This window comes from Nocardia flavorosea NBRC 108225, from assembly GCF_001613385.1.
Classification (GTDB): domain Bacteria; phylum Actinomycetota; class Actinomycetes; order Mycobacteriales; family Mycobacteriaceae; genus Nocardia; species Nocardia flavorosea.
Genome location: NZ_BDCG01000024.1, coordinates 1 through 114,454, shown reverse-complemented (window position 1 = coordinate 114,454; position 114,454 = coordinate 1). Strand labels below are relative to the sequence as shown.

Sequence of the window (114,454 nt, the reverse complement as noted above, 5' to 3'; positions counted from 1 at the left end):
GTTTCTCGCCCGGATCAACAGAAGCCATCGCCGGAATCTCCTTGGTCATGGCCACCTTGGGGAACTGGCCGGTAGGGAAATCGTATGGGCTGCCCACCCCGCCCGCCGTCGTCGACACCGCACGCTGTTCGGCGGTGGACGGGTTACCGGGCCGCGCGGATTCGGACGGCGCGGAGCCGTTTCTCGGCTTGGCACTCACCCTTCAACAGTAGGCCGATCCAGCGCCGCGGGCGTTCTGAATCCACGGCGTGTCCGCGCCACTGCGGACGTTGTCCGTGTCCGTCTGCGTACCGCCTACGGACACGTATACCTCCCGGCGGCGCGCGGTCTCGGCGCTCGAGGGGCGCCGCCGGGGACGACCGCCGCCGAAGACTGCGAGCACAGCGGCGGTGACGAACTCGCCGAATTCCTGCGCACCCACCGCATCACCCACGCCGGGTGGCCGGGTGGTCACGAACCGGGTCGGGCCGCCGGCGACGCGGCCGGCTCCGCGGGCAGTGGCGGCCATCGCCCTGACCGCCCGCCGCTGTCCACTCCGGGCGGGGGCGTGGGGGCGCGACCGGAGGGATTTCCACTACGTTGGGGGGTTATGAGGTCGGTTGGCGCGCGGCGCGTGACGGTGGGGCTGGTATGCGGGGCGTTGTTGCTCAGCGGGTGCGCGCGTTTCGACGATTCCGCGTCCAGCCCGTTCACCGAGGAACCGACCCTGGACGCGGCGGAGCTCGAACCTCCGAAGCAGCGGGGCCCCGAATCCTCGACCACCCGGCCGAGCGGTCCGTGTATCGACCCCGATCCGGCCGTGGTGGTCAGCTGCCTGGACACCACCGGCGGGCTGGTCGAACTCGGCGGGTACGCGCTGGTGACCGAACGCCGCACCGGACGCATCCTGAAGGTGGCACCGGAGCAGCCGCCGGTCGAGGTCGCCCGGGTCGACGTGGATCCCGCGGGCGACGGCGGATTGAGCGATATCGCGATCTCCCCCACCTACCACGAAGACGGGCTGCTCTACGCCTACGTCACCACCGCGAGCGATAACCGGGTGGTCCGCATCGCCGAGGGCGGCGGCCCGCCGAAACCGGTTCTGACGGGAATCCCGAAGGGCACCACCGGGAATCGGGGCGCTATCGAATGGTCGGCACCGGATCGGATGCTGGTGCTCACCGGTAATGCCGGCGATCCGGCGGCCGCGGCCGATCCGGCGAGTACGGCGGGCAAACTGCTGCGGGTGAAGAACCCCACCTCGAACGGGAACGCACCCACCGAGGTCGCGCTCTCGGGGATCGGCTCGGCCGGGGATATCTGCCTCGGCGGCGACCAGGTCTGGGTCACCGACCGCACCCCCGCCCTGGACCGCCTGCAGCGCATCGGCCCCGACGGTATCGCCACCACTGCGTGGACGTGGCCGGACCGTCCCGGAGTCGCCGGCTGCGCGGTCACCCCCGACGGCATCGCGATCGCCCTGACCGACGCGAAAGCCCTCGCCATGGCGACCCCGGACCCCACCACCTACGCGGTGACCGCACCTCCGAGCGTTTTCTTTGCCAACAAGTACGGCCGGTTGCTGGGCGCCGGCCCCGCCATGGACGGCACGATCTGGGTCTCCACCGCGAACAAATCCGAAGGTGGTCAGCCCACCCCCAACGACGACCGCGTCGTCCGTATCCCGCCGCCCACTGCCGGTGGTGGTGGCGGCCCGGACTGACCACCCCCGGCTCCTCGAAGGGTTTCGGCCCCTCCCGCTACTGTTCCGCCCTCGACACGCGCTGCTCTGCCCGCTTGCGGGCGGTAGCGAGGACGGTTGAAACCAGCCCGTGACGCCGCCAGGCGGTACGGAGTGAATGATCCGCACGCACGAGCGGTGCTTCGGTTGCCGACAGCTCGAAGGGCCGGCCCGTGGGGCGCACTTCGTATCCCGCCGCCGCCGGCGCAGGTGGCAGACGTCGGTCAGCCGGCCAGTCGGCAAGCAGGTTCGCCGGTCCGGTTTTCGGATTTGAGTTTCACCGGCACGATCCCGCCTGGTGTGTGTGCCATCAGGGTCAGCGTGGTGTCGAGTAGGCCGGGGAAAATCTGGTCGACTTCGGTGGTCCGTAGGTGCACGAAGCAGCGTGTGCCTTCCTTGCGTGTACGGGTCAGCCCCGCCGAACGCAGCACTTTCAGGTGGTAGCTCAGGGTCGACGGCGCCACGGGGACGTCGAGTTGACCCCATGCGACTTCGTCGCCGTTGCTGAGCAGCCGAATCAGCCCCAGGCGCACCGGATCCGCCAGGGCGTGCATGACTTCGGCGAGTTCGACCTCCGCGAGATCACGGTAATCCGGGGGCGTTGTGCGTACCACACCAGTGATGCTACCTTCACCGTCATTCGATGATCGACGAATAACGAACATAGGTGGTTATGAGCACATCACCCGCACGATCGCTACCGGCGTGGCTGCTACTACTCTTCGTCGCCATGCTCGCGCTCGGGACCGACGAGTTCGTGATCTCGGGCATCCTGCCCGCGGTCGCGGATGACCTCGATGTCACCGCTGGACAGGCGGGCTATCTGGTCACCGCATTCGCGCTTGCCTTCTGTCTGGGTTCACCGGTCCTGGCAGTCGTCACCGACCGAGTCGACAAGAAGCGCATCCTGATCTGTTCGTTGGTGATCTTCGCGCTGGCCAACGCTTTCATGGTCTTCATCGATATCTTCTGGCTCGCGCTGGTGCTGCGCGTCGCCGCGGGGCTCGCCGCCGCGGCAGCCTCGCCTACCGCTATGGCTATCGCCGGTGGTGCGGCGCCGGACGGCCAACAGGGCCGTTACCTCGCTGTGGCGACCTCCGGGCTGACCGTGGCCTTGTTCACCGGGGTTCCCGCCGGAGCGTTGATCGGTGACCTGTACTCCTGGCGCGCCACCTTCGGCCTCATCGCGGTTGTCGCCGCATTCGCCGCAGCGGCCGTCGGCATTTTCGCTCCGTCGGTCGCCGGTGGGGGCCATATCGGACTGGCCGCGCGGCTGACCCGGTGACCAACCCCCACATCATGGCGCTGGTCGGTGCGATGTTCCTCTGCGGCACCGGAGGCCTGATGTTCTACAACTACCTCGGAGCAGTGTTCGAGACCGAACTCGACGGCACCTCGGGCCAGGTCACCGCCGCACTGCTCCTCGTCGGAGTCGTCGGAGTCGCCGCCGTGTTCTTCGGCGGCGCACTCACCGACAAGACGGATCCACGCACCGCCCGGGCGGTTATCGTCGGCGGACACGCCATCGCGCTGCTGGCACTCGCGGTCCTGCTCACCGCCACCACCGGCGTCACCCCCGCACTGTTCGTCGCGATCGGGATCTGGTCGATCTTCGCCTGGGCGCTCAGCCCCGCCATTCAAGCCGGGATCATGGCAATAGATCCCCAGCGAGCCATGCTCGCCCTCGCCCTCGGAATCAGCGGGCTCTACGGTGGCAGCGCCCTCGGCGCGGCTATCGGCGGCTACCTCCTCGACAACCACTCCGCGTCCACGATCCCCTTTGCCGGCGCGGCAGTCGTGGCGCTCGCATGGCTACTCACCCTGCCGACCCACCAACAGACAGGCACCACCACCGGCCCCGATATGGCCCTGCACCGCTGAATACGCCGGCTGCGGAGCCCCACGCCGACGGCCAGAACCTCGATGACAATCGACGGTCGAGTGCCGGCACGCCGATTGGCCGGTTCAGGACGGTGCCCCGGGGTTTATCGATGAATCCGGCCTCACCTCGCGGCTGCGGGCGGCAGTGCGGGCGCGGTTCTATCCGGTCACGCCCCGCAGGCCGCGAGGACGAGTTCGCGGACGCGGGCGGCATCGGCCTGGCCGCGGGTGGCCTTCATGACATCGCCGACGATCTTGCCGGCGGCCTGGATCTTGCCGGAGCGGATCTTGTCGGCGATATCCGGGTTGGCGGCCAGCGCCTTGTCCACTTCGGCCTGCAGGGCGCTGTCGTCGCTGACCATGCCGAGGCCTTTGCTCTCGACGATCGCGCCTGGGTCGCCCTCGCCGTCGAGCACCAGATCGACGACCTGCTTGGCGACCTTGTTGTTCACCGTTTTCGCCTCGACCAGGGCGATCACCTCGGCGACCTGGGCCGGGGTGATCGGCAGGTCTTCGAGGGAGTCGCCGCGCTCGTTGGCCTTCTCGGTGAGGTAGGCGACCCACCAGGAGCGGGCCTCTTTGGCGGGAGCGCCGGCATCGACGGTGGCGATGATGAGGTCCAGGGCACCGGCGTTCACCAGGTCACGCATGACCTCGTCGGAGACACCCCAGTCCGACTGGATACGCGCGCGCCGCAGCCACGGATATTCGGGGATGGTGCCGCGCAACTCGTCCACCCAGGCCGTGTCGGGGGCGACCGGTTCCAGGTCGGGCTCGGGGAAGTACCGGTAATCCTCGGCGGTTTCCTTGCGCCGGCCCGGGGAGGTGGAGCCGTCCGCTTCGTGGAAGTGGCGGGTCTCCTGGATGATCTCGCCGCCGGTCGCGAGAATCGCGGCCTGACGGCGCATCTCGAACCGCACCGCGACCTCGACGCTCTTGAGCGAGTTGACGTTCTTGGTCTCGGTGCGGGTGCCGAATACGACCGCGCCGACCGGCATGAGGGAGACATTGGCGTCGCAGCGCAGCGAACCGTGTTCCATCCGGACATCGGAAACGTTCAGCGACTTCAGAAGATCGCGCAGCGCGGTCACATACGCGCGCGCCACCTCCGGTGCCCGGTCACCGGCGCCGGTGATGGGTTTGGTGACGATCTCGATCAGCGGGACACCGGCGCGGTTGTAGTCGAGCAGCGAATGACTGGCACCGTGGATCCGGCCGGTGGCGCCGCCGACGTGCACCGATTTACCGGTGTCCTCCTCCATATGAGCACGTTCGATCGCGACCCGGAAGGTGGTGCCGTCGTCCAGCGGGACATCGAGGTAGCCCTCAGTGGCGATGGGCTCGTCGTACTGGCTGATCTGGTAGTTCTTCGGCTGGTCCGGGTAGAAGTAGTTCTTGCGCGCGAACCGGCCCCACGGAGTGATGGAACAGTTCAGGGCCAGGCCGATACGCACGGCCGACTCCACCGCCTGCTGATTGACCACCGGCAGCGAACCGGGCAGGCCGAGGCATACCGGGCAGACCTGGGTATTGGGGTCGGCGCCGAACGTGGTGGGGCAACCGCAGAACATCTTGGTCGCGGTGGACAGCTCGACATGGACCTCCATGCCCAGCACCGGCTCGTACCGGGTCACGACGTCGGCGTAATCCATGAGTTCGACGGTGGGTGCGCTCATGGAGCACAGTCTATGCGCGCAGGTATGAAGGCCCGGCGGTCACCTCAACCGGCCGGTATCCGCTCGCCGAGCCAGCCGGTGACGGTATCGAGAACCGCCGGGTCGATGGTGGTCTCGATGGATTCGTATTCGCTGGGCAGGCCGGTGTAGGCGGGCTGCATGAGATGGTTCAGCCCGTCGAAGACCGGGACGTCCGCGTCGGGATTGCCCGCCAGCAAGGTCCGCATGGTCTCCACATTCGGGTCCGCGGTCACCTGGGCGTCCTTCGACCCGTAGAACGCCAGCACCGGCATCCGCAGCGCCGACAGGGCCGGTGCCGGATCGTAGGACACCAGCGCAGCCATATACGGCGTGTTCGCAGCGGTGAGCGATTCACTGGCAGCACGCAACTCGGCCGGCAGCGCACGGTTGTAGGTTTCGGAGAGCCGGGCTGCCTTGGTGAGCTGACCGGCGCGCAACGCAGCGGTCCAATCGGTCAGGAAAGCGCGATGGGCGTCGACCTGCTCCGGGGTCGCACCGGCGGCGCCGAATGCCCGGGTGCCCTGGTCGAGGACGATATCGGTACCCGTGATCGCCGGCGCGGCCATGAGCATCACGAACGCGATCCCGTTCGAAGGCCGTGCGGCGACCAGCGGGGCGAGGTATCCGCCCTCACTGTGTCCGAGCAGGCCGATACCGTCCGGATCGATCTCGGGGCGGCCGCGCAGATAGCCGAGGCCGGCTTCGATATCGGCGGACAGATCGTCGTAATCGGCCTGGTTCAGGTTGCCGCCGGTCCCGCCGACACCGCGGTCGTCGGTGCGCAACACCGCATAACCCGCGCGGGTGAGCGTATCGGCAAGCAGCAGGAACGGGCGGTGACCGGCGAGTTCCTCGTTACGGTCCTGCGGGCCGCTACCGGTGATCAGGACGACGGCGGGCACCGGCGCGGCGGTATCGGGCCGGGTCAGTGTGCCCGCCACGGTGATACCGCCGCTCTGGTACGAAACCTCCTCGGAGAGGTAAGGATACGGGGGATGCGGCTCCTGCGGACGCGCCGGTGGTGGCACCGGCGCACGGTTCAACGTGAGTCCGAAAGTCTGCCCGGCCTGGCGGAAATCGCCGACGATCGCGCCGGCGGATTCGTCGAGCCGACCGGCGAATCGGGGGTCGCCGGGGACATCCGGAACCCCGAACCGCACCTCGCCAGGGTCGGCCACGACATCGTTCAGGGGGTGCTGCGTCATCTGCTGGGCGGGGATATCGATGACTCCGCTGTGGCGGCCGGTGAATTCCACTCCTACCACCACCGGAGCACCGGGCACCTCGATGGCGCCGTGCCACTGCCCGGCCACGCGCTCATCGGCCGGACCGTCCCCACAGCCGACCAGCATCGAGACGAGCAACCACACAACCACTACCGGCAACGCTCCCCTGCCATGGCGCATGGGCTCGACTGTATCGCCGCGGTGCTTGTTCGACGGCGCTTCGGCAGCGCGGGTCGGGGCCGGCAGTCCCGATGGCCCGGCGGCCGGGGTCGGCGTCGGCGTCGGCGTCGGCGTCGGCGTCGGACGTGCGTCTAGCCGAAGAAGGCCTGCGCTTCCTCGTAGCGGTCGGCGGGGACGCGCTTGAGTTGTTTGGTCGCTTCGTGCAATGGGACCAGCCCGATCTCGGTGCCGCGCAGGGCTACCATCTGCCCGAAGTGCCCGGCGTGCACCGCTTCGGCGGCGTGCAGGCCGAAGCGGGTGGCCAGAACCCGGTCGTACGGGGAGGGGCTGCCGCCGCGCTGCACGTGGCCGAGCACCGTGGTGCGGACCTCTTTGCCGATCCGCCGCTCGATCTCCATCCCGAGCTGCTGGGCAACTCCGGTGAACCGTTCGTGCCCGAATTCGTCCACCCCGCCCTCGCGCAGGGTGAACCCGGAATCGGGGGCCGGATGCGAACCCTCGGCCACGACACAGATGAAATGTTTGTCCCCGCGCTGGAAGCGGCGTTTGATCAGCGCGCAGACCTCGGTGACATCGAACGGCTGCTCGGGTACCAGGGTCAGGTGGGCGCCCGCCGCCATGCCGGAATGCATCGCGATCCAGCCGGCGTGCCGGCCCATCACCTCGATGAGCATCACGCGCTGATGGGATTCCGCGGTGGTGTGCAGGCGGTCGATGGCCTCCGTGGCGATGGACAGCGCGGTGTCGTGGCCGAAGGTGACATCGGTGCAATCGATATCGTTGTCGATCGTTTTCGGGACGCCGACCACCGGAACACCTTCCTCGGACAGCCAACTGGCGGCCGTGAGGGTGCCTTCCCCGCCGATCGGGATGAGCGCTTCGATGCCGTTGTCGTCGAGGGTCTGCCGGATCCGGCTCAGGCCGGCCAGCAGTACGTCCGGGTTGGTGCGGGCGGTACCGAGCATGGTGCCGCCCTTGGCGAGCAGGCGGTCGGTGCGGTCATCGTTCTGGATGCGGATCTTGCGGTCTTCGAGCAGCCCCCGCCAGCCGTCCTCGAAGCCCACCACGGCGTCGCCGTAGCGGCCATTCGCCGTGCGGACGACGGCACGGATCACCGCGTTCAGTCCCGGACAGTCCCCACCGCCGGTCAGGATTCCGATGCGCATGGCGCCCATCTTGCCCGCTTCCGGCCCGCCGCGCCGCCTCGGGCCCGTGAATGTCGGGTAACGCCCGCGCCGGCCGCTGTCAGGCCGGACAGGAACCGCCGGTGAATTCGCCCAGATGCTGCGAGATGAGACCCGCCATCTCGTCGAGCAGGTTCATCCCGTCGGAGAACGTACCCGAATCCGGTTGCGCGGCAAGCGCGACCGCGATCGTGCCACCGGTGACCGGGACCAGGCCGAACTGGCGCACCAGATAGGCGCCGTCGGGGTCGGGGCCCCAGCCGCCCTTGAAATCGGCCTCGGCGAAGACCGAGCCCAGCCCCCACTGCTGGTTCGCGCTCACCGAACCCATCAGTTCGATCACCGTATCGGCGCCGGGCAGGCACGGCAGCCTGGACGCGAACCGCACCTGATCGGCCAGCGACCACTCGGACTGGCCGAACGCCGAATACCCCGACCGGACGGCTTTCTCCTGGACCACGGTCGTATCGTCGCCGCCCTCGCGCAGGACGGCCTGCACCGCGTCCGCGGCGGCGCGCGGAGCGCCGAGATTCGACCACAGGCTGTCGGCAGCGGAGTTGTCGGAGGCGGTGATGGCGGCCGAGGTGGCATACGTCTGCCCGCCCGGGTTCTTGCGCTCGGCGGCGACAACCAGCGGAACCTTCATCGTGGACCAGGCCGGGCCGGTGGTCCATTTCCCCATCCCGACGAGACGCTCTCCACCCACGGGCATGATCGCCAGCCCCAGTTCACCCTTCTGCGAACGCTCCAACTCGACGAAGTCGGCGGCCAGCGTGCCGGGGACAGTGATCAGTACCTCGGCGCCGGGCATATCGGCCGCGGCCGCCTGGGTGACCGAAGTCGACGGCGCCGGAGGTTCGGTGGTCTCGGATCCGCAGGCGGCGACAACCGCCGCGGTGAGCAGGCAACCGAGCAGGGCGAGCGGGCGCCGGGCCGGAAAGAGTTCCCGTTTCTTCTCGGTCGACACAACTCTGCCCATGACTATTGCGATCTCCCACGTCTCGTACCCGGTCGAAGCACCGTACTTCATCGGCGACCATAGCCCGGCCCGGATCGGCCCGCGAACTGTGCGCGGCACCGGGCCGGGGCCGGTCAGTACAGGTACACGACCGCGTTGTTGCCGCCACGGCAGGTGACCAGGCCGTCCGCGGCAACACATTCGAGGGTGTAGGCCTGCCCGGTCACCGGACTCGTCGCCTCGATGGAAACGGGTTCCCCCTCGGCGGACACCACCGTGGGATCCAGATAGGCCTGCCGTACTGCCTCGGCGAACTCGCAACTGGTCACCGCGGTCCCGGCCGCCGCCGAACCGTAGGCACCCCCACCCGATGCCGAGGTACAGGGCTGCGCATCGGCCGGCACAGCGGCACGCGTGGTGGTGGTCGTGGTGGAGGTGCTGGCCGGCGCGGTGGAGGTGGCCGGCGCACTGCTGCGCGTGCTGGTGAGGGCGGCACCGGTGGGCTCGGCGGCGCTCGGCGTTTCCTCCTCGCCGCCGGATCCGAGGAAGGTGAACCCGAGAATCGCGATCAGCACGACGAGCACGAACACCCCGGCCCCGGCCAGGATCGGCATCGTGCGGGACCGCTGCCCCTCCCGGTCGGACGCAGGGGGCCGGGCCGCGTTCGCCATGTAGCTGTCGCGGTAACCGGCTTCGTAGGCGGCGGCATAGGGGTCCGGCTGCGGGGCTCCCGAAGCAGCACCGGAACCGTACGAGTCGGGCTGCAGGTCGCCGGGTCCGGAGCCGGCACCGCCGTAACCGAACAGGCCGCCGGGGCCCGGCGAGACCGGCCCGCCGGGCTGCCGATCCTCGGAGGGGGCCCCACGCTCGGCGGTCCACCAGTCCCCGGTGGCCGGATCGGCCGCACCGCCCGGCCCGTGTGGACCTTCGGCCCGCGGATAGGCACCTTCCTCCGGCCCGTACGCACGACCCGCCGGGAACTGGTCGTCATCGTCCACCCGCCGGGGGGCGTCCCCCGGGTGGTAGCCGAAATCACCTGGCTGTGCGGCACGGCCGGTCCCGCCGTGGGCATCCACCGGATACTCGCCCGAGCCATGGCCGCCCTCATCCGGCCGGAAAGCTTGTGCGCTCTGTCCGTATGCGCCCTCGGCGGGCGGATAACCCCGCTCATCCGGCCCGTAGGCGCCGGGCGGGACATGGGTGTAGTCGTCCACCCGGCGGGTGTCGTCGTCCGGGCGGTACCGGAAGTCGCCCGACTGTGCAGACCGGTCGGTTCCGCCGTGGGCGTTCACCGGGTATTCGCCCGATCGGGGGCCGCCTTCATCCGGCTGGAGGGGTTGTTCGCCCGGCCCATGAGGGCGACCCTCGAGGGGGTATTCGCTCGATCGGTAGCCGTTCTCGAATGACTGGGGCCGGATGCCGTAGGCACGCAGGTCCGAACGGTAGGCATCATCCGGTTCGTGGGCAGGCTCGCCCGGCCGGAATTCCGGATCGGCCGAGCCGGGGGGAAGCCGATAGGCGCGGGTGGCGTCGGCGCCGGTGGGGTCCGGGGCGGTTTGCGGCGGCTCGAAAACGCGGGTCGTATCGTCGGTGCCGGGTGCGGTGGGCCCCAGGCCCTGGCCGTAGATGCGGGTCGCCTGGTCGGGCGGGTAGAAGTCGGCGACCGGCATACCACCGGTTGCGGGGGCCGAATCCGGATCGGCGGCCGGATGCAACTGCTCGTTCTGGTACAGGTGGGCGTCGGGGAACGGGCGGATACCGGGACCCGGGACTTCGGGCTCGGCCTGGTCGTCGGAGGTGAGCGGAGTGAACTCGAATTCGGTCGGGCGCACCGAGGTGGGGTCGCCGGGGATGATCGCGGGCAGGACCGTGGTCTGATCCGGGGTGCCGTCTTCGTCGCGATTCGGAATCCGGACCACCAGAGTGGGTATACCGCCGGTCGGCGGAGAGCTCTCCGCGGAAGGCACCGGTGTTGCGGGGAATTCGCCGGTTCCCGGTGCAGATGCCGCGTGCGACTGCGGCGGACGTGCCGGGGAGTTCAGCGCGGTACGGGCTGCGACAGCGAGTTCTCCTGCCGTAGCGAAACGCTCGTGCGGATCCTTGGCCATACCACATGCGATCACATCGTCGAATGCAGCCGGTAACCCGGTTCGCTGAAGACTTGCCCGGGGCGGCGGTTCGGCGAGATGCGCACGGATCAGCATGCCGATACTCGGAGCCTCGAACGGTTGCGCGCCGGTGAGACATTCGTGCAGGACACATGCCAGCGAATAGATATCGGCGCGCGCGGTGACCGGTACGCGTTCGAACCGTTCGGGCGCCATGTAGGTGTAGGAGCCGACCGCGACCCCCGCCTGCGTCACAGCGGAATCACCCGCGTGGTGGGCGATCCCGAAATCGGCAAGATAGGCGAAATCGGTGTCGGTGACCAGAATGTTCGCCGGTTTCACATCGCGGTGCACCAGACCGTCGACGTGCGCGGCATCCAGGGCGGCGGCGATCTGCTCGATCACGGTGACCGCGCGCTGCGGGCTCAGCGGACCACCGGCCTGCAGTACGGATCGCAGATCGGTGCCGGCGACCAGCCGCATATCGATGAACAGCCGGCCCTCGATCACACCCCAATCGTGGATGGGGATGATATGCGGTTCGGCGAGCCGGGCCGCGGCCTGCGATTCGCGACGGAACCGGGTCTGGTATTCCGGGTCGCCGACCAGATCGCCGGAGAGCAGTTTGAGCGCGACCACCCGTTCCTTGACGGTGTCGTAGGCCTCGTAGACCTCTCCCATTCCGCCGCTACCCAGCAGGGAACGCAGCTCATAAGGACCGAACCGCCCGCCGACTTCGGAACCTGGCGCCTGCACCCGTCCATCCTCTCCACGTCGCGGGCGCCGTATCGACCCGGTCGCGTAATCGCGCCGGGCTGCCCGTCAAACCTTGGATTGTCCCGGGGAAACCACACCGTGGTCAAACGCGTAGACGATGGCGGCGGCACGGTCGCGCAGTCCCAGCTTGCCGAAGATATGACCCACATGGGATTTCACGGTGACCTCCGAGATTCCGAGCGCGTGGGCTATCTCGCTGTTGGCCTTGCCCCGGCCGATCAGCGCCAGGACCTCGTATTCGCGGCTGGTCAGCTCACCACCGGCGGGTGGTCCGGCCGGCGGGACCGCGGAGGTGCGGTAGGCCGACAGCACGCGGCCGGTGACGGCCGGATCGAGCCAGGCCCCGCCCGCGGCGACGGTGCGGACGGCTCGAATCAGATCCTCGGCGGGGGAATCCTTCAGCAGGAACCCGGCGGCGCCGGCGCGCAAAGCCCCGGACAGCAGCTGATCGTCGTCGAAGGTGGTGAGCACGAGCACCGGAGGTTCGCCGGCGCGGGCTCGCAGCAGCCGGGTGGCCTCGATACCGCCCACCCGTTTCATCCGCAGATCCATGAGCACGATATCCGGAGTGTGCGCCGCGACCGCGGCGAGCACCTCGTCGCCGTCGGCGCATTCGCTGATCCGGAACCCGTCGCGGCGGCGCAGGATCCGGCGTAACCCGCCGCGCACGAGTTCCTGGTCGTCGACGATCAAGACCTCGAGGGCTTCCGGATCGCTATCGACCCTGGTCATTTTTCCTCCCGTTAATCGGTGACCGGCACCGGCCGGAGCCGTATCGGTACACACGGCCGCCCTGTCATACGTCGCCCCGGCTGTCTCACCGATCGGCCCGGCCGGACGACCTGCCACCGAGTTCTCCGCCCGGCCGGCCTCGGAATGGCGCTCAAGAGGCGCCTGCCCCGGTCCCGGGCCACGGGCAACATCTCGTCACTGCCGGTTTTCGCGCGGTTCGTGAATCCCCGGGCACTTGCACGGCGGAGTGACCGGCCCGGTCCGTCACGCACGCACCGGCCGGTCCGCCGCACGCCGCCTACGTCCCGGCGTCCGTTCTCGCGCGCTGTCCCGGCCCGAGGCGGGAGTTCGGTGGTCATCCGGGCAGTCCCGGTCTACGGACTTGGGGGACGCCGATCGATTTCATCAGCGCGCAGTGTTCTTCGCGGGTATCGGGTGCGGACTCGTCGACCTGCCCGGGGCGGTCGTGCAGCGGGAATTCGGCCCGCACGATCCAGGAACCGGCCTCCGGGCCGACGAGGATCCGGCCGCCGAGTCCTTCGGCCCGCTGCCGCATCCCCGCGACACCGGTGCCGTGCCCGATACGTGCCCCCGGCGAAAGCGGATTGCGCACCCGCACGACCGCCGACCGCGCGCCGACTTCCAGTGCGAATTCGACGGCCGCGCCGGATGCGTGTTTGGCGATATTGGCCAGAGATTCCTGGCAGATGCGGTACAGCGCGAGACCGACCGCCGCGGAGATCCGGTCCAGATCGCCGGTGAAACGGCGGCGCACCGTCAGGCCGGCGTTGGCGAAGTCGTCGATCAGGGCGGAGATATCGTCGACGCCCGGTTCCGGGCCCGCCGTGGTCCGCCCGGAATCCAGCAGGCCCACCGTGCGCCGGATATCGGCCATGGCCTGCCGGCCCAGCCGTTCGGCGTCGGCGAGCGCATCCACCGCCTCCTCCACATCGCTGTCGGTGCTGAGCGCATGCCGGGCGGCGGTGACGTGCAGCAGGGTCACGGTGAGCGAATGTGCTATCACATCGTGTACTTCGCGGGCGATGCGGTTGCGTTCGGCGGCCGCCGCCTGCGCGGCCCGCACATTCTGGTTCTCCCGTTCCTGATACAGGTACAGCCGCTGGTACTGCAGCATCACGCCGACCAGCCAGCCGAGCAGGATACCGAGCGCGTACATCGGGACACCGGTACGCAGATTATCGTTTCCCCACAGCGCCTGGCTCATCACGGCGAAGGCGACCAGTTCTACGGTCGCCAGGAGCGCCAGCGGGATACTCACCCGCTTCGGCGCGATCGCCGCGATCTCGGCGGCCACCACCATCAGCACGAACGGCGCGAAATCGGATTCGACCGGCTGGGCGAAGAACAGTGCCGCCGCGACCATCGTCGCCATGCCCAGTACCAGCGGCCGCGGCACGATCCCGAACAGCACATAGGCCGGCACCGACAGGAACAGCAGCACCACCGCAAGCAACGGCAGCACCGTCGGGAAGTATTCGTGCCGCTGCAGGCAGGCGACGAGACCGAGGACGAGCAGCGCCAGATCGGCGGACAGCACCACCTTCGGCGGGTAGTCGAACGGCAGGTCCCCGAGCGGGTGCCAGCCCAGCCGCAGCCGCCCGTTCGTGAACCGGCGCCAGACCAGGCCGGCCCGAACGGTCACCGCGGCGACGCCCCCGCCCGGACGCCCCGGGTGATCACCCGCCGCGGAACCGGGTGTGAGGTGGCTCTCAGGCACCTCTCCAGGGTAATCAGCCCCGGCCGTGCGATACATCCGCCCTGAGGCCGGGGCTCGTCTCCACCCCCGGTAGGAGATCGATTCTCGCCCGCCGCACGACGCAGTGCGGGCAGCGGATCCATAGCGTGGAACACGCCGGCGCCGGACCGGACGGCGCACCCCAGGCCCCGACCGAAAGGGCACGGATCATGTCCTGGACAGAACAGCACCTGCGCACCGAGATCCTGCGCACCGTTCTCGACCGCGCGGCCGCCGACCCCGCCCGCGCCGACCTGTTCGACGATATCCCCCACCTCGACCGGTTGTTCGGCGGACCGCAGGGAGTACTTGCGGCCCTGCGCTATCGGTGGAACATTCATCTGGACGCCAAGCTGGAACTGGGTGCCGCCCAGGGCCGGACCGTGGACGAGGTACACCTCGAGCTGGCGGCCGAACAGCCGGTGCTGCGTGCGGTACTGGATGCCCGGACGGCGTCGCGGGTGCCGGTCGCGTGAACCGGCCCCGGCCCTACATCTGTGGAAGACGGGGTGGCGATGACGCAGCCGGCCATGCTGGAACTGACCGACGTCGTGAAGGAGTACCGTGTCGGCGATCAGCCGGTGCGGGCGCTCGACGGGATCGGGCTGCGCCTGGAAGCGGGCGAGTTCACCTCCGTCATCGGTCCGTCCGGGTCCGGGAAGAGCACACTGCTGCATATGCTCGGCGCGCTGGATCGCCCCGATGCCGGGTCGATCCGGTTCCAAGGCGCCGAAATCGGGATGTTGAGCGAGGAACAGCAGTCGGAATTCCGGCGTCATCGAGTGGGGTTCATCTTCCAGTTCTTCAATCTGCTGCCCACCTTGTCGGCGTGGGAAAACGTCGCGGTACCGAAACTGCTGGACGGCAAGGCTCTGCGTAAGGCGAAACCCCGGGCCCTGGAACTGCTCGACCGGGTCGGGCTCGGTGCACGCGCCGAGCACCGTCCCGCCGAACTGTCCGGCGGGCAGATGCAGCGGGTCGCGGTGGCGCGGGCGCTGATCATGGACCCGCCGCTCATCCTGGCCGACGAACCCACCGGCAACCTCGACTCGAAAACCGGCGCCTCGATCCTCGGATTACTGGCCGAGGTCGCCGGATCGGGTAATTCGGTGGTGATGGTGACCCACGACCGGGGCGCAGTGGACTACTGCGACCGGGTGGTCACCCTCGGCGACGGACGCATCGGGTCGGACGAACGCACCACTACTACCCACGCCGTGGCCGGTCGCAGCACCGAGTTCAGTGAGGCATCGGCTGGTCGACCGGCGCCGAATCCGACGTAGCGGGCGGCGCCACCGGTCGCACGCTGCCCGCTGGGAGGTTTCGCGGCAGCCGGGAGCGCCGCGGGCCTCACAGCGGTGCGTCCGCCCACCAGCTGTAGAGGTCCTGACGAGCAGTCGGGCCCCATTTGCGAACGAACAGCAGGGAGTTGCTGCGCGGTGAATCTCCTCCGGAACCGAAGGAGACCAGCATGTTCACAGTGAAGGGGCCGCGTGCGCCGGAATCCTCCCAGACATGGGCGATATACGGTTCGCCGGATTTGGTACCCGCCGACGTATCGTGCGCGGGCAGGCCGGCAACCACCTCCCGGGCGGCTTCGGCGTCCCGATAGGTGATGATCGTGTAGTCCATCCGGTCGGGCTGCAGCTGGACCTGCCGGCAATCCCAGATCGCCTCCCAGGGGCGGGCTTCGAGTACATCGTCGAAAACCGGCACATCCGGGAGCAGTGGGATCTGATCGCCGGGACCGAACCTGCTGCATCGAGCGTTCTGATAACCGAGCCCGTCGAGTCCGGACCCCTGCGGAAGCAGGGACGGAAACAGGCGGCGGGTGCGGTCACCGGGCTCACCGCCGGGCGAATCGCCGGGACCGGCCGTACTGCTCGGTTCCCGTTCCAGGGTGGAGGTCTGCGGCGCGGCCGGGGCACTGCCCGAGCCCGAATCGCCGGTGTCCAGGAACACCACCACGACCACCGCGATCAAGGCGAGCACGATGAGCGGTACGAGAATCGCCACGGCGATCCACGGTGCCCGGCTACGCCGCACCGGCGGTGCGGTATTGCCGGGCGGGGTGTAACCCGGCGGCGGCGGGGAGAAACCGGGTGGACCGGGCGGGTAGCCGCCGCGGTGCACGGTCGCCGTGGCGCCGGTGGCTTCCACCGATCCACCCGCGTAACCGGCCGGTGCGCCCGCGGGCTCGGGCCACATCGCCGGTACCACAGGTAGCCCGCCGGTATGTTCGACTCCCGCGGGGGCCTGCGGGTTTTTGCCCGTGTGCTCGACGCTCGAAGGCACCGCGCCGAACCCGCCCGTCTGCTCCACCGCCGGACCCGGCGCACCGGCCGGCGGTGCGGGTCGCGTGATCGCGACAGTGGGTTGCACACCGGCATGGTCGGCCTGCCCCGACGGGACGTCGGTGTGCGCCGCCCCGCCCGCCTGCTCCACAGCCTGTCCTCGTGGCGCGCCCGTCGACGGTGAACCCGCCGACTGCGGGGGCACAACCGGCGGTGCGCCGGCCGCGTATCGACCGTCGGCCGGATATCCCGCCGGCCCGGGCGCGCCCGGCGCAACAGGTGGCGCGGGGGCATATCCCGCTGCCGGCGCGAACCCGGAACCCGGCCCGGTCGTTTCCGGCGCCGGCGCCGGCGCCGGCGGCTGCGGGGACGGCGGGGCGGCCAGCGCACGTTCCGCGGCCGCAGCGAATTCCGCGCACGTCCGGTAGCGGTGCGCCGGATGTTTGGCCATCGCCTTGGCCAGCACCGGATCCAGCCCCGGCGGCAGGCCACGCCGTTTGACCGCCAGCGGCGGCGCCGCCAGCTGCAGATTCGCGTGGATGATATCGGCGGGATTCGGGGAATCGAACGGTGCCATTCCGGTGAGCAGCCAGTACAGCGTGCAGGCCAGCGAATACTGGTCCGACCGGCCGTCCATATCGCCGCCGGTCATCTGCTCCGGCGAGGCGAACGCGAGGGTCGCGGTGAACATTCCCGTCTGTGTCAACCGGACCGTTTCCGCACGCAACCGCGCCAGACCGAAATCGGTCAGGAAAACCCGCTCACCTTGCCCGGTATTGGCGCGGGCGAGCAGAATATTGGACGGTTTCACATCCCGGTGCAGAACGCCCCTTCCGTGCGCGTAATCGAGCGCGTCGGCAACACCCGCGATGATCTGCACCGCCTTGTCCGGCGGCAACGACAGAGAATTCACTGTGCCCGCGTCGGCGCCGTCGATGTACTGCATGCACATCCACAGGTGCTCACCCTCCATCCCACGGTCGTACACCGTGACGATGCTCGGATGATCCAGGGCGGCAGCCAGATCCGCTTCCCGCTCGAAACGTGTGCGGATCGCGGCGTCGGCGAACAGTTCCGGTTTGAGCAGTTTGAGGGCGGTCAGTTTCCCGAGCCGGGGATGCCGGGCCAGATACACGGCACCCATTCCGCCTTCACCGAGTTGCCGCTCGATAGTGAAACCGGCGAACACGTCACCGCTGTTGAGCAACACGACCCCCTTCGGGTGACTGACAGACTCGTGAGCCTACCGGGCACACGCCGCCGGTTCCGCCGGGAAATCGGTAATCCGCGCAGTCCATGGAAACCTGAATATCCGATCAGCCGGGGGTGACCAGACCCGATTCATAAGCCAGCACCACCGCCTGCGCGCGATCCCGCAGATCCAATTTGGTGAAGACCTTCGACACATGGGTTTTCACCGTCTGCTCGGCGATGAACAAGGCCTCGGCGATTTCGGTATTGGACATCCCGCGGGCAACCAACTCCAGAATCTCGCGTTCCCGCGGTGTGAGCGCCGCAAGTGCCGGCGACGGGGTACGGCGCGCGGAGCGCCGCATCGTCACCTCGGCGATCAACCGCCGGGTGACAGTCGGTGCGAGCAGCGCCTCCCCGGCCGCGACCACCCGCACCGCGCGCACCAATTCCTCGGCCGGGGCATCTTTGAGCAGAAACCCGCTGGCGCCGAGACCGAGCGCCTCGTAGACGTAGTCGTCGATATCGAAAGTCGTCAACATGAGCACCCGCACCGGCGGATCGAACCCCGCGGACAGGATGGAACGCGCCGCATCCAGGCCGTTCATCTCCGGCATCCGGACATCCATCAGCACCACATCGGGCCGTAACCGCGCCGCCTCGGCGACCGCCACTTTCCCATCGGGCGCGTCACCGATAACACTGATATCGGGTTGCGCGGCCAGTAGTGCCCCGAACCCCTGCCGGACCATGGCCTGGTCGTCGGCGATCAACACGGTTATTGCCACGCGCTCAGCTTAAATGCTGTATCCGTGGCGCCGCCTCCGACGGCGCGAGGTTCGGGGCCCCATGGGTCTCGTTCTTCACTCCGCCGCTGTATCCATGGCGCCGCCTCCGACGGCGCGGCGTTCGGGGCCCGTCTCGTTCTTCACTCCGCCGCTCCTCCGCTTCACTCCCCCGCTCTGTCGCTCCAGAACGAGACGGGCCCCGAACCATTGATGTGGGCCCCGACGAGGTCTGGAAAAATGGGGTCGTGGGCCAGCCACGGGGCCAGGGGGCCAGGGGGCCAGGGGGCCAGGAAAAAGCTCCGGTAGCCGGAGCGGAGTAGCTTTCCGGTTCGGCCGCTGCCCCGACGGTCCGGTTATGAGACAGGCCGCGAGTCTTCTGCCGAACCGCATTCACGAAAGTCGGCACGCACGCGCTGCAAGGATCGTCGACGGCCATTCGGTGGTCGTTGATGCCCGGCCGGGTCCGGGCGGCATCGGCGCGGGGGTGGGGATCCGGGAGCCGTTGCAAGCCCAGGGTTCCCGGGACGTCCGGACCGTTGTGCCCTGACGTTACGACTGTTTCGGATCAGGCGGGCATGCCGGGTCGGGTGACGGCCGGCGAAGACAGGTCCATCGCGACGGTGCGGGGCAGCAATGCACTGACCCGGAATCCGCCGTCGGCCGTCGGTTCCGCCGTCAACCGGCCGCCGACCGCCAGGGCCCGCGCCTGCATTCCCGGAATTCCGTGCCCGCCGGTCCCGGAAGCCGCCGGACCGGTGCCCGGGCCGTTGACCACGGTGAGCGTGACCGTATCGGCACAGTCGATTCCGATCCGGACCGGGGCGCCGGGTGCATGCCGGCCGGCATTGGCCAGCGATTCCTGCACGATCCGGTACAGCGCGGAACCTACGGTGTCGGGGATCGCCGAGAGCGTGCCCTCGACCGACCAGGTGAGATCCACCCCGGCCCGAGTGGCGGAATGGAACAGCGCTTCGAGATCGGCAGCGGTGGGTTGCGGTGTGTTTTCGGCGAGCTGGCCGTCGCTGCGCAACACTCCGAGCAGGCTGCGTATCTCGTTGAGCGCTTCCCGGGCGGTGGCGCCGATCGATTCGAATTCGGAGCGCGCCGCATCGTTCACACCGCTCACCCGGTACGGGGCCGTCTGCGCCTGTACGACCACCAGCGACATATGGTGGGCGACCACATCGTGCAGATCGCGAGCTATCCGCGCTTTCTCTTCCAGGATGGTGCGCCGCGCGCGTTCGAGTTCGCTGAGTTCGGTCTGCCGGTTCAGCTCGGACCGCGAACGGATCAGCGACCGCAGCAGTACCGCGACGAACACGGTCGCGGCCAGGGAAACCGGCCACGCCCACGGGTCGGCGCCGACTCCTTCTTCCGAGAGCGCCGCGCCCAGCAGTAGCGATGTCGCCGCCCACACCACTGCCACCAGCGGCGGCGGCGACCGCAACGCCACCCCGAAGACCAGGAAATAGAGCGCGAGGATATGCACTACCTGGAACGGCAGCGCCTCACCGGGCTCGTTCGGTACGGCCAGGGCGATGAGCAGCGCCGAACCGGCGGATACGGCCCAGCCCAGCGGCGCGTTCCGCCGGATCAGCAACACGGGCAGGGCGGCGAACGCCGCGACGAGCGGGGCGATCGACCACGGCACGTCATGGGTCAGGTGCAGGGTCGGCCAGGCGACCGAGAACAACACCAGCACCACGAAAACCGTTCCGGCATCCACCCACCACCGGGGACCGAGGCGAGCGAGCCGGCCCCGGAGAGGCGGTGACTTCGCTGCCGGTTGCGCGGCGCTGAACTCCATCATGGCATCGACAGTACGAACCGCCGGCCGGATCCACCTCATACCGTGGGGTGAATTCGGGCCCGTACACCCGGGGTACACCGCACCTCGCTCTCACCGTCCGGGGCGGGCACGAAACCGCTCCTGAGCGGGACGGCCGCGACCGTCATCGATTCATACCGTCACGACCATGGTTGTCTCGAACACTGCCGCGCGCCGCCGGACGCCGTTCCGCCGGCCCGCCGCGTTCGCCGTCGCGGGAATCGCCGCGGCCGCATCATTGCTTGCGGTACCCACGGCCGATGCCGCCGGACCGACGGCCGACACCACCCCGGCCGCGTCCGCTGTCCGCGCACTGACCGGCACCGCGACCGCGCCGCGGCTGCCCGACGATTTCGGCGCCGTCACCGGATACCGCCCGACGGTCGTCGACGGCATCCTGGTCGCCCCGCAGGGTTCGTGCTCCTCACCGATACCGCTGCCCGCGGAGTTCGACACCGCGTGCAAGGCACACGACCTCGGTTACGACCTGCTGCGCTACGCCCAGCACAGCGGTCACCCCCTCGGCGGATGGGCCCGCCGCGACCTCGATCGCGCCCTCGCCGATCGAATGCTGTCGGCGTGCCGGCACCGCCAGGATCCGATGGCCCGCACCAGCTGCACCACCCTGGCCGGGATCGCGGCGGCGGCGGTCGACCTCAATTCGCGGCGTCAGGGTTACGGAGCGCCGGTGGTCGAACATTTCTCGTTCGCCGAGACGGCCACGACCTGGCTGCCGCGGGTGATGGCGCTGATACTCGCCGCGTTCGCCACATTCCTGACCTGGCGTACCTGCGCGGGAGGCCGGTTCGGCCGCCCGGCGCTGCGCGACCCGTTCGAGCTCGCGGGGTCGCGTAATGGCGTGGGCGGCAGCCATCCCGGCGGCCCGGCCTCGCTCGGACCGCCGGCCGAACCGGCCGGCACCCCTTCGCGGAGCTCGCTGGGTTCGCGGGGGTTGCGCCTATCGCCGGCCATTCGCGCCACGTTCCCGGTGATCCCGTTCCGGCAGGAGTACGCATGAAACACATCACCCCGGCCGCAGCCCGGCCGCTCTGGCCGTCCGCGCCTCTTCTCCTACGGCCGTTCGATCGAACCGGTACCGCAGTAGCGGCTCGATCGGTCCGCTCGGCGATATCCGGTGCGACCACGCCCGGCGATCTTCGCCGCGGTTTCCCGGTCGGCATGACCCTCGCGGTGGCCCTGGGCACGATACTGTCGCTGGCGCCGGGCCTGCTCCCCCGCACTGCCGCCGCCCAGGCCGTCCTCACCTCCGTGCTGGTCGTCGCACTGCTGGGTATCGCACGACTCACGGGGTTCCGGTTCTCCCGCCGCCGGCGCAACACCCCGGGTCGGCACTTGCCCCGCCGGAAACTCCGCTCCCGCATCGGGGGCGCGTCCGGCACGCTGCTCACCGGCGGCCCGTTCCCGGCAACGGCTGCGCACCCGGACCACGGACGCATCGCCCCGGTGCCCGGCTTGCCGAACAGTTCCGGTCCGGGCACAGCCGGGATACGCCGGGCACTCGTCGCCTCCGGCGCCGCCGAAACCCACCCCGGTCCCGGTGTCGCCTGCCTGGACCGTTCGATCGCCGGCGCCGAGCGGACCTCAGAACTCTCCGGCGAGCAGCCAGTCGCCCCATCGTGCCGCGGCCCCAACGGCCGACCGCCCGCGGCACCCATGACCGGCGGCGCGATCGGAGCGCTGGGCGATCTCACGTCCGATGGAGCATCGGTCCGCCCCGCCGGCGGACTCGGCAATCGCGCTACCGACCGCCCCTCGGGCACGCTCGCCAACCCGCGCATATTCACCCGTCGCCCCTGGGGCGTACGCACCGGGCGCCTACGCCGCACGGTCTCGAACCGATTCGCCGGCGTACCTACCGGGCGGCATCTGGTGCTCGCGACCACCGCCGTCGGTGTGGTGGCCTCGATACTGCATGCGGCGTCGTGGCAGAACACCCTGCGCGACGCCATGGGTGTCGCGCGCATCGGACCGGAGTACTGGTCCTTCTGGGCTGCCGGGTCACTGGTGCTCACCATCGTCCTGGTGGCCGGGGTTTCCACGGCCGGCCGGTTGCTACGGCGGATCGGATGGTCGCGAGGGGTGGCGACGACGGTGGTCGCAACGCTGCCCGTGGCCTTCTTCGGAATTCCTGGGATCGCGGCGGCGAGTGGCGGCAGCGCGGATTCCGGCCTCGTACAACCGGGGGCGATGACTCGGTCCGGGAGCGCCGAGTCCCTCGTGAGCTGGGACTCGCTCGGTCGCGAAGGACAGCGGTTCGTGACCAACGGCCCGGCCGGGGCCGTCCGAGTGTATGTGGGATTGAAGTCGGCGCCGGATCTGGCGTCGCGGGCCGAACTGGCGGTCCGGGAGCTGGACCGGGCCGGCGGTTTCGACCGTGCGGATCTGGTGATCGCCGTACCCACGGGTTCGGGATGGGTGGACGCGCGGGCTCTGCGCGGGTTCGGGGAACGGTTCGGTGCGGATTTCGCGGTGACGGCCTTGCAGTACTCACAACTGCCCAGCTGGGCGACGTTCGTACTGGGCCGGGATTCGGCCACGGCATCCGCCCGCGCGCTCTTCACCGCCATCGAAGACCATGCAGCGACCTTGCCGAACCCACCGCGACTACACCTGTACGGGCAGAGTCTGGGCGCGCTCGGAGGTAGCGCGGTGTTCGCCGGAGCAGCCGAGCAGAACCGCCGGGTGTGTTCGGTGCTGTGGGCGGGTATGCCGGGCGGCGGCGGCCGGGAACCCGGGGCGCGGACGGCGGTCCTGGCCAATAGCTCCGACCCGGTAGTGCACTGGTCACCCGATCTGCTGTGGCGTCCGCCGGACCTCACCGGCGTTCGCCGGGATGCGCCGGCCCCTGGTTGGCTGCCGGTGGCGAGTTTCGTCCAAACCACCGCCGACCTGCTGGGATCCTTGTCCGCACCCCCCGGTCACGGTCACCGCTACGACGTGGACCAGGGCACCGCGCTACCCGGCTGCGAGTAGCCCCGGACCCTGGTGCGCGCAGGTTTGCCCGCCGGATGCGGGCGCGCCACCGTGCCCGCACCGGCCGGTACCGCCTACGGTGCCGTTCGGAAACGCACAGGCTCTGCCCTTAAGGTGTCCCACCATGGCTTCACCCAGTGACGATCACCGGCGCCGGAAACGGCGCCGGTTGCGGCGGATATCGCCACCCGCGCTCGCCGGCGCGGCTGTGCTCGGTCTGGCACTCACGGCGGTAACCGCTCCCGCTTCCGATGCCGTCGGTTTCGACGGTTCGATCGCGGGCCCCACCGGACTCGCGGTGGTAGGGCTGACTTCGGGTGATCCGGGTAAGGCTGCCACGGCGGCCATACCGCGCGACTTCGCAACCTATTCCGGCTACGAGCCGATCCTGCGGCAGGGTGTGCTCGTGGCACCCGACGGCGACTGTTCGTCACCGGTCGAATTGCCGCCGGAATTCGATACCGCCTGTATGGCCCACGACCTGGGCTACGATCTGCTCCGCTACGCCGACAGCGTCGGCGCCCCGCTCGGCCCGTGGGCGCGGCAGGAACTGGACCGCGCCCTGGGCGTGCGCCTGCATCAGGCCTGCGACGCCCATGCCGAGCCGATGGTGCGGACCCGCTGCGAAACTCTCGCCTCGGTCGCGGCGACCGCGGTGGAGCTGAATTCGCGCCGCCAGCACTATGGGGTGCCGGTGGCGGAAACCTTCACCCAGGCGGCGACCCAGGCCGCCACCGAACATCCGACTCAGCCGTGGCTGCTGCGGCTGGTCGCGCTCGGGCTGACAGCCGTTGCCGGGCTGGTCTTGGGCGTGCGGCGGCTGCACCGGCGGATCCGCCGCCCGGCGGTTGTCGGTATCGGCGATCATCGCGGCCTACCGACGCGGCCCGGCCATATCGTGGCATCGGCCCGCACCGCCCGGCGCCGCCCCCGTTGGGCGCTGCCCGGCCTGATCCGGCTGCCGGTGGCCCCTGTCGCGCTGCCGCAGCTTCCGCGGATCCCGGTATCCGGGAAGTCACCGGCCCGGCAGGGCCGGGCCGCCGGTTGACCCCGCCTATAACACGTTCTAGTTTGGGGGCGTGCTTGTTGTGGACGATGTGGTCGAAGTGGACGCCCCCACCGACGTGGTGTGGTCGGTCCTCACCGATTTCGACCGGTACAGCGACTGGAATCCCTTCATCGGTCGCTGCCGCGCGGACCTGACCGTCGGTGCGCCGATCGATATGCGAGTCCAGCAGCTGATGCCGCTGCCGATTCCCATGCGCGAATGGGTCCACACCGTCACCCCGGGCCGGGAATTCGGTTACTCGATGAAACCGATCCCGCTCGGCGCGCTGCGCAGCAACCGCACCCACACCCTGACGCCCCTCGCCGGCAACCGCACCCGCTACGAATCGCATTTCGAACTCGCCGGATGGCTCGCCCCCCTGGTCGGCCTGCTGTTCGGGCGCGGCTTCCGGCGCGGCTTCCCCGGTATGACCACCGCGGTGGAACACGAAGCCGAACGCCGGCACACGGCCCCGTAATCCTGCGTCGCTCGAGCCACCCCGCCGACGCCGCCTGAGTCACCTCACACGGTCTGAACCGCGCCGCAGCCCCCACGCCGCACAGAAGGGTAGGGCCGCGATTCGAAGCTGCCGAGCCACGGTCCCGCCAACCGTCCCTTGAGTGGTGTGCCAGCACTGCCAGGCAGTCGCGCGAGCCGGTTTCGATCCGCCCGTCACCACCCGGCGCCGGGGCCCGCGGCGGCTTTACCCAGAAATGTTCGCCGCCCTCGCCCCGGGCTCGGCGCCGACACCCCAGACGCGGGCGTTCCCCTGGCGGCGGCGCCGCCGAGCCACCTGTCGGTCCATCGAGGGCTGGCAGATACCCGCGGGCGGTGACCCGTGAAGGATCACCGCCCGCGACCACGATCTGTGCTTCTCGAGCTCAGGCGATCGGGCCGCGCGCCGCCTCATAGGCCGCGCCCACTCGGTACAACCGGTCGTCGGCCAGTGCGGGCGCCATGATCTGCAGACCCACCGGCATCCCGTCGTCGCGGCTGAGGCCCGACGGCACCGACATCGCCGGATGCCCCGCCAGGTTGGTGGGCAGCGTGCACAGGTCCGACAGGTACATCGCCAGCGGATCGTCGACCTTTTCGCCGAGCTTCCACGGGGTGAACGGGCTGGTCGGCGAGATCAGCACATCCACCTGTTCGTAGGCCTGCTCGAAATCGCGCGCGATCAGGGTCCGCACCTTGAGCGCCTGACCGTAGTAGGCGTCGTAGTAGCCGGCCGACAACGCGTAGGTACCGATCATGATGCGCCGCTTCACCTCGGGCCCGAACCCGGCGGCCCGGGTGGCGGCCATGACCTGTTCGGCGCTGTGCTTACCGTCGTCGTCGACGCGCAGGCCGTACCGCATGGCATCGAAGCGGGCCAGGTTGGAGGAGACCTCGCTGGGCAGGATCAGGTAGTAGGACGCCAGTGCGTACTCGAAATGCGGGCAGGACACCTCCACCACTTCCGCGCCGAGATCCTTCAGCACACCCACCGCGGCATCGAAGGAGGCCAGTACGCCCTGCTGGTAGCTGTCGGAATGCAGTTCCCTGACCACCCCGATCTTCACCCCGCGCAGATCCCCGCCCGCGCCCCGGCGCGCGGCCTCGACCACCGCCGGTACCGGCACGTTACGAGAGGTCGAATCGCGCGGATCGTGTCCGGCGATCACCTCGTGCAGCAGCGCAGTGTCCAGCACGGTCCGGCCGCAGGGCCCGCCCTGATCCAGCGACGACGCACAGGCGACCAGCCCGTACCGCGACACCGTGCCGTAGGTGGGCTTGGTGCCGACGGTCGCAGTGACCGCGGCGGGCTGCCGGATCGATCCTCCGGTATCGGTGCCGATCGCCAGCGGCGCCTGATACGAGGCCAGCGCCGCCGCCGAACCACCACCCGAGCCGCCCGGGATTCGCCCGGTGTCCCACGGATTCCTGGTCGGCCCGTACGCGGAGTTCTCGGTGGACGAACCCATCGCGAATTCGTCCATATTGGTTTTCCCGAGAATCGGGATACCGGCGGCACGCAGCCGAGAGGTCAGCGTCGCGTCATAGGGCGCCACCCAGCCTTCGAGCATCTTCGACGCGCAGGTGGTGGGCATATCGGTCGTGGTGAAAACGTCCTTGAGTGCCAGCGGCACCCCGGCCAGCGGTGAGGCCGGCGCCTTCCCGTCGGCGAGCGCCGTATCGACCTCGGCCGCGGCCGCCAGCGCCTGCTCACCGGCGATATGCAGGAAGGCGTGGTATTCGCCGTCGACCTCGGCGATCCGGTCCAGATGGGCCCGGGTCACCTCCACCGACGATACTTCCCGGTCGTGGATCTTGGCGGCGAGCTCGGCCGCCTCGAGCCGAGTCAGGTCGCTCATGCTCTGTTGATTACGCATGGACGAGGGCCCCGCGTGGTTACGCTGCGCTGCCTCTTCCGGGCCTGACTCGCTCATTCGCCCTCTCCCAGGATCTGCGGAACAAGGAACCGCTGGTCTTCACTGGCCGGTGCACCGGACAGGGCCTGCTCGGGGCTGAGCCCGGGACGGACCTCGTCGGGGCGGGTCACGTTCGTCACCGGATCAGGTGAGGGCGTGGCCGGAACGTCGGCGGCGGCCACCTCGGAGATGGTCGCCACATGGCTGAGGATCGAATCCAGCTGTCCGGCGAACTGATCGAGTTCGGCCTCGGACAGGGCGAGCCTGGACAGCCGGGCGAGGTGTGCGACCTCGTCGCGGGAGATGGCGGTCACCGCGAACCCCTTTCGGCGTGTAGTTCGGATACGGATCACGAGCAACGAACAGCCTAATGGTGCCGCCGCGCGGGGTCGGGCGCGAGGCCACAGGAGTACCTCGGGCCACCCGATGCACACCCTTCGCTATCGTTGCGCGGCGGTCAGCGCGCACAATTCGAGTCGATAACCGCCCGAAATGGGTGTAAGGATGGGCAGACCGGGTATTCGTTCAGAGCCTCGGCCGCAGAAGGAAAGGGAAACGCACGTGTCATATCTGCTCCGCGTGCAACTTCCGGATCGTCCGGGAAGCCTCGGGTCATTGGCGGTGGCGCTCGGCACCGTCGGCGCCGATATCCTCTCGCTGGATGTAGTCGAACGTGGCGCCGGGTTCGCCGTCGACGATCTGGTGGTCGAGATCGCCCCCAATGCCCTTCCCGATACGCTCATCACCGCCGCGGAATCGCTCGGCGACGTGCGCGTCGATTCGATCCGGCCCTATTCCGGTGTGCTCGACACCCACCGCGAACTCGAACTCATCGACAATGTGGCCAATGCCCGCGACGACCGCTTACAGGTTCTGGTCGACGGCATTCCGCGGGTACTGCGGGTCGGCTGGAGCACGGTGCTCGATATCGGTCCGCAGGGCGCTTACCGGCTGGTCGGCAGCCAGAGCGCGCCACAGACGCAGGCGGCCTCGGTGCCGTGGATGCCGTTGCAGAAACCGCTCGCCCTCGACGCCGACGCGGAGTGGGTGCCCGAGATCTGGCGCGATATGGATACCAAGATGGCTGCCGCGCCGCTGGGGCCGTCCAGTAAGGCGCTACTGCTCGGCCGTCCCGGTGGACCCGATTTCCGGCCGTCGGAGGTGGCGCGCCTCGGCTATCTCGCCGGAATCGTCGCCACCGTTCTGGGCTGAGGGGCCCGCCCGTAGCTACTTTCCGGGATCGACGATCTGCCACCGATCCGGTTTACCGGGCGGGTAGGCGACGGTGAGCGTATCGCCGATGGCCGGCCAGTAGGCCGCATCCCAGACCAGTCGGCCGTACACCACTTTTCCGGGTTCGGAAGGGCCGGAAAGGTTTCCGGTGAGGGTGACGAACTGCTCGCCCATCGCCTCGGGCCGGGGGCTCACCCCGGTGAGATACAGCGATCCGATCTCGGCGTCCTGCGGCATCGCGGTACCCCGCCGCCCCCGGAACACCAGGACCAGCATCCCGACCAACGCGGCCACCATGACCGCCAGCATCGCCAGTTCGAACACACCCCCATGGTAGGCGTACCGTGCCTCCCCTTCGCCCATGTACGCCGACACGCCACAGCGGCACAGGCGGCATGAGCCTCGGCGAAACGCCCGCACCCCGCCGATGTGGTCCGGTAGGAGCCCGCAGACAAGACCCTGGCCGGACTCCCGCGGCCCGGGGCACCCGGCGCCCGTAGGTCTTTCGTGAGGTCCGGCTCGAGCGAGTTTCCCTGCGTCGTCCGCACAGCTCCGGCTCTGTGGACGACCTGGCGCATCGCTGCTCGCGTAGTCCGGGGCCGCTCGACCCGTATCGCCGTCGACCGGCGGGGCCGCCCCGCCCGCTCGGAGTCGGACCTGACTCACGCAGTCACGCCGCGATACGGCACCTGCCCGCCGGCCCCGGGACGGCGGAATGTTCCCGCCGTACCCCGTGCACCGTAGAAAGGCCGGTCGGCCCCACCGGAAAGCTCCTGTTTGTGTGACACCACCGTCATCGGCGCATCAGCCCGCCATCACGGGGTATTCGGAGAGTACCGATGTGGAAGGAAACGATCGCCATGCCGGACTCATCGATTCGAGCAGGTGCCATGGGAAGCCGAGTAGTAAGCATTGTCGTCCTCGTCTGGTTCGTGGCGGGGCTGGTCGCCGCCGGGCAGCGCGGCTATTTCAACGAACCGCCCGCCGAGTGCTCCCACGTCGCGACCCTGGCGGTGACAGTCCTCGCCGGACCGCTGAACTACATGGGAATGAACCCGAAGATGGGGTGCACGATCCCGCAACCGAGCAGTTAGCGGGCCCGCGGCCCCCGGCCCTCAGGACATTGCGAGGGTGCTCGTACCGGCGTCGGACCGGCGGACGGTCCAGGTACCGGTCCGGGTCCGCGCCGAACGGCCGTTACCGCGGTCGACGAGGGCGCGGTCGCCGGTGGTGTACACCAATTGGGCACCGCGGGTGTTGGTTTCGGGGTTCTGGAACAGCTGGATCAGCCGGTCGGCCTCTTCGACGGTCAGCCGTGCGCCGATATCGTCGACCACGAGCACCTTTCCGGCGTCCAATGCGTCGAGTAGAACCGGAAGCAGTCGCAGCAGCGCCACGGTCGCCGAGGATTCCTCGGCCAGGGTGAACACCGGGTCCACACCGATGTGCACCAGCCGCAACCCGACACCGCGCCGCGCGACCATCCGCGTGTACAGCGCGTCGCGGGCATTGCGCATATTGGTCAATTCGCGGGCCAGTTGCGCCGCGGTGAGACCACTGTCCGATTCCAGTTGCGCCGCGTACGCCGCCGAGCCCGCCGCACGATCGGTCTGCTCGCCCAGGGCCGCGATATCGGCGTCGAGATCGCGCAGGTAGTCGGCGTACCCTGGATCGTTCTGCGCGATGAGCAGGTCGGTGATACCGAGATCGGCGGTCTGCAGCAGGGTGAGCAGGCGGGCAGCGTTCTCGGTGGACCGCGACAGATGCGCGCCCACCCGCAGCTCGACCGAATCGATAGCGCCGGTGCCGCGCGACACCTCGAACCTCGTCTCGAACCAACGGTAGGCCGGCACCAGCGCCTCGGCGTACATCTGCCCGGCCAGGCTCAACAGCAGCGCGTTCGGGCGCACCAGCGGTATCAGGGCGGTGATCCCGAACCGCGCGGCCTCGAACATGGGCCCGACCCGCACCGTCTCGCCTTCACGTTCGAACACGATCCGCTTCCGCGACCGCGGATGGCTGTAGAGCCATTCGGCGGCCACATCCGCGGCGTCCAGCCGGAATCCGTAGGTGTAGGGCGTCTCCTCGGCGATGAACACCGCCTCGAACTCGGAGGGCTGCCCGGTGTGACCGAGATGCGGTGCCCGCTCCGGGCCGGCGTAGGGATCCCAGCCCGTAACCGAACGCAACACCGCCTCGCGCATATGTCCCAGCGCGTCCACGAGGTTGGATTTACCCGCTGCGGGCCCGCCGTGTACCGCGGTCACGGGCACGGCCACCGAAGCACTGCCGCGGGTCAACCGCAATTCCTGTAGGTCGGCCAGCGATTTGTGGTTGGACACCCGAAAACTGCGCAGCATCCCGCCATCCTGCCGTGCCCGGCCACCGGACCGCAGCACCGGGATCGCGCCCGTGTCGCACCGGATTCCCGCTCCTACGGTTACGGCACCGCCGTTGTCCGGCGCACAGCCCCGACTGTGGACACTCCAGCGGTTCGATGAGCCGCACGGATGATCCCGGAGGTTCGGCCGTGGCCGACGGCGAGTCGGCTCGGGCGTAGGACAGCGAGCTCCCCGCCGTAGGAGCGGGGTGGCCGAACTCCGATCTCGGGACCGCAGAGGTCCGGCGGGTACTACGTTCCGACCTCCACGTCATGGACGCCCCGGGCCGGCAGTTTCGACTACCCGCTACCGCTGCCCCTCGGCCACGAAGGGGCCGGGACCGTCCAGAAGACACCTCCAGGTGACCGGACGCTATTTCTCCGGCATATCCGCCGCAGCGGATTCACCGGCCGGGCGCACCGCGTCCGGACCGGATTCGAGCAGCGTACGGAAGCCGTCCTCGTCGAGGATCGGGACACCGAGTTCTTCGGCCTTGGCGGCCTTGGAGCCGGGGGAATCACCGATAACCACGAAAGCCGTTTTCTTCGACACCGATCCGGCCGCCTTACCGCCGCGCTGCAGGATCGCCTCCTTCGCGCCGTCGCGGGAAAAACCCTGCAACGATCCGGTGACCACGATGGACAGGCCCTCGAGGTTGCGTGGGATCGATTCGTCGCGTTCGTCGGCCATCCGGACTCCGGCGGCGCGCCATTTGTCGACGATGGCGCGATGCCAATCGACGGTGAACCATTCCGCGACCGCGGTGGCGATGGTGGGACCGACGCCCTCGGCCCCCGACAACTCTTCCAGGGACGCCTGCTCGATTCGTTCCAAGCTGCCGAATTCGGCGGCCAGGGCACGTGCCGCCGTCGGTCCGACATGACGGATGGACAAACCGACCAACACCCGCCACAGCGGTACATCCTTGGCGGCGGCGAGATTGTCGAGCAGGCGGCGGCCATTGGCCGAGAGGCTGCCGTTCTTGTTGATGAACAGCGACACGTTCTGCAGCCGCTCGGTATCGAGATCGAACAGGTCGCCCTCGTCGGTGATCGCACCGGAATTCAACAGCGCGACCGCCGCCTCGTAGCCGAGCGCTTCGATATCGAAGGCACCGCGACCTGCCACATGGAACACCCGTTCCCGCAGCTGGGCGGGACAGGTGCGCTGGTTCGGGCAGCGAATATCGGCGTCGCCCTCTTTCTCGTAGGCCAGTTCGGTACCGCATTCGGGGCAGTGGGCCGGCATCACGAATTCGCGTTCCTCGCCGGTGCGGGCATCCACGACCGGGCCCAGCACTTCCGGGATCACATCGCCGGCCTTGCGAATCGTGACGGTATCGCCGATCAGCACACCCTTGCGCACCACCTCGGCGGCATTGTGCAGTGTTGCCATCGCGACCGTGGACCCGGCGATCACCACCGGTTCCATCACGGCGAACGGCGTGACCCGGCCGGTACGCCCGACGTTCACCGCGATATTGCGCAGCTTCGTGGTGGCTTCTTCGGGCGGATACTTGTAGGCGATGGCCCAGCGCGGCGCCCGGGAGGTGGAACCGAGCCGGCGCTGCAGCAGCAGCTCGTCGACCTTCACCACCAGACCGTCGATCTCGTGCTCGATATCGTGACGATGTTCGGCCCAGTAGGCAATCCGCGCGAGCACGGCATCGACCCCGGCGACCAGCTCGGTATGCGACGACACCGGCAACCCCCAGGCCGCGAGCGCCCGGTAGGCCTCGTGCTGGGACCGCGGGGTGAACCCGACGGTGCGCCCGAGTCCGTGGCAGATCATCCGCAACCGCCGCCGCGAGGTGACCGACGGATCCTTCTGCCGCAGCGAACCGGCGGCGGTATTCCGCGGATTCGCGTACGGCGGTTTGCCGTCGGCCACGATCGCGGCATTGAGCGATTCGAAATCCTCGAGCCGGAAGTACACCTCACCGCGTACTTCCAGCAGTTCCGGTACGGGGAATTCCGCGGTGGCCGTCAATGCGCCGGGGATGTCTTCGATGGTGCGCGCGTTGAGCGTGACGTCCTCACCGGTACGCCCGTCGCCGCGGGTGGCGCCGCGCACCAGCTTGCCGTCGCGGTAGACCAGATTCAGCGCCACCCCGTCGATCTTGACCTCGCACAGATAGTGCAGATCGGGGCCGGTTTCCTCCTCGACCCGCGCGGCCCACGCCCGCATCTCGGCCTCGGAGAAGGCGTTGTCCAGGGAGAGCATCCGCTCGAGATGATCCACCGGGGTGAAATCGGTGGCGAATCCGCCGCCCACCAACTGCGTGGGCGAATCCGGAGTCCGCAGATCGGGATACTGCTCCTCCAGGGCCAGCAACTGCTGGAACAGCTGGTCGAATTCGCCGTCGGAGATGATCGGCGCGTCCCGGACGTAGTAGCGGAACTGATGTTCGCGCACCGTATCGGCGAGTTCCTGCCAACGCGCGCGCTCCTCCCCGGCGGCCGGCGCGGGCGCGGCCTCGCCGGTGGAGGTATCCCGTTCGGTGGGGGTTCCGATCTCGCTCACATCTCGCAGATTAGTCCAGCCCGCCGACACTTCGGCTCACCGTAATGGCACGTCGCCGCCACGGGCCGGGCGAATCGACCCGCCCAGGGTACGGTCCGCGGTGAACTCGCCGGAACCCGGTCCGCCGAGGTCGCGCGACGGCCGTAGGCGGCAGAACCCACAACTCGTCACGGGCTCCCCACGCACCCGCAACCTGCGGCTCACGCGACTACTGCGGTACGAGTGACTCCGGGTCCTGTTCGAAGGCTTTCGCGGTGTCCGAGGTGAGCCGCAGTGCCTCGCGGGCCCAGCTCTGCGAGGCTCCGGCGAGCCCGCAGGCCGGGCTCACCGACACCTGCCGGGCCAGGGTCGCGCGGGGAAATCCGAGGCGATCCATCAGGCGGGCGCCCGGCTCGGCGATATCCTGCCAGCTCACCGGGGTCGCGGGGGCGCTGGTCGGCACCAGCCCGAGTACCAGGCGTTTACCCGCGTCCAGCGCCTGTCCGACCGCATCCAGACCAGCGGTCCCGGACAGCGTCGCGAGATCGAATCCCAGCGCGTCGGCCGCGGATCGGCGCAGGAAATCCAGCGGCGGGCGGTTCGCGCAGGTGTGTACCAGCGCCGGCACCCGCTGTGCGGTCAGCACCGCATCGAGGATCGCCAGTGCTTCCGGTTCGGGCAGGGCGCGGACCGTGTTCAACACGCTGGCCCCGCGCAGGGAACCGTTCAGCACGTCGGCCACCAGCGGTTCGTCCAGTTGCAGAACGACGTCGGTTTCGAGCCGGGTCGCGATCTCGGCGATATGCGCGGCCAATCCTTCGGCGAGCGAATCCGCCAGATCCCGCACGGCACCGCGGTCGGTGAGTACCCGGTGGCCGCCCGGCAGTTCCACCTGTGCCGCCAGCGTCAGCGGACCGGCCGCCTGTACCTTCACCGGTCGTCCCGACCCGCGCAGCCCAGCGTTCTCCCAGGCCTCCTGGAGCGCGTCCAGATCGGTGCGCAATAGGTCGTGTGCCCGCCGCGAAACCCCACCCGGACGCGCGGCCAGCCGATAGCCACGCGGGGTGGTGTCGAACCGCATATCCACCAGCAGGGCCGAAATCCGCCCGACCGTATCCGCGCCCACGCCCCGTACGGGCAGTTCCACCAGATGCGGTAGCGCCGGCAGCTCGCCGACGATCACCGCGGCGGCCTCGTGCGGGTCGGTCCCCGACCAGGAACCGACCCCTGTCGCCACTCCCGCCGGGAATTCGGCCTGGTTCATCGGGACGCGCCGGCAGGCGCCGTGCGCGCGGTGGCGGCGATGGTGCCGCTACCGAGCACTACATCACCGGCGGCGTCCGGCCGGTAGAGCACCGCGGCCTGACCACGCGCCACCCCGCTGAGCGGTTCGTGCAACCGCACCCGCAGCCCGTCGCCCACCGCTTCCGCAGTGGCGGCGGCGGTACCACCGTGTGCCCGGACCTGCACCACACAGTCGACGGGTCCGGCGGGCGCTGTGCCGTCGGTCCAGACAGCCCGCTCGGCGTCGATGGACCACACCTGCAGATCCTCGGCCGAGCCCACGTGCACGGTGCCGGAGTCCGGGTCGATCTCGGTGACATAGCGCGGTTTGCCGTCCGGTCCGGGCCCGGGCAGCCCGAGCCCCTTCCGCTGACCGATGGTGAATCCGTGCACCCCGTCGTGGCGGCCGAGTTCGGCACCGCCGGAGTCGACGATCGCGCCCGGCCGGATCCCGATCTTCGCGCCGAGGAAGGCGCGGGTGTCGCCGGAGGGGATGAAGCAGATGTCGTGGCTGTCGGGTTTGTCCGCCACCGCGAGCCCGCGGTCGGCGGCCTCCGCGCGGATCTGTGGTTTCGGGGTGTCACCCACCGGGAACATGGCCCGTTTCAGCTGTTCGGCGGTCAGCACCGCCAGGACGTAGGACTGGTCCTTGTCCGCGTCCACGGCACGGCGCAGTACACCGCCGGCCAGTCGCGCATAGTGCCCGGTGACCACCGCATCGAAGCCGAGGGCCACCGCCCGGTCGGCAAGCGCGGAGAACTTGATCTTCTCGTTGCAGCGCAAGCACGGGTTCGGCGTTTCACCCGCGGCATAGGCGGCGACGAAATCGTCGATCACGTCTTCTTTGAAGCGGTCGGCGAAATCCCAGACGTAGAAAGGGATTCCGAGCACATCGGCGGCCCGGCGGGCGTCACCGGCGTCTTCCTTGGAGCAGCAGCCCCGGGAGCCGGTTCGCAGGGTGCCCGGCGCGCTCGACAGCGCCAGATGGACCCCGACCACCTCGTGTCCGGCATCGACAGCCCGTGCCGCCGCCACCGCCGAATCGACTCCACCACTCATCGCGGCGAGTACGCGCATACGCTACGCACCTCCTCTCGCACCGGCCAGGCCGGCGGCTCTGGCTCGTTCCACCACTTGCGGTAATACTTCCAGCAGGGCCTCGACATCGGCCCGCTGTGAGGTGTGCCCGAGCGAGAACCGCAGCGATCCGCGCGCTTCCCGGGGCTCGACCCCCATCGCGATCAGGACATGGCTCGGCGAGGCGACCCCCGCCGTGCACGCCGAACCGGTGGAGCATTCCACTCCGGCGGCGTCCAGCAGCATCAGCAGCGAATCACCTTCACACCCGGGGAAGGTGAAATGGGCGTTACCCGGCAGCCGGCGGTCGTCGTGCGGGCCGTTGAGCACGGCGTCCGGAGCGATCCGGCGCACCCCGGCGATGAGCTGGTCGCGCAGCGCGGTCAGTTCCGCTGCCCGGCCGGGCATTTCCGCCACGGTCTGCCGCAACGCCGCGGCCAGTCCGGCCACGGCGGCCACATCGGAGGTACCCGAACGCAGGTCGCGCTCGTGCCCGCCACCGTGCAGCAGCGGAACACAGCCCACCTGCCGCCCGAGCAGCAGTACACCCACTCCGTGCGGTCCGCCGAGCTTGTGGCCGGCAAAACTCGCCGCCGCCAGCCCGCTCGCCCCGAAATCGATGGGTAGTTGAGCGGCGGCCTGCACCGCGTCGCTGTGCATCGGCACATCCGCCGCGCGCGCGATAGCGGCCAGTTCCTCGATCGGCTGGATGGCCCCGACCTCGTTGTTCGCCCACATCACCGTGATCAGCGCCACTTCACCGGGATTGTCGGCGAGTTCGGCGCGCAGGGTTTCGGGCGCGACGATGCCGTCGGAATCGACCGGCAGCCAGGTGACCCGAGCACCCTCGTGCCGTTCCAGCCATTCCACCGTGTCGAGCACCGCATGATGCTCGGTGGCACCGGCCAGGATCCGGGTACATCGGGGATCGGCATCGCGGCGAGCCCAGAAAAGACCCTTGACCGCGAGATTATCGCTTTCGGTACCGCCTGAGGTGAGGATGACCTCGGACGGCCGGGCCCCCAGGTCGGCGGCGATGGATTCGCGGGCCTCCTCCAGCCGCCGGCGGGCCGCCCGGCCCGATCCGTGCAGCGAGGACGCGTTCCCGGCCGACCCGAAGACAGCATTCATCGCCTCGATGGCGGCGGGCAGCATCGGTGTGGTCGCCGCATGATCGAGATAAACCGTCGTGGGCACACCGTTGACCGCACCCGGAAAAGCCGACTTCATGACCGGTAAAGCCTATCCCACCGTTGACCTGCATATCTTCCGGGCATCCTCGGCGTACTGCCCGGATCCCCTCACACGGCGAACATCCGGCCGGCCGCCGATATTCCCCGCGCCGGTCCGGGAAATCGACCGGCCGCCGGGATGGCAGCCGATCGCCGATCCGTGGCCGGGGCATTCGCCCGGCCCCCGCTGTCAGGGCCGCTCGGCGCCGTCTTCGGGGGTGGCGTCGCCCGCGGCCCGGTTCTCGGTCGTGGCGTTGGAGAACACCGGCTGATTCGCGACAGCCGAGGACGTATAGGCCTCGGGTTCCGCAGGGACGTGACTGAACAGATTGTTCTCGTGCATATCGATACTCCGGTCGTAGAAGGTTTCGCAGTCGATGCGCGGTGCGCGGTGGTCGCGGTGGCGACTCCTCCCGCCTCACCAGCGGGCCACCCGGCCCTGTCGCCTGCCCGCGGGACGGCGATCGTCCGCCGTGCACCGGGGCGCCCGATCGGGCGTAGTGGGCAGCGCCCGGATCCCGAACGGATCCGGTGCTGTGATGGATACTCCTGACTCGGCCCGAGCGGACCGGATTGCGCGTCATCCGACGGTCCGGACCCGCGCTGGAAAGGTCGCGGGGCCAGGGCCCTCTCCACCTTACTCTCCGTGACCCCGGGAAGTCGCCTTTCGCAGCCGCAGCGCGGTGCGCAGGCCGCGCGCCGGGGTGTGTTCTCCGATGCCGCCTGTGGCGTCGAATCGGCGTTCGGACGCGGTTTCCGGCGCATCGTCGGAGGTCGCGGTGAGCAGACTGTCCGGTAGCGCGAGCTTGTGGATGGTCCGCAGACTGAGCATCGTCTGACGGGGCAGCGATCCGGTCGTATACGGCAGATCGTATTTCTCGCACAGCGCCCGGACCCGCGCCGCGAGCTGGGGATACCGGTTACTGGGCAGGTCGGGGAACAGGTGATGTTCGATCTGGTGGGACAGATGCCCGCTGAGGAAGGCCAGTACCGGGCCGGCGTCGAAATTCGCGGTGCCGAGCATCTGCCGGAGGTACCAGTGCGCCCGGGTCTCCTCGGCCAGCACTTCGGGCTCGAATTTCTCCGCGCCGTCGGGGAAATGACCGCAGGCGATCACCGTGTAGGCCCACAGATTGCGAAGCAGGTTCGCCGTCGCGTTCGCGGCGAGCGTCCGGCGCCAACGGCGGCCGCTCAACGCCGGGAAGACCACATAGTCCTTGCCCACCTGCCGGGCGATCTTCGCCGCCAGCGCCCGCGCCGAGCCCGCCCCACCGGCTCGGCCACGACCGAATGTGCGTTCGAGATACCAGCCCTGCGAGGCGATCCCCCATTCGAAGGTGACCGCCAGCAGCAGATTGCGCAGCGGTTGCAGCAGATGACCGGGTTGCCACCGCTCGTCGCGCGTCACCCGCATGACACCGAAGCCGATATCGTCGTCCAACCCCAGCACATTGGTGAAGACGTGATGCCGGTAGTTGTGCGAATGCCGCCACTGCGCCGAGAGCCCGGCCATATCCCACTCCCAGGAGGTGGAGTGGATCTCCGGGTCATTCATCCAATCCCACTGGCCGTGGCTCACATTGTGGCCGATCTCCATGTTCTCGATGATCTTGGCCAGCGCCAGCCCACCGGTTCCGGCGAACCAGCCGCCGCGCCGCCGGCTGAATCCGATCGTCGCCCGCGCGGCCGCGTCCAGGGCGCGCTGGAAGGCAATGGTGCGCCGGATGTAACCGGCATCACGAGCACCTAGCCCGTCCTCGACATCACGCCTGATCTCGTCGAGTTCGCGCCCGAGTGACTCGATTTCGGTGCCGCTCAGGTGCGCATACACCGCCACCTGGCTGATCGCCATAGTTCTCTGCCCCACATTCCTGGGTAGTTGCCCGGATCCGGAGCCGGAACCGTCTGAAAGTACCGATGACAGTGGTCAGCCGGTGCCGCCTGCTGAAGCCGCCGCGCCGGGGCTACCCCGAGGGGATCCCGGGAAACACCCCGGACACTCTCGATTGCGGCGCCACCGATATCGAGAGCAGCAGGTTCGGCCTGTTCATGTCCACCGTAGCCGCATTCGTCCACGCCGGTCCACAACACCGGTAACGGGGCGTCGCGCCGGTTCCGGGATGCCGTGTACGTCGCCACTCGCCGGCAGAAACGGCTGGTAAGCAGCCCGAGGCGAGAGACGGAGCCGAGTGGAAGCTTCCCGTTCTGCGAACCTATTGAATGTGCCGTTGCTTAGCGGTACGGTAAAGAACGTATCGATGAGGCGCTCCAGCAGCGCTACCGCCCCGAAGGCCCCACGGGGCGCGACAAAGGAGGACTCTCCGATGAACCGAACCCCCGAACAGCGCACCCGCCGCATTGCCGCCCGGATCGCCGCGATCGCGGTCCTCGCCCTCGCGCCACTGACCGTTGCCACCGGCAACGCCCTCGCCGATCCCGCCGCGGCGACGGCGATCAGCGATTCCGACGACTCCAGCGGTTTCGGCAACGACGACAGCCACGGCTTCGGCAACGATTCGAACGATTACGGCACCGGCTGGGACGACGACGGCTTCGGCTGGGACGACAACGGCCAGTACGGCTATCGCGATCACAATCAGCACAACTACGACGGCTGGGACGACCAGTTCAACAGCGGGCACACCGATCGCGAAGGCCGGGACTCGTATGCGGGCTACAACGGTAACCGCGGTAGCGACTACGACGCCCCGGCCGATTGGGACAACCACGACAACCACAGCGGCGGCGCCCAGACCTGGAATGTGCCCAACCCCTACATTCCGCCCGCTCCCCCGGCCTTGCTGCCGACCCCGCCGGTGCACCTCCCGGCGTTGCCACATCTTCCGCTTCCCCTGGTAGGACTCCCGGGACTGCCCGGCACCGGCAGCGCCTTCTGATACCGCGATCTATGTTGCCGTTATACAGCGGTCCATTTACAAGCGATCCATCAGAAATGGCAGTTCGGCCGGGTCCATAACAGGACCCGGCCGTAAACCACCCCTTCGATCAGACAGGCGCCCGCACCGCCGCCCTCGTCAACTGTCGGCCGGCCGCGGCGAGCACCGCATGCGCCGCATCCGAGAGCTCCTCCGCCCGGACCGCCCGTTCACACCGACGCGCAAGATCGATCCTGTCGTCCCCCGCCGGCTCGACCGGGGCGAGCACGACCTCGGCCGTCAGCCCCCGCGCCCGCAGGACCCGGACCACCGAGCCGATCAGCGTATCGTCGCCGACGAAACCCGCCACCGTCGACCTGTTGCCGTGCGGATCCAGATACCGCAACCGCACCGGCTGCACCGGAGTCCCGGTATCCACCGCAGCCTGGAAAATCGCAGGGCGCAGTTTCCCGTAGGCCCGGCCGCACCAGGTGGTGCCCTCGGGGAAGAAGCCGATCCGTTCGCCGGCGGCGAGTCGCTGCCCGACCTGCTGCACCACCTCCGGCAACCGGCGTAGCCGCTCCCTTTCGATCGGCACGACCCGCATGATCCGGGCCAGCCGTCCGAGCAACGGCCAATCGATCAGATCCGCGCGCGCCACGAATGCCAGCGGCTGTACCGAGGCGAGGACGATGATATCCGCCCAGCCGATATGCCCGCAGGCCACCAGGACTCCGGTACCCGGCGGCGCGAACTGCGATCTGCCCTGCACAGGCCGCCGATCCACCACCCGCAGCCGGATCCCGCAGCTGCGTAACAGCATTCCCGCAAAGCGCCGCTGCACGCCGGAGCGGCGCGACGGCGGCGTGACGATATGTGCGAACGGGTAGGCGGCCAGAACCGACAGCGCACCGGCGGCCCGGACACCGGCACGCAGCACCCCGACCTGCGCGCTGTGCTGTACGCATCCCGCCACACACGGACTGGAGGGCATCCAAGAATGGTGCGGCGCAGCTACCCCGACGTGTTCTTCCTGCGTCCGAAGTGGCATCGGGTCACCGCCCGCCGTCGAAATTCGCCGCCGCGCCGCGTAAACGGTCCAGGTAGCGGGTGTTGATGGTCTCCAGCCCCAGCAGCACCACGAAATCGGCGACCGCGAAATCCGGATCGTGCGCCGGTTCCCCGCAGATCTCCGCGCCGAGCCGCAGATACCCGTTGAGCAGCGGCGGCAGTTTCGGGCGCGCGGGCGCGGGCAGATCGTCGAGCGCTATCCCGTCCACGACGACCGGGCGATAGGGCCGCACGCGTTTCTCCGGTGCACATGCATGTTTGGCGAGCAGTAGATCCCGCACCCCGCGCACATTGACCCCGGCCGGTTCGGCCGGGCGGTTACGCATGGGCACCGAGGCGCAGCCCATCACCCAGTCGTAACCGGTGAGCTGGATGTAGTGCAGGATCCCCGCCCACATGAGGGTGAGCACCGACCCGTTGCGATGGTCGGGCACCACACAGGCCCGGCCCATCTCCACGATCCGCTTTCCGGCCGGATCCAGCCGGGTCAGGTCGAATTCGGTCGCGGTGTAGTAGCCGCCGGCCGCCGCGACCCTGTCCGGGGGCAACATCCGGTAGCAGCCGACGAATTCGCCGGTGAGCTCGTCGCGTACCAGCATGTGGTCGCAATGGTCGTCGAAGCGGTCGGCGTCCAGGCCCGTTCCGTTGTCGGGGATCCGGAAACCGGGTTCATCGGCGAAAACGTTGTACCGCAGTCGCTGCGCCGCGATGCGATGGTCGGTATCGGAGGAGACGATCAGTGCGTATCGGGACCGGTGATCCTCGCTGCCGGCCGGTCGAGCCGGCGCTGTCAGCACGGACGTAATAGCCATACGACCTAGGAGGCCAGTTCGACACTGCGCCCGGGCATCCGTGAAGTGTCGTCGGCATGCCGGTTCGGTTAACGAGATACAGCTCACACCGGCCGTTTACCAGCAGCTTCCCGCGAGTTCGTCCACTGGGCGGCCCGTGGCCGCATCACGCCGGGAACCGAACGGCCACCTACCTCGTTGATGAATACGCCAATTCGGACGAACGACCCAGCCGGAGTCCGCTCAGCACGCCTCCGCACCAGCACATCGGCGATGGAAGTGGACGATTCGACCGCTCCCGGCTCCGGCGTTACGCGACGAATCGTTCCGGTTCCCGGGCACCGGCACGCCACTGCTCGTCGACCTCGTCGAATCCGGGCCGTCCGGTTCCGATGAACGCCACCAGCCACGACAACACCGCGGCGAAACGGTTGCGGAAGCCGACGAGGTAGAACAGATGTACCGCCAGCCAGATGAACCAGGCGAGGGTGCCGCGGAAACTGATCCGCTCGTTCAGCTTGGTGACCGCACTGAACCGGCTGATCACCGCCATACTGCCCTTGTCCCAGTACACGAACGGCGTACCGGGGTGCTTATCACGGCTGACGATATCGGCGGCGTGGCGGCCTTCCTGCATCGCGACCGGTGATTGTCCCGGATAGCCGTTGAGCGAGGTCATATCACCGATGGCATAGATATCGGCATAACCGCCGACGGTGAGGTCGGGGTTGATGAGCAGCCGCCCGGCCCGGTCGGTTTCACACCCGGTGGCTTCGGCCAGCATTTTCGCAAACCCGCCTGCCTGCACACCGGCCGACCAGACGATGGTTTCCGCGTCGATCTGCCGAAGCTGTCCGTCTTTGTCCTTGACGGTGACCTGCCCGGCCTCGATATCGGTGACGAAGGTGCCCAGCAGCACCTCCACACCGCTGCGGGTCAGCGATTTCTTCGCATACTCCGAGAGCCCGCCACCGAACGGCGGCAGGACTGCGCCGGCCCCTTCGACGAGGGTTACCGAAACCTCCTGGTGGAAGTGCCGCTTCGCCAGCTCTTTCAGCTGTCCCGCGACCTCGACGCCGGTGGCACCGGCCCCGACCACCACGAACGACAACAGCCGGCGACGGGTCTCCTCGTCGGCGTCGGCCGCCTCACGGAAAACACGTTCGATCTGCGCGCGCAGCAGCTTGGCGTCGTCGATGGTTTTCAGCGAGTAGGTCTTGTCGGCGAAATCGTCACGTCCGAAGTACGACTGGCTGGCGCCCGTGGCGGCGATCATCGACCCGTAACGGATACGCCGGGCGCCCTCGGGGGTCTCGTAGGTGAGGATCGCGGCATCGGGCTCGATATCGGTGACGTGGCCCAGCCGGACATCCGCCTCCTTGTGCCGGCGCAAGATGTTCGCAATGGGGGGTGCGATCTCCTCGGACGCCAACACCCCGGTGGCGACCTGGTACAGCAGCGGCTGGAACAGATGTTCCGGCGTGCTCGAGATAAGGACGTAATCGACGCCCGCCTTCGCCAACTGCTTGGCGGCGGCGAGCCCACCGAACCCCGATCCGATGATCACGACATCCGCGTACTCGACGCCGGCGCCGATTTCCGTGACGTTCTGCATGACAGCCTCCTTCACTCATTACTAACCGTCATCCAGAACGCAGATATTTCAGGGTTCAGGGCGCATAATTGAGATGACTCTTATCTGATCTCGTCATGAATGGGGTAGAGATGGAACTTCGCCAGCTCACGTACTTCGTCGCGGTGTGCGAGGAGCTCAGTTTCAGCCGGGCCGCGGCCCGCTGTTTCATCTCGCAATCGGCGATCAGTCATCAGATCGCCCGGCTCGAACACGACCTCGGCGTCCAGCTCTTCGAACGCTCGACCCGATCGGTCGTCCCCACCGACGCGAGCACAAGGCTACTACCGCTGGCGAAGCAGATGCTAGGTCTGGAATCCGCGATCCGGGCCTCCATCCGCACCACCGGCCCCAGAATACGGCTGACGGCGAATATGTCCTTCGCCACACGATCGCTGACCGCTATCGCCGGAGCCCGCGAAGCGCACCCCGGTGCCGAGATCGAATTCGTCATCAAACCCTTCCGCCAGCGGGTCGCGGCCGTGGCCGACGGCGATTGCGATCTCGCCCTGATCCGCGGCAGCGTCCAGCAGGCGGGCCTCATCGTCGAACAGTTGTGGGTCGAAGACCTCACTCTCGCCGCCGCCCCCGCCCACCCGCTCGCCGGGCGCACCGATGTCACCCTGTCCGAACTGAGCGCCTACCCGCTGCTACTCCCCCCGGAATCCGAGCAGGTCCTCATCCACAATGTCATCCGCGCCGCCTTCGCCGACCTCCCCGTCGGCCCCACCTACGGCCCGCCCATTCCCCCCGACCACACCGCCACCATGGAGTTGATCAACCACCCCGACGCCTGGACCGCCCTCTACGCGAACAGCTCCACCGAAGGTATCGCCACCCTCTCCCTCGCCGACCAGCGCCTGCGTATTCCGGTCTCCGCGGTACTACGCGCCGACACCCGCCGCACCCCCATACTCGCGACACTGCTGGACGGATTGCACGGGGCGTAGCGGCACGCACCCCAGCCGCGAACTGTATCCCACGCAAACAACGGCTCCGACGGGCCACAACACGGAGTCGGACGCCCTGCGATATGCGCTGTCCCGTTGCGACCGCCGGTTTCGTCCGACACGGCCCGGCACAGTCACGGGTGCGCAGATCCGGTAGCACATACCTTCCCGGCACGAGTTCCCCTACGTTCCGGTCGATCATCGCCACCGGGCCACTCCGGAGGCACTGCCCGCACCTCCCTCGGAGCCGAGACAGGGACCGCGCCGCAACACGCTCGCACCATGGGCGATGAACACGCCCGACACGATCACGCCGGGCAACCGACCGGCCCGGTGCCGTGGTGCGCCGGGCCGGTCGTGCTCCTGCGGCCGGGCAGTGACCGCCGGGAGCGGTGGCACCACCGGTTCACGGCGGCGGTGTCACCGGGAAACCCGAGCGGCGAGGGACCAGATCTCGGGTTGTCTCGTTACCGCCCTGCGACGGTGGATACCCTGTTGCCGGGCTATCGACGGTCGGTGCGCAGCACCACCCCTTCGGGTGCCGGCCGGATCTCTCCGTTCTTCAGGATGATCACGCCCGGGCTGCCCGGCGGCAGCTGATAGCCCGGCAGATCCCGACCGAGGTTCTCCCGCAAGATCACCCGGTCGATATCGGGCCGCTCCTGGCCGTTGACGATGATCTTCTTCTCACCGGGCCCGGGATGCGCGCTCGCGACTCCGGCACCCGCCACGGCCGCGCCGACGACGCCTATTCCACACACCACAGCGGCGAAAACTCTGCTCGCCGGTTTCAGCTTTCTCACGGAACTCCTTGTCACGTCGTATTTTTCGCCGGCCCGATGACCGGCTTTCCGATGTCTGCGACGTTAGTTCGCTTCCCTGTGGCCCAGCTGCGAACCGAGCTGGGAATGAGCTGGGGAGCGCGGCCTTTACCGGCCCCTCGTACGGAGTGGATCCCACGCTCGACCGCAACAGAAGTCACCGTCGCAGGGGCGACCCACCTCGCTGCCGTAGACGGCGAAATCACGCAGCGGCGTGAGGATGCGTTCGGCGGTGGCCGGAGCCAGCAGGGGCGCCGACCCGATATTCATCCGGCCCCAGGCCGGGGGTACCTGTTCGATGTCGTATCGGACCACACCGTCGATGAACAGTGTCCACAGGCAATGGTCCGGAAACGGATTGATCCGCAACACCCACCAAAGCCCGTCGACCTCGGCGGCCAGCGGGAACCTCCGGTGGCCCGTACCGCGCCACTGCGGCCGGGCCTGCGATTCGTATTGCGTCATCACCCCAGTATCCGCCGCCACCGTGCTCGACCACGGCCGCCGGCCGACAGGCGACGGCCACGCTCGCTCCGGCCCTACCGGCCGGCACCGGCCGCGGGCTCCCGCACCCGCTCAGCACGGCGGGATCCGCCTCATCCACCGCGCACCCGGCGGTCGCCTCAGACGGTTCCGCCGACAGAACCGTGACGATCGCGCCGTTGCCCCTCGAGCAGTTCCGTCACGCCTTCCTCGGTCAGCGGCCGGTGGAAATACCAGCCCTGCGCGGTATCACAGTGCAGGGCCCGCAACTGTTCGGCCTGGAACCGGGTTTCGACACATTCCGCGGTGGCGGTGAAACCGAGCGCGTGCGTCAGGCCCACGATCGATTCCAGCACCACGAAATCGGTGGCACCGGCGCTGTCGCGGATCCGCTGGACGAAGGGGCCCGCCAGTTTCACCACCTGGAGTGGTAGCTGGCCCAGGTACGCCAGGTTGGAGTAGCCGGTGCCGAAATCGTCCAGTGCGATACGTACCCCCGCGTCCGCCAAGGCACGCAGGGCGGCCAGCGGTCCACCGTCGTCGGCCATGAACGCCCGCTCGGTCAGCTCCAGTTGCAGCCGATGCGGCGGGATCCCGGTCTCGGTGAGGGTTTTCTCCACTCGGGTCAGCCAGGACGGGTCGGCCACCTCCACCGCGGAGACGTTCACACTGATGATCGGCGCCCCCTCGGGGTCGAGGTCGTACCAGCGCCGGGCGGCGCGGCACGCCTGCATGAGCACATAGGCGCCCAGGGCCATGATATGGCCGTCGTCCTCGGCCAGGTCGATGAATTCGACGGGTGAGAGCACTCCGAGGTCGGGATGGCGCCACCGCACCAGCGCCTCCACGGCGTCGATCCGGTCGCCGGACAGGGGCACGATCGGCTGGTAGTCGAGGAAGAACTCCCCGGCGGCCAGGGCCTCGGGTATGGCGGCGGACAGTTCGGCCCGGGCGTGTTCGCGGCGGCCGCGGGCGGGGTCGAACACCGCGTAGCAGCCGCGGCCGGCCGATTTGGCCCAGTACATAGAGGTATCGGCGGCTTGCAGGAATTCATCCGCATCGGCCCGGTCCGAGCGTTCCTCCATCACTCCGACACTGGCGCCCACCCGTAGGCGCTGACCGTTGATCTCGAAGGGGTCGGCGAAGGCCGCCAGCACGGACTCGGCCAGCGCCGCCACCTCACCGGGGTGGCGGGGGTCGGGCACCAGGATCACGAACTCGTCGCCACCCATCCGCGCGACCAGCTGCCCGGGCTCGGTAACACATTTCCGCAGCCGGTCCGCGGCGGCGACCAGCAGCTCGTCGCCGACCGCGTGACCATAGGTGTCGTTGACGGTTTTGAAATGGTCCAGGTCCACGTAACACAGGCCGACACCCGAATCCGGTGCGGTGAACGCTTCGGCGAGCGCGTCGAACAGATAGGACCGGTTGGCCAGACCCGTCAGCTGGTCGTGGTGGGCCCGGTAGCGCAGGCTCGCCTGCAGTGCTCGCTGCTCGGAGATGTCTTCCACCAGCACCAGGGTGTACTGCGGGTTCCCGCGCTCGTCCCGGATGAGGGAGACGTTCAGGTTGGTCCACACCGCGTGCCCGTCCCGATGCGGGTATGCCTTCTCCAGCCGGACACTGTCGCAGCCGCCGGCCATCAGCATCCCGTACAGCTCCCACATTCCCGATTCGTCTTCGGGGTGCGCGAGATCGGTCACCAGCATGCCGCACATCTCGTCGGGGCGATAACCGAGCATCTCCGCGAACGCCGCATTGACTTCGATGATCCGGCCCGTCATATCCGACAGCCCAGTACCGACACCTGCCTGTGCGAACACGCCGCGCATGCGCGCCTCGCTGGCCCGCAACTGTTCTTCGGCGGCGCGCCGGGCCGCGATTTCGGCGGCGCGGACGCTCTCCTGTTCGGCGAGCAGCCAGGCGCGGAAGGCGCGCAGATATCCGTTGGCGAAGGCCCCCAGCGTTGCGACCACGCCTGATGCCGGGACACCGAGGGCGGCGAGATGGGTGCCGAGAACATCGATACTGCGGCCCAATACCTCATCGCCTACGAGATGGGCGCGGGCGAGTTCGGCACCGGCTTCGGCCGCACGCCCCGGGTCCGGCTGTGGTGTGGCGGCGGCGCAGATCTCGGCCGTCAGCCGGGTCAGCAAACCGGCGGTTTCGGCGGCACTCATCGGCACGATGTGATCGCGCGCACCCTCCCGCAGCACTGTCATCCATCGGCCGGCCAGGTCGGCATACGAGCCCTGGGGTAACGCACCGGGCCCGGCATCCCAACCCATGGGTTCCGATGCTAGCCGCAAGCGGCCCCGGATGTGGAACGTACCCACTTCCCACCGGGATCGGTTACCATGACGGCCACCCGGGTCGCCAGGCTTCGCCGACGCCGAAAACGTTGGCGCGAAAGGACATACCGACCGATGACCAGACCCAGTTGGGCCCCCGAAGGTATCGACCTGGATCGCCCCAGCGCATCCCGCGTCTACGACTATTTCGTCGGCGGTATGCACAATTTCGAGATCGACCGGCAGCTCGCCCAGCAGATCGAGACCTTCACCCCGAACGTCGCCGAAACCATGCGCGCGAACCGAGACCTGTTGCGCCGCTGCGTCCGGTTCCTCACCGATCAGGGAATCGAACAGTTCCTCGATATCGGCTCCGGTATCCCGACGGTCGGCAACGTGCACGAGGTCGCGCAGGCGGCCGATCCCTCGGCACGGGTCGTCTACGTCGATATCGATCCGGTGGCCGTCGCGCACAGCGCGGCCATCCTGGCCGACAACCCGAACGCGGCCGTGGTCCAGGCCGATGCGGGCCGGCCCGAAACGATCCTCGCGGACCCGTCGGTCCAGCGCCTCATCGACTTCGACAAACCGGTCGCGGTGTTGCTGCTCGGCGTCCTGCATTTCGTCACCGACGATGCCGACCCCGCCGGCTGCGTCACCCGGCTCGGCGCCGCCGTCCCGGCGGGCAGTTATCTGGCGATCACCCATGCCACCGCCGACGGGCAGCCGGCCGAGGTTCTCGAGGCACAGAAGCTGTCCGGCCGGACCTCCACGGAGATCGTGCTCCGCACCCACGACGAGATCGCGGCCTATTTCACCGGCTGGACGATGCTCGACCCCGGGCTCGTCCACCTTCCGCTGTGGCGGCCCGAGCACCCCGACGATATCGGCGAGCATCCCGAACGGTCCGGGGCATACGGCGCGGTCGCCCGCAAGGACTGATCCGGAGACCTACACACCGGCGAGTGCAGCACTCGGTCGGTCGAAATCGCTGCGCAACCGGCCATTCGGGTGACGACCGCACGCTGGGCGCTGCCGGGCTCGAAGGCTGCGGTTCCGGACGGCCACCGCGTCCATGGGCTGCCTGCCGAGTCCCGGTGGGCGCCGTAGTGCTTCTGCCGGGCCGGGCTCCCGATTCTTCGCTGTTCACCGGGGCGATAACCGAGGCCGAGCGACTGCGGCGGCCCCGAGTCCACCTCGGGTCCTGAAACGTCATGGTCCGCACAGGGCGCCCGGGTCGTCGCCGGCGAACACAGTGTTCAGGAAGGCGTCGACATCGTCACCGGCGGCCGTGAGAACGCCGCGGTGGTCGGCGCCTTCGTAGGACCGGTAGTCCACGGACGATCCGTTCGCGCACAGCTTCTCGGTGATCTGCGTCGTGATCGGGGCCGCGACCAGGGCGTCGGTGGTGCCCTGCGCGACAAGTACCGGGACCGTCAGGTTCAGGTCCGCCGGCTCGTGGCCCGCGAAGTATGCGGTGAGCGCGGCGGTGTCGGCGCCGGGTGCGAACAGATCACCGGCCGGGACCTGTGCCGCGGCTGCCTTGATCTGGTCCATACAACCGGTGCGCGCCACATCGAGTAGCGGGCGCGCCGCATCGCTGATCATGGCCTCGGCCGAAAGCGCCGGGTCTGCGGCCTCGGCGCCGAGCAGCAGTACCGGCAGGAACGGTAGTGCCACACCGACCCCGGGGCCGCCGGCCGCCATATACGCGGCGGTGTCGCTGGTGCGGCTGCCCGGTGCGTAGGAGACAGCGCCCACGAGGTCGAGTTCCGGGGCGTATCCGGCGCCCTGGGCCGCGGTGAACAAGGCGGCGTGCCCGCCTTGACTATGCCCGGCCACAACCCATTTCGCGCCGATCCGGGAATCGAGTTCACGCGCGGCACGGACGATATCGGTGACGGTATGAGCTGCGCTGACGCCGTTCATATACGGGTGCCCACCGGGTGTTCCCAGACCTTCGTAATCCGTGGCGGCGACGGCGTATCCGCCGGCCACCCACCGGGCGACCACGGGATCGGTGACGGCCAGGTAATCCCGCGCCGGCCCGCCGACACTGTGCGCCGACGGTGCGCAGGCGTCACCGACGCCTGTCGTGCCGTGCGCCCAGCTGATCACCGGCCAGCCACCCTCGGGCGGTTCACCGGCCGGGACGGTTACCGTGCCGGAAACCAGAACTTCCTGCCCCGCAGCGGATTGCGACAGGTAGGTGATGCGTTCGGTCCGGGCATCCTCGGGCACCACCGAATCCGGGGATACCCGCACCGGTGTGGCGGTGATCAGCGCGCCCGGTGCGGCGCTGCCGGGCGCCTCGCCCGAATCGCCACATGCCGTGGCGACCAGGGCCGTGGCCGCGAGCACGATCGCCGCGCGCCGTTTCCCGGTGGCGCGGCGGGACAGAACTGTTCTCATATCACGCTTCCAACCATCCGCGGCAGCGCGATCCCACTCCATCGGAAACCGGTCGCCACGCGAACAAAACTGAAATTCATTCTAGAACGTAGCACGCTGCGTATACCGGCGGAGCAAATCGGCAGGTTCCACCCTGCGGGCCGGTTCGAAAGCCGCGAACCGACACCGCCCACCCGCCGAGACGGCCGGCCTCGGCTACCGCATCAGTCTTGGCGTTTCTTCAATATGAGTGCCACCTCGATGGCCTGCCCCGAGCCGAAACTCGGCGCCAGCGTCCCGACGGCTTCCCACCCGCTACGTCCCAGATCGTTGAGGTCGTGCTCCATCCGGTCGTAGTCGAAGCCCTTCATACCGAGCTTGTACCTCAGCACCTTGTGTTCCCATTGCACGGCCATACGGCGCCTCCCATCGGGTCGAGGTTCACCGGCGCGGATCCGCCCGGCGAGAACAGTCGAAACCATGCCGCTACGGCACGGTCAACACTGTCCCGCCGGGCCGGATATTCACCCTTACGACCGCAGCGGGCAGCAGCCGTCGCGACGCGCGGGCAGCCCAGCCGTCACCGGCCGGCTGTTCTTCCGCACCGCGAACCGGCAGACGGCTGCCACAGGGTTACGCGACGGCAGTCCCTTCGAGTTCCACCAGCTGGCCCGGGATCGCGAGCCGTATCACCCCGAGCATCGTGGTGGCCGGCGCGACCCCGGCCGCGCCCAACCTCGATGCCAGCACGCCGTAATGCCGGAAGAGCAGGTCGACGTCGGTGGTGTACACGTTGAGCCGCACGAGGTCGGCGACCGACATATCGGCCTCGCGGAGTACGGCCTCCAAGTTGTCGAAGCTCAGCGCCAGCTGCGCCGCCATATCACCGTCGTGCTGAGGTTTGCCGTCACGACTCATGGCGGTCTGGCCGGAACAGTAGAGCGTCCGGGTGTGCCCGGCGACGAGTTCGCCCTGGTTGAATCCCATCTCCGCCGCCCACATCACCGGGTTGACCGCCGTGCGTTGCACTGTCACTTCCGCTCCATTCGATTCATCGGTAGTCCTACGCCGACGAGTCTCGCGAGAAATCACGACATCCTCGGTCATGTATTCCGGGTAGATTTCCCGGTATGCGCGCCGACCGGTTGGTCTCGCTGGTGCTACTGCTGCGCCGGCACGGCCGGTTACCGGCCACGACGCTCGCCCGCGAGCTGGAGGTATCCACCCGGACGGTGCTGCGCGATATCGAAGCGCTGTCGGCGGCGGGCGTCCCGGTGTATGCCGAACGCGGCCGCCACGGCGGGTTCGCGCTGCTCCCCGGGTTCCGGACCGAGCTCACCGGATTGAACCGCGACGAGGCGCTCGCCCTGCTGGTCGCCGGAACGCAGCGCGGTACACAGGTTTTCGGGCTCGGTTCGGCGCTGGCATCGGCCATGCTGAAGGTGGTCGACGCGCTGCCCGAGAACTACCGGAACACCGCGAGTGAAGCGGCCCAGCGGTTGCTCATCGAACCGGCAACCGATCTGCTCGCGCGCCGGGTGACCGACGACGATGTACCCGACGCCGTGGTGGCCGAGGTCCGGCGCGCGGTGCTCGCGGGGCACAAGCTGCGGATCCACTACGCGGCGGTGGACCAGGCCCCGACATGGCGCACCGTGGATCCGATCGGGCTGGTCACGGTACGTGGCCACGGCTATCTGCTGGCCACCCGGTCCGGCGCGGATCGCACCTACCGGCTGTCGCGGCTGGTGGCCGCCGAAGAGCTGCACGAACCCGCACAGCGACCGGACCGGGTCGATCTGCACAACGCCTGGCAGGAACGGAGTATGCGGTTCCGGATGGGCGATAACCAGGTCACCGTGCTGGTAAGGGTGGATCCGGCCCGCCGTGACGAACTGGTGCGCACTGCCCTCGCCGTCCACGGCGAGGAAACCGATATCGACGGCGACGTGCGGCTGGAGGTGGCGTTCCAGGATTCCCGCCATGCCGAATGGGCGCTGTGGCAGCTCGCCACGGACGCCGAAGCTCTGGCCCCGGAGTGGCTGCGCATCCGCCTGCACGACCGCGCCGCTGCGATCGCCACCCGCTACGGGGGGCTCACTCGCTAGCGGGTCCGGCGGACCGCCCGCTCGTACCGGCGATCGGGAGCGCCGGGACGGCGGGCGTTCCCCCCCCCGTTCGGGGGTGGCCGACGGACGGTGACCTGTATCACTATCTCATCGGGTCGCGTGGCGGGACGGATTACGCCCACGGCCCTGAATACAGGCGTCCGCGGGGACGCCGGGAGAGGACCGGTGATGAGTACAGTCCAGAAGAGCTACGCCTCCGGCGCGTGGAATGCGCCGCTGCTCGGGGATACGATCGGCGAGAACTTCGATCGCACGGTGGCCACCTTCCCCGGCAACGATGCCCTGGTGGACGTTGCCGGCGGGCGGCGCTGGACCTATCGTGAGCTGGCAACCGAGATCGATGTACTGGCTTCGGGGCTGCTCGCGGCCGGGATCGGCAGCGGGGACCGGGTCGGGATCTGGGCGCCCAACTGCCCCGAATGGGTTTTCGTGCAGTACGCGACCGCGAAGATCGGCGCCGTTCTGGTCACGATCAATCCCGCCTATCGCGCGCACGAACTGGAGTACGTACTCCGGCAGGCCGGCATCCGGATGGTGATCGCCGCGCCTGCGTTCAAGACATCGGACTATACCGCCATGCTCGAGGAGGTCCGCTCGGGATGCCCCGCTCTGGAACGGGTCGTGCTGCTCGGCAGCGCAGACTGGTCGGACCTGGTCTCGGCGGGCCGCGGCGCCGACCCCGCCGCGCTCGCGGCCGCACAGAGCGGGTTATCGGCAGACGATCCGATCAATATTCAATATACCTCGGGCACAACGGGATTCCCGAAGGGCGCAACGCTCAGCCACCACAATATCCTCAACAACGGCTACTTCGTCGGCGAGATCTGCGGTTACACCCATCAGGACCGGGTCTGCATCCCGGTCCCCTTCTATCACTGCTTCGGGATGGTCATGGGCAACCTGGCCTGCACCAGCCATGGGGCGACGATGGTCGTCCCGGCACCGGCGTTCGATCCCGCGGCCACTCTCGCGGCAGTACAGGCGGAACGGTGCACATCGCTGTACGGGGTGCCGACCATGTTCATCGCCGAACTCGCCGAACCCGGATTCGACGACTACCGGTTGTCGACGCTGCGGACCGGGATCATGGCGGGATCGCCGTGTCCGGTGGAAGTGATGAAACAGGTCATCGAGCGGATGGGTATGAGCGAGGTGACCATCTGCTACGGCATGACCGAAACGTCACCGGTTTCCATCCAGACCAGGGCAGATGACAGTATCGACCAGCGCACGGCGACGGTGGGGCGGGTGGGGCCGCATCTGGAGATCAAAATCATCGACCCGGTGAGCGGCCGGACACTGCCACGCGGGGAGCCGGGTGAGGTGTGCACCCGGGGCTATTCGGTGATGCTCGGCTACTGGGAAGATCCGGAGAAAACCGCCGAGGCCGTCGACGCGGCCCGCTGGATGCATACCGGCGATCTCGGGATCATGGACGACGACGGCTATGTGGCCATCACCGGGCGGATCAAAGATATGGTGATCCGCGGCGGCGAGAATATCTACCCGCGCGAAATCGAGGAATTCCTCTACACCCATCCCGATATCCTCGACGCGCAGGTGATCGGTGTCCCCGACGCCAGGTACGGCGAGGAACTCATGGCCTGGGTCCGGATGCGGGCGGGCGCCGCCGCCCTCGATGCCGCGGCGTTGCGCGCGTTCTGCGACGGCCGGCTGGCACATTACAAGATCCCGCGCTACGTGCATGTGGTCGACGAGTTCCCGATGACCGTCACCGGGAAAGTACGCAAGGTGGAGATGCGCAAGCAGGCATCGGCCCTGCTCGAAGGTATGGGCGAAGCCAAATAACTGCGCCTGGTGAGCAAACGCCGGCGAGATGAGGGCTTCGCCGGGCCGGAATCCGGACGGCCCGGCGAGGTACGCCGAAGCGGTTCAGACCGGGGTACCGAAAGACTCCAGGATCGTATCGATCCGCGCACGGGCGGCGGCCGCCATCTCCGGATGCGTGGTTTCGTACAGCTTTCCGGACTCCACGGCGCCGAGGATGATCTCCGCCGCCCGGGGCGCCGGGATCATCTCCTTCGCCATTTCGGCGACCCCCGCCATCATGGGGGCCAGTTTGTCCATTACTTCAGGCGGCAACGCCTCCGCCTCCGGTGCCCGGTCTTCCGGTGGGGTGGCGAGCTCGGCGAGACCCCGGAACATCTGCGTGTCCACCGGGCCCGGGCACACCACTGTCACACCGACGTTCGGTGCGAGCAGGTCCAGTTCACCCCGCAACGATTCCGAGAGCGAGATGATCGCCGCCTTGCTCGCCGCGTACGGTGCACCGAACAGGCCGACCGCCAGCCCTGCCAACGAAGCCGTATTGACGATATGTCCCTGTCCGGCAGCGATCAGATGTGGCGTGAATACGTGGGTACCGTTCACGACTCCGCCGACATTCACGGCCCAGACCCGGTTCCAGTCGGCGGGCGTGACCTCCCAGCTCGGCCCACCCGTCCCCATCCCGGCGTTGTTGAAAACCAGATCGATACGCCCGAATTCGGTGAGTGTCCGATCGGCGAGCGCACGCACCTGCTCGATATCGGCGACATCGGTGGGCACGGCGACTGCCCGGTCGCCGAGTTCGGTGGCGATTTTCGTCAGCGCGCCGGAATCGATATCGGCCACGACCACCCGCAGCCCCCGCTCCACCAACGCGGCGGCGATTGCCGCACCGATACCGTTCGCGGCACCGGTGACAACAGCAACCTGCCCGGCTTCCAGTTTCATACGCCCTCCACTCGGATGCCCACCCCGCCGGCGGGCTCCCCACCATCCTCGCGAATTCGGACACCGACCACATCGGTCTCCGGACCTATGCTCGTATCGCCCCTGAGTACCATTGCGCGGCAGGCGACTCGCTTGCACGACGGTCCGGAACGGAAACCGATCGTCCCGGTATCGCGAACTCGGGGGGCAGACGGCACTGTCCACGAGCCGACCCGTCGACGCTCCCGCGTCACCCGGTCTCCTCGTCGCTGTGACACCGTCGCCCGGCGACGAGGAGACGATCCGGCCTCCCCCTCAGATGACGCCGAGGGCGAGCATGGCATCCGCGACCTGGATGAAACCGGCGATATTCGCCCCGACGGCATAGTTTCCGGGCGCACCGTATTCGTCGGCGGTCGCGAGGGTGCGATCGTGCACACCGCGCATTATCTCGGCGAGGCGCTGCTCGGTGTACTCGAACGACCACGAGTCCCGGGAGGCGTTCTGCTGCATTTCCAGGGCACTGGTCGCGACACCACCGGCATTGGCGGCCTTACCCGGTGCGAACCCGACCTTCGCCTCGCCGAACACCCGCACCGCCTCCGGGGTGCAGGGCATGTTCGCTCCCTCGGCGACGACCGTGCAACCGTTGCGCACCAGCACGGCCGCGTCCCGGCCGTTGAGCTCGTTCTGGGTGGCGCAGGGCAGCGCGATATCGCACGGCACATTCCAGACCGACCCGTCTTCGACGAACCGTGCCGAGCCGCCCCGTTCGTCGGCATAGCAGGAGATCCGGCCCCGGCGCTGCTCCTTGACCTCCTTGAGCAGCTCCAGGTCTATCCCGGCCTCGTCGACGATATAGCCGCTCGAATCGGAGCAGGCGATCACCGTACCGCCGAGTTGCTGCACCTTCTCGATCGCGTAGAGGGCCACGTTCCCGGAACCGGACACGATCACTTTCTTGCCGTCGAAGCCTTCACCCCGGGTCCGCAGCAGTTCGTCGACGAAGAACACCACGCCGTAACCGGTGGCTTCGGTACGGACCTGCGACCCGCCCCACGCCAATCCCTTACCGGTGAGCACACCCGATTCGAAGCGGTTGGTGATGCGTTTGTACTGCCCGAACAGGTAGCCGATCTCGCGCCCGCCGACACCGATATCACCGGCCGGGACATCGGTGTGCTCGCCGATATGCCGGTAGAGCTCGGTCATGAAGGCCTGGCAGAAGCGCATCACCTCGGCATCGGAGCGGCCCTTCGGGTCGAAATCGGAGCCGCCCTTGCCGCCGCCGATCGGCATTCCGGTCAGCGAGTTCTTGAAGGTCTGCTCGAACCCGAGAAATTTCACTATCCCGACGTTCACGGTCGGGTGGAAGCGCAGCCCACCCTTGTAGGGACCGAGCGCGGAATTGAACTCCACCCGGAATCCACGGTTGATCTGCACCTGGCCGGAATCGTCGACCCAGGCCACCCGGAAGATGATCTGCCGTTCGGGCTCACACAGGCGCCGGATCACGGCCGCATCGGTGTAGGCGGGATGTTTGGCGACCACCGGGGCGAGACTGTCCAGCACTTCGTGCACGGCCTGGTGGAACTCGGTCTCCCCCGCATTGCGGAGCAGTACCTCGTCGTAGATCTCCTGTAGCTCCTCGTGCAGAACGGGCATGGATCCGGTACCTCCTCATCGTCGGCGACCTTGCGCTGATCGACCACCGGGCCGCGTTCGAGCATTCGCATCCGGCCACGAGCTCACCGCCGCAAGGTCACCGTTGTGAGACTAACTGCCGGCCGAATTGCCCCTGTCACCTGCCTGCTCGCGATGTGATTCAGATCTGTTCAGCGTTATTTTCGCCACACCCGCGCGGTGTTGCGACAGGCGGTTTCCGCCACACGTATCCGGCATTCCGGTCGCCGATCGTGGCGTTCAGTGGGTCGAGAAACGCGCGTGCTCCCCCACGGACCGTGCAGTGATCGACCGGCGGCGCGGACGGCGGCATCGATATCCGCCGTGATGATGAAGAACGCTCCGGCGCCGGCCGCGGGCTGCACGGTCGTTCCGTAGGGCTTCCGGATACGCGGCACGAAACGGCAAACGCCCGGCCGGAGGAACCGGCCGGGCGTGCTCACGCCGTGGCGTGGGACAGCCGCGCGGGCACTCAGCCCTTGTGCTTCTTGACCTCTTCGGTCAGCTGCGGGGCGACGTTGAACAGGTCGCCGACGATGCCGTAGTCGGCGATCTCGAAGATCGGCGCCTCTTCGTCCTTGTTGACCGCGATGATGGTCTTCGAGGTCTGCATACCGGCCCGGTGCTGGATCGCGCCGGAGATGCCCAGGGCGACGTACAGCTGCGGGGACACCGTCTTACCGGTCTGGCCGACCTGGAACTGGCCCGGGTAGTAGCCCGAGTCGACCGCGGCACGCGAGGCGCCGACGGCCGCGCCGAGCGAATCGGCCAGGGTTTCGACCACGGAGAAGTTGTCGGCGGAACCGACACCGCGGCCACCGGAGACGACGATATTCGCCTCGGTGAGCTCGGGCCGGTCACCGGCGACGACGGGCTCGCGGCTGGTGACCTTGACGACGCCCTCTTCCTGCGCGGGGACCTCGACGGTGACCTTCTCGCCGGCCCCGGCCGAGGCCTTCGCCTCGATCGAACCCGGGCGTACGGAGATCACGGGCACATCGCCGGTGGCCTTGGCATCGACGGTGAAGGCGCCACCGAAGATGCTGTGCACGGCCGAGCCGTCGGCCTTGACGTCGATGACGTCGACCAGCAGGCCGGAGCCGATACGGGCGGCCAGGCGGCCGGAGACCTCTTTGCCCTCGGCGCTCGCGGCGACCAGGACGGCCGCCGGGGAGGCGGATTCGACCAGGCCGGCCAGCACATCGACCTTCGGGGTGATGAGGTAGTTCTCGACATCGTCGGATTCGGCGACGTAGATCTTGGCGGCGCCGGCCGCGGCCAGCGCATCGGACAGTTTGTCGGCGGTGCCGGGCACACCGAGCACCACGGCCGACGGCTCACCGAGAGTCGCGGCGGCGCTCAGCAGTTCGGTGGTCACCTTCTTGACCGCACCGTCGGCGTGCTCGACGAGCACAAGTACTTCTGCCATTTGTCTCTTCTCCTAGAAGTTGCTGCGGGTGCGGGGGACTCAGATGATCTTCTGGCCGACCAGGTACTGGGCGATCTTGGTGCCGCCGTCGCCCTCGTCGCTGATCTTCTCGCCCGCGGTGCGCGGCGGCTTCGGGGTGGACGCGGTCACCGCGGTGCCCGCATTGGCCACACCCACGGTCGACGGGTCGATGCCCAGGTCTTCCAGGGTGAAGGTCTGCACTTCCTTCTTCTTGGCGGCCATGATGCCCTTGAAGGAGGGGAAGCGCGGTTCGTTGATCTTCTCGGTGACGCTGACGATGGCCGGCAGGGTCGCCTCCAGCTTGAACACGCCTTCGTCGGTCTCCCGCTCGCCGGTGATCTTCTCGCCGTCGACGGTGAGCTTGCGCAGATGGGTGAGCTGCGGGATGCCCAGGTACTCGGCGATAACGGCCGGGACGGCACCCGAGCGGCCGTCGGTGGCCTCGTTACCGGCGATGACCAGTTCGACGCCTTCGACCTGGCCCAGCGCACCGGCCAGCACCCACGCGGTCTGGACGGTATCGGAGCCGTGGATGGCGGGGTCGTTGATATGGATCGCCTTGTCGGCGCCCATGGACAGGGCCTTGCGGATGGCCTCGGTGGCACGATCGGGACCGGCGGCCAGCACGGTGACCTCACCGCCTTGCGCCTCCTTGATCAGGAGGGCTTCTTCGACAGCGCGCTCGTTGATCTCGTCGAGCACCGCGTCGGCGGCTTCACGGTCGAGGGTGAAGTCACCGTCGGTCAGCTTGCGCTCGGACCAGGTATCGGGCACCTGCTTGATGAGTACGACGATATTCGGCATCGGTCTTCGTCGACCTCCTGTTCTGGTTACCTGTATTGGCGGTCGCACGATCTCCAGTGGCCGTACGTCCATGTGAGTAGCTCAGGCCGAGACATTACCCTACGTTAAGTTACTCATGGGTAACTTACAAGCGCGGCCCCCCGGAGGGCCTCCCTGGAGACCCGTGTACCGGGCAGTACCAGTAACCTCGTCGCAATGAGCGAGGCTGTGATTCCCGCCGCACCGGCTACCCCTGATGTACTGGAGCCGCTGCCGTTGACCGGTGAGCGGACGGTCCCGGGTATCGCGGAGGAGAACTACTGGTTCCGCCGGCACGAGATCGTCTACGACCGGCTGCTGTCGCGGTGCGCGGACAAGGTCGTACTCGAAGCGGGGTCGGGTGAAGGCTACGGCGCGAATATGATCGCCGAGATCGCGACCGCGGTGATCGGACTCGACTACGACCGCGGCGCCGCCGCACATGTACGCGCGCGGTACCCACGGGTGCGGATGATCCGCGGCAACCTGGCCGCCCTCCCACTACCGGACAACACAGTCGACACCGTGGTGAATTTCCAAGTCATCGAACATCTTTGGGACCAAGTGCAGTTCTTGCGCGAATGCCTGCGTGTCCTGCGCCCCGGCGGCGAACTGCTCATCAGCACCCCCAACCGGATCACCTTCTCCCCCGGACGTGACACTCCGCTCAATCCCTTCCACACGCGCGAACTGAACGCCGCCGAATTGACCGAACTGCTCGAGGAAGCCGGTTTCCGGGTGGAGCTCATGACGGGTGTGCACCACGGCCCGAGCCTGCGAGCACTGGACGAAAAACACGGCGGCTCCTTCATCGACGCACAGATAGAGCGGGCGCTGGCCGGTGAGCCCTGGCCGGCCGAACTCACCGCCGATGTCGCGGCCATCACCGTCGACGATTTCGCGCTGACCTCTGCCGATATCGACGCCAGCCTCGACCTGGTCGCCCGAGCGGTGAAACCGTGAGCGCCAACAACTCCGGCGACGCGGTACCCGGGCAGTTCACGCTGGTCCTGCACTCGCACCTGCCCTGGCTGGCCCATCACGGCCGCTGGCCGGTCGGCGAGGAATGGCTCTACCAGTCGTGGGCGTCCTCGTATCTGCCGGTCGTCGAGGTACTTCGTACCCTCGCCGCCGAGGGTCGCTCACATCTGCTGACGCTGGGGATAACCCCTGTTCTCGCAGCACAACTCGACGATCCACATTCGCTGGCGGGTATGCATCACTGGCTCGGGAACTGGCAGTTGCGGGCCGACGAGGCCGCCATGGCCGGCAACAAGGCACTCGGCCGGCACGAGCACCGGCTCGCGGCTGCCGCGCTGACCGAGTTCGAACAGAACTGGCGGCACGGTGCGGCACCGGTCTGGCGGCAGTTGCTCGACGCCGACGCCATCGAATTGCTCGGCGGTCCGCTGGCGCACCCGTTCCAGCCGTTACTCGACGAACGGCTGCGCGATTTCCAATTGCGTGAAGGGCTCGCCGACGCACGCCTGCGCTGGGGCCACACCCCCTCGGGGATGTGGGCACCGGAATGTGGGTTCACACCGGGCATGGAGGACGGCTACGCGGCCGCCGGTGTGACGCATTTCATGGTCGATGGACCCGCTCTGCGCGGGGACACCTCGCTCGGCCGGCCGGTCCGGGACTCTCCTGTCGTCGCGTTCGGGCGCGATCTCACGGTCAGCTACCGGGTGTGGTCGCCGAAATCGGGATACCCCGGCAACGGCGCCTACCGGGACTTCCATCACTACGACCACGCCACCGGACTCAAACCTGCCCGGGTTACCGGAAAGACCGTTGCCGGACCGGACAAGGCACCCTACGACCCCGAACTCGCCGCCGCCCAGATCGAGCGGGATGTCACGGATTTCGTCGCGACCGTACGCGAGCGGCTCATCACCGAATCCGAGCGGATCGGGCGCCCCGCGCTGGTGGTCGCCGCCTTCGATACCGAACTGTACGGGCACTGGTGGCATGAAGGCCCACAGTGGCTGGCCCGGGTGCTGCGCGCGCTACCGGAGGCCGGTGTCACCGTCGGAACCCTCGCGGATGCCCGCGAACGCGGATTCGTCGGCGCGCCCGTTCCACTCACCGATTCGTCGTGGGGGTCGGGTAAGGACTGGCGGGTCTGGGCCGGCGACCAGGTCCGTGATCTGGTCGAGCTGAACGACGAAATCGTCCGGCTCGCCCTCGACACCACCGCGAAGATGCGGGCCACCGCGCCCATCGGCCGCGACCCGGTGGCCGATCAACTCCTGCGCGAAGCCATCCTCGCCGTATCCAGCGACTGGGCCTTCATGGTCAGCAAAGATTCCGCCGCCGGATACGCCCGGGACCGGGCCCACCAGCATGCGCACGCCGTCCGCGAGATCGCGGGCGCCGTCGGCGCGGGTCAGTACGCACGAGCCCGGGAATTGGCGGCCGGATGGGCCGTCGCCGACGGCCTGTTCCCGGCCCTGGACGCGCGTAGGCTACGCGTCAATCCAGCAGAAGGACCGCGATGAAGATCTTGATGGTGTCGTGGGAATACCCACCCGTGGTCGTCGGGGGACTGGGCAGGCATGTCCACCACCTCGCGACCTCGCTCGCGGCGGCCGGACACGAAGTAGTGGTGCTCGCGCGACGCCCTACCGGCACCAGCCCCGCCACCCATCCCACCCATTCGTTCGTCGCCGAGGGCGTGCTGGTGGTGGCGGTCGCGGAAGACCCGCCGATCTTCGATTTCGGCGAGGATATGCTCGCCTGGACCCTGGCCATGGGACACGCCATGGTGCGCGCCGGGGTCGCACTGGACAAACCGGGTATCGGCGAGGGCTGGACCCCCGATGTGGTGCACGCACACGACTGGCTGGTGGCACATCCGGCGATCGCGCTGGCCGAGTACTACGACGTCCCGCTCGTCTCCACGATCCACGCCACCGAGGCCGGGCGGCACAGCGGCTGGGTCGCGGGGCGGGTGAACCGGCAGGTGCATTCGGTCGAATGGTGGCTGGCCAACGAATCGGACGCCCTCATCACCTGCTCGGCGTCCATGCAGGACGAAGTGGAGCGGCTCTACCGGCCCGAGCGGGTGCCCGTGCACGTGATCCGCAACGGAATCGATGTGGGAGCCTGGTCGTTTCGGGCCCGCCCGCCACGCAGCGGGCCGCCGCGCCTGCTGTACGTGGGCCGGCTCGAGTACGAGAAAGGGATCCAGGACGCGATCGCCGCGCTCCCCCGGATCCGCCGTGCCCACCCCGGTACGACGCTGACCATCGCCGGGGTCGGCACCCAGTTCGAATGGCTGCGGGAACGCGCCCGCGTGCATCGCGTGGCACGCGCGGTGCACTTCACCGGACAACTCGACCACTCCGAACTACTGGGCTGGCTGCACGGCGCCGACGCCATTGTGCTGCCCAGCCGCTACGAGCCCTTCGGGATCGTCGCACTGGAAGCGGCAGCCACCGGAACACCGCTGGTCACCTCGACCGCGGGCGGACTCGGCGAGGCCGTGATCGACGGCGTGACCGGCGCGTCGTTCGAACCCGCGGACGTCAACGGCCTGGTGGAGGCGGCCATCGCGGTTCTCGACGACCCGGCCGCCGCGCAGCAACGCGCGCGGGCCGCCCGCGACCGGCTCACCGAAGATTTCGCCTGGGAAGTGGTGGCCGCGGAAACCGCCGGGGTGTACTCCAGCGCGAAACGCCGGGTTCGTACGCCCCTCGGCCGACCGGAGATCGACCGCCGTCCACTCCCCGAACGGGACCCCGGCCAGCCGTTGTGAACCGCGGCCGGTAGTGGTCCCCGCGCTTGCGACCGGCGGGCTGCTGTTCACCGGAGCCACCGCCGCCGCTCTCCCGCAGATCGGTGTAGACGCCGGCACGTCGGCCGAAACCGCGGCCGAAATCGACCGCTCCGGCGTGGAAGGCAGTGTGGACGGTGACGCCGGTGCCGGAGCCACGGTGGGCCCGTGGCACCTGAACACCGGGGGCGACGGCTCCGCGTCGCTCGGAGTCGGCTGAGACGGGTAACACCACCGGCGCGGTCCTGTACCGGTACAGAACGGTTCGGGACGTCGCGGTCGCGTAGCCGGGTCAGGCCTTTTCGCGGAAGGTGAAGATCTCGCCGATCCGGGTCGCGACCACGACCTCGCCTTCGGCGCCCACGGCCGTTCCGGTGGTGGTGCCCGACGCACCGGGCAGCACATCGGAGTCGACGGTGGCGCCGGTGGCGGTATCGAAGGTGATCAGGCTCAGTCCGTCGCCGATGGCGGCGGGAACGTAACCGGTACCGCCCGCTGTCTGAACGGGAGCGCCGCGCAGAGCCAGATCCTTACGCGCCCACACCCGTTCGTAGCTGGTGCCGGTATCGCGCAGCGCCATCAGATAGCCGTCGTCACCGGCCGGGATGATCAGGCCGTCGTCGGAGACCGAGATCCCGCGGCGCGGCTCCCAATCCAGATGCGCTTCCCATTTCGGTTTACCGTCGGCGGTATCGACGGCCAGCAGGCGCCGGCTGTTGTCACCGACGTAGAGCGTGGACCCGTCGGCGGAGAGGGCGGGATCGGTGGCGCTGCCCCCGGCCAGGATCTCCCTGCTCCACTCCTGAACGACCTTGCCGTCGGCGTAGCGCAACGCCACCAGGGCGGCATCGGGTTCGCCGGGTTTACGCACCGTGGCATAGATCCGCCCGGAATCGACCTCCATCGCGGCGATCGTGGCGACCGCGCAGTCCGGCCCACCGGTGGCACAATCTTCGAGCCCGTTCCCGGCAGGCGGCCAGTCGACATTGGGCGTCTTCAGGAAATCGGGCATCGGCAGCAGCTGCTGGGTGGGCACCATCCGCTTACCGGTCTGCCGTTCCAGTACATCGACCTGACCCGATTGCGTGATCACCAGCAGATGGCCGTCACCGGTGAACTGCATACCGGTCGGCACCCCGGCCACCGGCGTGCGCCAGCGCGGCTGGCCCAGCTGGTTCGCCGATTCCACCGCGCTGTCCAGCCCCACATACACATTGCTCGCGCCGTCGAGCAGGGTGGGCGAGTAGATGGCATGCGGACCCAGCGGATTACAGAAACGTTTACGCCCTGTAGGCATCTGGTACGAGTAGATGTCACAGTTGGCATCGGTCCGGGTGGTCAGGAAGATCTGCCCCTCCGAGCCCACCGTCACCGGCTGGGCAATGGGCCCACCGACCGGACGCGACCACTGCAGGTTCACCGCCCGAGACCCGGTTACCTGGGTATTTCCACTGTTACGGGCCTCGTGTCCCGCCACGGGCCAGCCCAGCCCCCGGCCGACCGTGATGTCGTCCACATCGGTACCGCAGGCGGTGAGCACACCCACCGCCGCGACAATCACCGCGAGCCAGGACCCGGTCCGTACGCCGCCGCCGATACGCACCTGCTGGTCTCCTCCGTCGTCCTGTCGCCCCGGCCATGTCTGAGATTAACGGAAGGGTATAGGCCGGGCCCGCGGAGCACGAAAGTAGGCTGTTCGGCGGTAGGGGCCACGCGATCCCCGGCACGAGCAGGTGGCGCCCGCGGGCGGCAGCTTGCGCAACCACGGAGGGCGGCGCCGCTCGGTGCCCAGAGATTCAGGAGAGACGTCGTGACGAGCATGTGGGGCGCACCGTTGCGCACGCGATGGCAGGGTTCCCGGCGCCGGGACCCCAGGCAGGCCCGTTTCCTCACCCGCGATTCGCTGCGCTGGGTCCTGGCCAACCGCGCCTACACGCCCTGGTATCTGGTGCGTTACTACCGTCTGCTCAAATTCCGGCTGGCCAACCCGCACGTGATCCTGCGTGGCATGGTCTTCCTCGGCAAACGGGTGGAAGTTCACGCCACTCCTGGGCTGGGCCGGCTCGAGATCGGGCGCTGGGTCCATATCGGCGACGGTAACGCCATCCGCTGCCACGAGGGTTCGCTGCGGATCGGCGACAAGGTGGTGTTCGGCAAGGACAACGTGGTCAACACCTACCTCGATATCGAGATCGGTGAATCGACGCTGGTCGCGGACTGGTGCTACATCACCGATTTCGACCACCGGATGGACGACATCACCATGCCGATCAAGGACCAGGGCATCGTGAAGAGCCCGGTGCGGATCGGACCCGATACCTGGATCGCCGCCAAGGTCACCGTGTTGCGCGAAACCCGGGTGGGGCGGGGCTGCGTACTGGGCGCGCATGCGGTCGTGAAGGGGGAGATACCGGATTTCAGCATCGCGGTCGGTGCGCCCGCCCGGGTGGTGAAGAACCGGAAATCGACCTGGGAGGCCGGTGCCGCCGAGCGGGCCGCTCGGGAGGCGGCGCTGGCCGATATCGAGCGGAAGAAGAACGGGGTCGCGCAGGACGCGTGACCGACCCGGCTCGGCGGCCGTGACGACCCATCGCCGGGAGGGTCACCCGCGACCGGTGGAAGGACCCGCTCGTCCGAACCTCGCCCCGTCGGCACCGGCCGACGGGAATCTGTCCGCCGAATCGCTCCTGTTCGCGGCGCAAGCCGCCTGGACAGTCCCGGCCCCGGCGGCGACGCGCCGGTGGCCTGCTAGGACGATTTCGGCGACTCCATCTTCTTCACGATTCGCTGCACGGTGAGCCAGGTCCGGGTCGTGATGTTCTTCCCGTAGTTCCGTTCCAGCCACACCATGAAATTCGGGGTGTTCGACCCGGAATTGTCGATGATCGAGAGAAAGGCCCGCGCCTGCTCGTCGTAGCCGACGACCTTCGTACGCGGGTCGGTATCGGCGGGCAGTTCGACGCGGGAGTGCGCGCTGTCCTTGAAGAACGTCACGGTGAGGTACGTTTCGCGGCCGTGGGTGTAACCGGCGAAAGGGTCACGGTCCAGTAGGGCGCGTAGCTCGGCATGGTCGCGGATGATCGTGCCGCCCGCGATCCCGAGCTCGGCGTTCAGGGCCTGCTGGATACGATCCTCGAGCTCCGCGCCGGGGGACTCCTCGGTGGCGAATACGATATTGCCGCTGGACAGCACCGACGCCACCGATCCGAAGCCGAGCCCGGTGAACACACCACGCAACTTCTCGTTGCTCATATTCGGATTGCTGGGCATGATGCCACGTAGCAACGCCGCGTACCTGGTCATGGGCCGACCGTACCCCGGCGTCCCGACATTCTCCGGGGCCTGTGCCGGTGTCCTGCCCACGAAACCACGGGCAGGGCAACTCGGGGCTGGGCGGCGACCGGAATCGGCACTACGTTCGCTGCTGATCGGTACGCTCCGGTCAGGAAGGAAGTAATCATGCGTCGTACTCTCCGGGCCGGCCTGCTGGCAGCGGCCCTGTTCACGATCCCGGTCGCCGGAGCGGCCACCGCCTCGGCCGTACCGCTCGTACCGCACGCACAACCCGCCGCGGCGCCGGAGGCGTCCGAAGACATCGGGCTCGTCTGCACCATGCAGTACCCGCCGTCGCCCCTCTGCTGGCTGTCTTCGCTGTCGGCCTCGATCTCGGGACCGTCCGCCGCGGGCTGATCCCCACCGCCGGGACGAACCCGGGGAGGGGTAGTTTTCACCTTCCCCGGGGCGTTTCGGCGGTCAGCGACCTGCCTTCCTCCCGTATGCCATAGCCCCTCCCGGGACGCAATTCGCGCCTCCCCGTTTCATATTGCGATCTCGTGGCTACTCCAACAGCCTGGGCGGATTTGCCTACGATGGCTGCATCGAACGATACGTCCAGCAGTTCACCCGGCCCGCTCCGAGCGCCGGTTCACACTGTGGCACCGGTTACCGATATGCCGGATATCGATTGCCGAACGCGGGAGGGGCGATGCCAGGAGAAGGTCCGGTACTGCACGGGCTGGAACCGATCACCGGCCAACTGATCGAACAGTTGGTCCAGCGACCGGAGGGCCGGAGCAGATTTCTGCCGGTGGTGGTCGCGGTGGGGCCACCCGGGAGCGGGAAAACCGTTCTGCTGCACTCGCTTGCCCAGCGCTGCGCGAAACTTCCACTCGCCCACGTGGATCTGGGCCGTGGTGAACGCACCCCACGGGAAGTCTTCGGCGAACTCGCCTTCGAACTCGGCCGCAAACGCGCTCAATTCGGCAGTATCACCTTTCCGCAGTTGTGGCTGTGTGTCGTGGCGGTGGGCAGCACGCTGCATATGCAGGCCGACAACCGGCGGTCCGCGCTGCAGAGTCTGCGTCAGGTCGTCTCCAGCGCCCAGCCGATGGAGGCGCGCAGTCAGAGCGTCGCCGATATCCTCGAGGCCGCCGGCCAGGTACCCGAAGGGATGTCGCCGTGGGTGGGCATGGCCGTGGAAACCCTGATGCAGAGCCTGAACCGGCTCAGTATCAGTCGTAAGATCAAGCGGGGACCGCGGCTCACCGGAGATCAGGTCGAACGCGACGATATGCTGATCGATCTCGCCAAATGGGCACATGGCGACGAAGAATCCCGCGCCGAGGCCGACGCCATCTTCGGGATGGCCTTCCTCCACGATCTGCGCCAGGCCTACAGTGGGATGCGCGGTACGGGGCGCACCCTCAATTCCGTACTGCTGCTGGACAATGCGCACACTCCCTCGGGCAGGCTCTTCCTGCAGACGCTGCGCGAGGCGCGGCGGCGCAACGGTGCCGAACCGGATCCGCTGGTGGTCGTCGCCACCAGCGCGCAGTGGCTGCCCGCCTGGAGCGAATGCTGGCACCGTCCCGGCATGCACCGCTTCAGCGATGTCACCGAACGCCGCGAACCCGAACACCGCACCGGCGGTATCGAATGGCCGGAACCACGCACCCCACCCGATATCCTCACCGACTGGGCGTCGGCAGATAATCCGGCGGCCTCCTGGTTTCCCTGGTACCTGGTGGATCTGAGCCGGTTGAGCACGCAAACAACCGGTGATCTCGCCGCCGACCAGCGGATGCGCTCGGTGCCCCGGGTCGCGGATTTCGTTCGTGCCCTCACCGGCGGGAACGCCGCCGCAACCACCGATGTCCTGGCCGCGCTGGGACAAACCGGGGAAGACGATGCACTCGCCTGCGCGCGGTCCGTACTCACCAGCGCCGTAGGTACCCACCACGATCCCCTGCAGGAGCCGGTCGACGCACCCGGCACCGTGCTGGAGCGGGCGCGCGACAGGTTGCTCGGCGATTTCGCGGCCGCCGAGAACCTCCGTGATCTGGTTACCGCCGCCGCGGGCCGCACAGTGGATGTGCTCTACCAGCGGGAGATTCTGGATTCCCCCCTGCCGGACGGGGAGGCGCTGCTCCAGGAACTGCGCAACCGGCTGTGGATCCGGACCACCGGTGGGCCGGAACCGGAGATGGTGCTCGATACCTGGCTACGCCGGATCCTGCTCTGCGAACTGGCAGACCGCGAACCGGACGATCCCCGGAACTGGGACGCCACCCATATGGCCTGCCGGGATGTCTACCGGCGAAAATTCGAGGAGGGCGAGGCGGCCGCCGAAATAGCGGCCATCTATCACGATCTCGCTCTCGGCGGACTGGGTGCCGCCATCGAATACCTGGAGCGGCCGTTCCTGCCCGGGCAGGCCGAGTTCGGTCACACCGCGGCCACTGCGTGGCTGTCCGATCTGGATCTGATCACCTCGGCACCCCGCCGCCCGGACGCCGACGAGAGTCCGTTCACACAGGTCGAAGCGATCGTCCGGAACAACGGTCTGGAGCCCGAACACGAGATGGCGTGGCTGATCGCCGCGCTGTGGGTTTCCAACGATCCACTGGGCGATCCGCAACGGACCCTCGATCGCACCATCGAGAACGAATTACGGCAGCTCGCCCGCGGTCTCGGCCGCGGGGCGCTGCTGCTCTATGAACGAGCGGAGAGGTATCGATGACCACCTTGATCCAGCCGCCGCCCCCCAGCTATCGGAAATGGTGGTGGGTTCCCGCCGCGCTGCTGGTGGTCGCCTTGGTCGTCGCCGCGGTGATCGTGCTGCCCCGTCTCTTCCGCGAGGACATCGCCTGCGAGGGCGGTGCTGTACGGGACGAAAGCGGCCAATGCGTCAGGATCAGCGACGGAAGCGTGAGCTTCGGTACCGAAATCGACGATCTCGTACAGCTCATCGGTGACGAGAACACGGACGTCGTAGAGGAGGGGGAGCAGTGGGTGAGCATAGTATTGCTGACGCCGATGATGGCCGGCGACAACGAAGACGGCTTCGTCACGATGGCAGGTATCCGGCACCGGCTGGCAGGCGCACATCTGGCCCAGCTCGCCGCGAACGAGACCAGCGCAACCCCCCGAATTCGGTTACTACTGGCAAATCCGAACAGTGATTTTTCCTCGTGGGAAGCTGTGGTCGAGGAGATACAGAACCGCCGCGCGGACGAGAGAATCGTCGCGGTCACCGGGATCTCTTTCAGTCTCGAGGGCGCGCTCAACACCATCGAACGGCTTACCGGTCCGCCCCCTGAGAAAAAGCCGATAGGGGTGATCGCCTCCACCCTCACGATCGATGACCTTCCGACGACGCGCGGGTTCCTGAAGGTTTCGCCACCCGCCGAGGAGCACGCGCGGGCCGCCGCGGATTACCTCGCCGACCGCGACGAACGGATCATGATCGTTCGCGACGACAACGAAATAGACCACTACGGCCGCACCCTCGCCGATGCCTTCGAAGCGCAATTCCCCGACGATTCGCGATTCGCGGGGCGACCACAGCCCTACAATGCCCAATTCGGCCACGTAGCGAACGCGTTTCGCACCATCATGCACAGTGTCTGCAATCAAAAGCCGAGTACCATCTATTTCGCGGGACGAGGTGCCGACGCCCTCGAATTCCTCAACGAACTCGCCCAGCGCGAATGCCGCGATTTGCCGATCCAGGTGATCACCGCAGATGATATGCCGTACCACCAGCTCTCGGAGAGCCTCGCCGGAAAGGCGCTCGAGGGGGCCAACATCACGGTGCGGTACACCGGACATGTACATCCCGATGCCTGGCACGAAAACCCCGACGGTTTCGACTTGTACGCGATCGACCAGTTCTCACCCGGATGCGTTGGTGAGATCTGCTACTCCCAGTTCTCCGATGGCGGTGTGCACGATTTCGCAGCCGTTATGGAATACGACGCCGTGAAAACGGCCGTCCAGGCGATCCGGAACGCGTCCGGGCCGCACCACACCCCTGTGGACTCGGACGCTGTCCTGCAGGCGATGTTACAACTCCACTCGGCCGTGGCGTTCGACGGCGCCAGCGGGAAACTCGACTTCGACGACAACGGACTTCCGATAGATAAACCTATTTTGATCCTGGAAGCGCAGAACGGTGCGCCGCCGGTCTATCTCGAATCACGGTAGCGGACCGGAGTAGCCGCCGAGGCGGGTGGCCGGTTCAGCACCCCGGCGGGGCCGCGCGCGTATCCGGTGGCACCGCCTCGGCCGCGCGGCGCGCGAGACGTTCGGTCAGCCGATCACGGGCCGCCGGCCATTCCTCGGCGAGGATCGAGTAGATCACCGTGTTGCGGCGGCTGCCGTCCCGCCGCAGGGCGTGCTGCCGCAGAATGCCCTCCTGCGTTGCGCCGAGGGCGGTGACGGCTTCGCGGGAACGCGTATTGCGATCGTCGATGGTGAATTCGGCCCGGTGGGCCGAGAGGATGCCGAAAATATGGTCGAGCAGTAGCAGTTTCGCTTCGGGGTTGATCACGGTGCCGCGGACTCGGCGCGAATACCAGGTGAAACCGATGGTCGCGCGGCCGTGCCGCTCATCCATGTTGTAGAGCGAGGTGGTGCCGACGATCCGGTTGTCGCGCAGGTCGACCGAGACGAGTACCTGGCGGCCCGAGGACAGGGCATGGGCCACGGTTTCGGCGGAGGGCGGCTGTGATTCGATGCCGTCGGGGAAGTAGCGCAGCGTGTCGGGGTCGTCGTACGCGGCGGCCAGTTCGTCTGCGTCGCCGGGTTCGAGGGGGCGAAGCAGCACATGGTCGCCGCGTAGCCGGGGTGGGTGCTGCCAGAACTCGCGTCGCATGGCACTCCTCGGGTCGGTTACCGCTTGTCTACACCGCCGACAGTGGTCGGCACCAGTGTGTTTCTGCTGGTAGGTGTGCGCACGCCACGGGCCGATCCAGTTCACTGCGCCGAGAACGATCCCACCGGCGAGAATATCGCCCCGACGCTCGATCCCGGTCCGGACAACGAGGCAAGTCGTGTCGGCCGACACGGGCTCGAACTGGAGGGAATCACCCGCACCGGCACAGAGCGCATGATCGGGAAGCTCGACTCACCGGGAAGCGCGGCACAGAAAGGCGGTGGCGGTGCGGTCGATCCGGGTAATCACCAGTGTGTAGGGCTGGGATCCGGTGGGCTTCAGCCGCCGCCGCAGTACATCCGGGTCGATATCCACCCCCCGGACCAGGATCTCGAGGGCACCGCAGTCGTGGCGGCGGAGTTCGGCGCGCAGCGTCTTCTCCCGGAACTCGAGCCGATCGATGATCCGGAACCCGCGTACGCCGGTGGGAAGCCGGTCACCGGTGAGGTAGGCGATCCGGGGGTCGAGCTGCCACAGGCCGTGGCGGGCCGCATAGTGCCGGACGAGCCCGGCGCGAACAACCGCACCGTCCGGGTCGATGATCCACTCCCCCGGCGCCCGCTCCGGGATCTCGTCGGGTTCGGCGTCGGTAAGGGTCGTCACCGTGCCCGCCTCCGTCAGCACCGTCGCCCGGCGGGTGACGCCCGGTTCACTCAGGCCCGCAGACCACAGACATGCTTCGCGGACCGCCCCGTCCAGCGAGACGATCTCGACCTCACCCGCCCAGTCGAGCCGATCGAAATCCAGCCCCGGCGCGCATTTCACGGCCATATCCCGGCCGGGATAGGCGGCCAGTAAGTCCGGCAGCGGTGGTTGGAGTGTGGCCGGGTCGAAGGTGCGTTTACCCCCCGCCCGGCGGGCCGGGTCCGCGATGACAACCGTGCCCGCGGTACACGGCACCAGCGCATCGGCCTGGACGAGGAGCGTGTTCGTCAGTGTTGCTCCCGGCCCGGCGAACGGCACCGCTCCCAGCGCGTCGGCAGGTGCCGTGCCGGTGCGGAACTGCTGCCCGACGCCGGCCCGCGCCGCCGGTCCGGGCCCCGATCGGGCATCATCCGGAGACACCGGGCGGGACAGGTTGTGCTGAGCCATGGCGAGCCTGACCTGGTCCAGATCGCTCCCGACAACCCGTGGGCAGACCCGCGCCAGCTCGACCAGTTCCGCACCGATCGAGCAGGTCACATCGTGCACATCACGACCCGCCAGCCGGGCGGCGCGATGCCGGGCCACCAGGGTCGGGGTGGCCTGCTGGAGCGCATCGTCGGTGAAGAACCAGTCCTGCGCCCCGGACAGCTTGGCCGCTGCCCGGCGGCGCAGGCGCACGGTTTCGATCAGCGCGGGCGCCCGGTCCCCGTGCGCGCGGCGCACCGCCGCGACATCGTGCAGTTGGGAGGCCGTCGTGAGCTCCAGCTCCGCGACCTCGGCCAGCGCGGCCGTGCCCGGCGGCGACGCCAGATAGGCGATATCGGCCGCACTGAAGCCGTACCCCATCTACTTACCGGCGGCCGGCTTCACCCCGGTGATCATGGCGTTGTAGAAGAACTGGCGCGGAACCACGCGGCGCATCACGTTCTCATCCACCCAGCTGAGCCCGAGCCATGCCCGGTACATCGCCATCCGGTAGCCGAAAGTGAGTTTCTCGTCCGGCACCGCGGCCTCGAAGGTGCGGACCGGCCAGCCCCACAGGGCGGCGGCGAACTCCTCGGTATGCGCGGCCACGTCCACGGCGCCGGCCGAACGGGCCATATCCTCGAGCTGGGTGGGGTCGAAGGTGTGCAGATCGACCACGGCCTCCAGGGCCGCGGCGCGCGACGATTCGTCCAGTTCCTCCTGGGGCCGGCGCCAATCCCGCAGGAACGGGAGCTTGGTGATCGCGGTGGTGGCCTTCCAGGTGATGTTGCCCAGATTACGGGCGTAGAAGTTGCCGACGGTGGTGGGTTCACCGGCGAAGACGAAGCGGCCACCCGGCTTCAGCACACGCAGGCATTCGCGTAGCGACTGCTCGACATCCGGGATGTGATGCAGCACCGCGTGCCCGACCACCAGATCGAAGGTGTCGTCGTCGTAGGGGATGGTTTCCGCGTCCGCGACCCGGCCGTCCACATCCAGACCCAAGTTCTCGGCATTACGCAGCGCGACCTTCACCATGCCGGGCGACAGGTCGGTCACCGAACCGGTCTTCGCGATCCCGGACTGCATCAGGTTCAGCAGGAAGAAACCGGTTCCACAGCCCAGTTCGAGGGCGCGCTCGTAGGGCAGATCCGCCTCGCCGACCGCGGCGTCGAACCGGCCGCGGGCGTATTCGATACAGCGTTCGTCATAGGAGATCGACCATTTGTCGTCGTAGGTCTCCGCTTCCCAGTCGTGATAGAGCACCTGGGCGAGCTTGGTGTCCTCGAATGCTGCTTCGACCTCCGCGGCGGTGGCGTGCGGATGTGGTGCGGGGTCGTCGGGGCGTACCGTCATGGTCGGAGAGCCTAATGGGTGCCGCTGGGCGCGGCCCATCCGCAGTCCGCGCACGGCCGGAGCGAAGGCGGAGGTATCGCCTGTCCCTTGCTTCGGGGTGGCTTGATACCACCGGGTGGGTCCGGGTGGTCCAAGCCTCGTTCAGGCGCCGGTGAACTCGGCGAACCCCGGCCCGTCCCGCAGGTAGGACTGTGTTCCCACGCGCTGATCGTCGGTATCGAACAGTTGGACCCATTCGGTGCGGGCCCGTTCGTGGCCGTGTGGTCCCGCCTCGAACACCGCTTTCGCGGCCGCCAGCGCACGGGCCGGTCCGGTGCTGAACTGCCGGGCCCAGGCGATCGCCGAATCGAGCACATCGTCGGGGGCAACCACTTGATCGACCAGCCCCAGCCGCGCGGCCTCGTCCGGTTCGACGAAACGCCCCGTGTAGACGAGGTCCTTGGCGGCGCCGGGACCGATCAGCAGCGAAAGCCGCCGGATACCGGCGAGCGGGATCATTCCGGTGCCGATCTGCGGAAGTCCGAGTTTGACGTTGTCGCCGATGATCCGCCGATCCGCACTCAGGGCCAGTTCCAGCCCGGCGCCGAGCGCATATCCGCTGATCGCCGCGACCGTCGGTTGCGGGATCCGGGCCAGGCAGCCCAGTGCCGTCTGCAGATCGGCGGCCATGGCGGTGGCCTGTTCGGCCGGTAGAGCGGCGAGTTCGGCCAGATCGTCGCCCGCGCAGAAAACCCGCTCGTCGCCGTACACCACCAGGGCCGCGATACCGGAATCCGCGCCGCAGGCAAGGGCTGCCGCGGCGATCTCCCGGATCAACTGGGTACCGAACAGGTTCAGCGGCGGCCGGGCGATCCGCAGCACCGCCACGCCGCGGCCGGAACCGCCCGCATGGTCGGGTTCGAGCCGGGACAGGGATACGAATTCGGCCATGAGCCGATACGCTACCGGGCGCCCGAACCCGCGCCGCCGGGCCCGGAACCACCCAGCAGCGAGGGATCGGTATCGCGCATCCCCTTGGACCCCTGAAGCCGGGACGCATCCGGTATGTCGGCGAAATACCGCATATTGTCGGGGAATTGCAGCAGCATCTTCCCGTCCACGGAACCGAATTCCGGCTGGATCGGTTCGATCGGGGGTTCGGCGCCGAGGATCTCCGCAGTGTCGGCGTAGGCGCCGAGTGAGGTCAGCTGCGACCAGGTCGGGGGCAGCAGCACCTGTTCACCGGCCTTCCAGGTGGCCAGTGCGGCGGCCGGGGTCGACCAGTGCACCCCGTCGGATTCCGAGGTCGCCCCGTCGGCCAGCTGGCCCGCGGGCAGCATCGCGACGAAGAAATGGGTGTCGTAGCGGCGGCGCTCCACGGTCGGGGTGATCCACCGCGCCCACGGCCGCAGCAGATCGGCGCGCAGGACGAGCTTCTGCTCGGCCAGGAACTCGGCCAGCGTCAGATCGCGCCTTTCGATCCGTTCCCGCTGCCGCCGGTATCCGGCGGTATCGGCGACCACAGTGTCCGCGGTGGGGCCGGCCAGCAGCACCCCGCACTCCTCGAAGGTTTCCCGTACCGCGGCGCAGACGAGTGCCTTTGCCCGCACCTCGGATACCCCGAACCGCTGCCCCCACCAGCTCGGCGCCGGCCCGGCCCAGTCGATATCGACCTCCGCGTCCACCGGATCCACCCGGCCACCGGGAAAGGCGGTCATCCCGGCCGCGAACTCCATCGCCCCGGCCCGTCGCTGCAGGAACACCTCCGGGCCTGCCGCACCGTCACGTACCAGCATCACCGTCGACGCGTCCTTGGCTTCGGGGACCTCACCGGAATCCGGCACAGTCGTCTCACTCACCCCTGCACAGTAACTCTTGCCCTCCGCCGCGCCCGATCGCCCATCACCCGTGCCGGGCCGGAGTGGCCGCGAGCGTGGGCACCGCTGAACTCGGCGCCGCCACCGGGCACATCCTGTCCACAGACGACTCCGGCCGGTTTCTCCGCATGCGATCAGGCAGCTTCCGTGGTTCGGGGCCCGCCTCGTTGTGGAGCGACAGAGCGGGACAGCGTTGCGACGGAGTGAAGAGCGAGACCAAGGGCCCCGGCCCGCGCCGCCGGAGGCGGCGCCATGGACACAGCTCAGCGGGAGCGGTGGCGGCCGAGGCGGCGGGCTCGGCGCGCGAAATAGCGGTCGTCGATCCGGTCCAGGGCAATGGATTGGCGGAACGCCTCGCTGAGATTCTCCGCGGTCAGCACCTCGTCCAGCAGGCCCTGGGTGACGATTTCGCCCTCGCTGAGCAGCATGCAATGGGTGAAACCGGGCGGGATCTCCTCGACGTGATGGGTGACCAGCACCAAGGCCGGCGAGTCGGGGTCGGCGGCGAGATCGCCGAGGCTTTCGACCAGCTCCTCGCGACCCCCCAGGTCCACACCGGCGGCCGGTTCGTCGAGCAGCAGCAGCTCCGGATCTGTCATGAGGGCACGCGCGATCAGGACCCGCTTGCGTTCGCCTTCCGAGAGCGTGCCGTAGGTGCGGTCCAGAAGATGTTCCGCGCCCAGGCTTTCCAGCATATCGATTGCGCGGTCGATATCGACATCGTCGTATTTCTCGCGCCACCGGCCGAGTACCGCGTACCCCGCGGAAACCACCAGATCGGCAACCCGCTCCTCGGCGGGGATCCGGGCCGCCAGCGCCGCAGAGGACAGGCCGATCCGCGGCCGCAGCTCGCTGATATCCGTCCGGCCCAGCCGTTCGGCCAGCACGTAGGCGGTCCCGGAGGAGGGATGATTTTCGGCGGCCGCTATCTGCAGCAGCGACGTCTTACCGGCCCCGTTGGGCCCCAATATCACCCAGCGTTCGTCGAGTTCGACCTGCCAGGTGACAGGCCCGACGAGCGTATGCCCGTTGCGGCGGATGGAAACGTCGGTGAAGTCGATGAGCAGATCTGGATCGGGGTGCGCCACAGCCTCCATCTTGTCTCGAGACGTACTCGGTCGCGGCACCGGGCACGCTACCGATGATCGAGTCGCGCCGGACGGGTAGCGATCACCGTGGTCGAACCGGGAGCCACCTCGGTGAAACCCGCGTCACGGACGGCGGTCGCCGCGCTACGCGCCACCGCGGTGCGCAGCATCTCCCATTCGTCGGGCTCGGCTTCACGGACCGCACAGGCGAATCCGCGCTGCGCCCAGGCCTGCGCCTGCTCCACGGGCAGTGCGCCGGCGAACAGCATGCTCGCATGCCCGACCTGCGCCGCAGCCTTACCGACCGTCATGCCCAGCGCGGCGTTCACCCAGAACACCGGCACATCCAGCGGAACCGGGCCCGGATCATCGGATTCCAGGTCGGTGCCACCGATCTGGAGCCGCCGGATCCGCGGATCCACCGATCCCACCGGCCCCGGCACCAACGCCCGCACCAGCGCCCCACCGCTTTCGACGGTTACCCCGGGCACCTCGTTCGCGGCCGCCCACTGCGCGCCCCGCGCCCGCCGGGCGACCTTCCGGATCCGCGATCGCTTCCACGCCAGATACGGCTGCTCCCATTCGCCCGCGGAACCCACCCGCGGGTCCAGGCATAACGCCACCGCCGCGCCGGCCGCCGCGGCGAGCAGATCGCTACGCGCCGGGGGATCGTTCTTGGGCAGATGCAACACCATCTGCATGGCCTGAACCTGGGCGGGATCATCCGGGTCGCCCGAACCCCCGTAACCCGCGGCGAGTTCCCCATGGCGCTCGGAAAACCCTGGGTCACCGAAAAAATCGGTATCCGGGTCCGGCGGCAGATCCCCCACCTCGTCCCAAACGCGTCCGTCCGCCACCACATCCCCGCCGCTATCCGGCAGCATCACACAAAGCCTCCAAGCACCCGACCAACACCGGTCGACAGCCTACCTACGCACCCGCGCCCCGCCCGCCGTGGACCTGTCCGCGCCACCGGCTCCGGTACGGGCAGGTGGCTCGTACGCCGATCCGGCACCGGGCTGCCCCGGCCGGTTACCGGCATTCTCCGGCCCGCAGCCGGCCGTCACCGTGGCCGTATCGGCCGATAGAACGCACCCTGCGGCGGCCCGAGTTGCCCGTGGACATCCGCAAAACCGTCGGCCGCGCACCCAGACCCGGCGCCACTATCCCAGCGGTACCCGCCGCAGCAGCCCGTCTTCCGCGTCCGCGGCCTCCACCTCGTCGCGGGTGACCCCGAGGATGAACAGCACCGCATCGAGGTAAGGGTGCGACAACGCCGTATCGGCGACCTCCCGCAGCGCCGGTTTGGCGTTGAACGCCACACCCAGACCTGCCGCGTTCAACATATCGATATCGTTGGCCCCGTCGCCGACGGCCACCGTCTGCTCCATCGGAACCCCGGATTCGGCCGCGAACGCCCGCAGCGCGGTCGCCTTGTAGGCGCGGTCCACGATCTGCCCGGCCACCCGGCCGGTGAGTTTGCCCCCGGCCACTTCCAGGACATTGGCCTGCACGAAATCGAGCTCGAGCTCGCGGGCCAGCGGGTCGATCACCTGCCGGAAACCACCGGAGACCACACCGCACCGGAAACCGAGCCGCTTGAGGGTACGGATGGTCGTGCGCGCGCCCGGGGTCAGCGCAATGGTCGCCGCGACCTCCGCAATCACCGACTCGTCCAGCCCCGCCAAGGTCGCGACCCGCTGCCGCAGTGATTCCGCGAAATCGATCTCGCCGCGCATCGCCGCCTCGGTGACGGCGCGCACCTGCTCCTCCACGCCCGCGTAGGCCGCCAGCATTTCGATGACCTCGCCCTGGATGAGCGTGGAGTCCACATCGAACACGATCAGCCGTTTGGCCCGCCGGGCCAGCCCGGCCCGTTCCACGGCGATATCGACGCGCTCGGTGACCGCGACCTCGGCCAGCGCCGTCCGCAATCGTGAATCGGTATCACCGGCCCGGTCCGGGGCGGTGACCATGAGCTCCATACCGGTGACCGGATAGTCGGCGATTCCGCGGATCAGATCGATGTTCACACCGAGCGCGGCCAGCTCCCGCGATACCGCGCTGAACGCCCGCGCCGTCACCGGTGCGCCCAGCACCACCACGGCATGCGTGGAGACGGGTGCCCGGGCGGCATCGGCATCGACATCCACATCGACCTGCATGCCGACGGTGTTCATCGCCTCTTCGAGCTCGTCCTGTAAAGCCTCGGGATCGGAGGGACAGCTGACCAGCACGCCCAAGGTGAGCCGGCCGCGGATCACCACCTGTTCGATATCGAGCAGACTCACCCGATGCCGCGACAGCGCGGTCAACAGCACCGAAGTGACCCCCGGACGGTCGGGCCCGGTGACGGTGACGAGAACGGTCGTCTCGGCCAAGAACCTGCTCACTCTCTGTATCATGGCGCCGCCTCCGGCGGCGCGGGGTTCGGGGCCCTTCGGGTCTCGTTCTTCACTCCGCCGCTCCTCCGTTCTGTCGCTCCAGAACGAAACAGGCCCCACACCACGGAGGTAGGCGAATCCGGGGGGCGCTGCGCTGCGCCGCTCGGAGGACTCGAAACCGGGCGAGGCCCTCCACAATCTAAGCGTTCGGTCGTCGGTCTCCTGCCGACGGCCCCTCCATTCCGGGACCGGAAACGCAGCGCGCCCGCCGACCTGGGCCGACGGGCGCATCTGTGCATTGCAGGAACGTGTCAGGATTTGACCAGCGTGTCCTCGGGGTGGTGCTTGGCTCCACCGTTGAGACCGACGTGCGCTTCCTTGCGCATCCGCTCGATCATATGCGGGTAGTGCAGTTCGAAGGCGGGACGTTCGGACCGGATCCGCGGCAGTTCGTAGAAGTTGTGCCGCGGTGGTGGGCAGCTGGTGGCCCATTCGAGAGAGTTGCCGTAACCCCACGGATCGTCCACCGTCACCACCTCGCCGTAGCGGTAGCTCTTGAAGACGTTCCACAGGAACGGCAGCATCGAGGCGCCGAGGATGAAGGCACCGATGGTGGAGATGGTGTTCAGCGTGGTGAACCCGTCACCGGCCTGGTAGTCGGCGTAGCGGCGCGGCATACCTTCCGCACCCAGCCAGTGCTGCACCAGGAAGGTGAGGTGGAAGCCGAAGAACGTGGTCCAGAAGTGCCACTTCGCGAGGCGTTCGTCCAGCATACGGCCGGTCATCTTCGGGAACCAGAAGTAGATACCGGCGTAGGTGGCGAACACGATGGTGCCGAAGAGCACGTAGTGGAAGTGCGCGACCACGAAGTAGGAGTCGGTCACGTGGAAGTCCAGCGGCGGGCTGGCCAGGATGACACCGGACAGACCACCGAACAGGAAGGTGACGAGGAAGCCCACCGAGAACAACATCGGTGATTCGAACGTCAATTGCCCCTTCCACATGGTGCCGATCCAGTTGAAGAACTTCACACCGGTCGGGACCGCGATCAGGAAGGTCATGAACGAGAAGTACGGCAGCAGCACCGCGCCGGTGGCGTACATGTGGTGCGCCCACACGGCGATGGACAAGGCCGCGATTCCGAGGGTCGCGTAGACCAGGGTGGTGTAGCCGAAGATCGGTTTACGGCTGAACACCGGGAAGATCTCGGACACGATACCGAAGAACGGCAGCGCGATGATGTACACCTCGGGGTGCCCGAAGAACCAGAACAGGTGCTGGTAGAGCAGGATGCCGCCGGTACCGGGGTCGTAGATGTGGCCGCCCAGGTGACGGTCGTAGGCCAGGCCCAGCAGAGCCGCGGTCAGCAGCGGGAACGCGAGCAGCACCAGGACGCTGGTGACGGCGATGTTCCAGGTGAAGATGGGCATCCGGAACATGGTCATACCCGGAGCGCGCAGGCAGACCACGGTCGTCAGCATGTTCACACCACCGAGGATGGTGCCCAGACCGGAAACGGCCAGGCCCATGATCCACAGGTCGGTGCCCACACCCGGCGAATGCAGGATATCGGTGAGCGGCACGTACGCCGTCCAGCCGAAGTCCGCGGCACCGCCCGGGGTGATGAAGCCCGCGGTCGCCATGCTGGCGCCGAAGGCATACAGCCAGTAGCTGAAGGCGTTCAGCCGCGGGAAGGCGACGTCGGGGGCGCCGATCTGCAGCGGCAGGATGATGTTGGCGAAACCGAACACGATCGCGGTCGCATAGAACAGCAGCATGATCGTGCCGTGCATGGTGAACAGCTGGTTGAACTGCTCGGGCGAAAGGAACTGCAGGCCCGGGCGAGCGAGCTCACCACGCATCATCAGCGCCATCAGGCCGCCGATGAGGAAGAACGCCATCGAGGTGGTCAAATACATGACACCCAGGACCTTCGGGTCCGTGGTTGTCACAGCCTTGTATATGAACGACCCCTTCGGCCCCAATCGTGCCGGAAATGGCCGAGTCGCTTCCACCCCCTGCGGGACTGGCTTGGGCTCTACGGCAGTCACTGATCCTCCTGAAGGTGCCTTTAGGGTCGCTCCGCAGGCTCCACTGTTTGCCCGCTGCCCCGTCGCGCGGGGCAGCCAACGGTTAGCTTGCGCTTCTCGAATCGTAAACCGTCCGCCGAGCGGCGGCCGAACGGGTCCTACTCTGTGTCGTACTACGGGCCCACCCAGTGTCGCACTGCCGGCCCGCCGGGTGCGGTGTCACCGGCCCGCCGGAGGCCGTCCAACCGGTGCTCCGAATGCCCGATAACCGGGCGCGGAGCTGCGTCACCACCGCTGCGCCCCATATTGTGCGACCGGTCGCAGACACCGCCCGCACCCGCACGACCTGCCCGTCCGCCTACGCGCGCTGTACCGGCGCCCGCCCCGGCGATCGGGAGCGGCGGTCGGCGGCAGACGCTGGCGCGCAGGAAATCCCGGTGGGCATGTACCCTTCCCGGCATGCCGGTGAGCCCTGCTGTCCGTACCCCAGCCGTGCGCAAACCCCGGAACTCCACCCGGGTGCGCCGCGCCCACCGGTTCGTGGGCGCCGCGCTCGCCTGTATCGCGGTGGCAGTGGCCGGATGTGCGAGCCAACCCGATAACTCGGCGTCGATCGTCCGCACCACCACCAAGATCGCCGGCGCGGGCGTGGTCGGGATCGAGCGGGACACCACACAGGCCTGTTCCTTGCCCACCCCCGCCGATCCGGCCGACGGCCCCACCCGCACCGTCCGGCACGCCTCGGGCGAATCGCGGGTTCCGGCCGACCCGCAGCGGATCGTGGTGCTCGGCACCTCCGCACTCGATGCGACCTGCGCCGTGGGCCTGTGGGAGCGAGTCGTCGGCGCCACCACCGTGCCCGGCCCCTCGCCGCAGCCGGGTTACCTGGGGTACGGGGTACTGGAGGTCCCCGGTGTCGGGCTCGCCACCGATCCCGACCCCGCGCTCATCGCCCAGCTGGCTCCCGATCTCATCATCGGCGAGGTACCGGCCGGCCGCGCCGACTACGCGGCCCTGAGCGATATCGCCCCTACGGTCCTGACCGGCACGGACAAGACCTGGGAGGAGCAGTTCAGCGCCTTCGCGGGTGCCATGGGCCGCGCCACGGCCGCACGGGAGGCGCTCGACGAGTACCGCACCGAGGCCGCCGATACCGGTAAATCCATCAACGCCGCGTTCACCGAGGCATCGCTGGTCCGGTTCACCGCCACCGGCAGCGAGATCATGGGCAGCGAAACCTTCGCGGCGCAGGTCCTCGCCGATACCGGCGCGCAACGGCCGACCGCACAGCGGGACGAATCGGAGCCGCTGGACGAATCCGATCCCGTCGCCGCCGAGGGCGATCTCATCTATGTCATGTTCGCCGGACCGGAGGGCCAGGAGCACGGCGAATCGGTGATGCGTTCACCGGAGTGGAAAGAACTCGGCGCAGCCACCGACGGGCGCACCTTCGTGGTCGACGACGCGCTATGGCACACCACGGGCCTGACCTCCGCGCGTGCGGTACTCACCGATATCCAGGACAGCCTCAACTCCTACGTGGTGGAGTGATCCCGGCGCCGGGTCCCCGGCATCCGACCGGCCTGGACCTTCGCCCCGTGTGCACGCAGTCGCCGTGGCGACCGGCCGGGTCGCACACAGCCGATTCCCAGCGCGAACCCAGGCGACCGCCAGTCGGCTTTTCCAGCGTCGGTGTCACCCATTCGAGAAGAGGTGCACAACGTGTGGAAACGTCCGTCCCGGCCGAACGCGGAAGAACACGAACACGATCTGGGGCTCGCCCACGATATGTCGGTGATGTTCTCCCGGCGGCGCGCCCTGTGGTTGCTGGGTGCGGTGGGAACCGCTTCGGTCGCGGCGGCCTGCTCCACCGGCGACGGCGGCACCGGTTCGGCCGCGAACCCCACCGCCGCGAACCCGGGAACCGTCGCCGTAGCGGCGCCGCAGGAAACGGCGGGCCCGTACCCCGGCGACGGTTCGAACGGCCCGAATGTTCTCATCGAATCCGGTGTGGTCCGCTCGGATATCACCAGCAGCTTCGGGCCCTGTACCGGCACGGCCGAGGGAGTACCGGCCACCATCCGGCTCACCCTGCAGGACCTGGCGAAGGACGGCGCCGCGGGCGCCGGGATGGCGCTCTACCTCTGACATTGCGACCGGGACGGCGAGTATTCGCTGTACGGCGAGGAGATCATCGACCAGAACTACCTGCGCGGGGTCCAGGTAGCCGATGAGAGCGGCCGGGTGAGCTTCACCTCGATCTTCCCGGCCTGCTATTCGGGCCGCTGGCCCCATATCCACTTCGAGGTCTACGACAGCCTCGACATCGCGGTCGGCGGCGAGAACGCCCGGCTCACCTCGCAGATCGCCCTACCGCAGGACGTGTGCGAGCAGGTTTTCGCTGCCGATTCCGGGTATGCGCGCAGCCGCGACAACCTGTCCCAGGTCACCCTGGACTCCGACAATGTGTTCGGCGACGGCTGGGACGCCGAACTCGCCACGGTCACCGGTTCTCCGGAAACCGGGCTGGATATCTCTCTCACCATCGGAGTGGCCGAGAAATCCACCAACCGGCAAGAAGGCGGTACGGGGCCGGTCGGCCCACCTCCGGGCGGTCGGCCGGGGCCACCCCCGAACGGGGCCCCGCCGAATACGCCCGGCGGCCTGGCCCCCGGCAACTGAACCGGCGGGTTTCCCGCCCGCGAAACCACTCGCCGAATACTCGTTCGCGACCTCCCCGAGACCATCCTGGAATGCCGAAAACGCAGGTAGGACCCCTTGATACCGGTACCGTCGAAGGATGGGCGCCGGTGGTGATCGCTCGCTCGGTTACCGGTTGAGTATCGGGATCGCCATCGGACTGGCGATCGGGATCCCGCTCGGCCTCGCGGTCCTCGGCAATCTCGCTCTCGGCGTCGGGCTCGGAATCGGTTTCGGTCTGGCGTTCGGCCTGGCCATGTCTGCGTCGCCGGAGGGCGACGACCGATCGGGCGGGCGGCACAACCCACCCGGCGACGACTGAAGTAGGCTCGGCGCCTGCGGTAGCCAGTGCGCCGAAGTCCCCGCTCCTCTAGCGCATTCGACGCGATAAACACAAGTTCTGGTGCCGCTCGGTGATTCGACCCCCAAGGGGTAGTGTTACGGCACGCGTAGGGTTGTCGTCGGATTCGTTGGGAAGGGTGTGGAAGCAGCATGAAGCTCATCGATCGGGTTTCGGCCATCAACTGGAATCGGGTACCCGATGAGAAAGACGCCGAGGTCTGGGATCGGCTCACCGGTAACTTCTGGCTTCCCGAGAAGGTCCCGGTATCCAACGACATCCCGTCCTGGGCGACCCTCACCGCGGACGAGAAGCAGCTCACCATGCGGGTGTTCACCGGGCTCACCCTGCTGGACACCATCCAGGGCACGGTCGGCGCGGTCAGCCTCATCCCCGATGCGCTGACCCCGCACGAAGAGGCGGTGCTCACCAATATCGCGTTCATGGAATCGGTGCACGCCAAGAGCTACAGCTCGATCTTCTCCACGCTGTGCTCCACCCGTGAGATCGACGATGCCTTCCGCTGGTCGGAAGAGAACCGCAACCTCCAGCGTAAGGCGGAGATCGTCCTCGACTACTACCGCGGCGACGATCCGCTCAAACGCAAGGTCGCCTCGACGCTGCTGGAAAGCTTCCTGTTCTACTCCGGCTTCTACCTGCCGATGCACTGGTCGTCGCGGGCCAAGCTGACCAATACCGCCGATATGATCCGCCTGATCATCCGGGACGAGGCGGTGCACGGCTACTACATCGGCTACAAGTACCAGCGCGGCCTCGAACAGGTCACCCAGGCCGAACGCGACGAGCTGAAGAACTACACCTTCGAGCTGCTGTTCGAGCTGTACGACAACGAGGTCGAATACACCCAGGACCTCTACGACGAGGTCGGCCTCACCGAGGACGTCAAGAAGTTCCTGCGCTACAACGCCAACAAGGCGCTGATGAATCTCGGCTACGAGGGCCTGTTCCCGAAGGACGAAACCGAGGTCAACCCGGCGATCCTGTCGGCGCTGTCCCCGAACGCCGATGAGAACCACGACTTCTTCTCCGGTTCGGGGTCCAGCTACGTGATCGGCAAGGCCGTCAACACCGAAGACGACGACTGGGATTTCTGATCCCGCGCGCACCGGCACGGGTACCCGAAGCACTCGGGCCCGTGCCGGTGACAACCGTGATATCGGTCTATGTGCGGTGACCGGCCGATTCTCCTGCTGCGGCGGAATCCTCGCCGGCGTCCGGGGTTTCGGGATGACGCCGGATCAGCAGTAGCGCCCCGGCCAGACCACCCCACACCACGACGATGGAAATGATCAGCATGATGATCGCTCCAGTGGACATCAGCTTTCGTCCTTTCCGGCCGGAGTAACGGCCTCGTGTGACGCGTTGCCCGATGCGGCCGTGTCCGGTGCGGGACCGGCGTTACGCCAGGGGATCAGGGCGAGCACGATGCCCACCGCGATGGCGCCGAGCGCCACACCCCAGCCGGCGATCATCAGAAAGCTGCCGGAGTAACCGCTGTAGTTCTCCGCGAACTCCGCGCGCAACGAATCGATCATCATCCAGCCGAGCACGACCGGTGTGACGACGCCCAGGGTGATCTTCCATATCCAGCCCAGGCGCACCACCGATATCGAGTCGACATGGGCCTGCAGCAGCGGCAGTTTCCGCAACCCCCAGGCCACCACCACGACCGCGACCAGAGCGGCGAGCGCCACGCCGTAGGCGTTGATGAAGCGGTCGACCGCGTCGAGCAAGAACAGGCCGCCGCGGGTCGGGAAGAGCGCGATGGAGACCGCCGCGGCAGCGCCGCCGACGATGAGCACGGTCGGCACGCGGTCCATACCGGTGCGGTCCTGTACCGCGGATACCAGCACCTGCACAATGCTTATCAGCGAGGTCAGGCCCGCGATCAGCAGGGAGCTGAAGAACAGGATGCCGAACCAGGCCGCCCCGGCGGTCAGTTCGGAGATGATGGCGGGGAACGCGACGAACGCCAGCCCGACACCATCGGTCACGACCTCGTCGATCGCGGTGCCGGCCTGGGTCGCCATGAACCCGAGAGCCGCGAAGACACCGATTCCGGCAAGGATCTCGAACGAGCTGTTGGCGAACCCGGTGACCAGCGCCGAGCCCGTCAGATCCGCCTTACGCCGCAGATACGAGGAGTAGGTGATCATGATGCCGAACCCGACGGACAGCGAGAAGAAGATCTGACCGTAGGCCGCCACCCAGACTTTCCCGTTGGTGATCGCGGACCAGTCCGGCGAGAAGAACGCGTCGAGCCCGCTGGCCGCGCCGGGCAGGAACAGGGCCCGCACCACGAGGATGCCGAAAAGCACCACCAGCAGCGGGATGAAAATCTTGCTGGCGGCTTCGATCCCGCGGCGCACCCCGAAGCCGAGCACGCCCAGGGTCACCAGCCAGACCACGATCAGCGGTATCGCCACCCCCGGGACGTAGGACGTCCCGAAGGACGGTTCGTCGGCTTGGTGCAGGAATTCGCCGAAGAAGGCGTCGGGATCGTCGCCCCACTGCTGGCCGACCGAGAACCCGACGTAGCGGGCCGCCCAGGCGATGATCACCGCGTAGTAGGTGGCAATCACGAAACAGATGGCCACCTGCCACCAGCCGAGCGCCGTCACCCGCCGGGACAGCCGGTGGAACGCCAGCGGTGGCGAGCCCCGGAACTTGTGGCCCATCGCGTAGTCGAATATCAGTACCGGAATACCGGCTGTGAGCAGTGCTATCAGGTACGGCACCAAGAAGGCGCCGCCGCCGTTCTCGTAGGCGACATAGGGGAATCGCCAGATATTGCCCAGTCCCACCGCCGAACCGATCGCGGCGAGCAGGAATCCGGCTCGTGTACCCCATTGTTCCCGGGGTCGGTCGACCTGCCCCATGGTTCCTCCGTTCCTCATCCGGACCACCACGCGCCGAGGTTCCGCGAGTGGTGCCGTCACCTGCCCCCGATACCGCGGGCCACGTAACGATAAGGCTCGAATACCCCGGACCCTGGTGTGCCGAACCCACGGCGAGGCGCACCACCTCCACCGGAAGCAATCGCAGTGGTCGGCGCGAACGTGCGGTCGCTATCGGATCATGCGGTATTTCTCGGCTACCGGTCGCCGAGGACCGAGGTTTCCCGGAGGCGGCGGCTGTCCCCCGCAACCGCTACGCTGCCGGAGCGGGCCGCATCGGACGGTTCGCTTCGTTCGGGGCACGGACCAGGTGTGCCGAGGTGGAGGAGCGCGCGATGGCAGGCGATAACGTCAAGATTCCCGGTTGGCTGAAACCGATGAACCGGGCGATGGTCGCCGTCAGCCGGGTGGGGATCGCATTGCCGATGGCGTTGCTCACCGTTGCGGGCCGGAAATCCGGCAAGCTCCGCACCACGCCGGTGACACCGTTCGAATACGAGGGCGCCGAGTACGTTCTCGGCGGTATTCCCGGCGCGGACTGGGTGAAGAACGTCCAGGCCGCCGAGACCGCGGAACTCGAGGTCGGGCGGCGGAAACGGACGGTGCGCCTGGTGGAGATCCCGGCGGCCGACAGCGAACCGGTGCTGCGGGAGTTCCCGCGACTCGTGCCCACCGGTGTCCCGGTCATGATCAAGTCGGGGGTGGTGACCAGCGACGACCCCGACGAGTTCGCCGCCCTGGCCGGCCGGTGCACGCTCTTCCGTATCGAGGACGCCTGACACCTCCGCGCGAACGCATCGACCGGCTCGCCGTAACTACTGCGCGATCCGGCAGGTTTCGTCGACCGGCCGCGTGATCGACCAATACTGCTCGAACCGGCAGGCGGCGATCTTCCATCCGCCGTCCTCGACCACGTATTCGTCGTCGTACTCGCCGGTCATCACCGTCTCGGTGTTCTCGATCAAGTTCACCTGGCGGAATTTCAGTGTCCACTTCCCGGAGGCACGCTCCGCGTCGAGGACGGTGATATCGGGGTGGGTCCCGTGATGCATATCGAGGATCACGTTCTTCCCGTCGACCTTCTGCAACGCGATCTTCTCGAATACCGCCGCCATCCCGTCGGCGTCGAAGGAGCCGAGCGCACCGTAGTCGACCGCGGCCCCCGCGGCGACGAAACACTCCCGGAAAGCCTTCGGGTCCTTCGCGTCGCACGCCCGCAGGTAACGATGTTTGAGGGCCTTGATCGCCTCGACCGCCTCCAGCCGCGCGACCCGCTGCATCAGATCGGTTTCTTCGGATTGCGGTAGCGGTGCAGGCGGCATACTGGCCCTCCTCGTACAAGGGTTCGGCCGACCGGAGTCGGCGATTCGGTCCGGGCGCAGTGTATCTCCGTACGCGGATCCCGACAGCCGGGTCTCTGCTCCGTCACACCGCCGCGTGGCGCCCCACGGTGACCGCCGGGTGGCGGGACGATCCCCGAAACCACCGGAGAAGGAGAACACGAGAATGCGTGGAGTCATGCTGTACGCCCCCGGCGATGTACGGGTCGAAGACCGTACCGACCCGGTGATCGCCGAACCCACTGATGCGATCATCCGGATCGCCGCCACCTGTATCTGCGGGTCGGATCTGTGGCCCTACCGCGGTGTCGAACAGGTCGACGGCCCCGCGCCGATGGGGCACGAGTACATCGGGGTGGTCGAGGAGGTCGGCCCGGATGTGCGCGACCTGTCGGTGGGCGATTTCGTGGTGGGGTCGTTCTTCGCCTCCGACAACACGTGCGAGATCTGCCGCGCCGGCTATCAGAGCCGCTGTGTACACAGCGTCCCCATCGGTTCGATCGGCACCCAGGCCGAACGCGCCCGGATCCCCCTCGCCGACGGCACCCTGGTGCCCGTGCCCGGGTCCCCCGGTCCCGCACAGTACCCGGCCCTGCTCGCGGCCTCCGATGTGCTCGGCACCGGCTGGTTCGCCGCGGTCGCCGCCGAGGCCGGGCCCGGGAAGACGGTGGTCGTCGTCGGTGACGGTGCCGTCGGGCTGCTCGCCGTCCTCGCCGCGAAACATCTCGGCGCCGATCGCATCATCGCCATGAGCCGCCACGCCGACCGCCAGGCGCTGGCCCGCAGGTTCGGCGCCACCGATATCGTCGAAGAGCGCGGTAGATCGGGCGTGGCGAAAATCAAGGAACTCACCGGCGGGCTCGGCGCGCATTCGACCATCGAGGCAGTCGGCACCCAGGAGTCGATGATGCAGGCCATCCGCGCGACCCGCCCCGGCGGGCACGTCGGCTACGTCGGCGTCGCGCACGATGTCCAACTCGACGGGATGCAGCTGTTCTTCTCCGGGGTGCACCTGCACGGCGGTCCGGCCCCGGTGCGCCGCTTCCTGCCCGACCTGATCGACCTCATCGTCCGCGGCGAAATCGACCCCGGTGAGGTTTTCGACCTCGCTCTCCCGCTGGAACAGGCCGCGGAGGGCTACCGCGCCATGGACGAACGCCGCGCCACCAAGGTCCTGCTGACCGTCTGACCCGGCGCGGGCAACAACCGGGGCCGACGGTCGGAGTGCGCGCGATACAGGCCGGGGCGAGCGAGGGAGACCCCCTCGGGGGTACCGGTGGCGGCGACACCGGTACCGGCCCTCGGTGAGCGCCGACCGGTGCAGATCCCGGTCGGCCCCCCAGGGCTGGAGTTCGTCGACCGGTGCCGGTTCGAATCACGACACGAGGCAACCCGATCGGGATACAGGTGTCGACCGATGCGCGAACGCCGCTACCGCGATGGGGCGAAGGCACCCGCGCGGCCTGCGAGGGTGGCGGCGTGCGCAGCGCGGTCCGGGAGAGCGGGATCGGTTGGGGCACGAAGTAATACGACGTGATGGTAGACGGGGGCGGTGGCGGCGATGAGGAGGGCGCGGTGGTCGGTGTGGGGTGGGAGTTCACCGCGGCGGAGGGCTCGTTCGACGACTATCTCGGATTGGGTGTAGCGATCTTCCCAGAGTTGTTGCAGGGCCCGGGCTGCCTCGTCCGAACGGAACGACACCGCGACCAGTGCCGCCGCGATCGAGGGTTGTTCGGTGAAGGATTCCTGGATTTCGGCGTTGAGCGCGGCGAGGTCGCCGCGTAGCGAACCGGTGTCGCGGGGGTGCCAGTCGATATCCGCGGCTGCGTCGAAGAGGTCGGCGATGAGGCCGCCGGTATCGCGCCAGCGGCGGTACACCGTGGTGCGGTGCACGCCGGCGCGGGCCGCGACCGTATCGACGGTGAGCGCGTCGTAGCCGTGTTCGGTGAGTTCCGCGCGCACGGCGTCGAGGACCTGCTCGCGGATGCGGGCGGTGCGGCCGCCGGGGCGGGGCCGGGGGCGGGGCGGGTCGTGTGGGTTCATCGTCGGTTTCCGGTTGCTCGAATGGGTGGTGGCGTGGCATCATCCTAATGCAACTGTTGTCGCACTAGTGAGGGTGCCGATGTTCTTCCGAAGTGTTTCCCCGGTCCTGCGGTCGTCGATGGCCGCGTCCTCGAATACTTCGGAGTTCCTGTATGCCCACTCAGATCACCGCACACGCGGTCAGCAAATCGTTCCACGGCCGGCTCGTTCTCGACGAGATCACATGCTCGCTCGGCGCGGGTGAACGCACCGGGATCGTCGGGGAGAACGGGTCCGGTAAATCCACCCTGCTGCGGCTGATCGCCGGGCGGGAAGCGCCCGACCGGGGCGAAATCATCGTCGATGCCGCGGGCGGTATCGGCTATCTCGCCCAGGACGAACAGCTACCGGCACGGCTGACGGTCCAGCAGATCATCGACCGGGCGTTGCGCGATCTGCGCCGGATCGAAACACGGATGCGTCACCTGGAGGCCGGGATGGCCGCGGGCGACGACTCCGGATTGACCGAATACGGCGATCTGACCACCATTTTCGAACTGCGTGGTGGTTACGACGCCGACGCCCGGGTGGAACGCGCCCTGCACGGACTCGGTTTGGGACTGGTTTCCCGGGAACGCACCGTCGCCGGGCTGTCCGGCGGCGAACAGGTCCGCCTGCGGCTGGCCGCACTGCTCGCAGCCGCACCCGAGGTGCTGCTGTTGGACGAGCCGACCAACCACCTCGACGACAATGCCCTGACCTGGCTGGAAGACCACCTGCGAACCCGGCGGGGAACAACGGTGGCGGTCTCGCACGACCGGGTCTTCCTGGAGCGGGTCACCACCACCTTGCTGGAGGTCGACGCCGACCGCCGGCGCGTGACCCGCTACGGCAACGGCTACCGAGGCTTCCTGACCGAGAAAACCGCGGCGCGGCAGCGCTGGACACAGGCGTACACGCAGTGGCAGTCCGATACCGAGCGGTTACGCGAAACCATCGCGACAACGGCGCGCCGCGTGGCGCCGGGCCGGGCGATGAAGGACAACAACAAGATGGCCTACGACCGGGCAGGCGGGCGGGTTCAGCAGTCGCTGGCCGGCCGGGTCCGCAATGCCGAGGAACGGCTACGCCGCCTCCTCGACGATCCCGTACCGCCACCCCCGGAACCATTGCGGTTCACAAACTCCCTCTGGACAGCCGGGGCGCAGGGTACCGCGCCGGGCACGCGACCTGCCGTCTCACCGGATCGGGCGGATCCCGGTGCGCTCGACGGCGCGCCGGGCCCTGGGCTCGAGCCTGCCCCGATCGATGTGTCCGGCAGAGGACAGGGTGACACATTCGAGCCGCGAAGCGAGGTCGGCAAGACAATGCACGTCGCCTCGGCCGAGAAGGCCCATGGCGGCGGGCACGAGAAGACCGCCAAGCCCGGCTATCCGAGGGAAGACGTGCCCGGCAGAGCCCAGAACTCGAGCAACAATGCCTACGGCAACGCATCCGACAGGGTGACGCGTATGGTCCCCGGCGGAGCATGTGGCGTGGTGCTCCACGCCACCGATATCAGCGTCGCGAACAGGCTGACGTCCACGAGTTTCGCGGTCGCGGCCGGTGAGCGTGTGCTGATCACCGGCCCGAACGGCGCGGGCAAGACCACGTTGCTCCGTGTGCTGGCAGGTGAACTCGAACCGGACAGCGGAACAATCACTCGCCGCGGCCGTATCGGTTATCTCGCACAGGAACCCCGCACCGGCGATCCCGGCCGCACTCTGCTGGCCGCCTTCGCGCACGGCCGCCGAGGCGTTGCCGACGAGCATGCCGAGCGACTGCTCGCGCTGGGACTTTTCTCCCGCGAACAGCTCACGACCCGGGTCGGTGAGCTGTCGACCGGCCAGCGCCAGCGGCTGGCGCTGGCCCGGCTGGTCACCGAGCCGACGGCAGCGCTACTGCTCGACGAACCCACCAACCACCTCTCCCCCGGTCTCGTCGAAGATCTGGAGACCGCCCTGTCCCACTACGCGGGCGCGCTCGTGATCGTCAGCCACGACCGGCGGCTGCGCAGCCGCTGGCAGGGTGCCCTCCTGACTCTGCGAGCCCCCTCTCATGCCGGTGTTCCCTGACCCGGATACCCGGCGGGACACCCCGATCCACTCGCGACCCGAAACGAAGGAGTCTCCGCATTGCCCGACACCCCCACATCTGTTCCCGCGGACCCCACCGTCCTGCACCCCATGCCCGGCCAACCGCGAGTGGTGCTGCTGAAACCTTTGGTCACCTCACCACTGCGCGTAGGCGGCTTACCTTGCTCGAGAACCCTTCAGTCGATCAGGTGTCACTCCGACCCCCGGGGCATACCTCCGCTCCGATGATGCTCCCGTGCTCGTTCCGCGATCGCGACGATTTCCCCGCGCAATGCGTCCGGGGCGAGCACCTCGACCTCGGACCCGAAACCCACCAGCATGGCGGCCGCTGCACGGATATTACGCACCTGCATGCTGTACACATCCGGGTCGCCGGCGGCGGGTCGCGGGTCGGCGAGCATGGTGACCGAGAGCGATCGCAACACCATCGGCAATCGCGGCCGGTGGATCCGCAACGTGATCTCGATGCCGGGGACGTTGCGGAAATCGTCGCGCATCCGCTCCCATACCTTGCGCAGATCCAGGTCCGGTGGCCGGTATGCAGGTACGCCCAGCCGGCGGACGGCACTGATCCGGGAGATCCGGTAGCTGCGCGGACGGCCGCGATGGGTGGCGACGAGATACCAGGTGGTGCCGACCTGGAGCAGGCCCCACGGGTCGACGGTCCGCTCCCCCGGCGCGGCGGCCTCCTTGCTCTGGTATCGGATACGGATCCGCTCGTCGTCCAGGACCGCGTCGTGGACCTCGGCCAGCGCGTCGAGAGTGTCGGGGTCGCGATGCCAGCCGCCGCCGTCGAGGACGATCCGATCCCGGACGTGATCGACCAGCCGGTGTTCGTGGTCGGGCAGTGCGGAGGCGAGCTTGCGCAGCGCGCTGCTGAACGAGTCGCCGAGTCCGAGCGCCTCCGCCGCGCCCAGCCCGCCGGCCACGAACAATGCCCGCGCTTCCGCGCTGGTGAGCTGTTCGACATCCGGATCGTAACCGGGTACCAGCGCGAATCCACCGCCGCGGCCGTGCTCGGCGTAGACCGGGATACCGGCGGTCGACAGCGCGTCCATATCGCGCAGCACGGTCCGTTTGGTGACTTCCAGCCGGCGGGCCAGCTCTGCGGAACTCATCCGCCCGTGCCGGCGCAGCAACTGGACGATCTGGAGGAGCCGGTCCGCACGCATCTGTCCAGGATTCCACCAAAAGGTGACATGAGATGTCACCGCTGGGGTCGCAGGCTGGTGTCATGACACAGATTCCCGATTTCCGAGCAGACCTCGCCGCGGCCCATCAGTGGGTCGCCGGACTCATGAACGCGGTCCGTCCCGAGCAATGGTCTGCCCCTACCCCCTGCGCCGATTTCGATGTCCGTGCTCTGCTGGAACATCTGTCCTGCCACCCGGCCAAGATCACGGCCACCGCCACCGGCGCGGACCCTCGGCCCCTGCCTGCGCGCGCCGATATCGACGAGAACGATCCCGGCGAGGACTACCTGAAGCGGGCAACTGCCGCTCTCGAACAATGGGCCGACGATTCCCTTCTCACCCGCACGCTCACCGCCCCCTGGGGCGAAGCTCCCGGCGGTCTCGCACTCGGCGGATATCTGATGGAAACCGTCGCCCACGGCTGGGATCTCGCGGTGGCCACCGATCAGGATCCGGAAGCCGACCCGGCTCTCGTCGCCAAAGCCCAGGCCGTCGCCGAACGCGCACTCACCGACGACTCCCGTGGCCCCGGCGCACCGTTCGGCCTGCGCGTCCAACCGCCCGCCCAGGGCGGTCCTACCGAACGCCTCGCGGCCTTCCTCGGCCGGTCTCGCCCCACGAACTAGCTGATCGTTCGCCGTGAGCGCCCCGCCGGGCACGGCGAACGGCCGGGCCCGGCCGGGTTGTCACACCGGCCGCGGCCAGTGCGGCGACGACGGTGCGCGACCTCGAGCCGCGGCCCGCCCTCGACCGCACCGCCCACCATCCCGCTACCGTGGATTCGGCAAGATCGGCATCGAGAAGGATGTGCACAGTGACAGTCGTCGATCCGGGCCCGGGTGGCCTCGATGAGGTTCTGGCCGATCTGCGGTGGAGATTCGTTCAGCGCGATGTATTCGTCCTGGCCCCCGGTCGTTGGCAGTTCCTGCCGGGCGAGCCGAGCGCGCTGATCGTCAGCGAGGGTCTGGTCCGGGTCGAGGGCCTGGAGGAACCGGAGGATCTCGCGCACGGGGATTTCCTGTTCGTCCCGCACGCCGGCCGTTTCGCGCTCAACGCCCTGTCGGACGCCAGGGTCCTGCGGATTCAGCTCGCGCCGGTCACCGCGGGCGGAGCCATGGCGGCACTGCCGCCCCGGGTGTTGCTGACAGAGTTCACCCGGCACGCCCCGCTGGCCGCGACGATGATGCAGCACCTCGTCGAGGAATGCCCCGACCCGCACGGTGTGCAAGGCGACCGGGTGTCCACTTTGATCGCATCGATGGCGATCGAATCCTGGCACGATCGCGGCTGCGCTCCGAAACGGTGGCTGCTGCGCGTGGACGAGCCGGGAATCGCGCAGGCGGTAGCCGCCATGCATGCCGAGCCCGGGAAGGATTGGACCGTGGAGGCACTCGCGCGGATCGCATTGGCGTCGAGGTCCGGTTTCGCGGCCCGGTTCCAGGAAGCAACGGGCCTCACACCGGGTCGCTACCTGACAAAACTGCGGATCGAGCGGGCGCAACGTTTCTTGGCCGAACAGGAGATCTCGGTGGGTGCCCTCGCCCGGCAGCTCGGTTACCGGTCCGAAACCGCGTTCGGGCGGGCATTCCGCCGGCACACGGGCCGCACACCGTCGCAGTGGCGGCGGGCAGCCCGGGTGCCGGCGGTGGAGACAGCTACCTCGGCGCCCGGCTGAGCGTGGTCCGGATCAGGACACCGCCGATCACCGCCGCTACCGCTGCCAGACCATAGGTCGCGGTGAGGCCGATACCGTCCACACCACGGCCGCCGACCGCGGAGCCGAGGATGATCGCGAGCTGGAAACCGCCCACTACCAGCCCGCTTCCGGCCTCTACCCGGTCGGGCAGCATACGGGTGATCCAGACCTGCACCAGATTCAGGATTCCGCCGAACGCGGCGCCCCACAGCACCGTCGCCACGTAGCCCAGCGGCGGGAAAGCAGCGGAGGCGATGAGCGCGATGAGCGACAGCCCGATGGCCGCCGGTACCGTCGGCAGCAGCACACTCAACTGCCGGTCGGCCAGTGCCCCGAGCGCGAAGTTACCGATGACACCGCCGATTCCGAATACCGCCAGCAATAGCGCGATCGTCGCCGGCCCGGCGTTCAGTAGCTCGGCGAATGCCGGACGCACATAGGTGAACCCGGCGACATGGCCGCCGATAGCGGCGACCACACCGACCAGGCCCAGCGTCACTCCCGGCGCGCGCAATGCGCCTCCCACCACCGACCAGCCGATTCCCGGCGTCGGTGCGATCGGCGGCAGAACCATACGGACGGCGACAGCGGTGATCAGCGTGAGCCCCGCCGCGACCCCGAAAGCGGTTCGCCAGCCGGCCACTGTACTCAGCAGCACGCCGAGCGGTACACCGGCCACCGTGGCGACAGTGGTTCCGGCATTCACGATCATCATCGCCTTGCCGAGGCGAGCCGCGGGCACCAGTTGCGAGGCGATCACCAGTGCCATGGACCAGTAGCCTCCGACGGCAACACCGAGGACGAGCCGGGCGATCAGCAGCAGCGCGATATTCGGTGCCACGGCGACCGCGATATCGGAGACCGCGGCGGCGACGGTGAGCGCCACCAGCAGCGTGCGCCGGTCGATCCCGGGGAACAACGAACTCAGCCCGAGGGCAGCCATGAGGGCGGTCAGCGCGGTGGCGCTCACCGACAGCCCGACGATTCCCTCGGCAACGTTCAGATCGCCGGCCAGCGTGGTCAGTACGCCCGGCGGTAGGAATTCGGCGGTCACCAAGGAGAAGCTGCCGAGGAACATGATGAACAGGGCGGGCCATGCCCGCCGGGTCGATTCCGGTGTCGCCGCGCCGGGCGGCAATGTGCTCGTTGTCATGCCCGATGCAACAAGCGAACAGCGCCGGGCACGCGACCGAAACGCCACGGCAACCGACTCGAACGCCACAGTTGCGCTGCGCTGGACACAGCACCGCGTCAGGCCGGCACCAGCCGCCACAGCGAGGTGATTTCCTGCCGCCGGGCTTCGTGGAGTGGGTCGGCGGCGTCGGCGGCCTTCGGGTGCTGCGGCGAGGTGTCGTGGCGGCCGGCGATACGCAGACCAGCCTCGGTGATGTGCGTGCGAAGTTCGTCGCGGGTTCGGAGACCGAGGCGTTCGGCGAGGTCGGACAGGATGAGCCAGCCCTCGCCGTCCGGAGTGAGGTGGTCCGGGAGTCCGCGCAGGAAGCGGCGGAGCATATCGGAGTCGTGGTCGTAGATACCGAGTTCGAGGGCCGACGTCGGCCGGGCCGGAAGCCAGGGCGGGTTGCATACGACCAGGTCGGCGCGGCCGCCGGGCCACAGGTCTGCCTCGACCACCTGCGCGGTGACGCCTAGGCGGTCCAGGTTTGCGCGGGCGCAGTTCACCGCACGCGGGTTGATATCGGTGGCGACCACCCGGGCGCCGCGGCGGGCGAGGACGGCCGCGAGCACGCCCGTGCCCGTGCCGAGGTCGAATACCAGCGGTCGCTCGCCCCCTGCCGGCAAAGCGGTCCGGGCGACGAGGTCGATGTATTCCCCGCGGACCGGCGAGAAGACGCCGTAATCCGGGTGGATGCGCGCCCCCAGCGCGGGTATGTCGACACCTCTCAGATGCCATTGGTAGGCGCTGAGCACACCGAGCAGTTCCGGTAGTGATACACAGAGCCGTTCGGTTCCACCGGCGGCCGGGCCGTCCGCAACAGTGCCGTAGGCGTGCTCGCAGGCCGGCCGAACATCCGGCGCGCGACGCAGCTCGAGAGAATACCCGGGTTCCAGCACCACCAGCACTCGTCCGAGCAGCTCGGCACGTATCGTCCGGATAGCGCGTTGACTCTCGAAGAGCGACGCCGGATCGCTGCCGGTCGCAACGGCACGCGAGCTTCGCTGCCGACGGCGTTCCAGGGCGCGGACGAGCTGACGGGCATTGTGGAAATCACCCCGCCACAACAGCCCTGTCCCTGCCTTGGCAAGACGGTGCGCGGCGTTCGCGGTCGTGCGATCGTCGATGACGACGATACGTGTGGGCGCGAGGGACGCGTTCTCGGAATGCCAGCGCGCCGACGATATCGTCCCGCTCTCGGTCCAGCTGATGGTGGTCATGTCGTACTCCAGGGGGAACGAAGGTGCCTCGGGTCGGCATCGCTTCGATGCAGGAGTACGGCCGGGACTACCCGCCGGTGGGCATGCAGACCGCGCAGAGCGCACCCCGCGTCGAAGCGCGGGGGCGGCGATCGCCCAGCACCATGCCCATGACCACGGTCGATTACCTCCGGTTGTGTACGCATATCTTCGCACGCACTTCGATCCCCGGCACGACCGCCTGCAGTCCCCTGAACCAGGACGCTGCGTGACATGCCGCGCCGGCAATTCGGTACTCGACAGTTGTTCGAGCACAGTAGTTCCGCCGTCGCGGCTGCTCGCTGAATCGGCCGCACCACGTCATCGAATATGCCGGGGAAGCTGCCCCGGCACAGACTAGAGAAGGATTGCTGTGTCCGGGCGCAGGGCGGTGTCGAGGAAGCGGCGGGCGGAGCGGGAGGCCGACGGCGGGGTGCCGGACAATGCATATCGGGCGGCAACGGCAAGTTCCTCGCAGCTCTGGTAGCGGTCCGCGGGGTCCTTGACCATCGCCCGGGCGATCACATCGTCGAAGGCGGCCGGAAGCGTAGGACGGATTGTGCTCGGCACCGGAACCGGTTCGTGCCGGTGCACGTGGATCAACTCCCGGTCGCTCCGGTTCGGGTAGGGAAATGAACCGGTGAGCAGTTGATACAGTGTGGCGCCGAACGAGTAGATATCGGAGCGATGATCGGGCAGCGAGCTCAGGAAGCGTTCCGGGGCAACATAATACGGCGAGTATTCACGGTGTCCGCCACCGGTGACGGTGGCTTCCTCGTCGAGGCTTCGGGCGATACCGAAATCGGCGACCAGCACCCGCTCGGTTCCGGCGTCCGCCGCAACCCGGTCACGATCTTCCGGTCGGGCAGCGAGGAGTCGGCGCAGCTCGTTGCCAAAACTATCGGGGCCGCTCACCACACGCAGCGAATATCGGCGGAGCGGGTTGCCGGTCCTCGGTGCGATGTGCACCCGAACCGGGGGCCGTCCTGGGCGGGAGCCGAGACTGCGGATACGTAGCCGGGGTCGATCACCCGGTGCATCTCGCACGGTAGCCGGACACCGCCCCGAAGGGGTATCGCGACGAGGATGCCGCGCTGCGCCGAATCAGAACGCTGCCCGCGGTCGGACCGAACACCGCCCCCGCCGCCGGTGCCACTGCCGTTCAACATCGCTGTTCCGGTCGCGGCGCCGAATACCGGTGCGCCCGAGCGTTTCAGCCGTCGACTTCGGGTTTGTCCCGGTCGTCCGGCGCATTGTCGCCGGAGTCGCCCTTCATCGCCAGACCGAAGGAAATTCCGATCGCGACACCGATTCCGGCACCGATGGCGAGATTACCCAGCGCGACCCCCACGGCCACGCCGATCGCCAACCCGATGGCCAGCCCGGCTCCCATACCGCCACTCAGGGGACCATTGCGCTTCGCGGGACCGACCATGCCCCGATGCTACGTCCCGGCCTCGCGGGCGCTGATCGAGGTGGGTCGCGACGCAGAACCGAAGCAGTGACGAGCCCCGTCGAATGCTCACCGAGCGGCCGAATCGGCGGTGAACCGCCGACGGTAGGCGGTGGGCGTGGTTCCGAATGCGGCCGTGAAGTTCTGCCGGAAGGTCACCGCGCTACCGAAACCGCAGGCCGCGGCGAGGCTTTCGATTCCCCAGTCGGTGGTTTCCAGCAGCGCTCGCGCTTCGTCGAGGCGGCGTTCCAGGATCCAGCGGGCCGGTGTGGTGCCGGTGGTCTGCTGGAAATGCCGGACGAAGCTGCGCCGGCTCATGCGCGCCTGTTCGGCCAGCATATCGACGCTGAGCGGCTGGTCCAGCCTGGCCAGGGCCCAGTCCAGCACCTCCCCCAGCGCGCTCCCGGTGGCAGGTCGCGCCAGGGGGCGTTCGATGTACTGTGCCTGCCCGCCTTCGCGGTGCGGCGCGACGACCAGAGACCGCGCCACCCTGGTCGCTGCGGCGGCGCCGAGATGTGTGCGAACCAGGTGCAGACAGGCGTCGAGCGCCGCCGCTGTGCCTGCGGAGGTGAGCACATCGCCGTGATCGATGTAGAGCACCGAGGTATCCACCCGGACCCCGGGGCGGCGCTCGGCCAGTAGCGACATCGCCGTCCAATGGGTGACGGCCGCGCGCCCGTCGAGCAGGCCCGCGTCGGCCAGTGGGAACGCACCCAGGCACAGACCGGCGATCGTCGCACCGCGCCCGTGCGCCGCGGCGAGCTGTTCGCGCAGTTCGGGGCCGGTCGGCGCGATCGGTAGCGACCAGGACGGGACGATCACGATATCGGCGTCGTCGACGATTTCCGGACCGGCGATATCACCGATCGGGTATCCCTCGGCCGTCCGGATCGACCCACCGTCCGACGACCACAGCCGGGTCTCCCAGTCGGTGGGGAGCCCGAGCCGGGTGACCTCACCGAACACCATCAGCGGCACGGACAGATGGAACATCGTGATCTCGTCGAAGGTGAAGACGGCGATTCGCATACGGGCTCCCATATTGGCCTGAACTCATCGAAAGTATGCATTCGTGCCACTCACATGTTCGCGCCGGGGGGCGAACAATCGAACAGGACGCCCTTCCGGCGTACGACCCCCGACCTTCCGAGGAGCAGAATCCCCATGTCGACCGCCCGCCGTGCACTAATCGTCGTCGATGTCCAGCAGGAATACTTCGCCGGACCGCTCGAGGTCCAGTACCCACCGCGCACCGAATCGCTCGCCAATATCGTCGTCGCGATGGACGCCGCCCGCGCCCACGACATTCCCGTGGTCATCGTGCAGCACCACAGCCCCAGCGGTTCACCGGTGTTCGTCGAGGGCACGCCGGGCTGGGCCCTGCACCCCGACATCGAGGAACGCACCGCCACCGCGAGCAAACATCTGCACAAGGAGTACAGCAGCGTCTTCGCCGGCACGGACCTCGTGGAGTGGCTGCGCGCCCACGAGATCGACACCGTCACGATCGTCGGTTATATGACCAACAACTGCGATCTCGGCACCGCCGTGGAAGCGGAGGGTCACGGCTTCGCCGCGGAGATCCTCTCGGACGCCACCGGCGCCGTCCACCTCGCCAACGAGGCCGGGCGGGTTTCGGCGGAAGTTCTGCACTCGACGCTGATGGTGCTGTTGCAGTCGAACTACGCGGCGGTCACCACGACGGCCGAATGGATCGAAACCCTGCCTTCCGGAGCGCCTTCGAGCAAGAGCAACCTCGTCGCTTCGGCAATAGCAGGCGGTTCGGCCGTCGCACCCGTACCCAGTTCCTGACGACCGCCGGTCGCCGCCCGCGACACCCACCGCACCCGTCGGGCTCCCCGAAGCCGCGAGCGGGACTTCGGCGGAGCCCGGCTTCTCAGGGCAGATCGTCACCGGCTCCGTGCCGATAGGGCTCGGCTCAGCCGCGCAGGCCGGGGGCCGGGCCGGCGCCCGGCCGAGCAGGGCCGAGCCCGCACCGTGACCGTGGTGCGCCCGGTCGGATCCGCACGAGATCGGGCCACTCGTGTGAGCCATGACAAGGACGGAGCATCACTGCTTCTCGACCCGAGTTGTCCATTCGGTCGAGCGTATCGGCGGTTGCCATTTCCGCAACGAATATCTTCCGACAGGCGCACCATCGGCCCTGGGACCACGAGGGAGTATTCAGATGACTATGACCCGCCGCCCACGAGTGTGGCCGGCCCGGCTGTCGAGATGGGCCGATGCGGCGTCGGCGAGCGAGTAGGACTTCTCGATCGGGATGTGCAGCTTGCCCCGGGAGATGAGACCCGCGGCCTCCTCGAGCGCTTCGAACAAGTTCCCGGCCTCGCCGGAGAATCGGACCCCGAAGTCCGCCGCCCCGAATTCGGCGATGGAGATCACCTTCCGCGGATCCCCGGTCAGGTCGACGAGGTCGGGGAGCACGCCCGAGCCGGCCAGATCGAGAGCGGCGTCGAACGGGCCGTGCTGTCGCACCCGTTCGACCCAGCCCGAGCCGTAGGTCGTGGCGATTGCCCCCAGGCTGCGCAGGTAGTCCTGGTTCGCGGCCCCGGCCGTGCCGACCACCGTGATCCCGCGTTCGCGGGCGATCTGCAGGACCGCCGATCCGACTCCCCCGGACGCACCGCTGACCAGCAGCGTCTGCCCTGGCCGCACACCGACCTCCCGGAGAACGCGCAGCGCGGTCTCCACGACCGAGGGATACCCCGCCGCCTCTTCGAACGACAACCCTTCGGGCATTCGGGCCCACGCCGAAAGCACAGCGAATTCCGCATACGTGTCGGCACCTTCGCCGAACACGTGGTCGCCCACCTCGACTCCTTCGACACCCGGCCCGACCTCATCCACCACGCCCGCGGCGTCCAGCCCGACCCCCGCAGGCAGCTCGGCCGGACGGGTCTGCCGGAACTGGCCTTCCCGTATCCGCCAGTCGATGGGATTCACGCCTGCCGCGCGCACGGCGATGCGTATCCGTCCTGGACCCGCATGGGGCTCCTCGGCATCGACGAGTTTCAGGACGTCCGGACCGCCGTACTCGGCGAAGCTCACTTTCTTCATACCGCCGACACTAACACTAACGGTTAGTGTTTTGTAACCGTTGCAGTTTTGCTCTTGATAGTGTCAGGGGATGACCGAGCCGCCCGGGCGTCGCGAGCGCAAGAAGGCCGCGACCCGCCAGAAGATCGCCGACACCGCCCTACAGCTCTTCCGAGAACGCGGATACGACGAGGTAGGCATCCGCGATATCGCCGCCGAGGCCGACGTCGCCGTCACCACACTGTTCTCCCATTTCGCCTCGAAAGAGGCCCTGGTGTTCGACCAGGACCGGGACTTCGAGCAGCGCCTCACCCGAGCAGTCACCGACCGCGCCCCCCACGAACCGCTCATCCCGGCACTTCGCCACCAAATCCGCGCCCTCGTACGACATTGCACAGCCGACGGCACCGCCCCGTTCTGGCTCATGATCGACGAGTCACCCGCCCTGCGGAAGTACGAGAGCTCGATGCGGCTACGCCATGCGGAATCGCTGGCCACAGCCATCGCCGCCGACCCCGACCTGGCCCAAACCCCCACGGCCGCCCGCACAATCGCCAGGTTCGTAATCGACGCCTTCTCCCTGGCCCGCGAAGCCCCCGACCCCGACGCCGCGGTGGACGAGATATTCCGGATGATCGAGGCAGCCTGGGAGGTAACGCACCATCCGTCACCGGTGCAAGGAGCCACCACTGCGCGCGAAACAAAGGCCGACCGAGCCGGCTCGAATCGCTGATTCCCACTCCGCCCGGCCCGCACCGCGAAGCTCGATCGAATCGGTATCGACCGGACTATCGCCGCAGCTATCGCCGACAGAGTCAGACCGCACCTCTTGCTGAGCGCGGTTGTCGTTGTATGGCGATCAATCGGCGACCTGGCTCCGCTAGGTGTGTCGCAGTAGGCCCGACCTCAATACACCGGATCTCCGCCCGCTCCGGGCGCCGTACCGCCCACTCACGCTATCGAGACCCTGGCACCGTCAATTCGAGAGAAGCTGCGACACTGTGCTCGTCGAATCCGATCGTGCCTGCGAGGACCGGCGAGTCGACGATCAGCTGACTTTCGTCGGATGAGAACGCCGGATTCAGCCCCCGAAGCGACAGGTAGCTGTTGAGCGCGCGGCGCTGGTCGTACAGCGCCAGCCCGGACAGCCCCTCGGTCAGTGTCCGCATGATCCGCGCCCCCTCGGCCGGCGGGAGCTGGAAATCGGGATGCTCCACGAGGAATGCCGCACGGGTGCCGTCGTCACCGGCCGGGCCTTGATAACCCGTCCAGCGGCCGGTGACGGCCTTGGCCGCCTCGGTCAGCACAGCCGCGACCTGGTATGACTCGGGCTCGTCGAAGGGAAGGCTGTCAAAGGGAAGTTCCGGGGCGGACAGTTCGGCGATCTCGTGCTCGACTCCGAAATCACGAACGGATGCCGCGAGGGTGGCCACCGATTCCGGGAACCCGGACCGATTCGCCCACGACCACAACCACGACCCCGGGCCGGGCGCCGCGGTCCCAAGGAAATGGAAATCGGTGCATTCGATGCTGCCGTGTTCGGTGTCGAACGTGAAAACCCTGGTCTGCAGGTTCACCTGCCACGAATGCTCACCCAGCACATCGGCCAGATGCAACTGGTGTTCGAGGGAGAGGAAGGCGGCGTCGTCCAAGAGGTTCACGAAGGCAGGTGTAGGGCGCACCTCGAGGAGCCTAGTTGTTGCGGGGTCATGAGGCCGGTGACGCTGGGGAAGCGTGAGCTGAAAGGCATCGCCACCGCATCTCGACCGAGTCACAGATTTGATGGATTCGACACCGGGAATCCGGTCTTCTCCCTTTAAGGTTGATACCGGCCTACCCACTTCAGGGAGATGGTTGACATGGCAAATTCGGTCATGGACGACTACGTCGGTCAGTTACGCGTAGCGCTACATCAGGTCCGCGATTGGCCCTACCCCGACCAGATAGATCACGAACTCTTCCGCGCATTCATGAAAACCCCGCACGACGTGGGCGGCGAACCCGACGCACCAGCTGTCTTCGAGGACAAAGAGGAAGAGGTCTGGGAGCTCAATACGTTCGTCACCTGCGAAGTACTCGGCTGGCGAGGTATCTGGACCTCAGAGGAACGCCGGCGGATCGGGAACGTCGATATCGGGCGGACACAATATCTCGGGTTTCCGTATTACGGCCGCTGGGTGCTCGCCATGGCCCGCTGTCTCATCGACAAACGGCATATCACACTGCGTGAACTGCTCGAACGCACCCAGGAGGTCCGGGAGCGGTACGCAGGCCGGCCCGGTCCGCTGGAAGCCGCGCCCCGTAGCACCGGGGACGGTGCCGGCGTGGCCCGCAACGTCCATCACCGGGACGCGGTCGGTCTCGGCGACCCCCAATGCTTTGCCGGGCAAGCGGGCACTCCCCGGTTCGCGGTCGGTGACCAGGTGTCGGTGCGTGAACTTCCGACGATCTTCTATACCCGCACCCAGGAGTACCTGCGCGGAAAACCGGGCACCGTCGTCAAAGTGTCGTACGAAAGCCCGATACCGGAGGACGAGGCGTTCGACCGCGAGGATCGGCGGCCCGAATGGTTCTACATCGTGCGATTCGACATGAAAGAGCTGTGGGACCCGTATCGGGGATGCGCCGGCGACACTTTGCAAGCGGAAATATCGGAACCCTGGCTTCAGCCGATCCCGTAGACCCCGTGACACCTCCAGGAAAGGAACACGATGAGCGGGATGTCGAACGAAGAGGACGAAGACGCAACTCCTCGGCACGCGGCGCCGATGGTCGAGGAGGTCACCGATTTCGAGGTGCTCGAAATCGCGCTACGCGAGCTGGCGATCGAGAAGGGATTGTTCACCGCCGAAGATCACCGCCGGTACACGGAATACTTCGAGCAGTTGGGACCGGCGCCGGGCGCCCGGTTCGTCGCCAAGGCGTGGTCGGACCCCGATTTCAAGCAGCTCGCGCTCGAAGATGCCATCACCGCCTGCCACGAAGTCGGCATCGACTGGCTGAAGCCGACCGGGTTCGGGACGCCCAGCGATTTCACCGCGCTACACATCCTCGAGGACACCCCGACGCTGCATCACGTGATCTGTTGCAGCCTGTGCTCCTGCTACCCCCGCCCACTGCTCGGAAATTCACCCGAGTGGTATCGGACGCCGAACTACCGCCGCCGGCTCGTCCGCTGGCCGCGTCAGGTTCTCGCCGAATTCGGGCTCTATCTCACCGAGGATGTCCGTATCCGAGTCGAGGATTCCAATTCCAAGCACCGGTTCATGGTGTTACCGGTGCGGCCGGACGGTACGCAGGGCTGGAACGAGGAGCAGCTCACGCAGATCGTGACACGTGACTGCCTGATCGGGGTCGCGCTGCCCAAGCCCGGAAGAACCGCGGATGTGGATCGCCCGGTGCATGCCGCGGTCCACCCGGCACAGAACTACTGACCGACCGGAGGACAACAGATGCCAGTGGATCAGGATGTCACGCGGATCCGTGTTCGGCTGCTGGAGCAGATGATCACCCGGGGACAGGTGTGGTCACGGATGGCCGACAAGTACGGTGTCGAGAACCCTTCTCCACCTTGGAAATCGAGCCTCGACGGCGTATGCGATGCGCTCGATCGGGAAGGAACCGCACTTCCGCTGCTCGCTCGGCGTGACGAGGAGGATCGTCTCACCGGGGAGGTGTACCCGGCGCTCCCCTTCCCGGAGAATCAGCTGGTCGCGCTGGCACATTCGTTGATCGCCCGGAAGGTCATCGACGAAGCCGAGCTGGCCGCCCATATCGCGGAGGTCCGGGCCCGACTGGAAGCGGACGGCACCACCCGGCCCGGCCCCTGAACCGGACAATCGGCCATCCCTCTCCCGTCGTACTCCGGCGCCACACCGATGTCGTACTGCAGTCCGGTGCGCGCGCCGGAAGCAGTTTCCTACCGTCGATCCATGCGTATACAGGCTGCCGCCTTTTCGATCTGTACCGCCGCGGTGTTGCTCACCGCCTGCAGCACGGCCGGGGACCACTCCACTGCACCTCCCGTATCCGCCGCTCGTGTGAACAGTGTGCAAGCGGACCTCGACTCAGCGGTCGGTTCAGGTGCTGTCGGTGCCATTGCCACACTCACCGAAGGGGACTCGGAAAGCGTGTCGACCTCAGGAGTCGCCGACATCAACGCCCGAACACCGATCCCTACCGACCGTCCGCAGCATGTCCGGGTCGGAAGCGTCACCAAAACATTCACCGCCGCAATCGTGTTGCAACTGGTGGCGGAGCAGAAAGTCGATCTCGACCGCCCGATCGACACCTACCTGCCCGACCTGTTCACCGGCACCGGCGTGAACGGGCAGGCCATCACCGTCCGGCAGATCCTCGGCCACCGAAGCGGACTGCCCGAACTGACCGGTTCTCCTGGAGAGAGCGAATACAGTGCCGCCCACGATGGCCGCACTTTCACCCCGGATCAGGTGATTGCGCTCGCGTTGCGCAATCCCGCACAGTTCGCCCCCGGCGCACGGTTCGAATACACCAACACCAACTACCTCGTCGCCGGCCGGCTGATCGAGGTGGTGACGGGCCACAGCTACGGCGATGAGCTACGTGACCGCATCATCGCGCCGCTGAACCTATCCGGCACCTATCTGCCGGCTGCCGGTGAAACCGGTCTACGCGAACCACACCCCATCGGATACCGGACCCTCGATGGCGTAATCACCGACGTCACCCGTATCGAACCGTCGCTGCCGTGGAGCGCGGGCGGGCTCGTCAGCACCGGTGCTGATCTGAACCGCTTCTACACCGCGCTGTCGGCCGGGCGGGTAGTGCCGCAACCCCAATTGCAGCAGATGCTGGACGGTGTGGATATGGGCACCGGTGACGGCATGTTCTACGGTCTCGGCCTCGGATACACCCGGCTACCGTGCGGGGCGCAATTCATCGGGCACAACGGTGGGATCTTCGGCTTCTCCGTGATCAGCGGCGCCACCTCGGCCGGGCGGGCTGTCACCCTCTCATACACCGGGACACCGGGCGATATCGACAGCCGCAGCCGGCTCACCCACGCCCTGTGCAACTGATGCGCAGTAGCAAGCGTTGCGACGACTGCCGTGGTGGGTCCGCCGACGGTTGGACAAGACCGGATCGCCGGGCCAGGCCGGTCGCGGCTGTAACTTGCCGAGGGGGCCGCAGCCGCCACATTTCCCGGCCCGCCGGACGCCACCGGTCAGGCGCGCAGGAGGACGATGCTGCGGCCCGCGGGTGAAGTGACGTCGCTGAATTGTGTGCGCTCGGTGATCGGGGCGGCCTTCCGGCGCCGGTCGAAAACCACCAGGACTCCGGTGGGGAGCTCCAGCCGGTCGAGGTAACTGTCGAGTTGGACCAACCCCTGCGCGAGCGGATCTGTCTGGTCATCATCCCGCCAGACTTTGAGCTCGAGCGCTTCGCGTTGAACGGCAGGGCGGCCGGCACTGTCGGTGTAGGGCTGGCGTACGAGAAGGTCTATCCGGCCGCGGCCCACACCGTACTCGCGGTCCACGTAACCACCCCCGTTGACGATTCGATGCAGGAACGCCATCAACACCATTTGTGGTGCGACCTCGTGGTATTTCTGGTCACCGGAGAGTATTTCGCCGTGCAGTTTCCAGAACGAGGCGAACTCGGTGAGCAGCAGGGAGAAATCCAGGCGTCCATCGGAAAGCCGGAAGCCGGCCGGTGCCGCAGTGATCACGCGTTCTATGCCTGAGCCCAGAACTCGGACAATGACCTCTTTGTAGATCGGATTGGCAATCCGCACAGGACTGTCCGGGGCGATCAGCCCGAGATCGGCGACATAGCCGAATGCGTCGTTGAAAGTGGAGTCGACAGTGGGGTTCACGCCTGCGATGAGCGGTTCGATCACACGCTGCACCCGGGCTTCGCTGAGTTTGTCGGCCAGCGAATCCAGATGGGTGGCGCGAGTCACGATCAAACGCTCCTTGGCCCGATCGATATGGTCCTCGGTGATCGTCGACTCGATGCCCATCTCCTCGATGACCTCGGCGGCCAGCGCATTGACCAGCCACGGCTGGCCCTGGGTGTAGAAGTACGCCAAATCCAAGGCCCGGTCGCTGAATCCCTGCCCGGTTTCCGCAGTGTGCTGGGCGTAAAGCGCGGTCACCTCAGCACGCGTGAAGTCCTCGATCCGGATCGATCTGACCTTGATGTTGAACGGACTCGAACTCCCCAGCCGAGTGGGGTCCCCACCAGCTGCGGCCTTGTAGTCCCGCACATCGCGCAACCCGCACAACACCACCGAGTACACAAATCTCTCACGGTCACCGGTATAGCCGTCTCGCAGCTGCCGCAGGGTATTGATCAGGCCCGCACCCGTAAGGGAATCGATCTCGTCGAAGAACAGCACCAGGGGACGCGGGCATCGGGCTACCCACGCGGTCAGCGCCTCGGTCAGGGCGGTACCGGGTGTGACTTCCGGCCAGGGGTCCGGCGGCAGCAGTTCGGACTTATCGGTGGCCGCCCGGGCGGCGGCGCGGATCCGGTTCAGAATTACTTGCTCAACGGCGCCGATATCGTCTCCGAACGCACTGGCCGCTTCGCAGGAGAGCCGCACCGCGAAGTAGCCGCCTTCGGCGGTGAGGGTGCCCGCAAGATCGCTCAGGCTCGTGGTCTTACCGGTCTGCCGAGGCGCGTGCACTACGAAGTAGTCGCCGTTGTCGATGTACCGGCGCGCATCGGGCAGGCGCTCGAGCGCGGGCAGCATATAGTGCCGCTTCGGCGAACACGGCCCGGTGGTATTGAACCTCTTACGCACAATCCTCCCCAACCTCGCCTCGGACGGCCCGGCACCGCCACCATCCGTAGCCTACCTGCTGGTCACCGCTGCGAGTGCTCAGCTTCTACCGTGGTCAGACGTCCTATCGCGCAACCGGTTCAGGGAATCCGGCAGGCGGTTCACTTCCCACCCGAGAAGTGGCCTCACGAGGGCACCAAGGCCCCGGGCAGCTCGGATACGGGCACCGAACACTTGTCTTCGCGGCCCGCATCCTGCCGGGAGGCTACGATCTGCGGCACCTCTCCGCGTTCCACCTCGAAGTCTTCGGTGAGCCTCCCCTGGGCGGGAAATCCGCACGCTGCGCAACCTGGTCGATCAGCTGATCGAGTAGACCTGCGGGCACGCCGGATCGAGTCGGCGAACTACTCGAGGATTTGGTGCACCGTTGTCGACGGCGCGGATGCGCCCTCGGGGTCTGAGTGTCGCCGCTTCCCCGCATACGGACGGAGAGGCCGGCGAAGCAACTGCGGCACCGGCTGCGCAATATGTCCCATGACGGCCTGCCCCGGATTCGTCGACGCTACGGCGGTTGTCCGGGATCGTAGGTGGCTGACCGGCCGATTTCCACGAGGCCGCATCGGTACCGCGAATGTATTGCATAGCGATCCACAGGTGCCCCTCATCCGCTCCCCGGTCGAACACTCCCACTATCCCGGGGGCTCGAGCTGGGCAACGACATCGGCCTCGCGCTCGAACCGCCGAACCAATTCGGGTTCGGTGGATACTTCCCGGTTCAACAGTTTCAGTGCCACGCTGCGCGGATGTTCAGCCCAGCAGAATGGGCGGCCTTTACCGCTCTGCTCGCCATACCCGCCGGGCTGCTGCCTATGCTGTACGGCTTCCGGTTCGATGATGGATCGATCGGTACCGACTGCGTACGAGTCGAATTGGACCACGACCATAGGCCGGAGGAACCCAACCCGATCCACGTGAAGGCAGCCCACCTGCGAACCGTTCTCGGGGCCGGCATGTTCGGCTTCGGATTCGTCTTTCCGGTGTTTGCCGATCAGCTCGACTCCAGCGCGCAGAACCGCCATATTCCCCAGTCGGTTCGATCCGCGGCCGAGCGGTTACCCGCCGTCGAGGACCTGATCGCGGCCGTCATCATCGACGCAACCGGGCGGCAGTGGTGGGCAGTGGCCCCCCGACACGTCCCGAACCTGGGGCCGATCCTCCTACACCTGCCCGCGACCGCACCGGAGAACTGGCGGATTCCCGAAAGCCTCGATGCTTCCCTATGGACCGCTGCGCTCGCGCTCGACGACACAACCATGCAGCACTGCTGCGTCTGTGCACTATGCACCCAGATGCCAGTTCGGCCCGTTGAGTGCGCGACCGGAACGCCACGGCGGGTGCTCGAATGCCCACGCCGGACTCCGGACCGTGAAGCCGGCGCACCCGACCTCACCAGGCGTCGGCGCGTTCCTCTTCCAACCGGTTCCACGCGGAATCCAGCCAAGTAGTGAAATGCCTGGTGAACTCGGCGGGGGTTGCGCAACACGAACACCACCGCGGCGAACACCACCGCGGCGAACACCACCGCGGCGAACACCACCGCGGTGAACACCGCCCGCTCATCGACGGGAGCGGTCCCGCCGCCCTGCGGTCTGTGTGCGAACTCGGGGAGCAGCGGTTTCACGATGTCCCACAACGCATCCGGAACCAGCCGTTGAGCAAGCCCTCACCTCGTGCCGCACAACGAATTACCCTCACTCTGATGCACTTCCTCAGACGTTGATATAGCCATGTCCACAAGGCCTGGCGGCGCGAACACGGAAACCTACTCGGCGATCCCGTCCAGGGCAGCGAGGTCGGCGGCGGAGAGCACGATAGCCGCGCCGGCGAGGTTTTCGCGGAGGTGTGCGACCGACGAAGTGCCGGGAATCAGCAGGATATTCGGTGAGCGCTGCAACAGCCAGGCCAGTGCGACCGCCATCGGAGTCGTATTCAGGCGAGCAGCGACGGTGGAAAGAGCCGACGATTGCAGTGGGCTGAAGCCGCCGAGCGGGAAGAACGGTACGTACGCGATGTTCTCGCGTGCGAGACGATCGATCAGCCGGTCGTCGTGGCGGTGCGCCAGGTTGTACATGTTCTGCACACAGACGATCGGCGCGATCTGCTGTGCCTCGGCCACCTGCTCGGCGGTCGCGTTGCTCACGCCCAAGTGCCGGATCACCCCCTGCCGCTGGAGATCGGCCAGCGTCTCGAACGATTCGGCGATCGAACCTGCCACCGGCCCCGCGGCATCGCCGAGACGGAGATTCACCAGGTCCAGAACGTCGAGCCCGAGGGTTTCCAGGTTTTCCTCGATCTGGCGGCGCAGCTCGTCGGGTTGCCTGGCCGGCGGCCAGCCGCCCTGCTCGTCCCGGTTCGCGCCGACTTTCGTCACGATGTGCACACCGTCCGAGTACGGGTGCAGGGCTTCGCGGATCAGCTGGTTGGTGACGAAGGGACCGTATGCGGCGCTGGTGTCGATATGGGTGATCCCCAGATCGACCGCTTCCCGCAGGACCGCCAAGGCGCCATCACGGTCTGCCGGTGGGCCCATCACGCCGGAACCCGCCAGTTGCATCGCCCCGTACCCGAACCTCGTGACTGTGAGGTCCCCCGAGGTCCAGGTGCCGCCGGGCGGTGTTGTCGGTACGACAGTCACTCGTATCAACCTTTCGTTTGGTGTCCGGGGCATTTCCGCCCCTGGCACAGTGTCGGGCAACGGAGTCCCGGAAAGGAAGAAGGCACCTCGAGGTTCGTAACGCACACCGCGGAGGGCAAATCGGTTGCACCCCGGTGACCGGTATCGGTACTGGTGGCTTTGTGGTGTACACCGATATTGCGCTGACCGAGGACATTCTGGATGTCGTCGCCGCTGAGTGGGGCTACCGTGGAGTCGGCGAACGGCTGCACGGCGGCGAGGAATCCGCGGCCTACCGTCTCGGCGAGGTCGTCGTACGTATCGGCTCGCCCGAGCGCGATTCCGCCGAGATCGAATGGTGCAACGGCATCGCCGCGGCGGCGGCGGGTTCGGTCCCCGAGGTCCTCGCACCGCTGCCCCGCGCCGATGGTTCCACGGTCACCGTGGTGGCCGGTCACCCGATCACGGTATGGCCGCCGGCCCGCGGACAGTGGGCCGACGGCGAGGACCCCACCCAGTTCGCCGAGGCAGCCGGCCTCCTTGCCCGGCTACATCGCGCCCTCGCCACCTACCGGCCACCGCCCCGGCCGGCGCGATCGTTTCTCGAAATCGGGCTCGATGGCACACCGTCGGCGCACCTGCCCGATCCCGATCTCGACCGCTGGCTCGCCGAGTTCACTCGCAGCACCCGCCATCAACCCCTGCACGGCGACTACTACGCGGGTAATCTCCTGTGCCACAACGGACATATCACCACCGTGCTCGACTGGGACGAAGCCCTGATAGGTCCTCCCGAACTCGAACTGGCCTCGGCTGCATTGGAATTCACGGATGAAATCCGCGGTGACCTTATCCGCGTCCGCGCCTTCGTCGCCGCATATCACGCCGCGGGCGGTACGGCAGGTGAACTCGACGACTTCGCGGTCAGACAGCTCATACGGCATCGGCTACGCAGAGAGGCCGCCTACTTCGATATCGCGGTAGCGCGCGGAATCGAACACGACGAGGACGACCACGAATACCATCGCGAACGATTGGCAGCGTTTCACCGCTTCAAACCCTGATCGGAACCACCTTCGACAACCCGGCACCGAGACGAAAAGGGGCTGTCGTCCTCGGTCGGACCGCGAGCGCTGCCGCCGGTAGGACCGGTCACGACGGCCGGACTACGGCGAAGGCTGCTACGGATTCGCCGCGAGTGCGGTAGCGATGATTTCCGCACTGTCGGCATGCAGGGTCTGAGCTGCGGTTTTACCGGTTTCCGCCAAGTAGGCGTCAACCAAGCGGTTACCGGCGGAGTATCCCGCTCCCGTCGGCAATCCGACCGGGGTCACGCCCACATGCTCGGCGATGGCGTCGCCGAGTACCCAGGCCGGGAAATTCTCCATGCCAGTGGTGTCCAGTCCGGAAACGACTTTCGCGAACACTGCATCGTCGTGCAAAGTTGGCACACCGAGGCGGGCGTAGCCGAGATCATCACCGTAGAGTTCGCGAGCGAATGCGTCGGCCAGCCCCTCGCCCACCACATGCTCACCGACGGTGACCTTCGTCGGATCCCACACCACACCACCGGTGCTGTAGCGCAGGTTGTGGTGGAGTTCGTGCACCGCGGTGCACTCCAGACGTGCCAGGTTCTCCGGGTAGGGCCACAGTGTGATCGTGATGTAGCCGGAGATACCGCCGAAACCGGTGAGGCCGAGACTCGGAACCATGAAATTGGTATCGCCCGGGTCGCCGAGCACCAGTAGCACGGTGATGTCCGGGGCCTCGAAACCGGGTGTCGCGGCGAGCAGTACCGCCGCCGCGTCGTCGACCGCCCGCTGCATGCGCGTCCACGCATCGGCCGCCGCGAGCGTTTCGAGGGCGTCGAGGCAACGCTGCTCGTCGCGGTCGAGCGGGAACCCGGCCGACTGCCGATGGAACGCCACCAGGTCGACCTCTCCCGGGTAGTACCGGTACATCCCGGTCGTCGGTTCGAGCATCGTCCGCAGCAGGTCTTCGCGGTCGGCCGCCGGTGCTTGCAGGACTTTCTTCATTGCCGAGTAGGAATCGAGAACAGTGATCGTCACCGAGCCGACGGTAAACCCTGACGTAGCGTGAGGCGCAAACCTGCTCAGAACGCGGCCAAGGCATAGGAGGTGCTGCGGCCGCCCGAGTTCGAGCGTTCCAGAACGCCGAGGTCTACCAACTCGTTGATATCTCGCAGCGCGGTGTCCGGTGAGCATTTGGTGATGATCGCCCATTTCCGTGTGGTGAGTTTTCCATCGAACCCCTCCAGCAGCCGGTGCAACATCGCGATCTGGCGGTCGTTCATCCGGGCCGGTTGCCGCAGACGCCAGAAACGGGACTTCCGGAGGACCTTGTCGACGGTCTCGTCCGAATGCTGGATGGCCCGGCGCATCGTCTCGAGGAACCAGATGAGCCATTCCGTTACATCGAGAGCGCCTTTCTGGGTGCGTTCCAGGATTCGGTAGTACGTCGCGCGGTCACGCTGGATCTGCGCGGAAAGACTGTAGAAGCGCCGAGAACTGTGGTCGGCGCGGGCCAGCCACAGATCGCCGAGGGCGCGGGCTATACGTCCGTTTCCATCGTCGAACGGGTGCACAGTGACGAACCACAGATGCGCCAAGCCTGCTTTGACCAGCGCAGATTCGTTCGCGCCGGCGTTCACCCATTCCAGGAATTCCCGCATTTCGGTGTCCAGCCGCGCGGCGGGAGGCGCTTCGAAATGCACACGCTCTCGACCGTAACCGCCGGATACCACCTGCATCGGATCGGCGGTGTTGGTGCGCCAGGCGCCGATGGTGAGCCGGGTTCTGCCGGAGTATCCGGTCGGGAAGAGTGCTGCGTGCCAGCCGAACAGCCGCTCCGCGGTGACCGGATGATCGTGGTGCGCGGTGGCGTCGAGGATCATTTCGACGACACCGTCCACATGCCGGTCGGCGGGGGCGAGCGCCCCGATATCCACGCCGAGGTGCCTAGCGAGCGAGGACCGGACGGAGGCCACCTCCAGCAGTTCGCCCTCGATCTCACTGGTTTTTACGACATCCTGGGTGAGCACGGACAGGCTCGCCTCGTCCTTGACGCCTTCGGCGGTCTCGGCGAGGCGTCCCAGCAGGCGCCCCTGCTGGTGAGCGACCTCGGCAAGCGGCCCTACCAGTCGCCCAGCGTCGTACCCGAACGCAGGCCAATCGGCATGCTGCCAGATGTACCTGCGGTATCCGGGTGCCATGCGGCGATAATACCCCGTATTCACCGCATATTTTGCGGTGAATACGGGGTTGCATCGAATCCAACCCCCTCGAGTCGCAGCGACACTGTATGCAAAACGTAGGGTTTT

The 114,454-nt window shown here is 67.8% G+C and carries 104 protein-coding genes and 2 pseudogenes (1 of these 106 cut by a window edge); 43 read left to right on the top strand and 63 right to left on the bottom strand.

The features are described from left to right. Positions 1-199 carry the beginning of a DoxX family protein gene (locus tag NFL01S_RS30820; RefSeq protein WP_062979832.1) on the bottom strand. 659 nt of this gene lie to the left of the window's left edge, so the window shows 199 of its 858 coding nt (coding positions 1-199); its start codon is at positions 197-199; its stop codon lies off the left edge, out of view. Between the two features lie 390 nt (positions 200-589). On the opposite strand from NFL01S_RS30820, the gene NFL01S_RS30810 reads away from it, so the two are divergent. Further along, positions 590-1,702, top strand: a complete 1,113-nt coding sequence (locus NFL01S_RS30810; RefSeq protein ID WP_062979830.1) for a PQQ-dependent sugar dehydrogenase — start codon at positions 590-592, stop codon at positions 1,700-1,702. 242 nt (positions 1,703-1,944) lie between these two features. Here the strand turns inward: NFL01S_RS30810 and NFL01S_RS30805 are convergent, their stop codons facing one another. Continuing rightward, complete coding sequence (locus tag NFL01S_RS30805; protein WP_210745173.1) at positions 1,945-2,334, bottom strand: ArsR/SmtB family transcription factor; 390 nt, start codon at positions 2,332-2,334, stop codon at positions 1,945-1,947. A gap of 59 nt (positions 2,335-2,393) precedes the next feature. Between NFL01S_RS30805 and NFL01S_RS36605 the strand changes: the two genes are divergently transcribed. Beyond that, positions 2,394-3,005 carry an MFS transporter gene (locus tag NFL01S_RS36605; protein WP_210745174.1) on the top strand — a complete coding sequence of 204 codons (612 nt, stop codon included), beginning with the start codon at positions 2,394-2,396 and terminating at the stop codon, positions 3,003-3,005. Beyond that, positions 3,002-3,601 (top strand): MFS transporter, encoded by a 600-nt coding sequence (locus tag NFL01S_RS36600; protein ID WP_210745175.1) that lies wholly within the window; start codon positions 3,002-3,004, stop codon positions 3,599-3,601. The genes NFL01S_RS36605 and NFL01S_RS36600 overlap by 4 nt, the downstream gene beginning before the upstream one ends. Before the next feature lie 167 nt (positions 3,602-3,768). On the opposite strand, the gene gatB is transcribed toward NFL01S_RS36600, so the two are convergent. The 7 genes from gatB to NFL01S_RS30765 all read right to left on the bottom strand — a co-directional run bounded on the left by gatB (position 3,769) and on the right by NFL01S_RS30765 (position 14,201). Continuing rightward, complete coding sequence (gene gatB / locus NFL01S_RS30795) at positions 3,769-5,277, bottom strand: Asp-tRNA(Asn)/Glu-tRNA(Gln) amidotransferase subunit GatB (RefSeq protein ID WP_062979829.1); 1,509 nt, start codon at positions 5,275-5,277, stop codon at positions 3,769-3,771. Positions 5,278-5,321: 44 nt separating this feature from the next. After that, positions 5,322-6,704 (bottom strand): alpha/beta hydrolase family protein, encoded by a 1,383-nt coding sequence (locus tag NFL01S_RS30790; RefSeq protein ID WP_062979828.1) that lies wholly within the window; start codon positions 6,702-6,704, stop codon positions 5,322-5,324. Between the two features lie 131 nt (positions 6,705-6,835). Next, positions 6,836-7,870, bottom strand: coding sequence for an ATP-dependent 6-phosphofructokinase (locus NFL01S_RS30785; protein WP_033241267.1), 1,035 nt, complete (start codon positions 7,868-7,870; stop codon positions 6,836-6,838). Between the two features lie 79 nt (positions 7,871-7,949). After that, complete coding sequence (locus NFL01S_RS30780) at positions 7,950-8,918, bottom strand: serine hydrolase (RefSeq protein WP_245670963.1); 969 nt, start codon at positions 8,916-8,918, stop codon at positions 7,950-7,952. A 62-nt stretch (positions 8,919-8,980) separates the two neighbouring features. Continuing rightward, entirely contained in the window at positions 8,981-11,710 is a 2,730-nt protein-coding gene (locus NFL01S_RS37725) for a serine/threonine-protein kinase (RefSeq protein ID WP_062979827.1), read from the bottom strand. 66 nt (positions 11,711-11,776) lie between these two features. Beyond that, positions 11,777-12,463: a response regulator gene (locus NFL01S_RS30770; RefSeq protein WP_062979826.1), complete on the bottom strand. Its 687-nt coding sequence runs from the start codon at positions 12,461-12,463 to the stop codon at positions 11,777-11,779. Positions 12,464-12,818: 355 nt separating this feature from the next. Continuing rightward, positions 12,819-14,201, bottom strand: a complete 1,383-nt coding sequence (locus NFL01S_RS30765) for a sensor histidine kinase (protein WP_245670962.1) — start codon at positions 14,199-14,201, stop codon at positions 12,819-12,821. Positions 14,202-14,389: 188 nt separating this feature from the next. On the opposite strand from NFL01S_RS30765, the gene NFL01S_RS30760 reads away from it, so the two are divergent. Together NFL01S_RS30760 and NFL01S_RS30755 are read left to right on the top strand one after the other, a co-directional pair. Continuing rightward, positions 14,390-14,695 (top strand): hypothetical protein, encoded by a 306-nt coding sequence (locus NFL01S_RS30760; RefSeq protein ID WP_062979824.1) that lies wholly within the window; start codon positions 14,390-14,392, stop codon positions 14,693-14,695. 39 nt (positions 14,696-14,734) lie between these two features. Further along, positions 14,735-15,502 (top strand): ABC transporter ATP-binding protein, encoded by a 768-nt coding sequence (locus tag NFL01S_RS30755; protein ID WP_084493404.1) that lies wholly within the window; start codon positions 14,735-14,737, stop codon positions 15,500-15,502. 67 nt (positions 15,503-15,569) lie between these two features. On the opposite strand, the gene NFL01S_RS30750 is transcribed toward NFL01S_RS30755, so the two are convergent. The 3 genes from NFL01S_RS30750 to NFL01S_RS30740 form a co-directional block, all read right to left on the bottom strand. Next, positions 15,570-17,723, bottom strand: a complete 2,154-nt coding sequence (locus NFL01S_RS30750; protein WP_062979823.1) for a serine/threonine-protein kinase — start codon at positions 17,721-17,723, stop codon at positions 15,570-15,572. 106 nt (positions 17,724-17,829) lie between these two features. Then, the gene (locus tag NFL01S_RS30745; RefSeq protein ID WP_033241265.1) at positions 17,830-18,492 is read right to left on the bottom strand and encodes a response regulator; all 663 of its coding nucleotides are present in this window, start codon (positions 18,490-18,492) and stop codon (positions 17,830-17,832) included. A gap of 565 nt (positions 18,493-19,057) precedes the next feature. Further along, a complete protein-coding gene (locus NFL01S_RS30740) occupies positions 19,058-20,302 on the bottom strand; it encodes a sensor histidine kinase (protein ID WP_157117133.1) in 1,245 nt (414 codons plus the stop codon). 166 nt (positions 20,303-20,468) lie between these two features. On the opposite strand from NFL01S_RS30740, the gene NFL01S_RS30735 reads away from it, so the two are divergent. The 4 genes from NFL01S_RS30735 to NFL01S_RS30720 all read left to right on the top strand — a co-directional run bounded on the left by NFL01S_RS30735 (position 20,469) and on the right by NFL01S_RS30720 (position 24,840). Beyond that, complete coding sequence (locus NFL01S_RS30735) at positions 20,469-21,338, top strand: hypothetical protein (protein WP_062979822.1); 870 nt, start codon at positions 20,469-20,471, stop codon at positions 21,336-21,338. Then, positions 21,335-23,314, top strand: coding sequence for an alpha/beta-hydrolase family protein (locus NFL01S_RS30730; RefSeq protein WP_062979821.1), 1,980 nt, complete (start codon positions 21,335-21,337; stop codon positions 23,312-23,314). The genes NFL01S_RS30735 and NFL01S_RS30730 overlap by 4 nt, the downstream gene beginning before the upstream one ends. A gap of 124 nt (positions 23,315-23,438) precedes the next feature. Next, a complete protein-coding gene (locus NFL01S_RS30725; protein ID WP_062979820.1) occupies positions 23,439-24,362 on the top strand; it encodes a hypothetical protein in 924 nt (307 codons plus the stop codon). A gap of 31 nt (positions 24,363-24,393) precedes the next feature. Beyond that, entirely contained in the window at positions 24,394-24,840 is a 447-nt protein-coding gene (locus NFL01S_RS30720) for an SRPBCC domain-containing protein (protein WP_084493397.1), read from the top strand. 403 nt (positions 24,841-25,243) lie between these two features. On the opposite strand, the gene gatA is transcribed toward NFL01S_RS30720, so the two are convergent. Continuing rightward, positions 25,244-26,716, bottom strand: coding sequence for an Asp-tRNA(Asn)/Glu-tRNA(Gln) amidotransferase subunit GatA (gene gatA, locus NFL01S_RS30715; protein ID WP_062979819.1), 1,473 nt, complete (start codon positions 26,714-26,716; stop codon positions 25,244-25,246). 71 nt (positions 26,717-26,787) lie between these two features. After that, positions 26,788-27,087 (bottom strand): Asp-tRNA(Asn)/Glu-tRNA(Gln) amidotransferase subunit GatC, encoded by a 300-nt coding sequence (gene gatC / locus NFL01S_RS30710; protein ID WP_062979818.1) that lies wholly within the window; start codon positions 27,085-27,087, stop codon positions 26,788-26,790. Positions 27,088-27,334: 247 nt separating this feature from the next. Between gatC and NFL01S_RS30705 the strand changes: the two genes are divergently transcribed. Then, positions 27,335-27,985 (top strand): ACT domain-containing protein, encoded by a 651-nt coding sequence (locus tag NFL01S_RS30705; RefSeq protein ID WP_062979817.1) that lies wholly within the window; start codon positions 27,335-27,337, stop codon positions 27,983-27,985. 15 nt (positions 27,986-28,000) lie between these two features. On the opposite strand, the gene NFL01S_RS30700 is transcribed toward NFL01S_RS30705, so the two are convergent. Continuing rightward, positions 28,001-28,330: a hypothetical protein gene (locus NFL01S_RS30700; RefSeq protein ID WP_063916105.1), complete on the bottom strand. Its 330-nt coding sequence runs from the start codon at positions 28,328-28,330 to the stop codon at positions 28,001-28,003. A gap of 566 nt (positions 28,331-28,896) precedes the next feature. On the opposite strand from NFL01S_RS30700, the gene NFL01S_RS30695 reads away from it, so the two are divergent. Further along, positions 28,897-29,100: a hypothetical protein gene (locus NFL01S_RS30695; protein WP_062979816.1), complete on the top strand. Its 204-nt coding sequence runs from the start codon at positions 28,897-28,899 to the stop codon at positions 29,098-29,100. Positions 29,101-29,121: 21 nt separating this feature from the next. Here NFL01S_RS30695 and NFL01S_RS30690 read toward each other — a convergent pair whose 3' ends face one another. From NFL01S_RS30690 to NFL01S_RS30665, 7 genes are all read right to left on the bottom strand, one after another. After that, the gene (locus NFL01S_RS30690) at positions 29,122-30,366 is read right to left on the bottom strand and encodes an AAA family ATPase (RefSeq protein WP_062979860.1); all 1,245 of its coding nucleotides are present in this window, start codon (positions 30,364-30,366) and stop codon (positions 29,122-29,124) included. 393 nt (positions 30,367-30,759) lie between these two features. Continuing rightward, positions 30,760-32,901 (bottom strand): NAD-dependent DNA ligase LigA, encoded by a 2,142-nt coding sequence (ligA, locus tag NFL01S_RS30685; protein WP_062979859.1) that lies wholly within the window; start codon positions 32,899-32,901, stop codon positions 30,760-30,762. 217 nt (positions 32,902-33,118) lie between these two features. After that, positions 33,119-34,153 carry a methionine synthase gene (locus NFL01S_RS30680; protein WP_062979815.1) on the bottom strand — a complete coding sequence of 345 codons (1,035 nt, stop codon included), beginning with the start codon at positions 34,151-34,153 and terminating at the stop codon, positions 33,119-33,121. After that, on the bottom strand, positions 34,150-35,250 hold the full coding sequence (gene mnmA, locus NFL01S_RS30675; RefSeq protein WP_062979814.1) for a tRNA 2-thiouridine(34) synthase MnmA: 1,101 nt from the start codon (positions 35,248-35,250) through the stop codon (positions 34,150-34,152). The genes NFL01S_RS30680 and mnmA overlap by 4 nt, the downstream gene beginning before the upstream one ends. 3 nt (positions 35,251-35,253) lie before the next feature. Next, entirely contained in the window at positions 35,254-36,480 is a 1,227-nt protein-coding gene (locus NFL01S_RS30670; RefSeq protein ID WP_062979813.1) for a cysteine desulfurase family protein, read from the bottom strand. A gap of 192 nt (positions 36,481-36,672) precedes the next feature. Next, entirely contained in the window at positions 36,673-36,825 is a 153-nt protein-coding gene (locus NFL01S_RS35865) for a hypothetical protein (protein WP_157117131.1), read from the bottom strand. 294 nt (positions 36,826-37,119) lie between these two features. Next, positions 37,120-38,334 carry a fatty acid desaturase family protein gene (locus NFL01S_RS30665; RefSeq protein WP_062979812.1) on the bottom strand — a complete coding sequence of 405 codons (1,215 nt, stop codon included), beginning with the start codon at positions 38,332-38,334 and terminating at the stop codon, positions 37,120-37,122. Between the two features lie 65 nt (positions 38,335-38,399). Between NFL01S_RS30665 and NFL01S_RS30660 the strand changes: the two genes are divergently transcribed. Further along, entirely contained in the window at positions 38,400-38,579 is a 180-nt protein-coding gene (locus NFL01S_RS30660) for a hypothetical protein (RefSeq protein WP_062979811.1), read from the top strand. 227 nt (positions 38,580-38,806) lie between these two features. Continuing rightward, positions 38,807-39,379 carry a hypothetical protein gene (locus NFL01S_RS30655; protein ID WP_062979810.1) on the top strand — a complete coding sequence of 191 codons (573 nt, stop codon included), beginning with the start codon at positions 38,807-38,809 and terminating at the stop codon, positions 39,377-39,379. Positions 39,380-39,488: 109 nt separating this feature from the next. Here the strand turns inward: NFL01S_RS30655 and NFL01S_RS30650 are convergent, their stop codons facing one another. The 3 genes from NFL01S_RS30650 to NFL01S_RS30640 form a co-directional block, all read right to left on the bottom strand. After that, the gene (locus tag NFL01S_RS30650) at positions 39,489-40,352 is read right to left on the bottom strand and encodes a lysophospholipid acyltransferase family protein (protein WP_084493395.1); all 864 of its coding nucleotides are present in this window, start codon (positions 40,350-40,352) and stop codon (positions 39,489-39,491) included. A gap of 61 nt (positions 40,353-40,413) precedes the next feature. Beyond that, on the bottom strand, positions 40,414-41,241 hold the full coding sequence (locus NFL01S_RS30645; RefSeq protein WP_062979808.1) for a GNAT family N-acetyltransferase: 828 nt from the start codon (positions 41,239-41,241) through the stop codon (positions 40,414-40,416). A gap of 289 nt (positions 41,242-41,530) precedes the next feature. Continuing rightward, a complete protein-coding gene (locus tag NFL01S_RS30640; RefSeq protein ID WP_062979807.1) occupies positions 41,531-42,835 on the bottom strand; it encodes an NAD(P)/FAD-dependent oxidoreductase in 1,305 nt (434 codons plus the stop codon). A gap of 110 nt (positions 42,836-42,945) precedes the next feature. Here NFL01S_RS30640 and NFL01S_RS30635 point away from each other — a divergent pair, with 110 nt between their 5' ends. Then, complete coding sequence (locus NFL01S_RS30635) at positions 42,946-43,803, top strand: LysR family transcriptional regulator (RefSeq protein ID WP_062979806.1); 858 nt, start codon at positions 42,946-42,948, stop codon at positions 43,801-43,803. A 503-nt stretch (positions 43,804-44,306) separates the two neighbouring features. Here the strand turns inward: NFL01S_RS30635 and NFL01S_RS30630 are convergent. The 3 genes from NFL01S_RS30630 to NFL01S_RS30620 all read right to left on the bottom strand — a co-directional run bounded on the left by NFL01S_RS30630 (position 44,307) and on the right by NFL01S_RS30620 (position 47,395). After that, positions 44,307-44,606 (bottom strand): hypothetical protein, encoded by a 300-nt coding sequence (locus NFL01S_RS30630; protein WP_157117129.1) that lies wholly within the window; start codon positions 44,604-44,606, stop codon positions 44,307-44,309. 126 nt (positions 44,607-44,732) lie between these two features. Continuing rightward, on the bottom strand, positions 44,733-45,089 hold the full coding sequence (locus NFL01S_RS30625) for a hypothetical protein (RefSeq protein WP_062979804.1): 357 nt from the start codon (positions 45,087-45,089) through the stop codon (positions 44,733-44,735). A gap of 158 nt (positions 45,090-45,247) precedes the next feature. Beyond that, on the bottom strand, positions 45,248-47,395 hold the full coding sequence (locus NFL01S_RS30620; protein ID WP_062979803.1) for a putative bifunctional diguanylate cyclase/phosphodiesterase: 2,148 nt from the start codon (positions 47,393-47,395) through the stop codon (positions 45,248-45,250). Between the two features lie 138 nt (positions 47,396-47,533). On the opposite strand from NFL01S_RS30620, the gene NFL01S_RS30615 reads away from it, so the two are divergent. Beyond that, a complete protein-coding gene (locus NFL01S_RS30615; RefSeq protein WP_062979802.1) occupies positions 47,534-48,340 on the top strand; it encodes an SAM-dependent methyltransferase in 807 nt (268 codons plus the stop codon). A 270-nt stretch (positions 48,341-48,610) separates the two neighbouring features. On the opposite strand, the gene NFL01S_RS30610 is transcribed toward NFL01S_RS30615, so the two are convergent. The 3 genes from NFL01S_RS30610 to NFL01S_RS30600 all read right to left on the bottom strand — a co-directional run bounded on the left by NFL01S_RS30610 (position 48,611) and on the right by NFL01S_RS30600 (position 50,818). Beyond that, positions 48,611-49,810 carry a lipase family protein gene (locus NFL01S_RS30610; RefSeq protein WP_062979858.1) on the bottom strand — a complete coding sequence of 400 codons (1,200 nt, stop codon included), beginning with the start codon at positions 49,808-49,810 and terminating at the stop codon, positions 48,611-48,613. A gap of 203 nt (positions 49,811-50,013) precedes the next feature. Continuing rightward, positions 50,014-50,205 (bottom strand): DUF4177 domain-containing protein, encoded by a 192-nt coding sequence (locus NFL01S_RS30605; RefSeq protein ID WP_062979801.1) that lies wholly within the window; start codon positions 50,203-50,205, stop codon positions 50,014-50,016. Positions 50,206-50,422: 217 nt separating this feature from the next. Continuing rightward, a complete protein-coding gene (locus tag NFL01S_RS30600; RefSeq protein ID WP_062979857.1) occupies positions 50,423-50,818 on the bottom strand; it encodes a RidA family protein in 396 nt (131 codons plus the stop codon). Between the two features lie 101 nt (positions 50,819-50,919). Here NFL01S_RS30600 and NFL01S_RS30595 point away from each other — a divergent pair, with 101 nt between their 5' ends. Further along, a complete protein-coding gene (locus tag NFL01S_RS30595) occupies positions 50,920-51,897 on the top strand; it encodes a helix-turn-helix transcriptional regulator (RefSeq protein WP_062979800.1) in 978 nt (325 codons plus the stop codon). Between the two features lie 189 nt (positions 51,898-52,086). After that, positions 52,087-53,727 (top strand): AMP-binding protein, encoded by a 1,641-nt coding sequence (locus NFL01S_RS30590; RefSeq protein WP_062979799.1) that lies wholly within the window; start codon positions 52,087-52,089, stop codon positions 53,725-53,727. A gap of 84 nt (positions 53,728-53,811) precedes the next feature. Here the strand turns inward: NFL01S_RS30590 and NFL01S_RS30585 are convergent, their stop codons facing one another. From NFL01S_RS30585 to NFL01S_RS30565, 4 genes are all read right to left on the bottom strand, one after another. Beyond that, entirely contained in the window at positions 53,812-54,654 is an 843-nt protein-coding gene (locus NFL01S_RS30585; protein WP_062979798.1) for an SDR family oxidoreductase, read from the bottom strand. 294 nt (positions 54,655-54,948) lie between these two features. Further along, positions 54,949-56,298 (bottom strand): NADP-specific glutamate dehydrogenase, encoded by a 1,350-nt coding sequence (gene gdhA, locus NFL01S_RS30580; RefSeq protein ID WP_062979797.1) that lies wholly within the window; start codon positions 56,296-56,298, stop codon positions 54,949-54,951. Between the two features lie 490 nt (positions 56,299-56,788). Then, positions 56,789-57,745, bottom strand: a complete 957-nt coding sequence (locus NFL01S_RS30570; protein ID WP_062979795.1) for an electron transfer flavoprotein subunit alpha/FixB family protein — start codon at positions 57,743-57,745, stop codon at positions 56,789-56,791. A 39-nt stretch (positions 57,746-57,784) separates the two neighbouring features. Next, on the bottom strand, positions 57,785-58,570 hold the full coding sequence (locus NFL01S_RS30565; protein WP_033241242.1) for an electron transfer flavoprotein subunit beta/FixA family protein: 786 nt from the start codon (positions 58,568-58,570) through the stop codon (positions 57,785-57,787). A 195-nt stretch (positions 58,571-58,765) separates the two neighbouring features. Here NFL01S_RS30565 and NFL01S_RS30560 point away from each other — a divergent pair, with 195 nt between their 5' ends. Genes NFL01S_RS30560 through NFL01S_RS30545 form a run of 4 tightly spaced genes read left to right on the top strand, consistent with a single transcriptional unit; the run spans position 58,766 to position 62,586 of the window. Continuing rightward, positions 58,766-59,551 carry a class I SAM-dependent methyltransferase gene (locus tag NFL01S_RS30560; RefSeq protein ID WP_062979794.1) on the top strand — a complete coding sequence of 262 codons (786 nt, stop codon included), beginning with the start codon at positions 58,766-58,768 and terminating at the stop codon, positions 59,549-59,551. Continuing rightward, the gene (locus tag NFL01S_RS30555; protein ID WP_062979793.1) at positions 59,548-61,089 is read left to right on the top strand and encodes a 1,4-alpha-glucan branching protein domain-containing protein; all 1,542 of its coding nucleotides are present in this window, start codon (positions 59,548-59,550) and stop codon (positions 61,087-61,089) included. Before NFL01S_RS30560 ends, NFL01S_RS30555 begins: the two co-directional genes overlap by 4 nt. Next, positions 61,086-62,348: a glycosyltransferase family 4 protein gene (locus tag NFL01S_RS30550; protein WP_062979792.1), complete on the top strand. Its 1,263-nt coding sequence runs from the start codon at positions 61,086-61,088 to the stop codon at positions 62,346-62,348. Before NFL01S_RS30555 ends, NFL01S_RS30550 begins: the two co-directional genes overlap by 4 nt. A 13-nt stretch (positions 62,349-62,361) precedes the next feature. Further along, complete coding sequence (locus tag NFL01S_RS30545) at positions 62,362-62,586, top strand: hypothetical protein (protein WP_062979791.1); 225 nt, start codon at positions 62,362-62,364, stop codon at positions 62,584-62,586. Positions 62,587-62,658: 72 nt separating this feature from the next. Here NFL01S_RS30545 and NFL01S_RS30540 read toward each other — a convergent pair whose 3' ends face one another. Beyond that, the gene (locus NFL01S_RS30540; protein WP_245670961.1) at positions 62,659-63,969 is read right to left on the bottom strand and encodes an outer membrane protein assembly factor BamB family protein; all 1,311 of its coding nucleotides are present in this window, start codon (positions 63,967-63,969) and stop codon (positions 62,659-62,661) included. 207 nt (positions 63,970-64,176) lie between these two features. On the opposite strand from NFL01S_RS30540, the gene NFL01S_RS30535 reads away from it, so the two are divergent. Beyond that, positions 64,177-64,926 (top strand): acyltransferase, encoded by a 750-nt coding sequence (locus tag NFL01S_RS30535; protein WP_062979790.1) that lies wholly within the window; start codon positions 64,177-64,179, stop codon positions 64,924-64,926. Between the two features lie 188 nt (positions 64,927-65,114). On the opposite strand, the gene NFL01S_RS30530 is transcribed toward NFL01S_RS30535, so the two are convergent. Then, on the bottom strand, positions 65,115-65,669 hold the full coding sequence (locus NFL01S_RS30530) for a DUF1697 domain-containing protein (protein ID WP_062979789.1): 555 nt from the start codon (positions 65,667-65,669) through the stop codon (positions 65,115-65,117). Between the two features lie 156 nt (positions 65,670-65,825). Here NFL01S_RS30530 and NFL01S_RS30525 point away from each other — a divergent pair, with 156 nt between their 5' ends. The 3 genes from NFL01S_RS30525 to NFL01S_RS30515 all read left to right on the top strand — a co-directional run bounded on the left by NFL01S_RS30525 (position 65,826) and on the right by NFL01S_RS30515 (position 69,851). After that, complete coding sequence (locus tag NFL01S_RS30525; protein ID WP_062979788.1) at positions 65,826-66,056, top strand: hypothetical protein; 231 nt, start codon at positions 65,826-65,828, stop codon at positions 66,054-66,056. Positions 66,057-66,351: 295 nt separating this feature from the next. Next, positions 66,352-68,385, top strand: coding sequence for a P-loop NTPase family protein (locus NFL01S_RS30520; RefSeq protein WP_062979787.1), 2,034 nt, complete (start codon positions 66,352-66,354; stop codon positions 68,383-68,385). Further along, a complete protein-coding gene (locus NFL01S_RS30515; RefSeq protein WP_062979786.1) occupies positions 68,382-69,851 on the top strand; it encodes an ABC transporter substrate-binding protein in 1,470 nt (489 codons plus the stop codon). The genes NFL01S_RS30520 and NFL01S_RS30515 overlap by 4 nt, the downstream gene beginning before the upstream one ends. 34 nt (positions 69,852-69,885) lie before the next feature. On the opposite strand, the gene NFL01S_RS30510 is transcribed toward NFL01S_RS30515, so the two are convergent. The 9 genes from NFL01S_RS30510 to ctaD form a co-directional block, all read right to left on the bottom strand. Beyond that, the gene (locus NFL01S_RS30510; protein ID WP_062979785.1) at positions 69,886-70,521 is read right to left on the bottom strand and encodes a GNAT family N-acetyltransferase; all 636 of its coding nucleotides are present in this window, start codon (positions 70,519-70,521) and stop codon (positions 69,886-69,888) included. Between the two features lie 252 nt (positions 70,522-70,773). Beyond that, positions 70,774-72,072 carry a THUMP-like domain-containing protein gene (locus NFL01S_RS30505; protein WP_062979784.1) on the bottom strand — a complete coding sequence of 433 codons (1,299 nt, stop codon included), beginning with the start codon at positions 72,070-72,072 and terminating at the stop codon, positions 70,774-70,776. Next, positions 72,073-73,047 (bottom strand): class I SAM-dependent methyltransferase, encoded by a 975-nt coding sequence (locus NFL01S_RS30500; RefSeq protein WP_062979783.1) that lies wholly within the window; start codon positions 73,045-73,047, stop codon positions 72,073-72,075. It abuts the gene before it with no gap. A 141-nt stretch (positions 73,048-73,188) separates the two neighbouring features. Continuing rightward, the gene (locus NFL01S_RS30495) at positions 73,189-73,977 is read right to left on the bottom strand and encodes an enoyl-CoA hydratase-related protein (protein ID WP_062979782.1); all 789 of its coding nucleotides are present in this window, start codon (positions 73,975-73,977) and stop codon (positions 73,189-73,191) included. A gap of 11 nt (positions 73,978-73,988) precedes the next feature. Further along, positions 73,989-74,822, bottom strand: a complete 834-nt coding sequence (locus tag NFL01S_RS30490; RefSeq protein ID WP_245670967.1) for an NUDIX hydrolase — start codon at positions 74,820-74,822, stop codon at positions 73,989-73,991. Positions 74,823-75,166: 344 nt separating this feature from the next. After that, complete coding sequence (locus NFL01S_RS30485; RefSeq protein ID WP_062979781.1) at positions 75,167-76,000, bottom strand: ABC transporter ATP-binding protein; 834 nt, start codon at positions 75,998-76,000, stop codon at positions 75,167-75,169. 38 nt (positions 76,001-76,038) lie between these two features. Then, entirely contained in the window at positions 76,039-76,875 is an 837-nt protein-coding gene (locus NFL01S_RS30480) for an aminoacyl-tRNA hydrolase (protein WP_084493394.1), read from the bottom strand. Between the two features lie 279 nt (positions 76,876-77,154). After that, positions 77,155-78,396, bottom strand: coding sequence for a phosphoserine phosphatase SerB (serB, locus tag NFL01S_RS30475; protein ID WP_062979780.1), 1,242 nt, complete (start codon positions 78,394-78,396; stop codon positions 77,155-77,157). A 290-nt stretch (positions 78,397-78,686) separates the two neighbouring features. Then, a complete protein-coding gene (ctaD, locus tag NFL01S_RS30470; protein ID WP_062979779.1) occupies positions 78,687-80,426 on the bottom strand; it encodes an aa3-type cytochrome oxidase subunit I in 1,740 nt (579 codons plus the stop codon). A gap of 438 nt (positions 80,427-80,864) precedes the next feature. On the opposite strand from ctaD, the gene NFL01S_RS30465 reads away from it, so the two are divergent. From NFL01S_RS30465 to nrdF, 4 genes and pseudogenes are all read left to right on the top strand, one after another. After that, positions 80,865-81,956 (top strand): ABC transporter substrate-binding protein, encoded by a 1,092-nt coding sequence (locus NFL01S_RS30465; protein ID WP_084493393.1) that lies wholly within the window; start codon positions 80,865-80,867, stop codon positions 81,954-81,956. A gap of 171 nt (positions 81,957-82,127) precedes the next feature. Continuing rightward, positions 82,128-83,087 (top strand): annotated as a pseudogene (locus tag NFL01S_RS30460) (peptidase associated/transthyretin-like domain-containing protein). 118 nt (positions 83,088-83,205) lie between these two features. Then, complete coding sequence (locus NFL01S_RS30455; protein ID WP_062979778.1) at positions 83,206-83,427, top strand: hypothetical protein; 222 nt, start codon at positions 83,206-83,208, stop codon at positions 83,425-83,427. Positions 83,428-83,597: 170 nt separating this feature from the next. Continuing rightward, positions 83,598-84,560, top strand: coding sequence for a class 1b ribonucleoside-diphosphate reductase subunit beta (gene nrdF / locus NFL01S_RS30450; protein WP_033241225.1), 963 nt, complete (start codon positions 83,598-83,600; stop codon positions 84,558-84,560). 67 nt (positions 84,561-84,627) lie between these two features. Here the strand turns inward: nrdF and NFL01S_RS34960 are convergent, their stop codons facing one another. Next, positions 84,628-84,783 carry a methionine/alanine import family NSS transporter small subunit gene (locus tag NFL01S_RS34960; protein ID WP_084493392.1) on the bottom strand — a complete coding sequence of 52 codons (156 nt, stop codon included), beginning with the start codon at positions 84,781-84,783 and terminating at the stop codon, positions 84,628-84,630. Then, the gene (locus NFL01S_RS30445) at positions 84,783-86,363 is read right to left on the bottom strand and encodes a sodium-dependent transporter (RefSeq protein ID WP_245670959.1); all 1,581 of its coding nucleotides are present in this window, start codon (positions 86,361-86,363) and stop codon (positions 84,783-84,785) included. The genes NFL01S_RS34960 and NFL01S_RS30445 overlap by 1 nt, the downstream gene beginning before the upstream one ends. Before the next feature lie 335 nt (positions 86,364-86,698). Between NFL01S_RS30445 and NFL01S_RS30440 the strand changes: the two genes are divergently transcribed. Continuing rightward, positions 86,699-87,142, top strand: a complete 444-nt coding sequence (locus tag NFL01S_RS30440) for a nitroreductase family deazaflavin-dependent oxidoreductase (RefSeq protein ID WP_062979853.1) — start codon at positions 86,699-86,701, stop codon at positions 87,140-87,142. A 36-nt stretch (positions 87,143-87,178) separates the two neighbouring features. Here the strand turns inward: NFL01S_RS30440 and NFL01S_RS30435 are convergent, their stop codons facing one another. Further along, positions 87,179-87,685: a nuclear transport factor 2 family protein gene (locus NFL01S_RS30435; RefSeq protein ID WP_062979776.1), complete on the bottom strand. Its 507-nt coding sequence runs from the start codon at positions 87,683-87,685 to the stop codon at positions 87,179-87,181. Between the two features lie 184 nt (positions 87,686-87,869). On the opposite strand from NFL01S_RS30435, the gene NFL01S_RS30430 reads away from it, so the two are divergent. Beyond that, positions 87,870-88,892, top strand: a complete 1,023-nt coding sequence (locus NFL01S_RS30430) for a zinc-dependent alcohol dehydrogenase family protein (RefSeq protein ID WP_062979775.1) — start codon at positions 87,870-87,872, stop codon at positions 88,890-88,892. A 242-nt stretch (positions 88,893-89,134) separates the two neighbouring features. Here NFL01S_RS30430 and NFL01S_RS30425 read toward each other — a convergent pair whose 3' ends face one another. After that, the gene (locus NFL01S_RS30425) at positions 89,135-89,746 is read right to left on the bottom strand and encodes a TetR/AcrR family transcriptional regulator (protein ID WP_062979774.1); all 612 of its coding nucleotides are present in this window, start codon (positions 89,744-89,746) and stop codon (positions 89,135-89,137) included. Positions 89,747-89,898: 152 nt separating this feature from the next. Between NFL01S_RS30425 and NFL01S_RS37220 the strand changes: the two genes are divergently transcribed. After that, a complete protein-coding gene (locus NFL01S_RS37220) occupies positions 89,899-91,839 on the top strand; it encodes an ABC-F family ATP-binding cassette domain-containing protein (RefSeq protein WP_062979773.1) in 1,941 nt (646 codons plus the stop codon). Positions 91,840-92,051: 212 nt separating this feature from the next. Here NFL01S_RS37220 and NFL01S_RS30415 read toward each other — a convergent pair whose 3' ends face one another. Further along, positions 92,052-93,032 carry a helix-turn-helix transcriptional regulator gene (locus NFL01S_RS30415; protein ID WP_062979772.1) on the bottom strand — a complete coding sequence of 327 codons (981 nt, stop codon included), beginning with the start codon at positions 93,030-93,032 and terminating at the stop codon, positions 92,052-92,054. A gap of 62 nt (positions 93,033-93,094) precedes the next feature. Between NFL01S_RS30415 and NFL01S_RS30410 the strand changes: the two genes are divergently transcribed. Further along, positions 93,095-93,679: a TIGR03086 family metal-binding protein gene (locus NFL01S_RS30410; protein WP_062979771.1), complete on the top strand. Its 585-nt coding sequence runs from the start codon at positions 93,095-93,097 to the stop codon at positions 93,677-93,679. Between the two features lie 179 nt (positions 93,680-93,858). Beyond that, complete coding sequence (locus NFL01S_RS30405) at positions 93,859-94,728, top strand: helix-turn-helix domain-containing protein (protein ID WP_062979770.1); 870 nt, start codon at positions 93,859-93,861, stop codon at positions 94,726-94,728. On the opposite strand, the gene NFL01S_RS30400 is transcribed toward NFL01S_RS30405, so the two are convergent. Together NFL01S_RS30400 and NFL01S_RS30395 are read right to left on the bottom strand one after the other, a co-directional pair. Beyond that, complete coding sequence (locus NFL01S_RS30400; protein WP_084493389.1) at positions 94,709-95,902, bottom strand: MFS transporter; 1,194 nt, start codon at positions 95,900-95,902, stop codon at positions 94,709-94,711. The two genes, NFL01S_RS30405 and NFL01S_RS30400, sit on opposite strands and share 20 nt — an antisense overlap. Before the next feature lie 98 nt (positions 95,903-96,000). Beyond that, positions 96,001-97,143, bottom strand: a complete 1,143-nt coding sequence (locus tag NFL01S_RS30395) for a methyltransferase (RefSeq protein ID WP_062979769.1) — start codon at positions 97,141-97,143, stop codon at positions 96,001-96,003. Positions 97,144-97,166: 23 nt separating this feature from the next. Between NFL01S_RS30395 and NFL01S_RS30390 the strand changes: the two genes are divergently transcribed. Beyond that, positions 97,167-97,394, top strand: a complete 228-nt coding sequence (locus tag NFL01S_RS30390; RefSeq protein WP_157117126.1) for a hypothetical protein — start codon at positions 97,167-97,169, stop codon at positions 97,392-97,394. A gap of 124 nt (positions 97,395-97,518) precedes the next feature. Here NFL01S_RS30390 and NFL01S_RS30385 read toward each other — a convergent pair whose 3' ends face one another. From NFL01S_RS30385 to NFL01S_RS30370, 3 genes are all read right to left on the bottom strand, one after another. Then, positions 97,519-98,076 carry a protein kinase domain-containing protein gene (locus NFL01S_RS30385; protein ID WP_168433955.1) on the bottom strand — a complete coding sequence of 186 codons (558 nt, stop codon included), beginning with the start codon at positions 98,074-98,076 and terminating at the stop codon, positions 97,519-97,521. A gap of 298 nt (positions 98,077-98,374) precedes the next feature. After that, entirely contained in the window at positions 98,375-98,596 is a 222-nt protein-coding gene (locus tag NFL01S_RS30375; protein WP_062979765.1) for a glycine zipper domain-containing protein, read from the bottom strand. A gap of 87 nt (positions 98,597-98,683) precedes the next feature. Then, a complete protein-coding gene (locus NFL01S_RS30370; protein ID WP_062979764.1) occupies positions 98,684-99,643 on the bottom strand; it encodes a GlxA family transcriptional regulator in 960 nt (319 codons plus the stop codon). A 135-nt stretch (positions 99,644-99,778) separates the two neighbouring features. On the opposite strand from NFL01S_RS30370, the gene NFL01S_RS30365 reads away from it, so the two are divergent. After that, on the top strand, positions 99,779-100,426 hold the full coding sequence (locus tag NFL01S_RS30365) for an isochorismatase family protein (protein ID WP_062979763.1): 648 nt from the start codon (positions 99,779-99,781) through the stop codon (positions 100,424-100,426). Positions 100,427-100,798: 372 nt separating this feature from the next. Here NFL01S_RS30365 and NFL01S_RS30360 read toward each other — a convergent pair whose 3' ends face one another. Next, a complete protein-coding gene (locus tag NFL01S_RS30360; protein WP_062979762.1) occupies positions 100,799-101,692 on the bottom strand; it encodes an NADP-dependent oxidoreductase in 894 nt (297 codons plus the stop codon). A gap of 70 nt (positions 101,693-101,762) precedes the next feature. Between NFL01S_RS30360 and NFL01S_RS30355 the strand changes: the two genes are divergently transcribed. Further along, positions 101,763-102,404 carry a TetR/AcrR family transcriptional regulator gene (locus NFL01S_RS30355; protein ID WP_062979761.1) on the top strand — a complete coding sequence of 214 codons (642 nt, stop codon included), beginning with the start codon at positions 101,763-101,765 and terminating at the stop codon, positions 102,402-102,404. A 223-nt stretch (positions 102,405-102,627) separates the two neighbouring features. On the opposite strand, the gene NFL01S_RS30350 is transcribed toward NFL01S_RS30355, so the two are convergent. Continuing rightward, positions 102,628-103,353, bottom strand: coding sequence for a DUF6882 domain-containing protein (locus tag NFL01S_RS30350; protein WP_062979760.1), 726 nt, complete (start codon positions 103,351-103,353; stop codon positions 102,628-102,630). A gap of 177 nt (positions 103,354-103,530) precedes the next feature. Here NFL01S_RS30350 and NFL01S_RS30345 point away from each other — a divergent pair, with 177 nt between their 5' ends. From NFL01S_RS30345 to NFL01S_RS30330, 4 genes are read left to right on the top strand one after another with little or no spacing between them, the layout of a single operon-like run. Further along, positions 103,531-104,352 carry an SH3-like domain-containing protein gene (locus NFL01S_RS30345; RefSeq protein ID WP_157117125.1) on the top strand — a complete coding sequence of 274 codons (822 nt, stop codon included), beginning with the start codon at positions 103,531-103,533 and terminating at the stop codon, positions 104,350-104,352. A gap of 39 nt (positions 104,353-104,391) precedes the next feature. Then, positions 104,392-105,105 carry a thiocyanate hydrolase subunit gamma gene (gene scnC / locus NFL01S_RS30340; protein ID WP_371851876.1) on the top strand — a complete coding sequence of 238 codons (714 nt, stop codon included), beginning with the start codon at positions 104,392-104,394 and terminating at the stop codon, positions 105,103-105,105. Positions 105,106-105,123: 18 nt separating this feature from the next. Then, a complete protein-coding gene (locus NFL01S_RS30335) occupies positions 105,124-105,501 on the top strand; it encodes a hypothetical protein (protein WP_062979757.1) in 378 nt (125 codons plus the stop codon). Positions 105,502-105,549: 48 nt separating this feature from the next. After that, entirely contained in the window at positions 105,550-106,731 is a 1,182-nt protein-coding gene (locus tag NFL01S_RS30330; protein ID WP_157117123.1) for a serine hydrolase domain-containing protein, read from the top strand. Positions 106,732-106,877: 146 nt separating this feature from the next. Here the strand turns inward: NFL01S_RS30330 and NFL01S_RS30325 are convergent, their stop codons facing one another. Beyond that, positions 106,878-108,410: an AAA family ATPase gene (locus NFL01S_RS30325; protein ID WP_062979755.1), complete on the bottom strand. Its 1,533-nt coding sequence runs from the start codon at positions 108,408-108,410 to the stop codon at positions 106,878-106,880. 833 nt (positions 108,411-109,243) lie between these two features. On the opposite strand from NFL01S_RS30325, the gene NFL01S_RS35845 reads away from it, so the two are divergent. Further along, positions 109,244-109,945 (top strand): hypothetical protein, encoded by a 702-nt coding sequence (locus tag NFL01S_RS35845; RefSeq protein ID WP_157117121.1) that lies wholly within the window; start codon positions 109,244-109,246, stop codon positions 109,943-109,945. An 83-nt stretch (positions 109,946-110,028) separates the two neighbouring features. Here the strand turns inward: NFL01S_RS35845 and NFL01S_RS36325 are convergent. Together NFL01S_RS36325 and NFL01S_RS30310 are read right to left on the bottom strand one after the other, a co-directional pair. Then, a pseudogene (locus tag NFL01S_RS36325) lies at positions 110,029-110,148 on the bottom strand (IS5/IS1182 family transposase); the annotation flags it as partial. 114 nt (positions 110,149-110,262) lie between these two features. Next, positions 110,263-111,135, bottom strand: a complete 873-nt coding sequence (locus tag NFL01S_RS30310) for an aldo/keto reductase family oxidoreductase (RefSeq protein WP_280508180.1) — start codon at positions 111,133-111,135, stop codon at positions 110,263-110,265. Positions 111,136-111,296: 161 nt separating this feature from the next. Here NFL01S_RS30310 and NFL01S_RS30305 point away from each other — a divergent pair, with 161 nt between their 5' ends. Further along, positions 111,297-112,178, top strand: coding sequence for a phosphotransferase enzyme family protein (locus NFL01S_RS30305; protein ID WP_062979851.1), 882 nt, complete (start codon positions 111,297-111,299; stop codon positions 112,176-112,178). A 117-nt stretch (positions 112,179-112,295) separates the two neighbouring features. On the opposite strand, the gene NFL01S_RS30300 is transcribed toward NFL01S_RS30305, so the two are convergent. Together NFL01S_RS30300 and NFL01S_RS30295 are read right to left on the bottom strand one after the other, a co-directional pair. Next, complete coding sequence (locus NFL01S_RS30300; RefSeq protein WP_062979751.1) at positions 112,296-113,183, bottom strand: DUF2268 domain-containing putative Zn-dependent protease; 888 nt, start codon at positions 113,181-113,183, stop codon at positions 112,296-112,298. A gap of 44 nt (positions 113,184-113,227) precedes the next feature. Next, the gene (locus NFL01S_RS30295) at positions 113,228-114,346 is read right to left on the bottom strand and encodes a Fic family protein (protein ID WP_062979750.1); all 1,119 of its coding nucleotides are present in this window, start codon (positions 114,344-114,346) and stop codon (positions 113,228-113,230) included. Positions 114,347-114,454 lie beyond the last annotated feature (108 nt).

Excerpts from the sequence above, each read along its gene's own strand:
- NFL01S_RS30570 (WP_062979795.1), bottom strand. The coding sequence starts at position 57,745 with ATGGCAGAAGTACTTGTGCTCGTCGAGCACGCCGACGGTGCGGTCAAG.
- NFL01S_RS37220 (WP_062979773.1), top strand. The coding sequence starts at position 89,899 with ATGCCCACTCAGATCACCGCACACGCGGTCAGCAAATCGTTCCACGGC.
- NFL01S_RS30695 (WP_062979816.1), top strand. The coding sequence starts at position 28,897 with ATGGGAAGCCGAGTAGTAAGCATTGTCGTCCTCGTCTGGTTCGTGGCG.
- NFL01S_RS30530 (WP_062979789.1), bottom strand. The coding sequence starts at position 65,669 with ATGACCAGGTACGCGGCGTTGCTACGTGGCATCATGCCCAGCAATCCG.
- NFL01S_RS30400 (WP_084493389.1), bottom strand. The coding sequence starts at position 95,902 with ATGACAACGAGCACATTGCCGCCCGGCGCGGCGACACCGGAATCGACC.
- NFL01S_RS35865 (WP_157117131.1), bottom strand. The coding sequence starts at position 36,825 with ATGCACGAGAACAATCTGTTCAGTCACGTCCCTGCGGAACCCGAGGCC.
- mnmA (WP_062979814.1), bottom strand. The coding sequence starts at position 35,250 with ATGCGCGTACTCGCCGCGATGAGTGGTGGAGTCGATTCGGCGGTGGCG.
- NFL01S_RS30505 (WP_062979784.1), bottom strand. The coding sequence starts at position 72,072 with ATGGGGTACGGCTTCAGTGCGGCCGATATCGCCTATCTGGCGTCGCCG.
- NFL01S_RS30405 (WP_062979770.1), top strand. The coding sequence starts at position 93,859 with ATGTGCACAGTGACAGTCGTCGATCCGGGCCCGGGTGGCCTCGATGAG.
- gatA (WP_062979819.1), bottom strand. The coding sequence starts at position 26,716 with ATGAGCGACCTGACTCGGCTCGAGGCGGCCGAGCTCGCCGCCAAGATC.
- NFL01S_RS30365 (WP_062979763.1), top strand. The coding sequence starts at position 99,779 with ATGTCGACCGCCCGCCGTGCACTAATCGTCGTCGATGTCCAGCAGGAA.
- NFL01S_RS30395 (WP_062979769.1), bottom strand. The coding sequence starts at position 97,143 with ATGACCACCATCAGCTGGACCGAGAGCGGGACGATATCGTCGGCGCGC.
- serB (WP_062979780.1), bottom strand. The coding sequence starts at position 78,396 with ATGATACAGAGAGTGAGCAGGTTCTTGGCCGAGACGACCGTTCTCGTC.
- NFL01S_RS30330 (WP_157117123.1), top strand. The coding sequence starts at position 105,550 with ATGTCGTACTGCAGTCCGGTGCGCGCGCCGGAAGCAGTTTCCTACCGT.
- NFL01S_RS30355 (WP_062979761.1), top strand. The coding sequence starts at position 101,763 with ATGACCGAGCCGCCCGGGCGTCGCGAGCGCAAGAAGGCCGCGACCCGC.
- NFL01S_RS30660 (WP_062979811.1), top strand. The coding sequence starts at position 38,400 with ATGACAGTGGTCAGCCGGTGCCGCCTGCTGAAGCCGCCGCGCCGGGGC.
- NFL01S_RS30740 (WP_157117133.1), bottom strand. The coding sequence starts at position 20,302 with ATGATGGAGTTCAGCGCCGCGCAACCGGCAGCGAAGTCACCGCCTCTC.
- NFL01S_RS30560 (WP_062979794.1), top strand. The coding sequence starts at position 58,766 with ATGAGCGAGGCTGTGATTCCCGCCGCACCGGCTACCCCTGATGTACTG.
- NFL01S_RS34960 (WP_084493392.1), bottom strand. The coding sequence starts at position 84,783 with ATGTCCACTGGAGCGATCATCATGCTGATCATTTCCATCGTCGTGGTG.
- NFL01S_RS30610 (WP_062979858.1), bottom strand. The coding sequence starts at position 49,810 with ATGAGAACAGTTCTGTCCCGCCGCGCCACCGGGAAACGGCGCGCGGCG.
- NFL01S_RS30770 (WP_062979826.1), bottom strand. The coding sequence starts at position 12,463 with ATGACCAGGGTCGATAGCGATCCGGAAGCCCTCGAGGTCTTGATCGTC.
- NFL01S_RS30625 (WP_062979804.1), bottom strand. The coding sequence starts at position 45,089 with ATGACGCAATACGAATCGCAGGCCCGGCCGCAGTGGCGCGGTACGGGC.
- NFL01S_RS30370 (WP_062979764.1), bottom strand. The coding sequence starts at position 99,643 with ATGCGAATCGCCGTCTTCACCTTCGACGAGATCACGATGTTCCATCTG.
- NFL01S_RS30445 (WP_245670959.1), bottom strand. The coding sequence starts at position 86,363 with ATGAGGAACGGAGGAACCATGGGGCAGGTCGACCGACCCCGGGAACAA.
- NFL01S_RS30495 (WP_062979782.1), bottom strand. The coding sequence starts at position 73,977 with ATGGCCGAATTCGTATCCCTGTCCCGGCTCGAACCCGACCATGCGGGC.
- NFL01S_RS30755 (WP_084493404.1), top strand. The coding sequence starts at position 14,735 with ATGACGCAGCCGGCCATGCTGGAACTGACCGACGTCGTGAAGGAGTAC.
- NFL01S_RS30500 (WP_062979783.1), bottom strand. The coding sequence starts at position 73,047 with ATGACGGTACGCCCCGACGACCCCGCACCACATCCGCACGCCACCGCC.
- NFL01S_RS30515 (WP_062979786.1), top strand. The coding sequence starts at position 68,382 with ATGACCACCTTGATCCAGCCGCCGCCCCCCAGCTATCGGAAATGGTGG.
- NFL01S_RS30640 (WP_062979807.1), bottom strand. The coding sequence starts at position 42,835 with ATGCAGAACGTCACGGAAATCGGCGCCGGCGTCGAGTACGCGGATGTC.
- NFL01S_RS30680 (WP_062979815.1), bottom strand. The coding sequence starts at position 34,153 with ATGAACCAGGCCGAATTCCCGGCGGGAGTGGCGACAGGGGTCGGTTCC.
- NFL01S_RS36605 (WP_210745174.1), top strand. The coding sequence starts at position 2,394 with ATGAGCACATCACCCGCACGATCGCTACCGGCGTGGCTGCTACTACTC.
- NFL01S_RS30585 (WP_062979798.1), bottom strand. The coding sequence starts at position 54,654 with ATGAAACTGGAAGCCGGGCAGGTTGCTGTTGTCACCGGTGCCGCGAAC.
- NFL01S_RS30375 (WP_062979765.1), bottom strand. The coding sequence starts at position 98,596 with ATGGTCGGTCCCGCGAAGCGCAATGGTCCCCTGAGTGGCGGTATGGGA.
- NFL01S_RS30565 (WP_033241242.1), bottom strand. The coding sequence starts at position 58,570 with ATGCCGAATATCGTCGTACTCATCAAGCAGGTGCCCGATACCTGGTCC.
- NFL01S_RS30550 (WP_062979792.1), top strand. The coding sequence starts at position 61,086 with ATGAAGATCTTGATGGTGTCGTGGGAATACCCACCCGTGGTCGTCGGG.
- NFL01S_RS30415 (WP_062979772.1), bottom strand. The coding sequence starts at position 93,032 with ATGCGTGCGGACCGGCTCCTCCAGATCGTCCAGTTGCTGCGCCGGCAC.
- NFL01S_RS30295 (WP_062979750.1), bottom strand. The coding sequence starts at position 114,346 with ATGGCACCCGGATACCGCAGGTACATCTGGCAGCATGCCGATTGGCCT.
- NFL01S_RS30790 (WP_062979828.1), bottom strand. The coding sequence starts at position 6,704 with ATGCGCCATGGCAGGGGAGCGTTGCCGGTAGTGGTTGTGTGGTTGCTC.
- NFL01S_RS30635 (WP_062979806.1), top strand. The coding sequence starts at position 42,946 with ATGGAACTTCGCCAGCTCACGTACTTCGTCGCGGTGTGCGAGGAGCTC.
- NFL01S_RS30725 (WP_062979820.1), top strand. The coding sequence starts at position 23,439 with ATGGCTTCACCCAGTGACGATCACCGGCGCCGGAAACGGCGCCGGTTG.
- NFL01S_RS30360 (WP_062979762.1), bottom strand. The coding sequence starts at position 101,692 with ATGAAGAAAGTGAGCTTCGCCGAGTACGGCGGTCCGGACGTCCTGAAA.
- NFL01S_RS30665 (WP_062979812.1), bottom strand. The coding sequence starts at position 38,334 with ATGGCGATCAGCCAGGTGGCGGTGTATGCGCACCTGAGCGGCACCGAA.
- NFL01S_RS30485 (WP_062979781.1), bottom strand. The coding sequence starts at position 76,000 with ATGGAGGCTGTGGCGCACCCCGATCCAGATCTGCTCATCGACTTCACC.
- NFL01S_RS30455 (WP_062979778.1), top strand. The coding sequence starts at position 83,206 with ATGGGCGCCGGTGGTGATCGCTCGCTCGGTTACCGGTTGAGTATCGGG.
- NFL01S_RS30760 (WP_062979824.1), top strand. The coding sequence starts at position 14,390 with ATGTCCTGGACAGAACAGCACCTGCGCACCGAGATCCTGCGCACCGTT.
- gdhA (WP_062979797.1), bottom strand. The coding sequence starts at position 56,298 with ATGCCCGTTCTGCACGAGGAGCTACAGGAGATCTACGACGAGGTACTG.
- scnC (WP_371851876.1), top strand. The coding sequence starts at position 104,392 with ATGTCGAACGAAGAGGACGAAGACGCAACTCCTCGGCACGCGGCGCCG.
- NFL01S_RS30325 (WP_062979755.1), bottom strand. The coding sequence starts at position 108,410 with ATGCTGCCCGCGCTCGAGCGCCTGCCCGATGCGCGCCGGTACATCGAC.
- NFL01S_RS30410 (WP_062979771.1), top strand. The coding sequence starts at position 93,095 with ATGACACAGATTCCCGATTTCCGAGCAGACCTCGCCGCGGCCCATCAG.
- NFL01S_RS30810 (WP_062979830.1), top strand. The coding sequence starts at position 590 with ATGAGGTCGGTTGGCGCGCGGCGCGTGACGGTGGGGCTGGTATGCGGG.
- NFL01S_RS30655 (WP_062979810.1), top strand. The coding sequence starts at position 38,807 with ATGAACCGAACCCCCGAACAGCGCACCCGCCGCATTGCCGCCCGGATC.
- nrdF (WP_033241225.1), top strand. The coding sequence starts at position 83,598 with ATGAAGCTCATCGATCGGGTTTCGGCCATCAACTGGAATCGGGTACCC.
- NFL01S_RS30335 (WP_062979757.1), top strand. The coding sequence starts at position 105,124 with ATGCCAGTGGATCAGGATGTCACGCGGATCCGTGTTCGGCTGCTGGAG.
- NFL01S_RS30615 (WP_062979802.1), top strand. The coding sequence starts at position 47,534 with ATGACCAGACCCAGTTGGGCCCCCGAAGGTATCGACCTGGATCGCCCC.
- NFL01S_RS30595 (WP_062979800.1), top strand. The coding sequence starts at position 50,920 with ATGCGCGCCGACCGGTTGGTCTCGCTGGTGCTACTGCTGCGCCGGCAC.
- NFL01S_RS30430 (WP_062979775.1), top strand. The coding sequence starts at position 87,870 with ATGCGTGGAGTCATGCTGTACGCCCCCGGCGATGTACGGGTCGAAGAC.
- NFL01S_RS30520 (WP_062979787.1), top strand. The coding sequence starts at position 66,352 with ATGCCAGGAGAAGGTCCGGTACTGCACGGGCTGGAACCGATCACCGGC.
- NFL01S_RS30510 (WP_062979785.1), bottom strand. The coding sequence starts at position 70,521 with ATGCGACGCGAGTTCTGGCAGCACCCACCCCGGCTACGCGGCGACCAT.
- NFL01S_RS30525 (WP_062979788.1), top strand. The coding sequence starts at position 65,826 with ATGCGTCGTACTCTCCGGGCCGGCCTGCTGGCAGCGGCCCTGTTCACG.
- NFL01S_RS30590 (WP_062979799.1), top strand. The coding sequence starts at position 52,087 with ATGAGTACAGTCCAGAAGAGCTACGCCTCCGGCGCGTGGAATGCGCCG.
- gatB (WP_062979829.1), bottom strand. The coding sequence starts at position 5,277 with ATGAGCGCACCCACCGTCGAACTCATGGATTACGCCGACGTCGTGACC.
- NFL01S_RS30465 (WP_084493393.1), top strand. The coding sequence starts at position 80,865 with ATGCCGGTGAGCCCTGCTGTCCGTACCCCAGCCGTGCGCAAACCCCGG.
- NFL01S_RS30435 (WP_062979776.1), bottom strand. The coding sequence starts at position 87,685 with ATGCCGCCTGCACCGCTACCGCAATCCGAAGAAACCGATCTGATGCAG.
- NFL01S_RS35845 (WP_157117121.1), top strand. The coding sequence starts at position 109,244 with ATGTTCAGCCCAGCAGAATGGGCGGCCTTTACCGCTCTGCTCGCCATA.
- NFL01S_RS30730 (WP_062979821.1), top strand. The coding sequence starts at position 21,335 with ATGAAACACATCACCCCGGCCGCAGCCCGGCCGCTCTGGCCGTCCGCG.
- NFL01S_RS30605 (WP_062979801.1), bottom strand. The coding sequence starts at position 50,205 with ATGGCCGTGCAATGGGAACACAAGGTGCTGAGGTACAAGCTCGGTATG.
- NFL01S_RS30620 (WP_062979803.1), bottom strand. The coding sequence starts at position 47,395 with ATGGGTTGGGATGCCGGGCCCGGTGCGTTACCCCAGGGCTCGTATGCC.
- NFL01S_RS30440 (WP_062979853.1), top strand. The coding sequence starts at position 86,699 with ATGGCAGGCGATAACGTCAAGATTCCCGGTTGGCTGAAACCGATGAAC.
- NFL01S_RS30425 (WP_062979774.1), bottom strand. The coding sequence starts at position 89,746 with ATGAACCCACACGACCCGCCCCGCCCCCGGCCCCGCCCCGGCGGCCGC.
- NFL01S_RS30690 (WP_062979860.1), bottom strand. The coding sequence starts at position 30,366 with ATGCTGCGCAGTTTTCGGGTGTCCAACCACAAATCGCTGGCCGACCTA.
- NFL01S_RS30670 (WP_062979813.1), bottom strand. The coding sequence starts at position 36,480 with ATGAAGTCGGCTTTTCCGGGTGCGGTCAACGGTGTGCCCACGACGGTT.
- NFL01S_RS30345 (WP_157117125.1), top strand. The coding sequence starts at position 103,531 with ATGGCAAATTCGGTCATGGACGACTACGTCGGTCAGTTACGCGTAGCG.
- NFL01S_RS30480 (WP_084493394.1), bottom strand. The coding sequence starts at position 76,875 with ATGCTGCCGGATAGCGGCGGGGATGTGGTGGCGGACGGACGCGTTTGG.
- NFL01S_RS30735 (WP_062979822.1), top strand. The coding sequence starts at position 20,469 with ATGGTTGTCTCGAACACTGCCGCGCGCCGCCGGACGCCGTTCCGCCGG.
- NFL01S_RS30780 (WP_245670963.1), bottom strand. The coding sequence starts at position 8,918 with ATGAAGTACGGTGCTTCGACCGGGTACGAGACGTGGGAGATCGCAATA.
- NFL01S_RS30645 (WP_062979808.1), bottom strand. The coding sequence starts at position 41,241 with ATGGCTATTACGTCCGTGCTGACAGCGCCGGCTCGACCGGCCGGCAGC.
- NFL01S_RS30785 (WP_033241267.1), bottom strand. The coding sequence starts at position 7,870 with ATGCGCATCGGAATCCTGACCGGCGGTGGGGACTGTCCGGGACTGAAC.
- NFL01S_RS30650 (WP_084493395.1), bottom strand. The coding sequence starts at position 40,352 with ATGCCCTCCAGTCCGTGTGTGGCGGGATGCGTACAGCACAGCGCGCAG.
- NFL01S_RS30490 (WP_245670967.1), bottom strand. The coding sequence starts at position 74,822 with ATGCTGGTACGTGACGGTGCGGCAGGCCCGGAGGTGTTCCTGCAGCGA.